Annotated in this window: 97 protein-coding genes, 2 tRNA genes and 1 pseudogene (2 of these 100 only partly in view); 45 read left to right on the plus strand and 55 right to left on the minus strand. The window is 73.4% G+C overall.

The genetic code is table 11. The annotated features are described in order from the left end of the window. Positions 1-1,109 carry the 3' portion of a sialidase family protein gene (locus tag H7H31_RS11995; protein WP_187063496.1) on the plus strand. 73 nt of this gene lie to the left of the window's left edge, so only the last 1,109 of its 1,182 coding nucleotides appear in the window; its start codon lies beyond the left edge, outside the window; its stop codon occupies positions 1,107-1,109. A 153-nt stretch (positions 1,110-1,262) separates the two neighbouring features. Here H7H31_RS11995 and ppc read toward each other — a convergent pair whose 3' ends face one another. Beyond that, positions 1,263-4,055 (minus strand): phosphoenolpyruvate carboxylase, encoded by a 2,793-nt coding sequence (ppc, locus tag H7H31_RS12000; RefSeq protein ID WP_187063508.1) that lies wholly within the window; start codon positions 4,053-4,055, stop codon positions 1,263-1,265. A gap of 235 nt (positions 4,056-4,290) precedes the next feature. Between ppc and H7H31_RS12005 the strand changes: the two genes are divergently transcribed. From H7H31_RS12005 to H7H31_RS12015, 3 genes are all read left to right on the plus strand, one after another. Then, entirely contained in the window at positions 4,291-5,292 is a 1,002-nt protein-coding gene (locus tag H7H31_RS12005) for an acyl-CoA desaturase (RefSeq protein WP_187063497.1), read from the plus strand. Next, positions 5,292-5,981 (plus strand): TetR/AcrR family transcriptional regulator, encoded by a 690-nt coding sequence (locus tag H7H31_RS12010; RefSeq protein WP_187063509.1) that lies wholly within the window; start codon positions 5,292-5,294, stop codon positions 5,979-5,981. The genes H7H31_RS12005 and H7H31_RS12010 overlap by 1 nt, the downstream gene beginning before the upstream one ends. 150 nt (positions 5,982-6,131) lie before the next feature. Beyond that, a complete protein-coding gene (locus H7H31_RS12015) occupies positions 6,132-6,716 on the plus strand; it encodes a Uma2 family endonuclease (protein WP_232109806.1) in 585 nt (194 codons plus the stop codon). A gap of 205 nt (positions 6,717-6,921) precedes the next feature. On the opposite strand, the gene H7H31_RS12020 is transcribed toward H7H31_RS12015, so the two are convergent. Continuing rightward, positions 6,922-7,329, minus strand: a complete 408-nt coding sequence (locus H7H31_RS12020; protein ID WP_187063498.1) for a VOC family protein — start codon at positions 7,327-7,329, stop codon at positions 6,922-6,924. Next, entirely contained in the window at positions 7,326-8,189 is an 864-nt protein-coding gene (locus tag H7H31_RS12025) for a trans-aconitate 2-methyltransferase (RefSeq protein ID WP_187063499.1), read from the minus strand. The genes H7H31_RS12020 and H7H31_RS12025 overlap by 4 nt, the downstream gene beginning before the upstream one ends. Before the next feature lie 134 nt (positions 8,190-8,323). Between H7H31_RS12025 and H7H31_RS12030 the strand changes: the two genes are divergently transcribed. Continuing rightward, complete coding sequence (locus tag H7H31_RS12030; RefSeq protein WP_187063500.1) at positions 8,324-8,821, plus strand: MarR family winged helix-turn-helix transcriptional regulator; 498 nt, start codon at positions 8,324-8,326, stop codon at positions 8,819-8,821. Here H7H31_RS12030 and H7H31_RS12035 read toward each other — a convergent pair. Further along, positions 8,780-9,565 (minus strand): response regulator transcription factor, encoded by a 786-nt coding sequence (locus H7H31_RS12035; protein ID WP_176163696.1) that lies wholly within the window; start codon positions 9,563-9,565, stop codon positions 8,780-8,782. The genes H7H31_RS12030 and H7H31_RS12035 overlap by 42 nt on opposite strands. A gap of 396 nt (positions 9,566-9,961) precedes the next feature. Here H7H31_RS12035 and H7H31_RS12040 point away from each other — a divergent pair, with 396 nt between their 5' ends. Then, on the plus strand, positions 9,962-10,411 hold the full coding sequence (locus tag H7H31_RS12040; RefSeq protein ID WP_187063501.1) for a GNAT family N-acetyltransferase: 450 nt from the start codon (positions 9,962-9,964) through the stop codon (positions 10,409-10,411). Positions 10,412-10,645: 234 nt separating this feature from the next. Here H7H31_RS12040 and galK read toward each other — a convergent pair whose 3' ends face one another. The 3 genes from galK to galT form a co-directional block, all read right to left on the minus strand. Beyond that, positions 10,646-11,800, minus strand: a complete 1,155-nt coding sequence (gene galK / locus H7H31_RS12045; RefSeq protein ID WP_187063511.1) for a galactokinase — start codon at positions 11,798-11,800, stop codon at positions 10,646-10,648. Between the two features lie 116 nt (positions 11,801-11,916). Next, the gene (gene galE, locus H7H31_RS12050; RefSeq protein WP_187063502.1) at positions 11,917-12,894 is read right to left on the minus strand and encodes a UDP-glucose 4-epimerase GalE; all 978 of its coding nucleotides are present in this window, start codon (positions 12,892-12,894) and stop codon (positions 11,917-11,919) included. Beyond that, positions 12,891-13,970, minus strand: coding sequence for a galactose-1-phosphate uridylyltransferase (gene galT, locus H7H31_RS12055; RefSeq protein ID WP_187063503.1), 1,080 nt, complete (start codon positions 13,968-13,970; stop codon positions 12,891-12,893). Before galT ends, galE begins: the two co-directional genes overlap by 4 nt. A gap of 107 nt (positions 13,971-14,077) precedes the next feature. Between galT and H7H31_RS12060 the strand changes: the two genes are divergently transcribed. Together H7H31_RS12060 and H7H31_RS12065 are read left to right on the plus strand one after the other, a co-directional pair. Continuing rightward, a complete protein-coding gene (locus H7H31_RS12060) occupies positions 14,078-15,766 on the plus strand; it encodes a sodium:solute symporter family protein (RefSeq protein WP_187063504.1) in 1,689 nt (562 codons plus the stop codon). 55 nt (positions 15,767-15,821) lie between these two features. Next, a complete protein-coding gene (locus tag H7H31_RS12065) occupies positions 15,822-16,154 on the plus strand; it encodes a hypothetical protein (protein ID WP_187063505.1) in 333 nt (110 codons plus the stop codon). 382 nt (positions 16,155-16,536) lie between these two features. Here H7H31_RS12065 and H7H31_RS12070 read toward each other — a convergent pair. The 8 genes and pseudogenes from H7H31_RS12070 to rsmI form a co-directional block, all read right to left on the minus strand. Beyond that, positions 16,537-17,202, minus strand: a pseudogene (locus H7H31_RS12070) (response regulator transcription factor); the annotation flags it as partial. A 304-nt stretch (positions 17,203-17,506) separates the two neighbouring features. After that, positions 17,507-19,507 (minus strand): hypothetical protein, encoded by a 2,001-nt coding sequence (locus H7H31_RS12075; protein ID WP_187063506.1) that lies wholly within the window; start codon positions 19,505-19,507, stop codon positions 17,507-17,509. Positions 19,508-19,848: 341 nt separating this feature from the next. Beyond that, positions 19,849-21,681, minus strand: coding sequence for an ABC-F family ATP-binding cassette domain-containing protein (locus H7H31_RS12080; protein ID WP_187063507.1), 1,833 nt, complete (start codon positions 21,679-21,681; stop codon positions 19,849-19,851). Between the two features lie 323 nt (positions 21,682-22,004). Continuing rightward, on the minus strand, positions 22,005-22,973 hold the full coding sequence (locus tag H7H31_RS12085) for a 4-(cytidine 5'-diphospho)-2-C-methyl-D-erythritol kinase (RefSeq protein WP_187059713.1): 969 nt from the start codon (positions 22,971-22,973) through the stop codon (positions 22,005-22,007). A gap of 391 nt (positions 22,974-23,364) precedes the next feature. Further along, positions 23,365-24,207, minus strand: a complete 843-nt coding sequence (gene rsmA / locus H7H31_RS12090) for a 16S rRNA (adenine(1518)-N(6)/adenine(1519)-N(6))-dimethyltransferase RsmA (protein WP_176166358.1) — start codon at positions 24,205-24,207, stop codon at positions 23,365-23,367. Positions 24,208-24,533: 326 nt separating this feature from the next. Then, a complete protein-coding gene (locus H7H31_RS12095) occupies positions 24,534-25,490 on the minus strand; it encodes a TatD family hydrolase (RefSeq protein ID WP_187061116.1) in 957 nt (318 codons plus the stop codon). Between the two features lie 120 nt (positions 25,491-25,610). Further along, on the minus strand, positions 25,611-26,072 hold the full coding sequence (locus H7H31_RS12100; RefSeq protein ID WP_187061117.1) for a hypothetical protein: 462 nt from the start codon (positions 26,070-26,072) through the stop codon (positions 25,611-25,613). 688 nt (positions 26,073-26,760) lie between these two features. Further along, a complete protein-coding gene (gene rsmI, locus H7H31_RS12105; RefSeq protein WP_187061121.1) occupies positions 26,761-27,609 on the minus strand; it encodes a 16S rRNA (cytidine(1402)-2'-O)-methyltransferase in 849 nt (282 codons plus the stop codon). A 157-nt stretch (positions 27,610-27,766) separates the two neighbouring features. Between rsmI and H7H31_RS12110 the strand changes: the two genes are divergently transcribed. The 4 genes from H7H31_RS12110 (at position 27,767) to H7H31_RS12125 (ending at position 33,981) form a co-directional block, all read left to right on the plus strand. After that, positions 27,767-29,533: a dolichyl-phosphate-mannose--protein mannosyltransferase gene (locus H7H31_RS12110; protein WP_187061118.1), complete on the plus strand. Its 1,767-nt coding sequence runs from the start codon at positions 27,767-27,769 to the stop codon at positions 29,531-29,533. A gap of 451 nt (positions 29,534-29,984) precedes the next feature. After that, the gene (locus tag H7H31_RS12115) at positions 29,985-30,980 is read left to right on the plus strand and encodes a hypothetical protein (RefSeq protein WP_187061119.1); all 996 of its coding nucleotides are present in this window, start codon (positions 29,985-29,987) and stop codon (positions 30,978-30,980) included. A gap of 113 nt (positions 30,981-31,093) precedes the next feature. Then, positions 31,094-32,743 carry a penicillin-binding transpeptidase domain-containing protein gene (locus H7H31_RS12120; protein ID WP_187061120.1) on the plus strand — a complete coding sequence of 550 codons (1,650 nt, stop codon included), beginning with the start codon at positions 31,094-31,096 and terminating at the stop codon, positions 32,741-32,743. A gap of 299 nt (positions 32,744-33,042) precedes the next feature. Then, entirely contained in the window at positions 33,043-33,981 is a 939-nt protein-coding gene (locus H7H31_RS12125) for an aminoglycoside phosphotransferase family protein (RefSeq protein WP_187059575.1), read from the plus strand. Positions 33,982-34,180: 199 nt separating this feature from the next. On the opposite strand, the gene H7H31_RS12130 is transcribed toward H7H31_RS12125, so the two are convergent. Then, positions 34,181-35,062, minus strand: a complete 882-nt coding sequence (locus tag H7H31_RS12130; protein ID WP_372455945.1) for an inositol monophosphatase family protein — start codon at positions 35,060-35,062, stop codon at positions 34,181-34,183. 225 nt (positions 35,063-35,287) lie between these two features. Then, positions 35,288-36,196 (minus strand): AurF N-oxygenase family protein, encoded by a 909-nt coding sequence (locus H7H31_RS12135; RefSeq protein WP_187059772.1) that lies wholly within the window; start codon positions 36,194-36,196, stop codon positions 35,288-35,290. A 222-nt stretch (positions 36,197-36,418) separates the two neighbouring features. On the opposite strand from H7H31_RS12135, the gene H7H31_RS12140 reads away from it, so the two are divergent. After that, positions 36,419-36,868: a DUF4873 domain-containing protein gene (locus tag H7H31_RS12140; protein ID WP_232109807.1), complete on the plus strand. Its 450-nt coding sequence runs from the start codon at positions 36,419-36,421 to the stop codon at positions 36,866-36,868. A 75-nt stretch (positions 36,869-36,943) separates the two neighbouring features. On the opposite strand, the gene tgmC is transcribed toward H7H31_RS12140, so the two are convergent. The 4 genes from tgmC to H7H31_RS12160 all read right to left on the minus strand — a co-directional run bounded on the left by tgmC (position 36,944) and on the right by H7H31_RS12160 (position 40,351). Further along, on the minus strand, positions 36,944-38,164 hold the full coding sequence (gene tgmC / locus H7H31_RS12145) for an ATP-grasp peptide maturase system methyltransferase (protein ID WP_187060005.1): 1,221 nt from the start codon (positions 38,162-38,164) through the stop codon (positions 36,944-36,946). After that, positions 38,161-39,123, minus strand: coding sequence for an ATP-grasp ribosomal peptide maturase (gene tgmB / locus H7H31_RS12150; protein ID WP_187060006.1), 963 nt, complete (start codon positions 39,121-39,123; stop codon positions 38,161-38,163). Before tgmB ends, tgmC begins: the two co-directional genes overlap by 4 nt. Then, positions 39,123-39,383: a putative ATP-grasp-modified RiPP gene (tgmA, locus tag H7H31_RS12155; RefSeq protein WP_187060007.1), complete on the minus strand. Its 261-nt coding sequence runs from the start codon at positions 39,381-39,383 to the stop codon at positions 39,123-39,125. Before tgmA ends, tgmB begins: the two co-directional genes overlap by 1 nt. Before the next feature lie 506 nt (positions 39,384-39,889). Continuing rightward, positions 39,890-40,351: a GNAT family N-acetyltransferase gene (locus H7H31_RS12160; protein ID WP_187060008.1), complete on the minus strand. Its 462-nt coding sequence runs from the start codon at positions 40,349-40,351 to the stop codon at positions 39,890-39,892. A gap of 396 nt (positions 40,352-40,747) precedes the next feature. Here H7H31_RS12160 and H7H31_RS12165 point away from each other — a divergent pair, with 396 nt between their 5' ends. Further along, entirely contained in the window at positions 40,748-41,599 is an 852-nt protein-coding gene (locus H7H31_RS12165) for a DMT family transporter (RefSeq protein WP_187059543.1), read from the plus strand. A 146-nt stretch (positions 41,600-41,745) separates the two neighbouring features. Here H7H31_RS12165 and H7H31_RS33850 read toward each other — a convergent pair whose 3' ends face one another. From H7H31_RS33850 to H7H31_RS12180, 3 genes are all read right to left on the minus strand, one after another. Next, positions 41,746-45,090, minus strand: coding sequence for an ABC transporter substrate-binding protein (locus H7H31_RS33850; protein ID WP_232110288.1), 3,345 nt, complete (start codon positions 45,088-45,090; stop codon positions 41,746-41,748). 193 nt (positions 45,091-45,283) lie between these two features. Beyond that, the gene (locus H7H31_RS12175) at positions 45,284-45,817 is read right to left on the minus strand and encodes an NUDIX hydrolase (RefSeq protein ID WP_187063961.1); all 534 of its coding nucleotides are present in this window, start codon (positions 45,815-45,817) and stop codon (positions 45,284-45,286) included. Further along, positions 45,814-46,260: a hypothetical protein gene (locus H7H31_RS12180; protein ID WP_187063962.1), complete on the minus strand. Its 447-nt coding sequence runs from the start codon at positions 46,258-46,260 to the stop codon at positions 45,814-45,816. Before H7H31_RS12180 ends, H7H31_RS12175 begins: the two co-directional genes overlap by 4 nt. A gap of 388 nt (positions 46,261-46,648) precedes the next feature. Here H7H31_RS12180 and H7H31_RS12185 point away from each other — a divergent pair, with 388 nt between their 5' ends. Beyond that, positions 46,649-47,479 (plus strand): helix-turn-helix domain-containing protein, encoded by an 831-nt coding sequence (locus tag H7H31_RS12185; RefSeq protein WP_187063963.1) that lies wholly within the window; start codon positions 46,649-46,651, stop codon positions 47,477-47,479. Positions 47,480-47,525: 46 nt separating this feature from the next. Here H7H31_RS12185 and H7H31_RS12190 read toward each other — a convergent pair whose 3' ends face one another. The 4 genes from H7H31_RS12190 to H7H31_RS12205 form a co-directional block, all read right to left on the minus strand. Continuing rightward, positions 47,526-48,308 carry an SDR family NAD(P)-dependent oxidoreductase gene (locus H7H31_RS12190; protein WP_187063964.1) on the minus strand — a complete coding sequence of 261 codons (783 nt, stop codon included), beginning with the start codon at positions 48,306-48,308 and terminating at the stop codon, positions 47,526-47,528. Positions 48,309-48,437: 129 nt separating this feature from the next. Then, a complete protein-coding gene (locus H7H31_RS12195) occupies positions 48,438-49,736 on the minus strand; it encodes a serine hydrolase domain-containing protein (RefSeq protein WP_187063965.1) in 1,299 nt (432 codons plus the stop codon). Between the two features lie 457 nt (positions 49,737-50,193). Further along, on the minus strand, positions 50,194-52,428 hold the full coding sequence (locus tag H7H31_RS12200) for an MMPL family transporter (RefSeq protein WP_187063966.1): 2,235 nt from the start codon (positions 52,426-52,428) through the stop codon (positions 50,194-50,196). 105 nt (positions 52,429-52,533) lie between these two features. Continuing rightward, entirely contained in the window at positions 52,534-53,163 is a 630-nt protein-coding gene (locus H7H31_RS12205; RefSeq protein ID WP_187063967.1) for a TetR/AcrR family transcriptional regulator, read from the minus strand. Between the two features lie 186 nt (positions 53,164-53,349). Between H7H31_RS12205 and H7H31_RS12210 the strand changes: the two genes are divergently transcribed. Together H7H31_RS12210 and H7H31_RS12215 are read left to right on the plus strand one after the other, a co-directional pair. Then, positions 53,350-56,775 (plus strand): S41 family peptidase, encoded by a 3,426-nt coding sequence (locus tag H7H31_RS12210; protein ID WP_187063968.1) that lies wholly within the window; start codon positions 53,350-53,352, stop codon positions 56,773-56,775. A gap of 222 nt (positions 56,776-56,997) precedes the next feature. After that, the gene (locus H7H31_RS12215) at positions 56,998-57,186 is read left to right on the plus strand and encodes a hypothetical protein (RefSeq protein ID WP_187063969.1); all 189 of its coding nucleotides are present in this window, start codon (positions 56,998-57,000) and stop codon (positions 57,184-57,186) included. 84 nt (positions 57,187-57,270) lie between these two features. Here the strand turns inward: H7H31_RS12215 and H7H31_RS12220 are convergent, their stop codons facing one another. From H7H31_RS12220 to H7H31_RS12230, 3 genes are read right to left on the minus strand one after another with little or no spacing between them, the layout of a single operon-like run. Further along, positions 57,271-58,167 (minus strand): SDR family oxidoreductase, encoded by an 897-nt coding sequence (locus tag H7H31_RS12220; RefSeq protein WP_187063970.1) that lies wholly within the window; start codon positions 58,165-58,167, stop codon positions 57,271-57,273. Next, on the minus strand, positions 58,164-59,180 hold the full coding sequence (locus H7H31_RS12225) for an alpha/beta fold hydrolase (RefSeq protein ID WP_187063971.1): 1,017 nt from the start codon (positions 59,178-59,180) through the stop codon (positions 58,164-58,166). Before H7H31_RS12225 ends, H7H31_RS12220 begins: the two co-directional genes overlap by 4 nt. Beyond that, positions 59,177-60,814: a flavin-containing monooxygenase gene (locus H7H31_RS12230; protein ID WP_187063972.1), complete on the minus strand. Its 1,638-nt coding sequence runs from the start codon at positions 60,812-60,814 to the stop codon at positions 59,177-59,179. Before H7H31_RS12230 ends, H7H31_RS12225 begins: the two co-directional genes overlap by 4 nt. Positions 60,815-61,082: 268 nt before the next feature. Between H7H31_RS12230 and H7H31_RS12235 the strand changes: the two genes are divergently transcribed. After that, positions 61,083-61,892, plus strand: coding sequence for a MerR family transcriptional regulator (locus H7H31_RS12235; protein WP_187063982.1), 810 nt, complete (start codon positions 61,083-61,085; stop codon positions 61,890-61,892). A 164-nt stretch (positions 61,893-62,056) separates the two neighbouring features. On the opposite strand, the gene H7H31_RS12240 is transcribed toward H7H31_RS12235, so the two are convergent. Both H7H31_RS12240 and H7H31_RS12245 read right to left on the minus strand, forming a co-directional pair. Then, entirely contained in the window at positions 62,057-62,839 is a 783-nt protein-coding gene (locus tag H7H31_RS12240) for an exodeoxyribonuclease III (protein WP_187063973.1), read from the minus strand. 55 nt (positions 62,840-62,894) lie between these two features. Beyond that, positions 62,895-63,287, minus strand: a complete 393-nt coding sequence (locus H7H31_RS12245; protein WP_187063974.1) for a hypothetical protein — start codon at positions 63,285-63,287, stop codon at positions 62,895-62,897. Between the two features lie 224 nt (positions 63,288-63,511). Between H7H31_RS12245 and H7H31_RS12250 the strand changes: the two genes are divergently transcribed. The 3 genes from H7H31_RS12250 to H7H31_RS12260 all read left to right on the plus strand — a co-directional run bounded on the left by H7H31_RS12250 (position 63,512) and on the right by H7H31_RS12260 (position 66,014). Continuing rightward, entirely contained in the window at positions 63,512-63,991 is a 480-nt protein-coding gene (locus H7H31_RS12250) for a GNAT family N-acetyltransferase (RefSeq protein WP_187063975.1), read from the plus strand. Between the two features lie 89 nt (positions 63,992-64,080). Continuing rightward, on the plus strand, positions 64,081-65,049 hold the full coding sequence (locus tag H7H31_RS12255; protein ID WP_187063976.1) for an aminoglycoside phosphotransferase family protein: 969 nt from the start codon (positions 64,081-64,083) through the stop codon (positions 65,047-65,049). 149 nt (positions 65,050-65,198) lie between these two features. Beyond that, positions 65,199-66,014: an SAM-dependent methyltransferase gene (locus H7H31_RS12260; protein WP_187063977.1), complete on the plus strand. Its 816-nt coding sequence runs from the start codon at positions 65,199-65,201 to the stop codon at positions 66,012-66,014. 76 nt (positions 66,015-66,090) lie between these two features. Here the strand turns inward: H7H31_RS12260 and H7H31_RS12265 are convergent, their stop codons facing one another. After that, on the minus strand, positions 66,091-67,158 hold the full coding sequence (locus tag H7H31_RS12265; RefSeq protein ID WP_187063978.1) for a Rieske 2Fe-2S domain-containing protein: 1,068 nt from the start codon (positions 67,156-67,158) through the stop codon (positions 66,091-66,093). 351 nt (positions 67,159-67,509) lie between these two features. Here H7H31_RS12265 and H7H31_RS12270 point away from each other — a divergent pair, with 351 nt between their 5' ends. After that, positions 67,510-67,977, plus strand: a complete 468-nt coding sequence (locus H7H31_RS12270; RefSeq protein ID WP_187063979.1) for a MarR family winged helix-turn-helix transcriptional regulator — start codon at positions 67,510-67,512, stop codon at positions 67,975-67,977. 161 nt (positions 67,978-68,138) lie between these two features. Here the strand turns inward: H7H31_RS12270 and H7H31_RS12275 are convergent, their stop codons facing one another. Both H7H31_RS12275 and H7H31_RS12280 read right to left on the minus strand, forming a co-directional pair. Then, a complete protein-coding gene (locus H7H31_RS12275) occupies positions 68,139-69,050 on the minus strand; it encodes a LysR family transcriptional regulator (RefSeq protein WP_187063983.1) in 912 nt (303 codons plus the stop codon). Between the two features lie 111 nt (positions 69,051-69,161). After that, positions 69,162-69,728: a 3'-5' exonuclease gene (locus tag H7H31_RS12280; RefSeq protein WP_222625416.1), complete on the minus strand. Its 567-nt coding sequence runs from the start codon at positions 69,726-69,728 to the stop codon at positions 69,162-69,164. A 349-nt stretch (positions 69,729-70,077) separates the two neighbouring features. On the opposite strand from H7H31_RS12280, the gene H7H31_RS12285 reads away from it, so the two are divergent. The 4 genes from H7H31_RS12285 to H7H31_RS12300 all read left to right on the plus strand — a co-directional run bounded on the left by H7H31_RS12285 (position 70,078) and on the right by H7H31_RS12300 (position 74,625). Next, positions 70,078-71,676 carry an amidase gene (locus H7H31_RS12285; RefSeq protein ID WP_187063981.1) on the plus strand — a complete coding sequence of 533 codons (1,599 nt, stop codon included), beginning with the start codon at positions 70,078-70,080 and terminating at the stop codon, positions 71,674-71,676. 224 nt (positions 71,677-71,900) lie between these two features. Continuing rightward, on the plus strand, positions 71,901-72,308 hold the full coding sequence (locus H7H31_RS12290) for a YciI family protein (RefSeq protein WP_187059646.1): 408 nt from the start codon (positions 71,901-71,903) through the stop codon (positions 72,306-72,308). Between the two features lie 8 nt (positions 72,309-72,316). After that, positions 72,317-73,531: an RNA polymerase sigma factor gene (locus H7H31_RS12295; protein WP_187118241.1), complete on the plus strand. Its 1,215-nt coding sequence runs from the start codon at positions 72,317-72,319 to the stop codon at positions 73,529-73,531. Between the two features lie 167 nt (positions 73,532-73,698). Beyond that, the gene (locus H7H31_RS12300) at positions 73,699-74,625 is read left to right on the plus strand and encodes a nuclease-related domain-containing protein (RefSeq protein ID WP_187059699.1); all 927 of its coding nucleotides are present in this window, start codon (positions 73,699-73,701) and stop codon (positions 74,623-74,625) included. A gap of 203 nt (positions 74,626-74,828) precedes the next feature. Here the strand turns inward: H7H31_RS12300 and H7H31_RS12305 are convergent. The 7 genes from H7H31_RS12305 to galU form a co-directional block, all read right to left on the minus strand. Beyond that, positions 74,829-74,902, minus strand: a tRNA-Ala gene (locus H7H31_RS12305). A 92-nt stretch (positions 74,903-74,994) separates the two neighbouring features. Further along, positions 74,995-76,605, minus strand: coding sequence for a divisome protein SepX/GlpR (gene sepX, locus H7H31_RS12310; protein ID WP_187117904.1), 1,611 nt, complete (start codon positions 76,603-76,605; stop codon positions 74,995-74,997). 150 nt (positions 76,606-76,755) lie between these two features. Beyond that, positions 76,756-77,361, minus strand: coding sequence for a GNAT family N-acetyltransferase (locus H7H31_RS12315; RefSeq protein ID WP_372454920.1), 606 nt, complete (start codon positions 77,359-77,361; stop codon positions 76,756-76,758). 14 nt (positions 77,362-77,375) lie between these two features. Next, a complete protein-coding gene (locus H7H31_RS12320; protein WP_187062077.1) occupies positions 77,376-78,080 on the minus strand; it encodes a MogA/MoaB family molybdenum cofactor biosynthesis protein in 705 nt (234 codons plus the stop codon). Beyond that, positions 78,077-78,562 (minus strand): cyclic pyranopterin monophosphate synthase MoaC, encoded by a 486-nt coding sequence (gene moaC, locus H7H31_RS12325; protein WP_187062078.1) that lies wholly within the window; start codon positions 78,560-78,562, stop codon positions 78,077-78,079. Before moaC ends, H7H31_RS12320 begins: the two co-directional genes overlap by 4 nt. A 221-nt stretch (positions 78,563-78,783) precedes the next feature. Beyond that, a complete protein-coding gene (gene glp / locus H7H31_RS12330; RefSeq protein ID WP_222625132.1) occupies positions 78,784-80,112 on the minus strand; it encodes a molybdotransferase-like divisome protein Glp in 1,329 nt (442 codons plus the stop codon). 4 nt (positions 80,113-80,116) lie between these two features. After that, the gene (galU, locus tag H7H31_RS12335; RefSeq protein ID WP_187062079.1) at positions 80,117-81,019 is read right to left on the minus strand and encodes a UTP--glucose-1-phosphate uridylyltransferase GalU; all 903 of its coding nucleotides are present in this window, start codon (positions 81,017-81,019) and stop codon (positions 80,117-80,119) included. 100 nt (positions 81,020-81,119) lie between these two features. Here galU and H7H31_RS12340 point away from each other — a divergent pair, with 100 nt between their 5' ends. Continuing rightward, positions 81,120-81,734 (plus strand): 5-formyltetrahydrofolate cyclo-ligase, encoded by a 615-nt coding sequence (locus H7H31_RS12340; protein ID WP_187062080.1) that lies wholly within the window; start codon positions 81,120-81,122, stop codon positions 81,732-81,734. Positions 81,735-81,930: 196 nt separating this feature from the next. Here the strand turns inward: H7H31_RS12340 and H7H31_RS12345 are convergent, their stop codons facing one another. Continuing rightward, positions 81,931-84,699, minus strand: a complete 2,769-nt coding sequence (locus H7H31_RS12345) for a penicillin acylase family protein (RefSeq protein WP_187062081.1) — start codon at positions 84,697-84,699, stop codon at positions 81,931-81,933. Positions 84,700-85,012: 313 nt separating this feature from the next. Between H7H31_RS12345 and H7H31_RS12350 the strand changes: the two genes are divergently transcribed. The 6 genes from H7H31_RS12350 (at position 85,013) to mscL (ending at position 92,240) form a co-directional block, all read left to right on the plus strand. Further along, complete coding sequence (locus H7H31_RS12350) at positions 85,013-86,770, plus strand: potassium/proton antiporter (protein ID WP_187062082.1); 1,758 nt, start codon at positions 85,013-85,015, stop codon at positions 86,768-86,770. A 301-nt stretch (positions 86,771-87,071) separates the two neighbouring features. After that, entirely contained in the window at positions 87,072-88,508 is a 1,437-nt protein-coding gene (locus H7H31_RS12355) for an MFS transporter (RefSeq protein ID WP_232110289.1), read from the plus strand. 66 nt (positions 88,509-88,574) lie between these two features. Next, entirely contained in the window at positions 88,575-88,934 is a 360-nt protein-coding gene (locus tag H7H31_RS12360; protein WP_187062083.1) for an FmdB family zinc ribbon protein, read from the plus strand. Between the two features lie 361 nt (positions 88,935-89,295). Continuing rightward, a complete protein-coding gene (locus H7H31_RS12365) occupies positions 89,296-90,177 on the plus strand; it encodes an S-methyl-5'-thioadenosine phosphorylase (protein ID WP_187060497.1) in 882 nt (293 codons plus the stop codon). Between the two features lie 560 nt (positions 90,178-90,737). Then, entirely contained in the window at positions 90,738-91,595 is an 858-nt protein-coding gene (locus H7H31_RS12370; RefSeq protein ID WP_187060498.1) for a hypothetical protein, read from the plus strand. 114 nt (positions 91,596-91,709) lie between these two features. After that, the gene (mscL, locus tag H7H31_RS12375; RefSeq protein ID WP_269475448.1) at positions 91,710-92,240 is read left to right on the plus strand and encodes a large conductance mechanosensitive channel protein MscL; all 531 of its coding nucleotides are present in this window, start codon (positions 91,710-91,712) and stop codon (positions 92,238-92,240) included. A gap of 106 nt (positions 92,241-92,346) precedes the next feature. On the opposite strand, the gene H7H31_RS12380 is transcribed toward mscL, so the two are convergent. Both H7H31_RS12380 and H7H31_RS12385 read right to left on the minus strand, forming a co-directional pair. After that, positions 92,347-92,532 carry a hypothetical protein gene (locus H7H31_RS12380; RefSeq protein ID WP_187060499.1) on the minus strand — a complete coding sequence of 62 codons (186 nt, stop codon included), beginning with the start codon at positions 92,530-92,532 and terminating at the stop codon, positions 92,347-92,349. Positions 92,533-92,703: 171 nt separating this feature from the next. Further along, a complete protein-coding gene (locus tag H7H31_RS12385; protein ID WP_187060500.1) occupies positions 92,704-93,255 on the minus strand; it encodes an AMP-binding protein in 552 nt (183 codons plus the stop codon). Positions 93,256-93,607: 352 nt separating this feature from the next. Between H7H31_RS12385 and H7H31_RS12390 the strand changes: the two genes are divergently transcribed. Continuing rightward, the gene (locus H7H31_RS12390) at positions 93,608-94,936 is read left to right on the plus strand and encodes a P1 family peptidase (protein WP_187060501.1); all 1,329 of its coding nucleotides are present in this window, start codon (positions 93,608-93,610) and stop codon (positions 94,934-94,936) included. 267 nt (positions 94,937-95,203) lie between these two features. Here H7H31_RS12390 and H7H31_RS12395 read toward each other — a convergent pair whose 3' ends face one another. Beyond that, positions 95,204-96,205 (minus strand): sigma-70 family RNA polymerase sigma factor, encoded by a 1,002-nt coding sequence (locus H7H31_RS12395; RefSeq protein WP_187060182.1) that lies wholly within the window; start codon positions 96,203-96,205, stop codon positions 95,204-95,206. Positions 96,206-97,175: 970 nt separating this feature from the next. Between H7H31_RS12395 and H7H31_RS12400 the strand changes: the two genes are divergently transcribed. Continuing rightward, a complete protein-coding gene (locus tag H7H31_RS12400; RefSeq protein WP_308284261.1) occupies positions 97,176-98,516 on the plus strand; it encodes a questin oxidase family protein in 1,341 nt (446 codons plus the stop codon). A gap of 380 nt (positions 98,517-98,896) precedes the next feature. Further along, positions 98,897-99,400 (plus strand): MarR family winged helix-turn-helix transcriptional regulator, encoded by a 504-nt coding sequence (locus tag H7H31_RS12405; protein ID WP_176163636.1) that lies wholly within the window; start codon positions 98,897-98,899, stop codon positions 99,398-99,400. Positions 99,401-99,802: 402 nt separating this feature from the next. Here H7H31_RS12405 and H7H31_RS12410 read toward each other — a convergent pair whose 3' ends face one another. Together H7H31_RS12410 and H7H31_RS12415 are read right to left on the minus strand one after the other, a co-directional pair. Further along, a complete protein-coding gene (locus H7H31_RS12410; protein ID WP_187059957.1) occupies positions 99,803-101,311 on the minus strand; it encodes an MFS transporter in 1,509 nt (502 codons plus the stop codon). Between the two features lie 151 nt (positions 101,312-101,462). Next, positions 101,463-102,143: a TetR/AcrR family transcriptional regulator gene (locus tag H7H31_RS12415; protein WP_176163634.1), complete on the minus strand. Its 681-nt coding sequence runs from the start codon at positions 102,141-102,143 to the stop codon at positions 101,463-101,465. A 1,430-nt stretch (positions 102,144-103,573) separates the two neighbouring features. Here H7H31_RS12415 and H7H31_RS12420 point away from each other — a divergent pair. Beyond that, positions 103,574-104,911: a M6 family metalloprotease domain-containing protein gene (locus tag H7H31_RS12420; RefSeq protein ID WP_232110290.1), complete on the plus strand. Its 1,338-nt coding sequence runs from the start codon at positions 103,574-103,576 to the stop codon at positions 104,909-104,911. A gap of 24 nt (positions 104,912-104,935) precedes the next feature. Here H7H31_RS12420 and H7H31_RS12425 read toward each other — a convergent pair whose 3' ends face one another. Beyond that, a complete protein-coding gene (locus H7H31_RS12425) occupies positions 104,936-105,622 on the minus strand; it encodes a TetR family transcriptional regulator (RefSeq protein ID WP_187059597.1) in 687 nt (228 codons plus the stop codon). 204 nt (positions 105,623-105,826) lie between these two features. Between H7H31_RS12425 and H7H31_RS12430 the strand changes: the two genes are divergently transcribed. The 4 genes from H7H31_RS12430 (at position 105,827) to H7H31_RS12445 (ending at position 107,670) form a co-directional block, all read left to right on the plus strand. After that, entirely contained in the window at positions 105,827-105,985 is a 159-nt protein-coding gene (locus tag H7H31_RS12430) for a hypothetical protein (RefSeq protein WP_187059598.1), read from the plus strand. Positions 105,986-106,012: 27 nt separating this feature from the next. Further along, positions 106,013-106,387 carry a DUF4190 domain-containing protein gene (locus tag H7H31_RS12435; protein WP_232109808.1) on the plus strand — a complete coding sequence of 125 codons (375 nt, stop codon included), beginning with the start codon at positions 106,013-106,015 and terminating at the stop codon, positions 106,385-106,387. 324 nt (positions 106,388-106,711) lie between these two features. Next, positions 106,712-106,787: transfer RNA gene (locus H7H31_RS12440), tRNA-Arg, on the plus strand. A 301-nt stretch (positions 106,788-107,088) separates the two neighbouring features. Further along, the gene (locus H7H31_RS12445) at positions 107,089-107,670 is read left to right on the plus strand and encodes an HNH endonuclease (protein ID WP_187059918.1); all 582 of its coding nucleotides are present in this window, start codon (positions 107,089-107,091) and stop codon (positions 107,668-107,670) included. On the opposite strand, the gene H7H31_RS12450 is transcribed toward H7H31_RS12445, so the two are convergent. After that, positions 107,604-108,299: a protein NO VEIN domain-containing protein gene (locus H7H31_RS12450; RefSeq protein ID WP_187059920.1), complete on the minus strand. Its 696-nt coding sequence runs from the start codon at positions 108,297-108,299 to the stop codon at positions 107,604-107,606. The genes H7H31_RS12445 and H7H31_RS12450 overlap by 67 nt on opposite strands. A 439-nt stretch (positions 108,300-108,738) precedes the next feature. Between H7H31_RS12450 and H7H31_RS12455 the strand changes: the two genes are divergently transcribed. Beyond that, positions 108,739-109,848, plus strand: coding sequence for a methyltransferase domain-containing protein (locus H7H31_RS12455; protein ID WP_187117906.1), 1,110 nt, complete (start codon positions 108,739-108,741; stop codon positions 109,846-109,848). Between the two features lie 149 nt (positions 109,849-109,997). On the opposite strand, the gene arsB is transcribed toward H7H31_RS12455, so the two are convergent. Both arsB and H7H31_RS12465 read right to left on the minus strand, forming a co-directional pair. Next, complete coding sequence (gene arsB, locus H7H31_RS12460; protein ID WP_187060183.1) at positions 109,998-111,113, minus strand: ACR3 family arsenite efflux transporter; 1,116 nt, start codon at positions 111,111-111,113, stop codon at positions 109,998-110,000. Then, complete coding sequence (locus H7H31_RS12465; protein ID WP_176163624.1) at positions 111,110-111,418, minus strand: ArsR/SmtB family transcription factor; 309 nt, start codon at positions 111,416-111,418, stop codon at positions 111,110-111,112. The genes arsB and H7H31_RS12465 overlap by 4 nt, the downstream gene beginning before the upstream one ends. Positions 111,419-111,640: 222 nt before the next feature. On the opposite strand from H7H31_RS12465, the gene H7H31_RS12470 reads away from it, so the two are divergent. Then, positions 111,641-112,063 (plus strand): arsenate reductase ArsC, encoded by a 423-nt coding sequence (locus H7H31_RS12470; RefSeq protein ID WP_187060184.1) that lies wholly within the window; start codon positions 111,641-111,643, stop codon positions 112,061-112,063. A gap of 15 nt (positions 112,064-112,078) precedes the next feature. Here H7H31_RS12470 and H7H31_RS12475 read toward each other — a convergent pair whose 3' ends face one another. Continuing rightward, on the minus strand, positions 112,079-112,792 hold the full coding sequence (locus H7H31_RS12475) for a class I SAM-dependent methyltransferase (protein WP_187060186.1): 714 nt from the start codon (positions 112,790-112,792) through the stop codon (positions 112,079-112,081). Next, on the minus strand, positions 112,789-112,932 hold the full coding sequence (locus tag H7H31_RS12480) for a hypothetical protein (RefSeq protein ID WP_187060185.1): 144 nt from the start codon (positions 112,930-112,932) through the stop codon (positions 112,789-112,791). Before H7H31_RS12480 ends, H7H31_RS12475 begins: the two co-directional genes overlap by 4 nt. A gap of 399 nt (positions 112,933-113,331) precedes the next feature. Between H7H31_RS12480 and H7H31_RS12485 the strand changes: the two genes are divergently transcribed. After that, positions 113,332-114,204: a class I SAM-dependent methyltransferase gene (locus tag H7H31_RS12485; RefSeq protein WP_232109809.1), complete on the plus strand. Its 873-nt coding sequence runs from the start codon at positions 113,332-113,334 to the stop codon at positions 114,202-114,204. Positions 114,205-114,514: 310 nt separating this feature from the next. Continuing rightward, positions 114,515-115,343, plus strand: the 5' portion of a protein-coding gene (locus tag H7H31_RS12490) for a trypsin-like serine peptidase (protein ID WP_187060456.1). 329 nt of this gene lie beyond the right edge of the window; the window shows 829 of its 1,158 coding nt (coding positions 1-829); its start codon is at positions 114,515-114,517; the stop codon falls past the right edge of the window.

Consider the following 115,343-nt stretch of genomic DNA (forward strand, 5'->3'; position numbering starts at 1 on the left):
CGCTCACGGCCCAGACGTTCAAGAAGTCCGACAACGCGCCCCGTGCCGCCGCCTGCACCACCTCCACCCCCTTCGTCTCGGGGACCGCCGGCTACCACACCTTCCGCATTCCCGCGCTGGTCCGCGCCGACGGCGCCCTGGTCGCCTTCGCCGAAGCGCGCCGTACCAGCGCCGCGGACCACGGGGACATCGAGGTGGTCAGTCGGCGCTCGACCGACGGTGGGTGTCGCTGGGGGCCGCTCGCCCGGGTCTCGGACAACGGGCGGAACGTGGCCGGCAACCCCGCCCCCGTCGTCGACCCGGCCAGCGGGGACATCGTCCTCCTCACCACCCGGCAGTCGGGCTCGGTGACCCAGCCGGAGATCGAGGCGGGCCGCGTGTCGCCCGGTGACGGCCGGCGCGTGTACGTGCAGCGCAGCGCCGACGCGGGGGCGACCTGGTCCCGGGCCACGGAGATCACCCGGAGCGTGAAGCCGGCCGGGTGGCGCTGGTACGCGACCGGCCCGGGGCACGGCATCGCCCTCACGCGGCGGCACCCGGGGCGGCTCGTGGTGGCCGCCAACCACACCACGGCGCGCGGCTCCGGCGCCCACCTGCTCTACAGCGACGACCACGGCCGGAGCTGGCGCGTCGGCGCCCTCGACCACCACACGGACGGCCGGCTGCGGCCGGACGAGAACGCCGTCGCCGAACTGCCCGACGGCCGGCTCTACGTCAACGCCCGCGACCAGGGCGGCAGCCATCCCGCGACCCGGCTCGACACGTACAGCGCCGACGGCGGCACGCGCTTCACCGCGCCCTTCCAGCCGCGCCCGAAGCTGGTGGCGCCCGTCGTCAAGGGCGCACTGTCGCACGCCGACGACGCCGCCTGCCCGGCCCTGCTCTTCTCCGCGCCCGAACACCCCCGCGAGCGCCGTCATCTGACGGTCCGGCGCAGTACGGACGCCGGCCGCACCTGGGCGCGCGAGGCCGTGGTCGCCGCCGGGCCCGCCGCGTACTCCGATCTCGCCCCGACCGGGCGAAACGGGGTCGCGGTGCTGTACGAGACCGGCGCCACCAGGTCCACCGAGCGGATCGAGTTGCGCCGCCTCACCCTGACGTGCCGCTGAGGCGCGCGGGTCGCGAAGTACGCCGGGGCGTCGGGGCACGGCGCGTCGGGGCCACGGAGCGGCAGGACCGGACGCGGGCCGGACGCGGACCGGGCCGGCCCCCGAGGGGAGCCGGCCCGGTTCGGCTGTCGTACGCGTGTCGTACGCGCGCGCTCAGCCCGTGTTGCGCAGTCCGGCCGCCACGCCGTTGACGGTGAGCAGCAGGGCGCGGGCGAGCAGCGGGTCCGGCTCCTCGCCGCGCTTCGCGGCCTCGCGCTGCCGGTGCAGCAGGGTGACCTGGAGGTAGGAGATCGGGTCCAGGTAGGCGTCCCGGACGCGGAAGGTCCGCTTCAACGCCGGGTTGGTGTCCAGGAGTTCCTTGCCGCCGGTGATGCGCAGCACCTCGCGGACGGTCAGCTCGTGCTCGGCCTCGATGACCGAGAAGACGTGCTTCAACTCGTCGGGCACGAGGGTGTCCACGTAGTGCCGGGCGATGCGCAGGTCGGTCTTGGCGAGCGTCATCTCGACGTTGGACAGGAAGTTCTGGAAGAAGTGCCAGTGCTCGTGCATCTCGTCGATGACGGTGTCGAGCCCGGCCTCGCGGGCGGCCCTGAGCCCGGAGCCGACGCCGAACCAGCCGGGCACGATCTGCCGCGACTGGGTCCAGCCGAACACCCACGGGATGGCCCGCAGCCCGTCGAGACCGGCGCCGCTGTCCGGGCGGCGCGAGGGGCGCGAGCCCAGGTGCAGTTCGGCCAACTGGTCGACGGGGGTGGAGGCGAAGAAGTAGGCGGGCAGGTCCGGGTCGTCCACCAGCGCACGGTACGCGTCGTGCGCCGCGTCCGAGACCGTGTCCATGGTGGCGTCCCAGCGGGCGAGCGCCTCGTCGGACTGGCGCGGCGCGGTGTGCAGCGCGGACGCCTGGAGCGTGGCCGCCACCGTCAGCTCCAGGTTCTCCCGGGCGAGGGAGGGGACCAGGTACTTGTCGGAGATGACCTCGCCCTGCTCGGTCACCTTGATCTCGCCCTCCAGGGTGCCCCAGGGCTGGGCGAGGATCGCGTCGTGGGTGGGGCCGCCGCCGCGCCCGACGGTGCCGCCGCGACCGTGGAAGAGCCGCAGCCGCACGCCGTGCCGGTGCGCGACGTCACGCAGCCGGCGCTGGGCCCGGTGGATCTCCCACTGGCTGGTGGTGATGCCGCCGAACTTGGAGGAGTCCGAGTAGCCGAGCATGACCTCCTGCGCGTCGCCGCGCAGCGCGACCAGGCGTCGGTAGGAGGGGTCGGCCAGCATGTCGTCCAGGATGCGGTCGGCCTCGCGCAGCTCGTCCGTGGTTTCGAGCAGCGGCACGATGCCGATCTTGGCCCAGCCGGCGTGCAGGTCGATCAGCCCGGCCTCGCGGGCGAGCACGGCGGCGGCGAAGACGTCGTCGGCGCCCTGACACATGGAGATGATGTACGACTCGATGACCTCGGGCCCGAACCGCTCGAACGCCTCGCGCACGGTGCGGAACACGCCGAGCGTCTTGGCGCCCGCGGCGTCCAGCGGGGCCGGCGAGGGCGCGAGCGGGCGGCGCGAGCGCAGCTCCTTGGCGAGCAGCTTGCGCCGGTAGTCGCGCGGCATGTCGGCGTACCGCCAGGACTCCTCGCCGAGCCGGTCGAAGAGCTGCCCGAGGGCGTGGTGGTGCGCGTCGGCGTGCTCGCGCACGTCCATCACGGCGAGCTGGAGGCCGAAGGCGGCCAGCGTGCGGATGGTGCGCTCCAGGCGGCCGTCGGCGATGAGCTGGCCGCGGTGCTGGCGCAGCGAGTCCTGGATGAGCTGGAGGTCGGCGAGGAGTTCGGCGGTGCCCAGGTAGTCGCGGCCCGCCTGGTGGGCGGTGCCGGCGGCGAGCCGTTCGCGGGTGTTGATGAGCTTCTGCCGGACGCAGGTGGCCTTGAGGCGGTACGGCTCCTCGGCGTTCAGCCGCTTGTAGCGCGGGCTGATCTCCGGCAGGTGGTCCAGGTCCGCCTGGAGGGAGGCCAGCAGCTCCTCGGTGGCCCCGCCGTTGCGGATGGAGTTGGACAGGGCCGCCCGCAGGTCGTCCACGGCCCGCATGGCGTCGGTGATGCCGTGCTCGTGCTGGAGCAGCAGCACGTCCCAGGTGACCTCGGGGGTGACGTTGGGGTTGCCGTCGCGGTCGCCGCCGATCCAGGTGCCGAAGGTGAGCGGCCGGGTGCCGGCGGGCAGCGGGGAGCCGACGCGCTCCAGCTCGGCGGCGAGGTCCTCCAGGACGTCGCCGACGGCGTTCGCGTGCAGCTCGTCCAGGTAGTAGACGGCGTTGCGGGCCTCGTCGGCGGGCTCGGGCCGGGCCACCCGCAGCTCGTCGGTCTGCCACAGCAGGTCGATGTTCTCGGCCAGCCGCAACTGGGTGCGGCGGCTGTCGCCCTCGTCGGCGAGCCGGTCCAGGAGGGAGGCGACGCGGCGCAGCTTGTTCAGCACGCTGCGGCGGGCGGCCTCGGTGGGGTGTGCGGTGAAGACGGGCCGTACGTTCAGGTGGGCGACGGTCTCCCGCAGGTGCTCGGGGTCGGCGTCCTTGAGCTGGTCGGCGGTGCGGGCGAGGATGCCGCCCTCGGCCGCGCGGTGGGCCCGCAGCTCGCGGCCACGGTGCACCTGCTCGGTGACGTTGGCCAGGTGGAAGTAGGTGGAGAAGGCCCGCACGAGCTTGGCGGCGGTCTCCAGGTCCGTGGCCTCGAGCAGCTCGGCGGCCGACTCGCCCGGCTGGGCTTCGGCGTCCTTGCCCGTCCCGGTGGTACGGGTCAGGGCGCGTACGCGCTCCACGAGGTCGAGGAGGTCGCGACCCTCCTGGCGGACGAGGGTCTCCCCCAGCAGGTCCCCCAGGCGGCGGATGTCCGCCCGAAGGGCTGCGCCCTGCCGGGTGGCGTCCGCGGCGCTCGTGGCACCGTCCGCGGGGTTGGCGTGTTCGGGGGCCAGATGGGCGTTGCTGGCGGTCTCGGCACTGCTCACAGGTGCGGCTCCTCGCGAGTACGAGCACTTTGGGCGATTTTGCGGACCGCGCTGTCCGACCGCACCAGGATAGGACCCCTGGTCGCGGGCGCCGCATCGCCCGTTGTCCACAGCCCCCTTGTCCTAAGTCGCGGCCCTGCCATACTTACGTAGCCGTAGGTTACGTATGCGTAGCCGTTTCCCGACCCCCCTGAGGGAACCCATGACTGCAAGCCCCGACGTGATCGACGACGTGCCAAAAACCCCGGAATCCTCTCTTCCGACCGCGACGCTGGGCGGTGACAGCAAGGGTTCGATCGAGCAGATCACCCTGGTGGTGTTCATCGTCGTCCCCTTCGTCGCCCTGCTGGCGGCGATCCCGCTGGTCTGGGGTTGGGGGGTCAGTTGGCTGGATCTCGGACTGCTGGTCGCGATGTATTACATCGGTTGCCACGGCATCACCATCGGGTTCCACCGGTATTTCACGCACGGTTCATTCAAGGCGAAGCGGCCCCTGCGGATCGCCCTGGCGATCGCCGGCTCGCTGGCCGTCGAGGGCCCGCTGGTCCGCTGGGTCGCCGACCACCGCAAGCACCACAAGTTCTCCGACGCCGAGGGCGACCCGCACTCGCCGTGGCGGTACGGAGAGAGTGTCCCGGCACTCATGAAGGGCCTGTGGTGGGCGCACATCGGCTGGATGTTCAACGAGGAGCAGACCCCGCAGCACAAGTACGCGCCGGACCTGATCAGGGACCCGGCGCTGCGCCGCATCTCCCGCCAGTTCGTGCTGTGGACGCTCGTCTCGCTGAGCCTGCCGCCGCTCGTCGGCGGCCTGGTGACCTGGTCCTGGCAGGGCGCGCTGACGGCCTTCTTCTGGGGCTCGCTGGTGCGGGTCGCGTTGCTGCACCACGTGACGTGGTCGATCAACTCCATCTGCCACGCGGTGGGCAAGCGCCCCTTCAAGTCCCGCGACCGCTCGGGCAACGTGTGGTGGCTGGCGGTGCTCTCCTGCGGCGAGTCCTGGCACAACCTGCACCACGCGGACCCGACGAGCGCCCGGCACGGCGTGCTGCGGGGCCAGATCGACTCCAGCGCCCGCATCATCCGCTGGTTCGAGAAGGCCGGCTGGGCCTATGACGTGCGCTGGCCCACCGAGAACCGGCTCGACGCCCGCCGCACGGACGCCACCGCCGATCGGGTGAGGGAAACCGCCGGCGCGGCATGATGGAGGACGTGGCGATCGACAGCAGTACCAGTAGCAGCAAGAGCCGGTCCGCGAGCGCGGGAGGCCGGCGGGCGCGGCGCGTCCGCATGACGGGCAAGGAGCGCCGCGAGCAACTGCTGGACATCGGTCGCACGCTCTTCGCCGAACGCGGCTTCGAGGGCACCTCGGTGGAGGAGATCGCGGCCAAGGCCGGGGTCTCCAAGCCGGTGGTCTACGAGCACTTCGGCGGCAAGGAAGGGCTGTACGCCGTCGTCGTGGACCGCGAGATGCGCCAACTCCTCGACATGGTGACCAGCGCCCTGACCGCCGGGCACCCCCGCGAACTCCTGGAGCAGGCGGCCTTCGCCCTGCTCGACTACATCGACCAGTACACCGACGGCTTCCGCATCCTGGTGCGCGACTCGCCCGTGGCGCAGTCGACGGGCACCTTCGCCTCGCTGATCAGCGACATCGCCACCCAGGTCGAGGACATCCTGGGCCTGGAGTTCAAGGCCCGCGGCTTCGACGCCAAGCTGGCCCCGCTGTACGCCCAGGCCCTGGTCGGCATGGTGGCCCTCACCGGCCAGTGGTGGCTGGACGTCCGCAGGCCCAAGAAGGCCGAGGTCGCCGCCCACCTGGTGAACCTGGCCTGGCACGGCCTCGACGGCCTGGAGCCCAAACCCCGCCTGATAGGCCACCGCAAGAACTGAGCCCCACCTCGCTGGCCCCGGCCCCGCTCCCCCGCGTCGCGTACGACCGGGGGGGGCGGGGCTTTCGCGTGCTGGGGTCGACCGCTGAAACGGATTGCCTGTCGGGGCCGGCGGCTAGGCTGCGGGGCGCCGAGGAGAAAGGGGCGGGCCGTGCCCAACAGCCCGCTCGACTGGACGCGCCCACCAGCCCAGGGCAGGGACTACGAGCAGGTCAAGAACCTCGACCTGCCCTTCGCATGGGAGCTGGTGGACGGGTCGATCGTGGTCCGGGGCATGACCTGCCAGTGGCACGACACGGTGCGGGACAGGCTGTATTTTTGGCTGGAGAGTGCTAGGCAACGGCCCTTCGCCGTCAACGCGCACCGCTGCGTCCTGGTCGACGCGTACAACCCCCCGAAGCCCGATGTGGTCGTCTTCGACCGCACCGGGCTCGACCCCTTTTCACTGGAGTGTGTACCGGTGGCGGCCGTGGCGCTCGTGGTGGAGGTCGTCTCGCAGGGCTCGCGCCGCGAGGACCGGTTCCGCAAGCCGGCGATGTACGCGGAGGCGGGCGTGCCGTACTTCTGGCGGGTGGAGCGCGGTGAGGACGACGCGCCGGTCGTGTACGAGTTCCACCTGGACGCGCGGACCGGCGTGTACGCCCCCGCCCCGGCGGGCCCCGTGCACACCGACGTGCTGCGCACCGACGTGCCGTACCCGGTCGGGATCGACCTGCGCCGCGTCTTCGACGCGTAGCGCGCGACCCCGCCCGCCCGCCGGCCCGGGCCCCGCACAAAGCCTGGCCGGGGATGCCGCAGCCCGGGGCGTGGTCGTGCGCCGGGCGCCGGGGCGCACTTCCCGCGCGCCGGGCGCATCACGTTCCCGTCCGCGCCCCCGCACCTGCCCGCCCGGGCGGCCGGCCCGGCCGGGTGCCGGGGCCGGCGCTTGCTCAGCGGGGTGCTCAACCGTCCGGGTCGGCCGGCTGGGGTTCGCCGGGCGCGGTCCGGTTCCGGGTCGGCTCCAGGAACTCCAGCCGGTTGCCCACCGGGCCGTGCGTGAAGAAGCGGCGGGGGCCCGGAAGTCCGTCGTCCCAGGTGACCGCGGCCCCGTGGGCTTCGAGACGGCGGGCGAGCGCGTCGATGTCCCGTACCCGCGGGCCGGGGTGGGCCGTGGCCGAGGGACGGAAGCCCGGTTCGACGCCCAGGTGCGGGGCGACCGGGCCGGCCTCGAACCAGCAGCCGCCCCGGGCCGCGAGCGCCGGTGGCTTGGGGACCTCGGTCAGGCCGAGGACGCCCCCGCCGTACGCGCGCAGCGCGTCCTCGCTGCCGGGTGGGGCGCCGAGTCGCACGTGGTCCACCGCGGTGATCATCCGTCCGCCCGGCGGGCCACGACGAAGATGCGGCGGAAGGGGAAGACCGTGCCGTACGGGCCCTGCGGGTACGCCTTGCGCAGCAGGTCCCGGTACTCGGCGAGGAACTCAGCGGTCGTCTCGGGGTCGTCGGCCAGCGCGGTCAGGATCGGACGCAGCGCGGTGCCCTTGACCCAGTCGAGCACGGGGTCCGCGCCGGCGAGCACCTGGACGTAGGTGGTCTCCCAGGCGTCGACCGTGCAGCCGAGGCCGATCAGGCGCTCCAGGTAGGCGGCCGGGCTGAGGATGTGCACGAAGCGGCGGCCCTGCCCGTCGAGGCGGTCCCGCCAGCGCGGGGTGTCGCACAGCTCGCCGAGCAGCGCGTGGCTGGGCGAGACGAAGTTGCCGGGCACCTGGAAGGCGAAGGTGCCGCCCGGGGTGAGGGCGCCCACCCAGGACTCGAAGGACTCGGGGTGGTTCGGCACCCACTGCAGGGCCGCGTTGGAGACGATCAGGTCGTACGGTTCGTCGGGCACCCAGGTGGCGGCGTCGGCGGGCCGAAAATCGAGCCTGCCGCCGCCCTCCGTCGGCCCGGCGTGGGCCTGCGCCTCGCGGAGCATGTCCGTCGAGTTGTCGTACCCGGTGATGTGCGCGGTGGGCCACCGGGTGGCGAGCAGGGCGGTCACGTTGCCCGGGCCGCAGCCCAGGTCAGCTATGCGCGGGGCGGGTGTGGTGGGTCGGGGCGTGGGGCCGTCGGGCGCCCTGTCGGCCGGTGGCGCGGGCAGGTCGGGGATGCGGGCGAGGAGATCGAGGAAGGGGCGCGTGCGGTGGACGGAGTGACGTAAGTACTGTTTCGGGTCCCAGAGCGGCAGTTCGGGCATGTTCGAACCCCCTTGCAGGTTCAGGTCGATCCGAAGCGCAAGGGCGCTTCCCGCCCTTCGATGCCCAAGCATCACGCCAAATATCTCTCGACGTCAAGAGACTTCATATCGACAGACCCACTACACTGATCGACATGGAGGACGAGGTCGATCGGCTGGTCGCGGCGTGGCGGCGGGAACGCCCGGACCTCGACGTGGAGCCGCTGGAGGTGCTGAGCCGCGTGAGCAGGCTCGCCCGGCACCTGGATCGGGCGCGGCGGATCGCCTTCGCCGAGCATCAACTGGAGCCGTGGGAGTTCGACGTACTGACCTCGCTGCGACGCGCCGGGGCTCCGTACCAGCTCTCGCCCGGGCAGTTGCTGACGCAGACGCTGGTCACGTCGGGCACGATGACCAATCGCATCGACCGGCTCGCCAAGAAGGGCCTCGTCGAGCGGCTGCCGGACCCCAGCGACCGGCGCGGGGTGCTGGTGCGGCTGACCGCCGAGGGCCGGGACCGCGCCGATCAGGCGCTGGCCGGGCTGCTCGCCCAGGAGCGGGCCATCCTGGCCGAGCTGTCCGCGGGGCAGCGCCGCGAACTGGCCGGGTTGCTACGCGAGCTGACCGCCCCGTTCGACAACTTCCCCGGCTAGGTCCACCGGGCCGACCCCCGCGCGGCGGGCCAGCGCGACGGCGGCCAGCGTGGAGTGCACGCCCAGCTTGCCGAGCACGTTCTGCATGTGCGTACGGACCGTGTGCGGCGACAGGTACAGCCGCTCGGCGACCGCCTTGCGGCCGAGCCCGGCCACCATGCAGCGCAGCACCTCGCGCTCGCGGGGCGTCAGCGACTCCACCAGGCGCTCGCTCTCGGTGCGGTGCTTGCGGGCCGCGGTCAGCTCGCGCAGCACGCCGGTCAGCAGCGCGGGCGGCAGGTGGGTCTCGTCGCGCAGTACGCCGCGGATGACCGCGAGCAGCCGGGAGAGCGAGCAGTCCTTGGCCACCCAGCCGCTCGCCCCGGCCTGCAGCGCCAGCGCGGCCCGGCGCGGGTCGTCGCGCTCGGCGAGGACCACGGTGCGCACCGCGGGCTGCGCCGTGCGCACCCCGTCGACCAGGGAGATTCCGTCCACCGCGCGCCGCTCGGGGCGCTCGGCCACCCCTTCGGGCAGCCGCTCGGGCCTGGGTGGCGCGATGTCGCTGATGGCGACGCCGAGGTCGGCGTCGACCAGCAACACGTCGAACCGCCGCCCCTCGGCCGATGCCCGCTCCAGGGAACGCATGGCGGCTGGGCCACTGCCGGCCGCCGCGACGTCCACGTCCGGCTCCGCCGCGAGGGCGGCGGCGAGCGACTCGGCGAAGATGCGATGGTCGTCGGCCACCAGAACCCGGATACGTGCCATAGCCACCCCCATGGACTACCCATGTCCCGCGAACGCGGATACGGAGAAAAAGAGAGACGTTGAACGGAGAACGGAAAGCGAGAAACCACGAACCGGTGCGTGCGGAGAACCGTGCGAATGTGCCGTGGACCAGGTGGAGCGCGAGTGAGCGAACAAACAGTGCGGGTACGGCGCCCAGAACTCAAGCCCGCCGGCCGAAACCCACGTGCCCCGCCACCAGTTCCGACGGCCGCCGCCGCACGGAGCCGAAGACGCGGCCCCAGGCGTCGTACCTGCCTGCCTCGCCCCCTGATACGCACCGGCCCCCACCGGCGCTGTGCATCAGCCTACGACCGAGGTCGTGCAACGGAAGCGAAATGACAAAACTGCCCCAGCCAACTGTTTAGGCTGAGCCCTGTGTTCCACATTGAGGATGAAGTCAATCATGACCGAAGAAATGTGATCGAGGAGCGGCTGGAAGACACCAACTCCGCCCGGTCACCCGTCATGCGCGCGCTGCGCGGCACCCCCGCCGACGACGAACGGCCACTTCAGCTCTACGCCCGGGACACGGACGGGGAGTTGGCCGGCGGCCTCGTCGGGTACGCCTGGGGTCACTGGCTGCACGTGGACCTGCTGTGGGTGGACGAGCGGTGGCGCGGCGCGGGCCTCGGCTCGCGGCTGATGGCCGAGGCCGAGCGCAAGGCGCGCGACGAACTGGACTGCGTACACGCCCGGGTGGAGACCTGGGGATTCCAAGCGCCGCGCTTCTACGAGAAGTTGGGCTACAAGATCGTGGGCGTGGTCGAGGACTACCCGCCGGGCGAGACGGACCACCTGCTGGTCAAGCGCATCGCCGACGCGTAGGCAGGGCTGACGCGCAGGCGGGCTAGGGCGAGGGCGGGGCTGGCACGTTGGCCCGCGCGAAGGCCCAGGCCCGCGCGGGGGCCGCCGCCGGCCCGGGGCGCGGCACCGCGCCCCGCCCGCCTCCGCGCGCCGCCGGCGCGCGCGGCCCCGTGACCGCCCGCCTCACCGGAGCGGGCCCGCCGGCCAGGGGGCGGGCCGATCGTCGCCTGGCCGGAAGCCGCTTCGGCGCGGGGGCTAGTCGGTCGGGAGCCGGCGCGCGCCGGCGGCGGGGGTCGCCGGGAAGACGCGCGGGGCGCGGAAGCCCGCCGCCGCGAACGCCTCGGTGACGGCCGCGGCGACCGCGTCCGCCGTCGCGTCCGGCACCAGCGCGATGGCGCTGCCGCCGAAACCGCCGCCGGTCATCCGCGCCCCGAGCGCGCCCGCCGCGTTCGCTGTCTCCACCACCAGGTCGAGTTCGGCGCAGGAGACCTCGAAATCGTCGCGGAGCGAGGCGTGGCCAGCGGTCAACACGGGCCCGATCGCCTGAGTGTCCCCCGCCTCAAGGAGCGCGATGACCTCCTCGACCCGGCGGTTCTCGGTCACCACGTGCCGCACCCGGCGCCGTACGACGGGGTCGTCGGCCAGCTTCTCCAGGGCGGCGCCCAGCTCCCCGTACGCCACGTCGCGCAGCGCCGGTACGCCGAGCCGGCGAGCGCCGAGTTCGCAGGCGGCGTGCCGGTTGGCGTACGCGCCGTCGCCCAGCTCGTGTTGGACGCGGGTGTCGACCACCAGCAGCCGCAGCCCGTGGGCCGCCACGTCGAAGGGCACGGCCCGGTGGGTCAGGTCGCGGGTGTCCAGGTGGAGGGCGTGGCCCGTGGTGCAGCAGGCGGACGCCATCTGGTCCATGATTCCGCAGGGCACCCCGACGAAGCCGTTTTCGGCCCGCTGGGCGAGCCGCGCGACGCGCTCGGCGGTGAGGCCGAGGCCGTACAGGTCGTTCAGCGCGCTCGCCGTGGCCACCTCGAGGGCCGCCGACGAGGAGAGGCCGGCGCCGGTGGGCACGGTGCTGGTGAAGTGCACGTCGGCGCCGCCGACCGGCAGCCCTGCCTCCCGCATGGCCCACGCCACGCCGGCCGGGTAGGCCGCCCAGCCGCCCCCGGTGGCCGGGCCCAGCGAGTCGAGGGTCAACTCCACCGTGCCGCCGGGGGCGTTGGCCGAGTGCAGCCGCAGCACCCCGTCCGGGCGGGCCGACGCGGCGGCCAGCGTCGTGTGCGGCAGCGCGAACGGCATGGCCAGGCCGCCGCTGGTGTCGGTGTGCTCGCCGATCAGGTTGACCCGGCCCGGCGCGGCCCACACGCCGGCCGGTTCGGTGCCGTGCGCCGCGCGGAAGCCGGCGACGGCCGCCGCCACCCGCGCGTGCTCGTCGCCACCGCCACCGGTTTCGTCGGCCCCGTCGCCGGGGGGCGCGGCGGCCGGGGCGGACCGGGCTGTCCGGTCCGCCGTCGGCCGCCGCGCGCCGCGCTCGTTCACGCGCTCTCCCGCTCCCCGCGCTGGGCGAACTCCCAGGCGTCCTCGACGATCCCGGCCAGGTCGGCGCGGGTCGGCTGCCAGCCGAGCCGGTCCCTCGCGCGCTCGGCGGAGGCGACGAGCACCGCCGGGTCACCGCCCCGGCGCCCCGCGATCACCTCGGGCACCGGGTGCCCGGTGACCTTGCGTACCGTCTCGATGACCTCGCGGACCGAGAAGCCGTTGCCGTTGCCGAGGTTGCAGATCAGGTGCTCGCCGGCGGTGGCGGCGGTGAGGGCGAGCAGGTGGGCCTCGGCGAGGTCGGCGACGTGGATGTAGTCGCGCACGCAGGTGCCGTCCGGCGTCGGGTAGTCGTCGCCGAAGACGGAGATCGCCTCCCGCTTGCCCTGGGCGACCTGGAGGATCAGCGGGATCAGGTGCGACTCGGGCTCGTGGCGCTCGCCGTAGCGGCCGTAGGCGCCGGCGACGTTGAAGTAGCGCAGCGAGACGGCGGCCAGGCCGTGCGCGACGCACTCGCCGCTGATCATGTGGTCCACGGCGAGCTTGCTGGCGCCGTACGGGTTGGTGGGCGCGGTCGCCGCGTCCTCGACGATGGGGGTCGCGGTGGGCTCGCCGTAGGTGGCGGCCGTGGAGGAGAAGACGAGGGTGCGCACGCCCGCGTCGCGCATCGCGGCCAGCAGCGCCATGCTGCCGCCGACGTTGTTCGTCCAGTACTTCTCGGGGTGCGTGACCGACTCGCCGACCTGCGAGGACGCCGCGAAGTGGAGCACGCCGTCGTACGAGGAGTCCAGCCAGCGCGCCGCGTCCTGGACGCGCCCCTCGATGAACTCGGCGCCCTCGGGCACGCCCACCCGGTGCCCGGTGGACAGGTCGTCCAGGACGGTCACCCGGTGCCCGGCCGCCAGCAGATGTGCGGCGACCACGCTCCCGACGTATCCCGCTCCGCCGGTGACCAGGTACTTCTGTCCGTTGCTCACGTGCTCGCTACCTCTCGCAGTCGCTGCGCCGCGGCCTCTGGCGGCACATCGTTGATGAACACATTCATGCCGGATTCGGAACCCGCGAGGAACTTCAGCTTGCCGGAAGTCCGTCGGATGGTGAAAAGCTCAAGGTGAAGCGCGAAATCGGCCCGATCGGGGACGCTGAGCGGCGCCTGGTGCCAGGCCGAGACGTAGGGCGTGGGCGGCTCGCCGGGGCCGAAGAGGCGGTCGAAGCGGCGCAGCAGCTCCAGGTAGACCCGTGGGAACTCGGCCCGCGCCGCCTCCCCCAGGGCCAGCAGGTCGGGCACCCGGCGCCGGGGGTAGAGGTGCACCTCGTACGGCCAGTGGGCGGCGTACGGCACGAAGGCGACCCAGTGCTCGGCGTCGATGACGACGCGACGCCCGTCGGCCAGTTCGTCGGCGACCACGTCGTCGAACAGGTTCCGGCCGCCGGTGCGCCGTCGGTGCGCGGCCAGCGACTCCAGCATGCGCGCGGTGCGCGGGGTGACGAAGGGGTACGCGTAGATCTGGCCGTGCGGGTGGCCGAGGGTCACGCCGATCTCGGCGCCCCGGTTCTCGAAGCAGAAGACCTGCTCGACGGCGGGCAGTTGGGCCAGTTCGGCGGTGCGGTCGCGCCAGGCCGCGAGGACGAGGGCGGCCTGGTCCTCGGTGAGGTCGGCGAAGGAGGCGTCGTGGTCGGCGGTGAAGCAGACCACCTCGCAACGCCCGGCGTCGCCGGCCAGCGAGGGGAAGCGGTTCTCGAACACGACGACGTCGTAGTCGGTGGCGGGGATCTCGCTGTGCCGGGGCGCGGCGGCGGCGCCACTCGCGCCGGGGTCGGCCGGGCGCGAGGGGCACAGCGGGCAGGCGTCGGCGGGTGGGTGGTAGGTGCGCGTCTGGCGGTGCGAGGCGATGGCGACGCGGTCGCCGAGCAGCCGGTCGGCCCGGATCTCGGACGAGGTGGCGACCGGCTCCAGCGGTCGCGGGTCCCGGTCCTCGCGCACCACGTCGTCGCGGGAGTCGTAGTAGATCAGTTCGCGCCCATCCGCGAGGCGGGTCGACGTCTTCTTCACTCCGTACCCCTGTCACGATCCGAAAACGTTCCAACATTAGCTTTCAGAAACAAACAATAGCGCGTACTTTCTTTGGCGTTCCGTTCGCGCGAAGAAGCGAGAGGCCCATGCAGCAGCTAGCCGAGGAACTCCGGCTCTCTATCAACTGGCTCGACTACTCCATCCTGGCGATCTACTTCGTCGTCGTGTTGGGCATCGGCTACGCCGCGCGCCGCAGCGTACGTACGAGCCTCGACTTCTTCCTGTCGGGCAGGTCGCTGCCCGCCTGGGTGACGGGCCTGGCCTTCGTCGCGGCCAACCTGGGCGCGACGGAGATCCTGGGCATGGCGGCGAACGGCGCGCAGTACGGCGCGTACACCGTGCACTGGTACTGGATCGGCGCCATCCCGGCCATGGTCTTCCTGGGCCTGGTGATGATGCCCTTCTACTACGGGTCGAAGGTGCGCTCCGTGCCGGAGTTCCTGCTGCACCGCTTCGGGCCCTCCTCACACCTGCTCAGCTCCCTCATCTTCGCCGTCTCCTCGGTGCTGATCGCCGGCGTCAACCTGTACGCCATGGCGATCGTCCTGGAGGCCCTGCTCGGCTGGCCGCAGTGGGTGGCGATCGTGGTCGCCGGGTTCTTCGTGCTCGGCTACATCACCCTGGGCGGCCTCTCCTCAGCCATCTACAACGAGGTACTCCAGTTCTTCGTCATCCTCGCCGCGCTGATTCCGCTCACCGTCGTCGGGCTCAAGCGGGTCGGCGGCTGGGACGGCCTGACGGACTCGCTGACCGGCGAGGGCCGCAAGGAGGGCACCGGCGGCGAGGACTTCCTCAGCGCCTGGGACGGCACGGGCATCGGCGAGGCCAACGCGCTGGGCGCCAACTGGCTGACCATCGTCCTCGGCCTCGGCTTCGTCCTCAGCTTCGGCTACTGGACGACCAACTTCGCCGAGGTGCAGCGCGCCCTGTCGGCCAAGAACCTCTCCGCCGCCAAGCGCACCCCGCTCATCGCGGCCTTCCCCAAGATCCTGATCCCGATGGTGGTGATCGTCCCGGGCCTGATCGCCCTGGTGATGGAGCCGACGCTGGGCAAGGAGGGCAGCGGGCTCGAGTACAACGACGCCATCCCGGTCCTCATGCGCGACCTGCTGCCCAACGGCGTCCTCGGCATCGCGGTGACCGGCCTGTTGGCGGCGTTCATGGCGGGCATGGCCGCCAACGTCTCGTCCTTCAACACGGTCTTCACCAACGACATCTGGGGCGCGTACGTGAAGAAGGACCGCCCGGACGCGTACTACCTGGCCACCGGGCGCTGGATCACCGCGATCGGCGTCGTGCTCGGCATGGGCACGGCGTTCATCGCCGCCAGCTTCAGCAACATCATGAACTACCTCCAGACCCTGTTCTCCTTCTTCAACGTGCCGCTGTTCTGCGTGTTCATCATCGGCATGTTCTGGAAGCGCTCCACGGGCCCGGCCGGGTTCTGGGGGCTGCTGTCGGGCACGGTCGCCGCGATGCTGAACTACTTCTGGCTGTACAAGCAGCACGTCATCGACATCCCCTCCGACCAGGGCGCCAACTTCGTCTCCGCGATCGTCGCCTTCGTCGTCGGCGCGGTGGTGATGGTCGCCGTCACGCTGGTGACCCGGCCGAAGCCGGTGGAGCAACTGGCCGGCCTGGTCTACGGAACGCGCTCGCCCGGCATGTCGGAGCCGCCCGCCGAGGGCGACGACGCGTGGTACCGCAAGCCCGCGCTGCTCGGCTGGGGCGCGGTCATCCTGGCCGCGCTGTGCTACCTCCCCTTCTCCCTGTGACCGCCGCCCCGCACCCGGGCGCCGAGCGCCCCTCTCCCGCGAAGGAAGCAGCCTCATGAGCGACTATCAGCACGAGGTCGACGAGCTTGAGCGCACGTCAGCGACCGCGGCCCGACTCTTCGACGTACGCCGCATCATCGGCGGCCTGTTCGTGGTCTACGGCGTGCTGGTCACCATCGCCGGCCTCACCGCGTCCGACGCGGACCTGGAAAAGGCCGAGAACATCAACATCAACCTGTGGACGGGCCTGGGCATGCTCGCCCTCGGCGTGTTCTTCCTCGGCTGGCTCTACCTACGCCCCACGCCCCCGCCACCCCCGGCCGAGCCGGCGCAGGCGGCGGACACCACGCCGGGCCCGGACCCGGACCGGGACACGCCGACCCCCTGATCCGGGCCGCGCACGCCCGGCCCGGCCGGGCCGCGCCACGGCAGCGCCGACCGGCCGGGCCTGGCCCTGACCCGCGCGCTCAGCCCCGGCCGGGCCCCGGGGTCGGGCCCGCGCCGCCGCCGCGTGGGCCGAGTTCGGGTCGGCCCGGGCGGCCGGGGTAGCCGGGGTCGTTCGGCGCACGGCCCGGCGGAACCTGGCCTCCTTCGCCGTATCCGGGACTGACCCGCCCCGGGTGTCCCTGGGCGGCGCCACGGCTCGGCGGGGTCTGGCCGCCGCGGCCGAGCCGGCCCGGGGCTGGTGGGCCGGTGACGTGCGGCGGAGCCGCGCCGGGGCCGTCGGTGGGCGCGTCGGCCGGCGCGTCCAGCGCGGCGGCGGCGCGCCGGGAGGCCGTGGCCCGGTCGAGCAGCCCGGTGCGCGCCGCGAGCGCCGCCGCCTCCAGGCGGGAGCCGACGCCCAGCTTCATCAGGACGCGCTGCACGTGCGTGCGGGCCGTGCTCGGCGCGATGGCCATGCCCGCCGCGATCAGCCGGGTGTCCTCGCCCTCGGCGACCCGGACCAGCACCTCCACCTCGCGCGGCGTAAGCAGTTGCAGCAACCGGGCGCCCTCGTCGTCGGGTTGCGCCGCGGGGTTCAGCAACTCCGCGAACGCGCCCTGCAGGAGGCCGGGCGCCACCGCCGCGTCCCCGGCGCGCGCCTTGATCATGGCGCGCTCGACGCCCTCGATGCGCTCGTCGTGCCGCACGTACCCGGAGGCGCCGGCCGCGAAGGCGGCGGCGATGCCGCGCGGGCTGGGCACCGGACCGAGCACCACGACCGCGACCTGGGGCCGCTCCTTCTTGATCCGCGCCACCGGCTCGAACACGCCCGGCTCGGCGGGCGTTCCGGTGCCCAGCAGGCACACCTCGGGTGCCCGGCTCACCACCAGGTCCGCGGCCCCCGCGCTCGGCGCGGCAGCGGCGAGCACCCGGTGCCCGCGGAGCTTCAACGCCGAGGCGAGCGCCTCGGCGAGCAGTCGGTGGTCGTCGACCACCATGACTCGCACGCCCATGAACTCCCCCCATCCGCCCGGGGACGACCGTCCCGGTTGTCCGTGGTCCCCGTGTCGATCGAGATCGTGCCGTCGCGACGGTGCGAGCCCCCCAGCCCGCACCCGGCCCCCGATCTCTTGCCCCCGGAAGCTACACGCTTGTTCGACATTGCGCGCCCCTTAGCAGGAAGAAGCAGCCGGTGTGCCGAAACCCGTCCCATCGCGCTCAGTTCCGCTCACAAAGAGATCCTCTCGACACGACAATGGCCCCACCAGTACGGAACGTACCGGTGGGGCCACCATCCGTGCAGCAGTGCCGCACTGGTCAGTTGGGGCCGAAAACCATCGCTAGGAGGTCCTCACCGCGCTGGTAGTCGCGCGGCTCGGTGGCGTAGATGTCGCCCATGTACAGCTTCTTGTTGGCCCACAGGAACACCTCGTGGCCCATGCTGTAGTTGGACTCCGTCTCCGCGGTGGCCGTCGCGTTCTGCATCAGCTTGGCCTTCTCGTACGTGTTCGGGTCGATCTGCCAGACGGCGCCGCCCTCCCGGTACGTGGTGTCCTGGTAGGCGATGAGGTAGCCGTCCTCGTCCAACTGCATCGGCGTGATGCTGGAGGTGGGCACGCCGTCGGTCTTGCCCACGGTCTTGCCGGTGGTCAGCGAGTACGCCACGACCTCGTTCTGCGGCAGCGTGTCGGAGGAGCCGCTGCGCTCCTCGGTGGCCATGAACAGCTTGTCCTTGGCGATGACGACCTTGGTGCAGGACTCGACCTCGTTGGTCTGGCACTCCGCCGTGAACTTGCCGTTGCCGGTCGCGATCTTGCTGACCAGCTTGCCCTTGCGCTGCGAGGGGTCGATGGTCATGAAGTCGGAGACCGAGGCGCCCGTCGAGTCGCCGGCGTCCACGCCGATGACCATCGGGTCGGTGGAGACCACGTGCACGTCGTCGAGGCCGTCGGTGAGCTTGTACTCGGACAGGATGTTCCCGTCCTTCGGGTTGATGAGCTGGACCGACATCCGGGCCTCGCCGTACTCGCCGCAGCCGCGCACCGCCACCAGCTTGGGGCCGCCGCCGTAGCCGTAGTCCGAGCACTCCTCGTTGGCCTGCGGCGACCAGAGCTTGTCGCCCTTCATGGACCACGCGGCGCCGCCGTCCAGGCCGCCCGCGGCGACGGTGCCGCCGCCGATGGTGACCTCGTCGAACTCCAGCTTCTCGTCGGCCTCCTTGATGCTGCGCTGCCACACGAGCTTGCCGTTGTTCAGGTCGACGAGGCCGACCTCGCTGCAGTCGGGGTACTTGTTCTCGGCGGTGGGCTTGCCGTCCTGGAAGACGACGGCGGTCATGCCCTCCTTGGTGATCTGGGTGCTGCCCCAGCACAGTTCGCCGCCGAGCGGGATCTCGTACTGCGCGGACGAGCCGCCGCTGACCGGGTAGCCGACGATCTTGTCGATCTGGCCCTTGGCCCACACCTTGTCGGTGGCCCACAGGCCGGGCGAGTTCGCCTGCTCCTTGACCCGGGGCATCGGGACCTTGGAGACCAGGTTGCCGCCGACCAGCTTCGGCTTGGGCCGCTTCTTGACGCCGCCCTCGCCCTCCTCGCCGCCGGTCGTGCCCTGGCTGGTGCCGGGGTCCTTCTTCTTCGCCTCGCTGTCGCCGTCGTCGCCGCCCTTGGTGGCGAACCACACGCCGCCGCCGACGATCAGCGCGATCGCCACCACGGCGCTGACGATGATCGCCATGCGCTGCTTGCCCGGCCGGTTGTCACCGCCCGGGGCACCCTGGGGCAGCGGCGCGCCGGGGTATCCGCCCGGCTGGGTCTGCCCGTAGGGGCCCTGCCCGTACGGACCCTGTTGTCCGGCGCCGTACGGCGCGCCCGGCTGCGCGGGGTAGCCGTAGCCGCCGGCCTGCGTCGGCGCCTGCGGGTAGGCGTACCCGCCGACCTGGGTGGGGGCCTGCGGGTAGCCGTAGCCTCCGGCGCCGACCGGTGGGGTCTGCGGCGCCTGGGCCGGGGCGCCGGGAGGCGGCGGGGTCTGCGGGGCCTTGGCGAACTGCGGCGGGGTGCCGGGCGGCCCGGGGGGCGGCGGCGTCTGCGGCGCCTGGGCCGGCGGCGGGGTCTGCGGCGGCTGCGGCTGCTGGCCGGGCGGCGTCTGCGGGTAGCCGTAGTTGGCCACCTGGGTCGGCTGCTGCGGGTAGCCGTAGCCGGGTGCGGCGGGCTGTTGCGCGTGGCTCCCGGGGGCGTCGCCGTAACCCGGGGTGGACCCGTCGTGCGGGTCCCGCGGTGCGCCGTAGCCGCCCTGCGGCGGCTGTTGGGGCGGCTGTGACATCGGCATTCCTTCTCGTGGGGCCATGGCCGACCGGCCTCCCCCGCTGTCACCGTGGCTGAAATCCATCGGAGACGGAGCGAATCGGACATGAATGCGGCCTGGCGATGGCAGGCGAGCGGGTGTTCTTTGTATCACCCGGTCATCGCATGACAGGTGCCGGTGGCCGGCCGGCCCAGGAGCTGATACCGGCCCGTGACGAGACCGTTGCACCGCCCGGGCCGGCCATCCCGGTGCCGACCTGCCGCGGGCGGCCCGGGCACGCCCCGGCCCGGCACCCGTGTGGCGGGTGCCGGGCCGGGTCGCGGAGGCGCGTCAGGCGGCGGAGCCGGGGGCGCGAACGGTCACGCGTCGTCGGCCAGTTCCAGCCAGCGCGATTCCAGTTCGTCCCGTTCGCCCGACAGCTCCCGTAGCTTGCCGTCGAGTTCGGCGACGCGCTCGAAGTCGGTGGCGTGCTCGGCGATCTGGGCGTGCAGCGTGGTCTCCTGCTCGCTGATCTTGTCGAGGCGGCGCTCGATGCGCTGCAACTCCTTCTGCGCGGCGCGCTGCTCGCCCGCCGACTTCTCCCGTGGCCGGTCCTTGTCACCGGCGGCGCCGGCGGCCGGGCTCGCGGGGGCGGCCGGCGCGGCGGAGGCCGCCGCCCGCGTGCGCTGGCGCCGCTCCAGGTACTCGTCGACGCCGCGCGGCAGCATCCGCAGCGTGGCGTCGCCGAGCAGCGCGAGGACGCGGTCGGTGGTGCGCTCGATGAAGTACCGGTCGTGACTGATCACCACGAGGGAGCCGGGCCAGCCGTCCAACAGGTCCTCAAGCTGGGTCAGCGTCTCGATGTCGAGGTCGTTGGTCGGCTCGTCCAGGAAGAGCACGTTGGGCTCGTCCATCAGCAGCCGCAGGATCTGCAGCCGGCGCCGCTCACCGCCGGACAGGTCGCCGACGGGCGTCCACTGCTTCTCCTTGGCGAAGCCGAAGTGCTCGCACAGTTGCGAGGCGGTCATCTCGCGGCCCTTGCCCAGGTCAACGCGTTGCCGCACCTGTTCGACGGCCTGTAGGACGCGCCAGGTGGGGTCGAGTTCGGCGACCTCCTGCGACAGGTAGGCCAGCCGTACGGTCCTGCCGACCGTGATCCGGCCCGCCGCCGGCTGCTCCTCGCCCTCGGTGCGGGCGGCCCGGTCCAGCGCGCGCAGCAGCGAGGTCTTGCCCGCGCCGTTGACGCCGACCAGGCCGATCCGGTCGCCGGGCCCGAGCTGCCAGGTCAGGTGCTTGAGCAGGGTCTTCGGCCCGGCCTGGATCGTCACGTCCTCCAGGTCGAAGACGGTCTTGCCGAGCCGGGAATTGGCGAACTTCATCAGCTCGGCGCTGTCCCGGGGCGGCGGCACGTCGGCGATCAGCGCGTTGGCGGCCTCGATGCGGAAGCGCGGCTTGCTGGTACGGGCCGGGGCGCCGCGCCGCAGCCAGGCCAGCTCCTTGCGCATCAGGTTCTGCCGCTTGGCCTCCTCGGTGGCCGCGATGCGCTCGCGCTCGGCGCGCGCGAAGACGTAGTCGCTGTAGCCGCCCTCGTACTCGTGCACCTGGCCGCGCTGCACGTCCCACATGCGGGTGCAGACCTGGTCGAGGAACCAGCGGTCGTGGGTGACGACCACCAGCGCCGAGCGGCGGGCCCGCAGGTGGCTGGCGAGCCAGGAGATGCCCTCCACGTCGAGGTGGTTGGTCGGCTCGTCCAGGACGATCAGCTCGGGTTCGCCGATGAGCAGCTTGGCGAGCGCGATGCGGCGCCGCTCGCCACCGGAGAGCGGGCCGATCACGGTGTCCAGGCTCTGCCCGAAGCCGGGCAGGTCGAGCCCGCCGAACAGGCCGGTCAGCACGTCGCGGATCTTGGCGTTGCCCGCCCACTCGTGGTCGGCGAGGTCGCCGATCACCTCGTGCCGCACGGTGGCGGCCGGGTCGAGCGAGTCGTGCTGGGTCAGCACGCCGAGCCGCAGCCCACCGGAGTGCGTGACGCGCCCCTGGTCGGCCTCCTCCAGCTTGGCGAGCATCCGGATGAGGGTGGTCTTGCCGTCACCGTTGCGGCCGACGACGCCGATCCGGTCGCCCTCATTGACGCCGAGGGAGATCCCGTCGAGCAGGGCACGGGTGCCGTACACCTTGCTCACGGTTTCCAGATTGACGAGGTTCGTTGCCATCTCACTCCTGGGACGGGGGGCGTTCGAGCTCCAGCGTAGTCGCCACGGGCCGGGCCCCGGATCGCGCCGTCACGCGGGGTGCGGAGCCCCCACGCGCCGGCGCGTGGGGGCGCGACCGGGCGGGCGCGCGGGCCCTGGCCCAGGGGTTCGGTCGGTCGGCCGGCGCGCGGTCGGCCGGCCGGTTGGTTGGCCGGTTGGCCGGCTGGTCGGCTGGTCGGCTGGTCGGCTGGTCGGCTGGTCGTACGAGCAGGGGCGTACGGATCGGGCGGTCGTACGGCCAGGGGCGTACGGGGAGGTGGGCGTACGGGGAGGTGGGCGGGCGGTCAGGCGCTCGGGGCCCGGCGGTCCTCGCGGACGACCGTGGCGCCGGCGGCCGGGCTCGCGGCCACCCGGGCCGTGCGGCACGTCCCGGAGGCGGCGAGCGCCGTGGCCACCTGCTCCGCGCCCGCCGCGTCCTTGGCCAGGAAGGCGCAGGTCGGGCCGGAGCCGGAGACCAGCGAGGCGAGCGCGCCCGCCTCGGTGCCGGCCCGCAGGGTGTCGGCGAGGGAGGGGCGCAGCGAGACCGCCGCGGCCTGGAGGTCGTTGCTGGAACCGTCCGGGCCCGCGGTCAGGGCGGCGGCGAGCGCGGTGGCGTCGCCGGCGCGCAGCGCGTCGAGGAGGGCGGCCGACGGCTCGGGCGCCGGCACGTCGTCGATGGTGTCGCCGGCGCCGCGCTCGGCGCGCAGCCGGTCGCACTCGCCGTAGACGGCCGGCGTCGAGAGCCCGCCGTCCGCCACGGCGAAGACCCAGTGGAAGGTGCCGCCGACGGTGAGCGGGGTGAGCAGTTCACCTCGGCCCCGGCCCAGCGCGGCCCCGCCCACCAGGCTGAACGGCACGTCGCTGCCCAACTCGGCGCAGATGTCGAGGAGTTCCTCGCGCGTCGCGCCGGTGTTCCACAGCGCGTCGCAGGCCAGCAGCGCGCCGGCGCCGTCCGCGCTGCCGCCGGCCATGCCGCCGGCGACCGGGATGTCCTTGGCGATGTGGAGGTGCACCCGGGGCTCGATCCCGTGGCGGGCGGCGAGCAGTTCGGCGGCGCGGGCGGCGAGGTTCGTACGGTCGCGGGGCACCTGGTCGGCGTCCGGACCCTCGACCGTGATCCGCAGCTCGTCGGCCGGGGTGACCGTGATCTCGTCGTACAGGCCGACGGCGAGGAAGACGTTGGCCAGGTCGTGGAATCCGTCCGGCCTGCGGCCACCCACCGCGAGCTGGGCGTTGACCTTGGCCGGTACGCGAACGGCGATGGAGTCGATCACGGGCTCTTGGCTCCTCGGTTCCGGGGCCGCCACGGTGCGGGCGGCGACGGTTGGTGGTGATCGCACCCTACGGACTCCGGGTGTCGGGCCGCTGGCCGGCGTCTCACCTGTCGCGCGCCCGGCTCCCGCGACCGGCCCGCGCGAGCCACGGCGCACGCGGGGCGCGTCCGCCAGCGGACTCCCGCGCCGGCCCGGCGGCGGCCGGCGCCCGGGCGGGGTAGGGCCGGGGTCGAGGTCAGGGCAGGATCAGCGGCACGGCGGGACCAGAGGCAGGCAGGGTCGGGGCCGGGGCCAGGCGGAGCCGAGGCCAGGCGGAGCCGAGGCCAGGGCCAGGCGAGGCCACGCGGGGCCGGGGGCCGAGGCCAGGGCGGTCAGGATCAGCGGCCCGGCCTCACTTGCCGGGGCCGTGCTCCGCGATCGCCGCGAACTCCTCCACCGTCAGCGCCTCGCCGCGCGCCTGCGGCGACACCCCGGCGGCCACGAGCGCCGCCTCGGCGGCGGCGGCCGAGCCGGCCCACCCCGCGAGCGCGGCCCGCAGCGTCTTGCGGCGCTGCGCGAACGCGGCGTCCACGACCGCGAAGACCTCCGCCCGCGTGGCGCTGGTCTGCGGCGGCGCGGCACGGCGGACCAGCGAGACGAGGCCGGAGTCCACGTTCGGGGCGGGCCAGAAGACGTTGCGGCCGATCGCGCCGGCCCGCCTGACCTCCGCGTACCAGGCGGCCTTCACCGACGGCACCCCGTACACCTTGGAGCCGGGCGGCGCGGCGAGCCGGTCGGCCACCTCGGCCTGGACCATGACCAGCGTGCGCTCGATGCTGGGGAAGGTCGCGAGCATGTGCAGCAGGACGGGCACGGCGACGTTGTACGGCAGGTTGGCGACCAGGGCGGTGGGGGGCGGCCCGGGCAGTTCGGTGACGCGCATGGCGTCGGAGTGCACGAGCGCGAAGTGCTCGGCCCGCTCGGGCAGCCGGGCGGCCACGGTGCTGGGCAGCGCCGCGGCAAGCACGTCGTCGATCTCCACCGCCGTGACCCACTCGGCCGCTTCGAGCAGCGCGAGGGTGAGCGAGCCGAGCCCGGGGCCGACCTCGACGACCGTGTCGTCCGGCCGCACCTCGGCGGTGCGGATGATGCGGCGCACCGTGTTGGCGTCGATCACGAAGTTCTGGCCGCGCTGCTTGGTAGGGCGCACCCCGAGCGCCGCGGCCAGTTCGCGGACGTCGGCGGGCCCGAGCAGCGCGGCCGACGGCTCGGCGGCGGGCCCGGGGGGCGGGGCGGCCGGGCCGGGGCTGGCTGGGGAGCCGGAGGCGGCGGGTCCGGAGGGGGCGGGGTCGCCGGCGCGGTCATCGGCGTTAGGGGTGGAGCTCACCGCTTGAGTTTACGGCCCACGCCACCAGCCCCCACCGCGCCCGCCCGCCCCCGGCGCCCCTCGCGCGCCCGCTTCCGCGCGCCCACCCGGCCCACCGGGCCCCTGCGGGGCGACGTCCTTCCGGCCCCGGCCCGGCCGCTCTCGGTAACCCGCTCTCAGCGATCCGCTCTCAGCAGTCCGCTCTCAGCAACGTCTCAGTAGCCGAAGGCGCGCGCCGTGTTCGCGGCCACGGCCGTCGCCAACTCGTCCTCGCCGATGCCGCGCACGTCGGCCATGGCTCGCAGGGTCAGCGGGATCAGGTACGGGGCGTTGGGGCGGCCTCGGTAGGGCATCGGGGTCAGGAACGGGGCGTCCGTCTCGACCAGGACCCGGTCGAGCGGGGCGACGGCGAGCGCGTCGCGCAGCGGCTGGGCGTTCTTGAAGGTGACGTTCCCGGCGAAGGACAGGTAGTAGCCGTGCTCCGCGCAGACCTTCGCCATCGCGGCGTCGCCCGAGTAGCAGTGGAAGACGACCGTCTCGGGCGCGCCCTCCTCGTCCAGCACCCGCAGTACGTCGTCGTGGGCCTCGCGGTCGTGGATGACGAGCGCCTTGCCGTGCCGCTTGGCGATGTCGATGTGGCGGCGGAAGGACAGTTCCTGCGCGGCCATGCCCTCCGGGCCGGTGCGGAAGTAGTCGAGCCCCGTCTCGCCGACGCCGCGCACCTGCGGCAGCGCCGCCAGCGCGTCGATCTCCGCCAGGGCCTCGTCCAGCGCGGCATCACCGCCGGCCGGGCGCGCCGGGCGCGGCCGGCCGCCACCCGTCTCGTTGCCCTCGGGGTCGCCGAGCACGATGCGCGGGGCCTCGTTCGGGTGCAGGGCCACGGTGGCCCACACGGCCTCGTGCGCGGCGGCCGTCTCGGCCGCCCAGCGCGAACCCGCCAGGTCACAGCCGACCTGGACGACCGTCGTCACGCCGACCGACGCGGCCTTGGCCAACGCCTCGTCCACCGTGCCCCGCTGCATGTCCAGGTGGGTGTGCGAGTCGGCCACCGCCACCCGCAGCGGCTCCGGCAGCGGCGGGGGCGCGTCCTTGGATCGGTCAGCGCTCCGCTTGCCGCCGCCCGGGGCGGCGGGAACGCCGCCGTTGGTGCTGGTGTGTGCCGTCTCCGCCATGGTCGCGATTGTAAGGAGCGCCCCACGCGGCCGACGGGTCGGCATGGTCGGGGGCGGGCGGGGCGCGTGGGCACGGAGACACGGGACAGGGCGGGGCACGCCGCCGGCGCCCGCGCGGGCTCACTTGCGGTGGAACGGCCAGAGGTCCGCGAGGTGCCAGTGGTGGCCGCCGGCCGAACTCGCCGCGGCAGCCGTGGCCCGAGGGCCGGTGGTTCCCGCGTCCGGGGTGCGCTGGCCCGGCGTCCGCCCGTACGGCATGGCTCGCGAGGCCGAGGTGACCTGGCCCGACCGCATGATGCGCAGCACGTGCGCGCCGCAGTTGAGGCAGGTCGGCTGGGTGAGCGGCGAGGGCACCCGCTCGCCGCCGGCGTGGTAGCTCACGTACGCCTGCCCGAGGGCGTCCACGTGGTGCTCGATGTCGTACGCCTGCTCCCAACCGTGCCCGCAGTGCATGCAGGCGAACGCGTACGCCTCGTGCGCGGCCGGTGCGCCGGACGCGGCGTCGGACGGCGTGGCCTGCGCGCGGGCCAGCGCCTCGGGTATGGAATGGCTACCGCCGGGGGTTCCAGTGGTTTCGCTCATGGCAGCTCCTCTTGTCCGTGGGACAAGCCTTCCGGGATCGGGGATTTCCCCCCGCGTCCAGTGGACTCCCGTGAGCGTGCTCGCGCAGTAGGGGTTCCCAGTCCTTGGGGCACATTTGAATAGCCGGTGCCAAAGGCGCCGAATGCGCGGTCCAACCTTTGCCTTTCGCGGTGATCCCTTTACCTTCCACAGGGTTCCGGCCGGGACGCCCGAAGCGGAGGTGAACACGTTTTCGCAGCGTACGCGCTCGCCTTGGCAGTGGCGGCGCTCATACGAGCCCCTTCGGCGTCCCCTCTTCCGGGCCCGCGCCCGCTCGCACGCGGCCCGCCGCGCGACGGCCACGACAATTCCCCTCCTGGCCACGCGTCACGCCCCACACAATTGCCACGCCGACAGACCCGCCCGGTCACGTCATTTCCCCATCGGCCTTCACCGGGGCGATTCCCAGAAATGCGGAGGAGCTTCTCCCATAAGCGGTCACGCAACCGAACTCGCCCGCAGAGAAACGGAAGGGCGGTCAACGCATTTACCGGTGCCCTACATTCGGGCATGCCGAGCATTCCTCGCCGACGACTCCCCGGTCACGCGCACCGGGGCGCACCGCGAGCGCGCCGTCCCCGCCAGGCGACCGCCGGCGCTCAGCCGGCGTCCCGGCCCGCGTGGCCAGCGCCCGGCCCGGACAGAACAGCTAACCCGCGTTCTTCGCCGCCACCACCGCGTCGAACACCTCGCGCTTGGGCAGCCCGGTCTCGGCCGCCACCGCCGCGATGGCCTCCTTGCGCCGCTCCCCCGCCTCCTCCTCGCGGACCGCGACCCGGCGGGCCAGCTCGGCGGGGGTCAGGTCCTGCGGCCCGGGCTCGGGCGCGCCCTCGACGACGAGGGTGATCTCGCCCCGTACGTCGCCGGCGGCCCACGCGGCCAGCTCCGCCAGCGAGCCCCGCTTGACCTCCTCGTACGTCTTGGTCAGCTCCCGGCACACGGCCGCCCGCCGGTCGGCGCCGAACGCCTCGGCCATGGCCGACAGCGTCTCGGCCACCCGGTGCGGGGACTCGAAGTACACGAGCGTGCGGCGTTCGGCCGCGACCTCGCGCAGCCGGCTGAGCCGCTCGCCGGCCTTGCGCGGCGGGAACCCCTCGAAGCAGAAGCGGTCCACCGGCAGCCCGGAGACGGCGAGCGCGGTGAGCACGGCGGACGGGCCGGGCACGGCCGTGACGGTGATGTCGCGCTCGACGGCGGCGGCGACGAGGCGGTAGCCGGGGTCGGAGACCGACGGCATGCCGGCGTCGGTGACCAGCAACACCCGCGCGCCGCCCTCCAGCGCGGCCACCAGGTCCGGCGTGCGGGCCGACTCGTTGCCCTCGAAGTAGGAGACGACGCGCGCGGTCGGCCGCACGTCCAGGGCCTGGGTCAGCCGGCGCAGCCGTCGGGTGTCCTCGGCCGCGATCACCTCGGCCGCGACCAGCTCCGCCGCCAGCCTCGGCGGCGCGTCGGCCGGGTCGCCGATCGGGGTCCCTGCGAGTACGAGTGTTCCGCTCACCGTTCCAGTCACGGCCCCATCCTCCCAACCGGGCGGCCCGGCGCCGCCCGGGGCTGACCGGCCCGGGCCGCGATCCCCGGGGCTCCGCCCCCCGGCGGACACGACCGCGCAGCGCCGCCCCCGCGACTGTCGACAGGCCGTTCCCTACGATGGCGCGGTGACGAGTGACACCGCGACCCACGCCCAGCGGGGCCAAGCCGCCGAACAGCAGCCGCTGCCCTGGCAGCTCAGGCTGCGCCGATTCGGTTACGCGGGCCGGGCGCGGACCGACGTCCGTGACCGGCTGGTGCCGCCCTTCCCCGAGCCCGGCACCCGGCTGTGGACGGCACTCGGCATCGGCCCGGTCCCGGCGCACCGGCTGGCTCACTGGTTGGGCTGGATCGGTCCGCTGCTGGTCGCGCTGTTCGCCGGACTGCTCAGGTTCTGGCGCCTCGGCAGCCCGAACGAGGTCATATTCGACGAGACGTACTACGCCAAGGACGCCTGGTCGCTGCTCCAGTACGGCTACGAGGGGACCTGGAGCAAGAACGCCAACGACCAGATCGTCGCCGACCCGCAGCGCATCCCGCTCAGCGACGCCCCGTCGTACGTCGTCCACCCGCCGGTCGGCAAGTGGGTCATCGCGCTGGGCGAACAGTTCTTCGGCCTGAACCCGTTCGGCTGGCGCTTCATGGTGGCGCTGCTCGGCACCCTGTCGGTGCTCATGCTGTGCCGCATCGGGCGGCGGCTGTTCCGCTCCACGGCCCTCGGCTGCCTGGCCGGCGGCCTGCTCGCGGTCGACGGGCTGCACTTCGTGATGAGCCGCACCGCGCTGCTCGACCTGGTGCTGATGTTCTTCATCCTGGCGGCGTTCGGCGCCCTGCTGGTCGACCGGGACCAGGCCCGGGCCCGGCTCGCGGCGGCGCTGCCCGTCGGCGCCGACGGCCTGGCCAGGCCGGACGCCACGGTCGCCGAACGGCTCGGCCTCGGCTGGCGGCCCTGGCGCGTTCTGGCGGGCGTGAGCCTGGGCCTCGCCTGCGGCACCAAGTGGAACGGGCTGTACGTGCTGGCCGCCTTCGGCCTGATGACGGTCGTCTGGGACGCGGGAGCCCGGCGCACCGCGGGCGCCTGGCACCCCTACCGCACGGCCCTGCGCCGCGACGTGCCGTGGGCGTTCCTGGCCACGGTGCCGGTCGCGATCGCCACCTACGTCGCCTCGTGGGCCGGCTGGTTCGCCAACAGCGGCAGCCACAGCGAGGAGTTGGGCTGGCGGCACAGCGGCTATTTCCGGCACTGGGCCGAGACCGACGGCGGCCACTCGTCGGACGGCGCCTTCGCCTGGCTGCTCAACCCGCTGCGCAGCCTGTGGCACTACGAGAAGGAGGTCTACGACTTCCACGTGGGCCTCGACTCGCCCCACACGTACCAGTCCAACCCTTGGACCTGGCTGATCCAGTCGCGCCCCGTGTCCTACTTCTACGAGTCGCCGGAGCCCGGCACCGCCGGCTGCCCGTCCGACACCTCCGAGAAGTGCGCCCGCGAGGTCCTCGCACTCGGCACACCACTGCTGTGGTGGGCGGCCTGCTTCGCGCTCCTCTACCTCCTCTACCGCTGGGCCCTGCGCCGCGACTGGCGCGCGGGCGCCATCCTGGGCGCCACGGCGGCCGGCCTGCTGCCCTGGTTCGCCTACCAGGACCGCACGATCTTCTCCTTCTACGCGGTCGTCTTCATCCCGTTCCTGTGCCTCGCGGTCGCCATGATGCTCGGCGCCATCATCGGCCCCCACGCCGCCACCGAACGCCGCCGCACCGTCGGCGCGGTCGGCGCGGGCGCGCTGGTCCTGCTGATCGTGTGGAACTTCATTTACTTCTTCCCGATCTACACCGGGCAGGTGATTCCGCTGGAGGCGTGGCGGGATCGGATGTGGCTGGACACGTGGATCTAGGCGGGCGCCGCTGGTGGGGGCCGCTGGCGCTGGGCGGGCGCGGGGGCGATGGGAGGACTATGCCGGCTTTTCTGGGATTGGCCGATAGGTCGCGATCGGCGAAAGTTGCAGGAAACCGGGCTGTCGCCGGATAAACCCGCAGGTCAATTGCTCTGGTCCCCGCGCGTGCGGGGGTGGTCCCGGGCTGCGCGTGCGCGGGCAACGCCTGGTCCTCTGGTCCCCGCGCGTGCGGGGGTGGCCCCCCGGTTCCATCCAGGTAGTCGGCGCGCACGGTCTGGTCCCCGCGCGTGCGGGGATGGTCCCGCGCGCGCCGGTCACAATCAACTGCTCAGGCTGGTCCCAGCGCGTGCGGGGGTGGCCCCATCGACGCCGGCCTCAACTACGACGAAGCGGCAGCGACGACAGCCGGACCCCCGACAGAGTGTCAGTGGGATGGTCTACCGTCCGACGCATGGCCACCGACGCGCTTCCCATCAGGCCGGGTGACGTCCACACGCGCGAGGAGATCCAGCCCGTGCTGGGCGGCAGCCTGTACGGCGGCATCGTCCCGTCAGACGAGAAGGCCAACGTGCTGCTGTTCTCGTACGCGCGGGGCGGGGCCAGGTTCGGCTACCACGACGGCTGGCTGCGGGAGGAGGACGAACTCGGGCCGGTCTTCGAGTACACCGGCGCGGGCAGCGGCGACCAGGTCTTCGGCGGCCGGTACGGCAAGGGCAACTCGGCGATCCTCGGCCACGCCGACAGGGGGCGCACGCTGCACCTGTTCATCGCGGTGGGCACGGTGCCCGGCGGCCGGACCAAACGACACCGCTACGTCGGGGCGTTCACGCTCGACGTAGCCGAACCGTACGTGGTGCGGCGGGCCCCGAACGCGCTCGGCGTACCCCGCAAGGCCCTCATCTTCCGGCTGCGCCCGATCGGGCCCTTCGAGCTGTTGGCCGACGACCGGATCCCGCCCGCCCAGAACACCGAGAGGGAACTGGTTCCCGCCGACGTCACCACCAGCAAGATGGTCGAGCCGGAGCAGAACAAGAGCCAACAAGGGGAGCGGGCCGCCGTAGCCGCCACCGCCACCCGCCGACGCGAGGCCGAACTGAGCGAGGTCTTCGAGGCCCACCTCACGGCGCGGGGCCATGCGGTCGGCCGGTTCCAGATACGCCTCAAGGGCAAGACCTCCACCCTGCTCACCGACCTGTACGACGCCACCGACCACGTGTTGTACGAGGTCAAGGGCAGCGCCAGGCGCGAGTCGGTGCGGATGGCGCTGGGTCAACTCCTGGACTACGGCCGTTACGTCCGCACCGACGCCGAGCCGGACGTGCCGCCCGCCCTGGTCGTCCTGTTGCCCGGGTTGCCCGACGCGGACCTGGTGGAACTCCTCGCGGACCACGGAGTGGGCCTGATCCACCGCGTGGGTGAGACGGACGAGTTCGTCACGGCCACCTGACGGCTCCGGGCAACTGAGGGCGGGCAAGGGCCTACGAAGAGTGCCGGTAGAGTGCCCCGCGCCGCCCCCTTCAGCAACTGATGAGGGGGCTGAGGAACTGTGGGGGTTCTCGAATGCGCAAGGGTGCGAAGGCCGCCGTCATCGGTGGGGTGTTCGTGGCAGTGGTCGGCGCGGCCGGGTACGGCGCGTACAGCCTGACCTCGGACGATGGCGACTCCGCCAGCGACGGTACGGTCACCAGCGCGAAGACCGACGGCGCGGCGAAGACGAAGGCCCCGGTGAAGACCGGACCGCCGAGCGATGCCGAGGTGCGGAAGACCGTGGGGGACTTCCTCGCGGCCTGGGGTCGGGGGGACGCGGCCGAGGCCGCCGCGCTCACCAGCGACGAGAAGGCCGCCCGCGCCGCGTTGGACGGCTACCGCAAGCAGGCACGCGTCAACAAGGTCACGTTGACGCCGGGTACGCCGACCGGCGCCAAGGCGCCGTTCCGCGTCTCGGCGGAGATCGCGCACGCGGAGCAGCGGGCGACGTGGGCGTACGACTCCGCGCTGACCGTGGTGCGCGACGCGGAGACGGGCGAGGCGCGCGTGGACTGGAAGCCCACGGTGGTCTTCCCGAAGTTGCGGCCCGGGGACACGGTGCGTACCGGGCCGGCGGAGAAGCCGCCGATCAAGGCCGTGGACCGGAACGGCAAGGAGTTGGTCCCCGCCGAGCACCCCACGCTCAAGGTGGTGCTGTCCGGGCTGCGTGACAAGTACGGGGCCAAGGCGGGCGGCACGGCGGGCGTGGAGCTGTACATCGATCGGGCGGGGAAGACGCCGGACGAGACGCTTAAGGTGCTGTCCAAGGGGACGCCGGGCACGTTGCGTACGACGTTGGACGCGGGGTTGCAGCGGGTCGCCGAGCAGCAGGTGGCGAAGAAGCCGAAGTCGTCGGCCGTGGTGATCAAGCCGAGTACGGGTGAGGTGCTGGCGCTCGCCAACTCGCCGGCCGAGGGCTTCAACACCGCGCTCCAGGGTTCGCTGGCGCCCGGTTCCACGATGAAGGTCGTCTCGTCGGCGCTGCTCATCGACAAGGGGTTGGCGGGGACGGGGAAGCAGCATCCGTGCCCGAAGTTCGCCTCGTACGGTGGCTGGAAGTTCCAGAACCTCGACAAGTTCGAAATCAAGGGCGGCACCTTCGACCAGAGCTTCGCCCGTTCCTGCAACACGGCCTTCATTACCCAGGCTTCCAAGGTGTCGGACGACGCGTTGACGAAGGAGGCGCGGGACGTCTTCGGGATCGGGCTCAACTGGCAGACGGGCGTGCCGACGTTCGACGGCGCGGTCCCCGTCCAGCAGGACGCGAGCAAGGCGGCGTCGCTGATCGGCCAGGGCGGGGTGCGGATGAACCCGCTGACGATGGCTTCGGTGTCGGCGACCGCGAGCACCGGCACGTTCCGCCAGCCGTACCTGGTGGCCCCGAGCCTGGACAACCGCACGCTGGCCAAGGCACCGCGCGCGATGAAGCCCGCCACGGTCAAGCAGCTCAAGTCGCTGATGAAGCTGACGGCGACGGCGGGCACCGGCGCGCAGGCGATGTCGGGCCTGTCCGGGGACATCGGGGCGAAGACGGGTTCGGCCGAGGTGGACGGCCAGAAGAAGCCCAACGGTTGGTTCACGGCCTACCGCGGCGACGTGGCCGCGGCGGCGGTGGTCCAGCAGGGTGGCCACGGCGGCGAGGCGGCCGGCCCGATCGTGGCGTCGCTGCTGCGCGCGGGCTGACCCGAAGCGAGGCGGGGGAGGCCGGGCGGGCCCGAGGCCCGCGGCGGCCACTCCGACAGATGACACCTGACGGCGCGGGGGCTTCGGCCCCCGCGCCGTCCGTCGTGACCGCCAGCCATCTCCGAGCTGCCGCCACCCCGGTCCCGGCCCCGCCGCCGCGCCCTGGCCGGCCCCCGTAACCTCGTCACCCGCCTCGCCGGCGGGGCGGAAAGCCAGCCCGGCGCCTACCCGAGACCACCCCCAAGCCTGGCCGGGGGCCTACTCGACAGCACGCGCGACGCGGCGCGTACTGTGCCCGAATGATCGAGGTACCGGAGCAGTTCAGGCGGGCCACCATCGAGCGCGAGGGCGCGGCCGGGGCGGCGTGGGTCGAACGACTACCGGCTCTGACCGACCAGTTGCTGGACCGCTGGGGGTGCGCGCCGGACGGGGACGTGGGGCACGGGGCGGTCGGGATCGTCGTACCGGTGGTGCGGCGGCGGGACGCGGCGCCGGCCGTGGTCAAGGTGTCGTTTCCGCATCCGGGCAACGTTCACGAGCCGGACGCGTTCGCGGTGTGGGGCGGGCGCGGGGCGGTGCTCCTGCACGAGCGCGACGACGAGCACTTCGCGATGCTGTTGGAGCGGGCCCGTCCGGAGACGCTGGCCGGCGTCGCGGACGGCGACGAGGTCGCGGCGACCGCCGGTCAGCTCAGCCGCCGGCTCGCCGTCCCGGCGCCGGTCGGCCTGCCACGGCTGCGGGACCGGGTCGCGGAGTGGGAGCCGGAGCTCCGAGCGGACGCCGCCGAGTTGCCGCACGGCATGTCGCCCCGCGTCCTGGACGCCGCCGCCGCGACCATCCGCGAGCTGGGCCCCGACCAGCCGGAGACCCTCGTCCACGGCGACCTGCACGCCCGCAACATCCTGCGGGCCGACCGTGAACCCTGGCTGGCCATCGACCCCAAAGGGTACGTGGGGGACCCAGCGTACGACTCCGGTGCGCTGCTGACGTCGTGCGCGGTGCCGCTCGTGGAGTCCGGCGGCGACCTGGACAGGGGTCTGCGCCGGGCGGTGGAGGTCTTCGCCGAGGCGGCCGAGCTGGATCGGGTACGCGTCCTGCGCTGGGCCCAACTGCACGCCGTGCGCGCCGCGTTCTGGGGCCGCCGGCACGGGTTCACCGTGGCCCGGAGCGGGCCGGAGCGGGACCAGGTCGTACACCTCGCGGAGCACGTGGCGGAGCTGTTCACCGACGGCACGTAGCACCGGGCGCTCGCCGGAGTCGTACGCGCGCCGTACGACCGACCGGAGTCGTACGCCGCGTAGCCCTACGACCGACCGCAGTCGTACGCCCCAGGGCCCGGCAGCCGGTCAGCCGTGGCCCCACGGTCGTACGCCCCGAAGCCGCGCGCGCCCTCCCCTGTCACCCAGCCCGGCCCCCGCACCCCACGCCCTCACGCCCTCACCCCCGCATCATCGACATCAGCAACCCGTGCGTCTCAGCGTCGGCAGCCACCACCAACCCACGGCCCGCCGGCCCCGCCGCCCCCGTCTGCCCAGCCGCCCCCGCTCGACCGGCCTGCCCGGACCGCCCGACCGGTTCTCCGTCGACACCCGTCACCACGCACCCGGCCGCGCGGCACAGCGCGATCCCGGCGGCGAAGTGCACGCTCTCCGACAGGTCGCCGCCGTCCGTGACGTACGCGGCGCGCTTGCCCGCGGCGACCCAGGTCAGGGCCAGGCTCGTGGACACGACCCGGGGGCGGAAGCGGGCCACGAACCGCTCGTCGGCCAGCAGGTCCACCGCCCGGAAGCCGGGCGCGCCGGGGAAGGGCGGATCGAGGTTGACGTCCACGAGGCGGGTGGCGGACGTGGGCGCCAGGGGGGCGTCGGCGCCGTCCCGCCGTATCCAGGCGGTGTGCCCATCGGTGTGGAAGACCTCGCCGCTGAACGGATCGGCCACCGCCGCCGGCCCGCCGCGCAGCGCCACGTTGACGGCGACCAGCGCGGTGCCGACGGCGTAGTTCAGCGTGCCGCACAGCGGGTCCACCAGCCACTGGCGGGTGGCCTCCGGCGCGCCCTGCTGTCCGCCCTCCTCGCCGAGCACGGCGTCGTCGGGCCGGGCGGCGCGCAGGACGCTGACGATCGCCTGCTCGGCCGCCACGTCGGCTGCGGTCGCGAAGTCCCCGCCGCCCTTGTCGATACGGGTGAGCCGCTGGCCGTACAGGTCGCGCACCACGTCAGCACCGGCCCGCGCCGCGGCGATCGCGACCTCGGCATCGGTGGCGGCATCGGTGTCGGCGTCGGTGGCGGTTTCGTCAGGTCCCGCAGATGAGTTGATCACGGCACGCAGGGTACCGACGGCGACCGCGACCAGCCCTGGCGGAGGGGCCGGCACCCAACCCGCCGGGGCCGGAGGCCGGTGCGCAGCCCGCCGGAGCCGAGGGGCCGGCACCCCACCCGCCGAAGCCGAGGGGCGGCCCCCAACCCGCCGGGGCCGGGGGCCGACGCGCAGCCCGCCGGAGCCGAGGGGCCGGCGCCCAGCCAGACAGAGCCGAGGGGCCCGCACTCAGCCCAACAGGTGCGAGTCGCGCCACAGGCGCATGCCCGGGGCGCCGACCAGGCCGGCGTCGTCCAGGAACGGCACGATGCGCTCGCCGAGGAACCGCATCGACTCGCGGTAGTGCGGATTGGCGTGGGCGACCCGCCAAGCCTCCCTGGGGTTGAGGCCGACGGCCGCGTAGGCCCGTGGATGGATGAGGCTGCGACAGATGCAGTACGAGACGAGGGCGGTCAGCAGCCGCTGGTAGCGGAGTTCGGCGCGGCCGAGCCCGGCCATGCCGCGGACGACCTCCTCGCGGGCGAAGGTGACGTGGCGCGCCTCCTCCATGATGTGGATGCGGTTCACCATCCGCATCAGGGGCTGAATCTCGTCGCTGCCGGTCATCTCGCGCTGGAGCCGGTCGGTGATCTCCTCGGCGACCAGGATGGAGCCGTACATGGCCGGGCCGTACGCGATGGCCGGCAGGATCTTGGCGACCTGGTGCAGGTGGCGCGGCGGGCCGTAGGCCGGGCAGTCGATGCGTTCCACGAGCCGGGCGAACATGGTGACGTGCCGGCACTCGTCGGCGACCTCGGTCAGCGCGTACTGGATGTGCCGGGTGCGCGTGTCGCCGTTGTACGCGGCCTTGACCAGCATCTTCATCAGCAGCAGCTCGAACCAGAGGCCGACGCTGACGATGGTCGCGGCCTCGTGCTTGCCGAGTTCGAGCCGCTGTTCCTCGCTGAGCCGGTCCCACATCGGGGTGCCGTAGAGGGATATGCGGTGGGGCAGGAGGTAGTGCTTGCCGTCGACCAGCGGCGCGTCCCAGTCGACGTCCACCTCGGGGTCGTAGAACTTCTTCGCCGACGAGGCCAGCAGTCGGGCGGCGGTCTTCTCCCTGTCGCCCACCTTCGTATCGGGCAGTGAACGGGCCATGGCGCTCCACTCCTTCACGAACTAAGGTGTTACCCGAGGTAACAGCCACTCTCAGGAGCATGGAATCTCTCGTTACGGGAGTCAAGGGCTCGGCGCCCGCCAGCAACGTCGGAGGGCGTGCTCGCGAGCGACGTCCACGGGCGCGCCCATCGCACGGGCGAGGGCGACCGGGCCCGCCGCACCACGCCAAGGTGTCGAGGAAACGTCCCAAGGAGCCGTGCAGTGAACGCCGTCACTCCCCCGCAGCAGCCGTCGTCCGACCCCGCCCCCGCCACCACACCCCTGCGCGCCACGCAGGGCGCGCAGGGCACGCGGGACGCACCGAGCACGCGGGGCGGGGACAACCACGACCACAGCCACGATCACGAGGCCGGCTACCGTGGGCCCGCCACGCTGGAGTTCGGGGGTGAGGAGCGCGCCGTCGACGTGGAGTTGCGCGGTACGTTCCAACCGGTCGACGGGCGCTACCACTGGTACGGCCGCGTCATCGGCGCCCCGGAACTCGTCGCCCTCCTCGGCGGCAAGCGCACCGCCGCCCTCATCCGCACCCCGCAGGGCGAGGCGCGGGGCGAGTTGTCCGACCCCGACCCCTGGGACCGCTACCGCGTCACCGGCACGAGCACCCCGCCCTTCCGCGTCCCGGGCCCGAACGACCCGCCACCCGTGGCCTGACGGCCCCGCCGAGCGCACCCGCCCCGCCACGCACCCCCGCCCCGCCGGACGCCCCTGCCCAGGCCCTCGGCGCCCTCACGGCAGCGGCGGGTGGCGGTGCTCCCAGCGGAGTCCGAGGTGGCCCGGCGCGTCGATCCAGTAGGTGTGCGCCTCCCGCGTGACGCGCAGCCGTACCGCGTCGATGCCCGGCTCCCCCGCCGCCCGCCATCCGGTGATCGCGCGCTCCACGGCGTCCCAGAGCGCCAGCGGCCCGCCCTGCCGGACCACCCACCCGTCGCCCTCCGGCGCCAGCTCGGCGAACGACTCCCGCTCCGCGTCGATCAGGTACCGCTTCTCCGTCCCCCCGGCCACCGCCCGCACCAACTGCGCTGTGGGCGCGGCCAGTTGTGCCAGGAAGGCCGGCATCCAGTCGCGGAGCACGCCGGGCGCGACGCGCGCGCGGCGGACGCTGTCGGCGTACGCGGCGCGCGCCGCCAGGCTCCCGCCCAGCGGCGCGGCGGCCTGCGCGCGGGCCGGCATGAACGACGACGGGCCGGTGACGCGCCCCGCAGCCGTGCCGTCCGCCGCGACGACGACCTTGGCCAGGCCCGTCCCGTACGCCCAACTGCCCACCGTGGCCAGGACGATGGCGCCGGGGCGGGCCTGCCGGAGCCAGGTGTGCGGGATGCGGCGCACCGCGCAGGTGGCGATGATCCGGTCGTACGGGGCGCGGGACGGGTGGCCGAGGAGGCCGTCGTCGGTGACGGTCCAGGTGGAGTAGCCGGCGACCTCCAGCGCGTCGTCGGCCCGGCGCGCGAGTTCGGGGTCGGCCTCCACGGTGGTCACGTTGTCCTCGCCGAGGCGGTGGCAGAGCAGGGCCGTGGAGTAGCCGGTGCCGGTGCCGATCTCCAGGACGCGGTCGCCGTCGCGCACCTCCAGCTCCTCCAGCATGCCGACGACCGTGGCCGGCGCGGTGGACGAGGAGGTGGGGTAGCCCTCGACGGGGCCCGTGGCCCGGTCCGGGGTGAGTGTCCCGTCGAGCTGAGTGACCAGCGACTGGTCGCTGTAGGCGAGTTCGGCCCACTCCTCGGGGCGCAGCCCGTCGGGGGTCACGGGTCGCCAGCGTGCGGCGTGGCCCTCGGGCGCCTCGGGCAGGAACACGCCGCCGCTGAGGAACCGTTCGCGGGGCACCGCGCGGACGGCCGCCGCCCAGCCGGGGCCGATGTGCCGCTCGGCTTGTAGGCGGTCGAGCAGGGCGCCGCGCGCCGCGCTCAGGGCGGAGCAGCGGGGCTCGGGGGCGGTTCTGTGGCCATTCATGGCTCTCCTTGGGCGAGGAGGTCGGCGAACGCGGCGGCGAGCGGCAGCCCGGCCGCGTCTTCGAGCCATCCCCACTGGCCGTTGGGGTTCAACTCCAGCCAGTGCAGCGTCCCGTCCCGGCCGAGGGCGAGGTCGAAGCTGCCACTGGCCAGTCCGAAGTGACGCAAGAAACGCACGAGTCCCTCTGCGGTCTGAGTGGGGAGATCGATCACGCGGTAGGTCAGGGCTCCGTAGTCGCGTCGCCAGTCGAGTAGTTCCGAGTCGATGCGTACCGCAAAGACGCGCCCGCCCACGACCACCACCCGCACGTCAGCCGCCTTGTCCACGCGGGACTGGAAGAGGTGCGGCACGACCTTGACGCTCTCGTCCAGCTCCGCTGGGTCCACCGGTTCGGTCCAGGTCGTCAGCCCCTGGCCGTCCGAGTCGTGGTACGCCGTCCAGCGCAACGCCTTGTAGACGACGGGTCCGTGGTCCCGCACGAAGGATCGGATCTCCCCTAGGTCGTTGGAGATGAGTGTGGGGGGCACGGTGAAGCCCATGCGGGTGGCGGTGGCGAGCTGGAGGGGCTTGTGTTCGGCGGCGTAGTTGCGTAACGGGTGGTTGACGTACCGGCATTCCGTCAGCGCGTGCAGGAGGCCGCCCAGTCCGTAGCGCACCTGGGCCGCCGCGAAGCGCGCGTCCGGCGGCGCCAGGTGCGGGAAGCGGGGCCAGACGGGGCGCCGCCAGTACACCGCGCGCACCTGCTCCAGCGCGGCTGCCCTGGAGGAGGTGCGCAGTGATCCGGACACGGTGGGAGCGCCGGCGCCGAAGCGCGCCGACACGTGCAGCGCGTCGCCGATGTCCGCGGGGTTGAAGCGGACCACGGGGACGCGCCTGCGGTTCAGCTCGGCGATCACCATGCTGGCCGTGACGTCGTCCGGCTCGGTCACGACCAGCACCGGCCCGGCGGTCCGTGGCATCAGTCCTGCTCGCTGTCCTGATCGTGGTCGGTGTCGTTGCGGCTGTCCATGTTGGTGCTCTCCGCCGCGGTCTCGGTGCCCCGCGCGGTGCCGTGCTTCCCCATCTCGACGACCTGGCCCCGGCTGTCCCAGTACACGGTGAGCTGGGTCGCGGGGTCGACGCCGACGCGGGCGTGTCCGGCCGGGCGTATGGGCGGGTACGGGCGCATCCGCCCGACGCCCCAGGGGCGCAGGGCGGTACGGCCCACGGTGTTGGTCATGTGCTCCTCCGGGCGGTGTGGCTGCGGTGTGACTGCGGTGTGGCGGTCCTCGCTCTCCTTGTGTGCCCACTGGAGCGACGCCCGTCGCCGTCCCGACGCCCCGGGTTTCCCCTACCGCCGTGGTGTTCGCAGCACGAGGCGCCCCGCGCCTCCGCCGTCGCGCGCCCCGTCCGCGCCGCGGACGGCGGTCCTCCAGCGCCGCGCCGCGCGCCCGTCCTCGCCCGCGCGCCGCCGCGTGTCCGGTCGCGCACCGGCGGCCCACGAGCGGGCGGCGCACGACGGCGCGAGCCCGGTCGACCGGGCCGCTCCCTACGCCGGGCCCCGCGCCCTCCAGCCGCTCCCCCGCCCACGGCATACGGTTCCGGGTCCGTACCGGCACTCCGTGGCGGGAACCGCCCGCCGAGTACGGGGCCCTGGCCGTGGCCACGAGGTACGGCAGGCTGGTGGACCGCTACGGAGCGACCGTCCTCGTAGCGGCCATCAACGAGTGGCTGTGACCGACCACGTCACGACGGCGCCGCGTAACAGTGGATGGTCACCGCCTGGTGCGGGCTCCACTGCTGCTCGACTGTGGCCATCAGCTCCCAGCCCAGCCGCTCGTACAAGGCTGCCGCCGCGGTATCGGACGCGACGACGTCGAGCACCGGATGGAGGCCACGGCGCCGCGATTCCTCCACTGCTCGGCCGATCAGCAGTGCGCCGATCCGACGCCCCCTCGCCCGCGGGGCAACGAACAGCCTGCTGACCACGGCGGTCGTATCCGGCGTCGCCCCGTTCCGCTCGCTCCACAACGCCGGGGCCAGATCGCCTTCGCCGCCTTGCGACAGACTGACATGTCCGACCAGGCCGCCTTCGAGTTCGGCAACCCAGGAGCCCAGCAGGGGGCCGTGTGACAGCCACTCGCCGGGTTGGTCCGGCCAGTTCACCGGGTAGCCGTCGCGCGCATGGACCTCCGCGAGGAGCCGCACGCATTCCTCGACATCGCCGTCAGCCCTGTGCCGGACCCAGCGGCTCGGTCTCTCGTCCGGCGCCCCGGAGCCCTCGATGTTCACTCGGGCATAGAAACACAGGTCACAGAGTCACAACCAGTCACTTTCAGCACAGGCCCTCGCCAGCCCTGCCGCGCGCTGACGGGTCCGCGAGGGGCAGCGAACCCAGCCCGGCCGCCCACTCCCGCGCCCAGAACACCCCCCACACCCGAAACACCCACCCCGCCCGGAGGGCACCCCGCGTGACCCACCTCATCGTGTTGGCTATACAACTTCGACTACGGTGGCCGCCATGGACGACGCTCACCCCAGTCCCCCTGGCCTCCCCTGCCCCACCGACCACGCACCGGCCGCCCGCGCGCGCCAGGTGTGCGGGTGACCCCGCTCGTCGCGGCGGCCGTCCTGATCGCGGCCGTCACGCACGCGAGTTGGAACGCCATCGCGCACGGCATCAAGGACCAGCTCCTCGCCTTCACGCTGGTCTCCGGTGGCGGCCTGGTGTGCGGGCTCGGCATCGCCGTGTGGGCGCCCGTGCCGGCCGCGGGGGCCTGGCCGTATCTCGTGGCCTCCGCCGTGATCCACGTGCTCTACCAGGCGCTGCTGATGCGCTCGTTCCGGCTCGGCGACTTCGGACAGATGTACCCGATCGCGCGCGGCACGGCGCCGCTGGTGGTGACCGTGCTCGCCGCGGTCTTCGTGCACGAGAGACCGGGCGGCTGGCAGACGGCGGGCGTCGTCGTCGCCTCGGCCGGCCTGGTCGGCCTCGCCCTGTGGGGCATCCGTGGCTCCGGCGCCCGGCCGCACTGGGCGGCGCTGGCCGCCGCGGTGGCCACGGGCCTGTCGATCGCCGCGTACACCGTCGTGGACGGCGTGGGCGTGCGCGCCTCCGGCACCTCGATGGGCTACATCGGCTGGCTGATGATCCTGGAGGGCCTGGCCATCCCCGCGTACGCGCTGGCCACCCGGCGCGGCGCGCTCGTCGGCCAGCTCCGGCCGGTGGCGGTGCGCGGCCTGGGCGGCGGGGTGCTGTCGGTCTTCGCGTACGGGCTGGTGTTGTGGGCGCAGACCAGGGCGCCCCTCGCGCCGATCGCCGCGCTGCGCGAGTCCAGCATCATCGTGGGCGCCGCGATCGGCGCGCTGTTCCTGAAGGAACGCTTCGGCACGGCCCGTATCGCCGCCGCCGGTCTGATGGTCGCGGGCATCGGCCTGATGCTCTACGCCGGCTGAGCCGGGCGGGGCCGAGCCGGACCACCACCGGGCCCGCCCGACTCCGCCCGTCCCCGCCCGGCACCGCACCAGCGGCCCCCGCCCGAGCCCAGCCCGTCCTCAGCCCCCAGCCCCCGGCCCGTCCTCAGCCCTCAGCCGGCCGCCGGCTACCGCAGCACGCCGAGCGAGACGACGTCGTAGCCACCCCCGTACGCGCTGGTCGTCGTGACGTTGGTCAGCCGTGGGTTGCGCCAGATCAGCGCCTTCTCGAAGGTCAGCGGCAGATAGGCGGCGGCGTCGGAGACCTTGTGGTTGATCTGCTGGTCGTCGCTCTCGGCCCGCCCCGCGTCCTGGTTGGTGCGGGAGGTGTCGAAGAGCTTGTCGAGCGCCTTGTCCTTGAGGAGGGCGACGTTGACGTTGCCCTGCGGCGTGATGCGCCGCCCGTCGGCCAGCGGCTCCAGCATGCCGCGCCCGGTCGGGTAGTCGGCGCTCCACCGCCTGATGATGATGCCGTACCCCTTGCGCTTGACCTGGTCGGGCTTGCCGATCGTCGTGGCGAGTTCGGCGAACGGCAGTTGCTCGACCTTCGCCGTGATCCCGACTCGCGCCAGCGACGCCTTGACCACCTCCGCGATCGCCACGTCCTGCGGCCCGTCCGAGACGGTCACGGTGGTGCGGAAACCGGTCGGCTTGCCGCACTCCTTCAACTCCTGCCGCGCCCGCTCCAGGTCCGGCGCGCCGCCCGAGCGCTTGGTGCCGTACGGGTCGTAGTCCGGCTCGCTGCCCGAGACGCCCGGCGGCAGCAGGTGCGGGGCCAGTTCGTCGCCCACCTGCGGGCCACCGCTCGCGGTCCGCACGGACCGCTTGTCCGTCGCGTAGAAGACCGCCCTGCGGCAGTGCACGTCGTTGAACGGGGCGACGTTGGAGGCCAGCGCCGCGTAGCGGACGATCCCGGTGTACGGGTTGTCCATCTGGGCCTTCGTCTTCGCGTCGGCCAGCAACCCCACGCGCTGGCCGGCGTCGACGCCGAAGGCGCTGACGTCCAGGTCGTAGCGGCCCGCGCGCAGCGCCGCGTCCCGCGTGGCGGGCGAGGCCACGATGTCGAGGGTGATCCGGTCCGGCAGCGCGGTGCGCACCGGGTCGGAGGACCGCTGCCACCGCTCGTTGCGCACCAGGGTCAGCGACTTGCCCGGCTGGTACGCCTCGAACGTGTACGGGCCGGAGGAAAACGGTCGCTGCGCGTACGTGGCCCGGGTGTCCTTCGCCCGTGGCACCGGCGACGCGGAGGGCATCGCGAGCAGGTGCTCGAAGTCCCGGTAGGGCTGCGGCAGTCTGAACGTGATCGTCCGGTCGTTCGGCGTCTCGATCGCGCGCAGGCCCAGCTTGTCCTTCGCCTTGTCCTTGTACGGGCCCGGGTAGTCGCTCTTGGGGTCGAGCACCTCGCGCAGGTAGGAGGGCCCGCCGCTGATCACGTCGGCGGCCCAGGCCCGCTCGATGCCGTACTTGATGTCCCGCGAGGTCACGGGCTTGCCGTCCTCCCAGGTGGCTCCGGGGCGCAGCGTGTACGTGTACGTCTTGCCGCCGTCCCCCACCCGGGCCCGCCCGGTCGCGAGGTCCGGCACCAGGCGCGCGGTCCCGGCGCCCGGCTCGGCGGCGTAGGTGAGGAGTTGGCGGGTGTAGAAGCGGGAGAAGTTCCACACGAACCCGAAGTAAGCGCGCTGCGGGTCCCAGGAGTCGGCGTCCATCGTGGAGACGAACTTGAGGGTGCCGCCCTGCCGCTTCGACGGGTTGACGACGCCCTTGGTCGCGGCGTCGTACGCGGCGACGCCGGGCCCGCCACCGGGCTTGTCGCCCTCGGCGCCCGGACTCCCGCTCGCGCTCTGGCTGGCCTTGGGCCGGTCCGACGGAGCGTTCTTGCCCCCTTCGTCCTCCGGCCACACGACGGTGATCACCGCCCCGGCGACCACGGCGAGCGCCACCGCCAGCGCGCCGTACCGCACCCGCCGCTGCCGCCGCCACGGCCCGTCGGAGCCGCCGCCTTGGGGCGACGGCGCGAACCCCGCCCCCGCGCCGGGCGCGGACGGGGCGGCCTGCGCCGGTGGCACGCCCGGGGCGACGGGAGCGCCCGGGGCGCCCGACTGCGGCCCGAAGGGCGGGGGCGGCGCCGGCAGCGATCCGGGGTACGGCGCGGGCGGCGCGCCGTACGGGGCGGGTTGCGCACCCGGCTGCTGTCCCGGCTGCGCGGGCGGCGGCGGGGCGGCGTGCGGCCCGGGCTGAACAGCGGGCTGCTGTCCCGGCGCCGCGCCGAAGGCCGGTGGTGGGGTCGCGTCGAACGGCGGCGGGGCGGCGCCGAAGGCGGGGGGAGGCGCCCCGAACGCGCCGTGTTGCGCCGGCGGCCCCGGCGCGGGTTGCGGCGGACCCGGCGCGGGTTGCGCCGGCGCGGCAGGCGGGGCCGACGGGTTCGGGGACGGTGGCGCGTCCACAGGTGGCGCGGCCTGGGGTACGGCATCGGCGGGTGGCGGCGCGTCCTCGGGCGGCTGGGCGTCCTCGGGTACGGCATCGGCGGGCGCAGCCGCAGCGGCGTCCGGCACGGGGGCGGGCTCGGCGTCGGGGCCAGCCTCGGAACCGGCCGGGTCGCCCGCCGTGCCCAGCGTCACGGTCGGCGTCGTCGCCGGCGGCGCGGCCGGCGGCATGGCCCGGAGCAGGGTCGTCGCCCCGAAGGGCGCGGCCCCGGTCGTCGTGGCCGCGTTGCGGACGAACGGCACCCGGCCCGCCTCGGCCGCGCCGCTCAGGTCGCGGCGCTCGGGCAGCGCCCGCTCCCGGCCCGCCAGGCTCGCGCGGCCGTGCTCGTACACCGTGTCGAGCCGCAGCACCTCGGGCCCGTACGCGATGCCGTCCGCCGCCACCCGCAGCAACTCACCGGTGAAAGCGGTGTGTTCGTCCTCTTCCGAGGCGTACGCGTCGACATCGACGGTCGCGGCGGCCAGCAGGTAACCGTCGGCGAGCTGGGCCGCGTCGGCCACCGCGACGGACGCGCCCGGCGCGTCGGACTCCGATCCGGACGCCGGGTCGGACGGCGGGGCGGACGCCGAGCCCGGCACCGGTTCGGTGAGGCAGCAGTCGAGCAGCACGACCCGGCGCCGCGCCCGCCCGGACAGCACGGCCTGACGCAGCGTCGCGTAGTCGAGCCCCGTGGCCGACCGCCCCGGCGCCGGAGCGGCCGGGCCGAAGACCAACTCGCCGCTCGCCGGGTCGATACGGCAGCGCCCGGCCACGTACACCAGCAGGACGTCGGTGGCCTCGGCGGCGGCGGTGCGCACAGCGGCGACGGCGTCGGAGGTCACGGGTTCGGCCAGTACCGCGCAGTGGTCGCGGGCCAGACCCCAGGAACGGTCCGAGGCGAGGACGTCGGCGAGCGCGACGAGGTTGGCCGCCACGGCGGGCAGCGGAGCGATCTCGGCGTTGCCGGTGGTGCCGATGAGTACGGCGCGGGACGCGGCCGGGTCGGGCATGACCTCCACGACTACCACCCCCGTCCCAAGCCGGCCACCGCTCCGGCGGGCGGCCTGGGCCCCCGCTGTCCTTCGGCCGCTCCGACAACCATCCGCACCGTTCCCCCTCGACCTGCCTCATGTGCCACACGCGGAGCACCGATTGTGCCCCGGCACCGTAGGGCGGTCCACACCGGACGCGCAGACGCGCAGGTCAGCGGCCGGACGGCCGAGGGTACACCGCGCCCGACGGCTCACCCTCGCCCTCCCGCGCGACGACGAACGCCGGGGTGATCCCCACCGCCGCCCCGAGCCCCACCGCCAGCGCCGCGTCATCCGCGCACGCCACCTCGGCCGTCGCCCACCGGCGCCGATGCCGGCACCCGCGCTCGTGCGCGCACAGGCAGTCGGGCACCTCCACCACATCGGCGTCCGTGCACCAGCCGCCGTCCACGAGCAGCATCAGCTCGGCCGGCGCCCCGCCCACCGCCGGCCGCTCGTCAACGGCCAACACCCGCTGCAGGTTCGGCAGCCCGATCCCCACCGCGTCCGCGACCCGCGCCGCGGCCGTCACCACCCGCTCCCCGGGCCGTACGACAACGCCCGGCGGCTCCCAGACCTCCCGGTCGCGGGCCAGTTGCACCTGGAGCACGTGCGGCCAGCCGGCCGTCGTGACGTCGGACGGATCGTCCGCGATACGCGGCTTCCACACCACCAGCACCACCCGCAACCGATGCGCCCCCCTCACGCGCCACCCCCGCGCCCCGACTGCCCTGGCGCCTCCGGCACCCGGAACCCACATTCCTCGGGCGTCTTCCCGTTCGCCGTCATGACCCCCGCCGCCTCGTACCCGTCCGACCAGAAATACGCACCGGCCCCGGCAAGGGCGTCCAGGGTGAGTTGCACGTGCCGCGCATTGGGTCGGATCTCGTTCTTCTTCGCCGCCTCCATGTCGAACAGCGAGTTCTCGTACGCGAACTGGAACTCCCGGTCGGATACGGCCCGCCAGCCGCCGCCCAGGCCATTCCGCCCGCATTCGGCGAGGAAGAACCTCAGCACGACACCGGCCACGGTGTGGATTTCATGCTCGCCGGTGAGTACGTAGCGCAGGGCGCGGGTGTACCCCGCCGAGAACCCGGACTCGCCATCTGCGGCAAGCGGTACGTCGTCGGGTTCGGTCGCGTCACTCATCGGGACCCCCCGCACGGTGCCGGGGGCAGCGACAGGGCCCCCAGGCGGTGGAGAGGTACTTGGCCTCAAGTTCCCCGAGGGTCACGGTGTTTGGGTCGACGTGGACGGTGGTGGTCGGGGCGACCGGAACCGGCTGTTCGCCGGGACGTTGGCGGTAGACCCGCAGGGTCAACGTGTGCTCGCGGTTCATGAGCGGTGCTCGTTCCTCACGACGGCTAACAACGTCACTGCTACGCAGCAGAGTTGGCGCATGGCGACACGCACTCTGAACGCGGTGACAGATGGTGATCGATTCCTCACAGGATTGCCCTACGAGGGCTACGCTCACAACCGACGACCTGGTACCTGGGAGCCGCAGGTACCGCCCGGACACGAGGAAGCCACGCGAATGAAACTCCAGGTGATGCCCAGTGAGGGTGACAGGGCCACGGCACGCACGCTCCCGGGGCGGCACCTCAAGCGCTTGCGCGAACAGTCGGGCCTCTCACTCCGCGCGCTGGCGGAAAAGCTGCACTACCCGCACTCGTACATCAGCCGCGTCGAACACCATGAACAGCTACCGTCCGAAGCGCTGGCGAACGCGTTGGACGAGTCTTTCTCGACCGGCGGTTTATTCGTTGACCTGCTCACCATCGCCCAGGACTCCATGGTGACCAGGCAAAGTCGCGACTGTTTTCCCCTGGAAGCCAGATCCATTCGCATTCAGGTCATCAGCAGCAACCTGGTGCCCGGGTTATTGCAGACCGAGGAGTACGCCAGAGGGGCGTTCTCGCTCGGACTCGCGAGGGCGGACTTGCCCGCCCTGGAGGAGATCGTGGCATTCCGACTACGGAGGCAGGAGCTCTTCACACGCGAAGACCCCCCGCAGTACTGGGCCATCATGGATGAGTCGGCCCTGCGGCGGTTGACCGCCGATCCTCGCCTCATGGTCATCCAGCTAGAGCACCTGCTCCACGTCGCGGCAGAGCCCCACATCAACATCCAGGTCATGCCGCTCAGCGAGCCCTTCCATCCAGTGATGGGCGGCAGTCTCACCCTGCTGACGCTGGAGAACGGAACGACAACGGCCCTGCTGGAAAGCTTCGCCTCTGGCGAGGTAATTTCCGCCCCGCGACAAGTCGTTGACCATTTGCACAGGTTCAATGTGGCCTGTGCGCAGGCTCTGACACCGGCCGACTCACTCGACCTGATCCGCCGCTACTTGCGGGAGTACGGGTAAACGACACGCGCGGCGAGCGATCCGCCCCCGCCCGCCGCGCGAGGCGCTACTCCCCCGACAAAGCCCGCCGCAACCCGACATTGCTCACCAGCAACCCGCCATCAACCGGCAAGGTCACCCCGGTAATCCACGCCGCGTCGCTCGACGCGAGAAACGTGATCGCCGCCGCGATGTCCTCGGGCTCGCCCACGCGGCCCAGCGGATACTGCGCGCTCGCCAGCCGCAGCGACTCCTCACGACCGGCCCACACCGGCGTACGCACCGTGCCGGGCGCGACCAGGTTGACCCGTACGCCGCGCGGCGCCGCGTGGCCGGCGAGCGTGCGCGTCAGGCTGGCCAACCCCGCCTTGGCGGCGCTGTAGGCGTGGTTGCCGAAGTCCTGTTCGCCGTTGACCGATCCGACGCTGACGATCGCGCCCCGGCCACCCGCCTTGGCCAGCTCCGGGAGCGCGGCACGCGCGCACCGGAACGCGCCGGTCAGCGTGATGTCGAGGTCCCGTTCCCACTCCTCGTCGCCCTGGTCCTCGAAGAGTTCGGTGTCCGGGTTGCACGACAGGGCGTTGTTGACCAGCACGTCGAGCGCGCCGAACCGTTCGACGGCCGCGCGCACCGCGGCCTCCACGGCCGCCCGGTCCGCCACGTCACACGCGAGCCCGTGGGCCACGCCGCCCGCCGCCCGGATCTCCTCGGCGACCTCCGCCGCGCGCGCCCCGTCGAGGTCGGTGACGAGCACGCTCGCCCCCTCGTCGGCGAACCTGCGGGCCGTGACCGCGCCAATGCCACGGGCCGCGCCGGTGATCAGTACGCCGTACCCCTCGAACCGCCGCATCGGGTGCCGCCCTTCCGCCGTTGATCATCTGGTCTCGGCAGGGTAAGCGGCGAGCGCGCTCGGCGTAAGGGATGGCACGGCGGATGTGGTCCCGCGCCCGGCGCTGCGGGGCGGGCGGTTCGCGACAGCTCAGCCCAGGCTGCGGTGGATGGCCCGGGCCAGCGCCTGGGCGCGCGGGTCGGCCGTCACGTTCTTCTGCATGCCGTTGGTGACGTAGCCGAACGCGATGCCCGACTCCGGGTCGGCGAAGGCCAGCGAGCCACCCCGGCCCGGGTGCCCGAACGAGCCGGGCGCCAGCAGCGGCGCCGCCGAACCGTGCAGCATGTAGCCGAGCCCGAAGCGCGTGTGGACCACCAACACCTCGTCCGGGCCCGCCGACTCCTCCGTACGCGCCAGGGTCAGCGTCGCCGGCGCGAACAGCCGCCGGGCGCCGGCCAGCGCCCCCGCCGCTCCCCCGGCAGCCGCCGCGTCCGCCGCGTCCGACACCAGGCCGTGGCCCGGGTCCGGCGCCACGTCGCCGATGAGCGCGGCGTAGAAGCGGGCCAGGGCGCGGGCGGTGGCCACGGCGCCGGAGGCGGGGAGTTCGGCGGCGCGGTAGGCCGGGGCGTTCTCGTCGGGCAGCGGGTCGATCACGCCGAAGGCCCGCCGGGTCAGGGACGCCGGGTCCCGGTAGGCGTCGGCCACGGTCTGCTTCGCCCGCACCCGCAGCCCCCGCGACGCCGGCGGCGCGGGCGCCTCGATCGCGGCCATCCGGCCCACCCGGTGCCGCTCGGCGTCCGGGAGTCCGATCCACAGGTCGAGCCCCAGCGGGCCGGCTATCTCCTCGGCCACCCAGGTGCCGAGGGTGCGGCCGGTGATGCGGCGCACCAACTCGCCGATGAGCCAACCGTAGGTGTGCGCGTGGTACCCGTGCGCCGTGCCCGGCGCCCACTGCGGCGCCTGCGCGGCCAGCGCCCGTGGCCCGCTGACCCCGTCCAGCGCCTCGGCCGGGCTGAGCGGCGTGTCCAGGACGGGCAGGCCGGCCCGGTGCGAGAGCAGGTGCCGGACGAGGACGCGCTCCTTGCCGTTCGCCTTGAACTCCGGCCAGTACGTGCCCACCGGGGCGTCCAGGTCCACCAGCCCGCGCTGGTGCAGCAGCAGCGGCACCGCCGCGGCCACGCCCTTGGTCGCCGAGCGGACGACCTGCGCCGTCCCGGCCTCCCAGGGCGCCGCGCGCTCCGGCTCGGCCTGGCCCCCGGGGTCCTCGGCCTCCCGCGCGGTGGTCGGGCCGTCCGCGTCCCGGACACCGCCCCACAGGTCGACGACCTTGGTGCCGTCCCGGTAGACGGTCACCGCGGCCCCCCGCTCGCCGCGCTGCGCGAAGTTGGCCGCGAACGCGTCCCGGACCGGTTCGAAACCGGGCGCCACCGTGCCCTGGACGTCCACCACTGTTGTCTACTCCCACGTTCCGTTTCGCCGCGCTGTGCACCCTCCATGGTGCAATGCGTCCCGTGGCCGTCTTATGCCGGGTCCCGGCCTGCCCGATCACCGCCGCGCCACCGCGAAGCCACCCAAAGCGGGGCGGGCCCGGCGGGGGCCGGCGGAGAGCGCCGGCGAAGGACAGCGACGAACTGGCCGCGCGGCCCCCGGACCCGGTACGCGGGCACGCGGAAAACGCCGACGGCGACCCCCTGCCCCAGGGAGCCGCCGCCGTTCTCACTACGCGTGCCTGTCCCCGTCCCCACGGGCAGGCACTGCCCGGTCGGCGGGAGGAATGCCCCCTCCCGCGTTCCCGGGCGTCTGGTCGGTGGTCGCTGACCACCGGGGGCCGCCGAGGCCATGGCGCTCGGCCGGCGGCGGCCCGGTCGGTCCGCGCGGGCCCCGGAGGGACCGCGCGGACCCGTGCTCACACCCGGGTCAGTCGCGCGTCCGGGTCGGAGTCCTGCCGCACCTGGTTCGGGTCGCCCAGCTCCTTGTGCAGCTTCTCGCCCTCCACGTCCACGTTCGGCAGGATCTTGTCCAACCAGCCGGGCAGCCACCAGGCGCTCTTGCCGAGCAGCCCGAGCACCGCCGGGACGATGGTCATGCGGACGATGAAGGCGTCGAACAGCACCGCGATCGCGAGGCCGAAGCCGATCATCTTGACCATCTGGTCGTGCGAGCCGATGAAGCCCGCGAAGACGCTGATCATGATGACGGCCGCCGCCGACACCACGCGGGCGCCGTGCGTGAAGCCGGTCACCACGGCCTGCTCGGGGCTCTCGCCGTGGACGTACGCCTCGCGCATACGGGTCACGAGGAACACCTCGTAGTCCATCGCGAGACCGAAGACCACACCGATCATGAAGATCGGCATCATGCTCATCACCGGGCCGGTCTGCTCGACACCGAACAGGCCCGACAGCCAGCCCCACTGGAAGACCGCGACCACGGCGCCGAGCGCCGCGACGACGGAGAGCAGGAAGCCGAGCGCCGCCTTGAGCGGAACCAGGATGGAGCGGAAGACGATCATCAGCAGCAGGAAGGCCAGGCCCACCACGAGCGCGAGGTAGGGCACCAGCGCGTCGTTCAGCTTCGCCGACACGTCGATGTTCATCGCCGTGGTGCCGGTGACCAGGACCCTGGCCCCGGTCTCACCCTGCCAGCCGTCCGCCCTGTCGCGGATGTTGGCGACCAGGTCCTCGGTCTCCAGGCTGCTCGGCTTGGAGTCCGGGACGACGGTGACCGTCGCGGTGTCGCCGGCCTTGTTGAACGCCGGGTCGGTGACGCTGGCGACGTCGTCCAGCTTCTTGATGCTGGCGGCGACGGTCTTGGCGGCCGCCGTCGCGTCCTTGGCCTTGGCCCCGTCCACGACCACCATGAGCGGGCCGTTGAAGCCGGCGCCGAAGCCCTCGGACACCAGGTCGTACGCCTTGCGCTGGGTGGTGCTCGTCGGCTGCGCGCCGTCGTCCGGCAGGCCGAGTTCCAGCTTGCCGACCGGGGCCGCCGCCGCGCCGAGCGCGACCACGCCGAAGAGCAGCACGGCCACCGGGCGGCGGAGCACGAAGCGTGCCCAGCGGGTGCCCATCTTGGGCTTGTCGGAGATCGGCGGGACGCCGTTCTCGCTCTTCTTGCGGGCCTTGCGGCCGTAGATCCGCTTTCCGGCGAAGCCGAGCAGCGCCGGGATCATGCTGATGGCGATGAGGACGGCGATGGCCACGGTGCCGGCCGCCGCGAAGCCCATCTTGCTGAGCACCGGGATGTTGACGACCGCGAGGCCGACCAGCGCGATGATGACGGTCAGACCGGCGAAGACCACCGCGGAGCCCGCGGTGCCGACGGCGCGCCCGGCCGCTTCCTCGCGCTCCCTGCCCTCGGCCAGTTCGGCCCGGTACCGGGAGACGATGAACAGCGCGTAGTCGATGCCGACCGCGAGGCCGATCATCATGGCCAGTGTGGAGGTGGTGTTGCCCAGGTTGAGCACGTTGGCCAGGGCGGTGATGGAGGCGATGCCGATGCCGACGCCGATCAGGGCGGTCAGCAGCGGGAGCCCCGCGGCCACCAGCGAGCCGAACGTGATGATGAGGACCACCGCGGAGACGGCGATACCGATGATCTCGGTCGCGCCCTGCTCGGGCATGGCCTCCAGCGCGTCGCCGCCGATCTCGACGGTCGGGTTCTTGCCGCCCTTGTCGTCGTACTCGACCACCGCTTCCTTCAGGCCGTCCTTGGTCGCGTCCTCAAGTTCCATCGAGGTGACCTTGTAGGTGGCCGTGGTGAAGGCGGTGGTGCCGTCCTTGCTGACGGTGCCCTCCGCGAACGGGTCGCCGATGCGGCTCAGTTCGTCGGAGCTCTTCTTGACGTCCGCGATGACCTTGAGAACTTCCTTCTTGTTCTCCGGGTCGGTGATCTTCTCGTTGCTGGGCGCGTGGAAGACGATGCGGGCGCTGGCGCCGTCGGCGTTGGCCTCGGGCGAGCGCTTCTCCATCAGGTCGAAGGCTTCTTGCGCCTCCGTGCCGGGAACGGAGAAGCTCTCGTTGGTCGGCTTGGAGGCAGTGGCGGCGCCGGTGATGGCGATCGCCAAGAGCGCTACCCAGAACAAGGCGACGAGCCGGCGTCGCCTGAAGGCGAATCGGCCGAGCTTGTATAGGAAGGTGGCCACGAGAAGGGGTGCTCCCGTCGAGATAGTGGAGTGGCAGGGACGTGCAGGACCAGCCCAGCGACGAGAGCGGCGCGCTGGGATGGGGACGTTCGGGTGAAACCGAATCTAGGTGACGGCCAGGCTTGCGGTGACGTCAGGGTCGGCGCCGAGAGCGGGGAGGATCACGGCGTCGATGTACTCGTAGAGAAAGGCGTCGTCCGCGTGCGCGGCGTCGATCAGCGGACGGGCCACGAAGGCCCCGGTCATCATGTGCGGCACGAAGTGCATGGCGGGCGTTCCCGCGGCGATCTCCCCCCGGGCGACGGCACGGGTCAGCAGCTTTTCGAGAGCGGTGAGTTCGGGGGCGATGAGCAGCTCCCGAAGCGCCTGCTCCAGGTCTTTGTTGTCGTGCGCCGCGTGGGCGAGCCCGCGCAGCAGATCCGCGTCACGCTCCGCGTTGTGCTCTCCGCAACGCACCATCTCGCGCAGATCGCCCCGGAGCGAACCGGTGTCGATCTTTTCGAGCGCGACCGGCTTGAGCGACCGCAGCGCGGTCGCCACCAGCTCCGGCTTGCCTCTCCACTGGCGGTAGAGCGTGGCCTTGCTGGCTCGCGTGCGAGCGGCGACGGCGTCCATCGTGAGCGCCTCATAACCCACCTCGCGGAGCAGGTCGATGACGGCGGCGTACAGCTCACCCTCCCGCTCGGGGGTCAGCCTGCTACGCCGCGACGTGGTCTTGGGTACTGCGACCTGCATGGGTCCACCCCCATTCCGAACGAAACGGTTTCGTACTCGCTCAGCATACGTCGCGCGTCAACGAAACGATGACGTTTCGCTCGTGTTCTGCGTCACAGCGCAACCATGCGCGGGTAAAACACCTCGCACGCAGGAAGTGCGCCCGACCGAGTTGCCGCGCGACCCCGGGACCGAAAGCATGGACGGGTGACCGCCAGCGACGACGCCTATGTCCGCTTTCCGCATCTGCACGGGGACTTGCTCTGTTTCGCGGCCGAGGACGACCTGTGGGTCGCGCCCCTGACCGCACCTGACAGGACGCCGGAACGGGCCTGGCGGTTGACCGTCGATCGCACCCGGGTGGGCCATCCGCGCTTCTCGCCCGACGGCACGTGGATCGCGTACACCAGTTGGCGCAGTCTGGACCCGGAGATCTACCTGACCCCGGTCGAGGGCGGCCCGGCCCGGCGGCTCACCTACTGGGGCAGCACCGACACACGGGTGTGCGGCTGGACGCCGCCGGACCGGGACCAGCGCTCGGACATCCTGGCCGTCTCCTCGCACGGCCAGCCGTTCTCGTACTACTCCTGGGCCTACAGCCTGCCCACCGACGGCAGCCCGGGCGGGCGGCTGCCGTGGGGCCCGGTCTCCCACATCGCCGTCGCCGACCTGGACGCGGCCGACCTCGCCGGGGTCGAGCTGGGCGGCGAGGAACTGGCCGGCGAGGGCCCGGACAACCGGTGCACGCTGCTGCTGACCGGCAAGCCGCCACACGAGCCGGCCTCCTGGAAGCGGTACCGGGGCGGGGCGATGGGCCGGCTGTGGCTGCACGGCACCCGGCTGGTGCCGGACGTGGTCGGACACCTGGACAGCCCCATGTTCGTCGCCGGGCGGATCGCCTTCCTCTCCGACCACGAGGGCGTCGGCAACCTCTACTCCTGCCTGCCCGACGGCTCCGACCTGCGGCGCCACACCGACCACGCGGACTTCTACGCCCGGCACGCCGCCACCGACGGCTCCCGCGTGGTCTACCAGTGCGCCGGCGACCTGTGGCTGGCGGACGACCTGAGCCCGACGGGCGTGCCGCGCCGGGTGCCGGTGCGGCTCGGCGGGCCGCGCGCCGGGCGGCGCACGTACCAGGTGCCGGCCGCCGCCCACCTGCGCTCGCTGGCCGTGGACGAGACCGGCCGGGCCAGCGCGGTGGGCGTGCGCGGCAGCCTGTACTGGCTCACCCACCGCGACGGGCCGGCGCGCGCCATCGCCGACACGCCGGGGGTGCGGGTGCGGCTGCCGGAGATGCTCGGGCCGACCGGGCGGGTGGCGTACGTGACCGACGTGGAGGGAGCCGACGCGATCGAGATCGCGCAGCTCCCACGAGCCGCCGGCCCCTCCAGGACGCGCCGGCTGGCGGCCGGGCAGCTCGGGCGGGTGCACGAGATGGTCGCCTCGCCCGACGGCGAGTGGCTGGCCGTCGCCACCCACGACGGGCGGCTGCTGCTGGTGGACGCGGCGCCCCGCCCGGAGGACGAGGAGCGGGCCATGACGGAGCCGCTGCCGGGCGTGGGACCCGAGGCCGACTACGCGGCCCCGGACGCCCCGGAGGCGCCGGAGGTCAGCGAGCTGACCCGGTCCGCCAACGGGCCGGTGCGGGACCTGGCCTTCTCCCCCGACTCGGCGTGGCTGGCCTGGTCGCACCCGCACATCGGGCGCTCGCTACGGAAGATCAAGATCGCCCGGCTGCGGCCCACCGGCTCCCTCGGGCGGGCCATCGTGGACGTCACCGACGGGCGGTTCGAGGACGAGCAGCCCGTGTTCACGCGCGACGGGCGGTACCTGGCCTTCCTCTCCTGGCGCGGCTTCGACCCGGTCTACGACGTGCACACCGGCGACCTGTCCTTCCCGCTGGGCTGCCGCCCGTACCTGGTGCCGCTGTCCTCGGCGACGCCGTCGCCGTTCGCGCTCTCGCCCGAGGGCCGCCCGGCCGCCGGCGGGCTCGATGCCGCGGTGACCGCCGGCGACCTGGACAGCAAGGTGCTGGTGGAGGTGGAGGGGCTGGCCAGTCGGGTGACCGTGTTCCCGGTCGCCGCGTCCAAGTACTCCGCGCTGCGACCGGTCAGCGGCGGCGGCCTGGTGTGGCTGCGCTGGCCGATCTCCGGCGCGCTCGGCGAGACGTTCGCCAACCCGGCCGACACCTCCGGCCGGCCCACGCTGGAACACTTCGACCTGGCCAAGGCGCGGCGCAGTGAACTCACCAGCTCGGTCGACTGGTTCGCGGTCAGCGGCGACGGCTCGCGGCTGGTCGTCAACGACGACGGCGACCTGCGGGTGGTGCCCGCGAGCGACCTCGCGGACGCGGACACCACCGTCCACATGGACCTGCGGCGCATCCTGCACGACGTCGACCCGCCGGCCGAGTGGCGGCAGGCGTACGCGGAGGCGGGCCGGTTGATCCGCGCCTACTTCTGGGAGCCGGGGCTCGGCGGCGTGGACTGGGACGCGATCCTGGACCAGTACCGGCCGCTGCTCGAACGCGTCGCCTCGCCCGACGAGTTCGCCGACCTGCTGCGCGAGGTGCTCGGCGAACTCGGCACCTCGCACGCGTACGTCTCGCCCTCGCGCCGCAACGAGGGGCCGCCGCACTACCAGCGGGCCATCGGCCTGCTCGGCGCCGACTTCACGCACGCCAAGGACGGCTCCTGGGTCGTCTCGCGCATCCTGCCGGGCGACTCGTCCGACTCCAAGGCCCGCTCCCCGCTGGCCGGTTCGGGCATCCGCGAGGGCGCCACGCTCACCCACGTGGACGGGCGGCCGGTGGACCCGGTGGCCGGGCCCGCGCCGCTGCTCGCGGCGGCCGGCGGGACCACGGTGGAGCTGACGTTCACCCCCGCCGAGGGCACCGGGCCACCGCGCCGGGTCGCGATCGTGCCGCTGGTCGACGAACGGCCGCTGCGCTACCAGCACTGGGTGGCCAAGCGGCGCGAGGTGGTACGCGAGCTGAGCGGCGGCACGTGCGGCTACCTGCACATCCCCGACATGGGCGGCTCGGGCTGGGCGCAGTTCAACCGGGACGTGCGGATGGAGATGTCCCGGCCCGCGCTGATCGTGGACGTACGCGGCAACGCGGGCGGCAACATCAGCGAACTGGTGGTGGAGAAGCTGACCCGCACCATCCTCGGCTGGGACCTCACCCGTAACGCCCAGCCGGTGAGCTACGCGAGCGACGCGCCGCGCGGGCCGGTGGTGGCCGTGGCCGACGAGATGACCTCGTCCGACGGCGACATGATCACCGCCGCGTTCCGGCTGCTGGGCCTGGGCCCCGTGGTGGGGTTGCGCACCTGGGGCGGGGTCGTCGGGATGACGGGCCGGCACCGGCTGGTGGACGGCACGACGATCACCGTGCCGATGAACGCGGCCTGGTTCGACGCGTACGGCTGGGGCGTGGAGAACCACGGCGTGGAGCCGGACATCGAGGCGTTGCGCTCGCCGCTGCACTGGGCCGAGGGCAAGCACCCGCAACTGGCCGTCGCCGTGCGCACCGCGCTCGACCTCCTTGAGCGGCACCCCGCCGCGGAGCCGCCCGACTACTCCGGCGTCCCGGACCGCAGCCGCCCGCCGCTGCCGCCGCGCGCCTGACCCGGGCCCCGGCGTACGCGGGGGCTCAGGCCCCGGGTCACGGGCCGCGCGGGCACCAGCGGGGCGGTCACGGCTGGGCGGCCATGGGCCGGGCAGTCACGGGCCGGGCAGCCGCGGGCCAGGCGGCTATGGGCTGGGGCGAAATGGCCCGACATGCGAAGTGTGCGGGGCCGTGTCAGGCTGGTCGGGGCCCATCCCCGATCACCCTGAGGAGGGACGACCATGGGCGTTTCGGACCAGTTCAAGGACAAGGCCGAACAGATGAAGCAGCAGGCCAAGGAGAAGGCCGGCAAGGGCAAGGGCGACAAGGGCTCCCAGGGCGGCGCCAAGGAGCGCGGCCAGCAGAAGGGCGCCGAGGCCAAGGAGCGTGCCCAGGACAAGCTGGGCGACGCCAAGGACCGCTTCACGTGACACCGCTCCCCCGCCACCCGCGCGGGGTGCGACGGAGGGACGCGCCACGGGGGCGCGTCCCTTCGCGTGTGCGCCGGGGTCGGGTCAGTCCCGTCGGCTGCTCCTGGCCGCCTCGTCCGCGCCGCCGCCGGCGCCGACCAGGCCGCGGCGGGTACCGCTGGCGGCCTCCAGGCGGGGCGCGAAGCGGCGCATCTCGCGCTGGCCGACGGTGCCGATGAGGGCGGGCAGGTAGCCGCGGAAGGACTGCATGCCACGCAGCCACCACTGCCCGTACACGTGCGCCGACCGGCGCTCGATGCCGGCCACGAGCCGGTCGACGGCCGGGCCCAGCGGGTAGGTGCGGTTGCTCGGCCAGGGCAGCGTGGCCCGCAGGTCGCGCAGCACCTCGTCCTCGTCGGCGCCGCGCACCATGTCGGTGTCGGTCCAGCTCAGGTAGCCGACGCCGACCCGCACGCCCCGGTAGCCGACCTCGGCGCGCAGGCTGTGCGCGAACGCCTCGACGCCGGACTTCGACGCGCAGTACGCGGTCATCAGCGGCGCCGGCGTGATCGCGGCCAGCGAGGCTATCTGGAGCAGGTAGCCGCGGCTCTCCAGCAGCACCGGCAGGAAGGCGCGGGCGGTGGTGGCGCTGCCGATGAGGTTGACCTCGATGACGCGGTTCCAGGCGCGCTCGTCGGAGTCGACGAACGGGCCACCGGTGGCGACACCCGCGTTGGCCACGACGATGTCCACCTTGCCGAACCGCTCCTTCACCTCCCGGGCGACCTGGGCCATCGCCGCGTGGTCGGTGACGTCGGCGTGCCAGTGGCCGCCCTCGCCGTGCAGGGTGTCGGCCACCCGCTTGAGCTCGTCCGGCTCAAGGCCGACCAGCGCCACCGTCGCGCCGCGCGCCGAGAGCTTGCGGGCCAGGAGTTCCCCCACCCCGCGCGCCGCGCCGGTCACCACCGCCACCTGGCCTTCCAGGCTGTTGCGTGCGCTCATGCCGAGGGCTCCTTCGCCGTCGCCGCGTCGGCCACGGCCGACGCCTTCGGGGATGCCTCGGCCGGGGCCGGGGCGGGGTTGGTGTGGTCGTCGGTGAGGTGGTCGGCGACCAGGCCACGGATGGCGTCCGCCACCGTGTCCGGGACCTCCACCGGGGTCATGTGCCCGATGCCGGGCAGCACGGTCAGGCCGAGCGAGTTCGGCAGCGCGGCCACGATCTTGCGGGCGTGCACGGGCGGGGTGAGCCGGTCGGCGGTGCCGACGATGACCGCCGTCGGCGGGGTCAGCTCGCCGACGTCGGCGACCAGGTCCATCCCGCCCATCATGTGGCCCCACTGGGCGCGCACCCGGCGCGGGCAGGCGTGCACGATACGGGCGCAGGCGTCGGTCATCTCGCGCGTCGCGGCGCGCCCCATCGTGACGTACCTGAGCACCCGGCGGGCGACCGGCGTGACCCGGCCGAGCGGCGCCGCCGAACCCAGCACCAGGGTGTGCACCCGCTCCCGGACGCGGCCCCTGGGCGTGGGCACCACCAGCGTCTCGGCCAGCAGCCCGCCGGCGCCGGTGCTGCACATGAGCACGGCGGCGGCCCGCTCGCGCAGCTCGGGGCGGCGCGCCGCCGCCATGATCGTCATGCCGCCCATCGAGTGGCCCACCACGACCGCCTGTTCCTTGGCCCCGTCCGGGCCGGTGGCCAGGGTCTGGTCGAGCACGGCAGCCAGGTCGTCGGCGAGCGTCTCGGTGGTGTAGCAGCCGTACGGGGGCGGGGCGGAGCGGCCGTGCCCGCGCTGGTCGTACGCGATGACCCGGTGGTCGCGCGACAGTTCCCGGATCACCGGTGCCCAGAAGGCGATGGAGCAGGTCCAGCCGTGCGCGAGCACCACGGTCGGGGCGCCGCCCGGGCCGTACTCCTCGACGTGCAGAAAGGCGCCGTCGGCGGACGTGACGGTCAGCTCGCGGACGGGGGTGGGCGGGGCGTACCTGCCCTGGGTGGCGTGGCTCAGCCGGTTCACGCTACGGCCTCCGTGGACGGGCCGTCGGCCCTCGGCCCGCTGGCCGGTGCGGCCGGCGCCGCGGCGCGCTTGGCGGACGTGGCGGACGTGGCCGGGCTGCCCACCGGCGCGTCCCCGGCATGCCCGGCGCCGGCACCCGCCGGCGCGGAGACGCTCGCCCGCCGGGGGGCGCGCAGCACCTCGTACTCGGCGAGGTTGACCTCGCGGGTGGCGCGGCGGAACTCGCTGGTGGTGCCGGGCCAGACGGTGGTGTTGCGGCCGTTCGCGTCCAGGTACCAGCTGTCGCAGCCGCCGACGTTCCACACGGTCCGCTTCATCCGCTCCTGCACCCGGTGCGACCAGGCGTGCACGGCCGACGGGCGGGCGTCGAGCGCGGCCCGGCCGCCCAGCGTGTCGAGCTGGCGCAGGTAGTCGACCAGGTAGTTGAGCTGCGACTCGATCATCAGGATCATCGAGCTGTTCCCGAGGCCCGTGTTGGGGCCGATGATCGTCATGAAGTTGGGGAACCCGGCGGCCGTGCTGCCGCGCAGGCCCTCCATCCCCTCCTTCCACTCCTCGGCCAGCGTGGTGCCGGCGGCGCCCGTGACGCGCCGCGCGATGGGCATGTCCGTGACGTGGAAGCCGGTGCCGAAGACGATCGCGTCGACCTCGGTCTCACTCCCGTCGGCCGCGACCAGCGTGGAGCCGCGCACCTCGCTCAGGCCGGAGGCCACGACGTCCACATGGGGCTTGGCGAGCGCCGGGTAGTAGTTGTTGGACAGCAGGATGCGCTTGCAGCCGATGCGGTAGTCGGGCGTGAGCTTGGCGCGCAGCGCGGGGTCCTTGATGGCCTTGCGCAGGTGCGACTTGGCCAACGCCTCGACCAGGCCGAGCTGGTTGGGACGCTTGGTGAAGGCGCTGACCTGCAACTCGCGGATGCCCCACAGCAGTCCACGGCGCACCGCGCGCGTCGCGGGCACCTTGCTGTGCAGCCACTGCTCGACGCCGGTGATCTTCCGGTCGGCGCGCGGCAGCACCCACGGCGGGGTGCGCTGGAAGAGGGTGAGGCGCTCGACCGTGGGCTCGATGGCGGGCACGATCTGGATGGCGGAGGCGCCCGTACCGATCATGGCCACGCGCTTGCCGCGCAGGTCGTAGTCGTGGTCCCAGCGCGCCGAGTGGAAGACCCGGCCGGGGAAGGAGTCGAGGCCGGGGACGTTGGGGATCTGCGGGTCGGAGAGCGGGCCGGTGGCGGAGACCAGGATGTCGGCGGTGTACGCGCCGCTGGCGGTGTCGATCTTCCAGTACAGCTCGTCGCCGTTCCACCGCGCGCCGCGCACCTCGGAGTTGAACCGCAGGTGCGGGCGGAGCCCGAAGGTGTCGGTGACCCGCTCCAGGTAGGCCCGGATGTGCGGCTGGCCGGAGAAGTTGCGCGGCCACTCGGGGTTGGGCGCGAAGGAGAAGGAGTACAGGTGCGAGGGCACGTCGCAGGCACAGCCGGGGTAGCTGTTGTCGCGCCAGGTGCCGCCGACGGCGTCGGCCCGCTCCAGGATCACGAAGTCGGTGATGCCCTCGCGGCGCAGCCGGACCGCCGCCCCAAGCCCACCGAAGCCGGTGCCGATCACCGCCACCCGCACATGCTCATGCTCGGCCATGCCGCGCCTCCCGAATCGAGGAACCGCGCCAGCAATCACTGGCACGGTTAGGAGAGTAAGGCAGGAACATACCGAGCGGTAGGGGTTGGGCGAGGGGAAGTTACCGGCGGTTGCACCTCGCCGCCGTACGGCACGAAACCGCCGCGCGACCCCCGCGAACCAGGCCGTACCGCACGCCGGACGCCGGCCCCCTCGCCACCGGGCCGAGTCGGCATAGGCTGCTCGGGTGGCGAAGACGACAGAGGCCGAGCAGGGGCGCGAGTACCGCATGGCGGAGTTGGCCGAAGAGGCCGGCATCACCGTGCGCACGCTGCGCTTCTACCGCGAGCGCAAGCTGATCCCGCCGCCCCGCCGCGAGGGCCGCATCGCCTGGTACACCGAACACCACCTGGCCAGGCTGCGCACCATCGCGGCGCTCCTGGAGCGGGGCCACACGCTGGGCGGCATAGCGGAGTTGCTCACCGCCTTCGAGAGCGGGCGCGACGTGGGCGAGGTGCTCGGCCTGGCGGCGGCCATCCCGGTGCCCTGGTCGGAGGAGACCCCGGTCAAGCTCACCCCGCAGGAGTTGGCCGACTACTTCACCGGCGAGGTCACCCCGGAGAACCTGGCCACCTCGCTGGACCTGGGCTACCTGGCCGTGGACGGCGACGACCTCGTCCACGTCAGCCGCCGCCTCCTCGACGCCTCCCACGACCTGGTCCGCAAGGGCGTGCCGCTGGCCGAGGTGCTCGCCGCCGGGCGGGAGCTGCGGCAGCACATGGAGGCCGTCACGGAGAGCTTCACCGAACTCGTGCGCACCCACGTGCTCGCCGACGTCATCGCCCGGGCCGGCGCGGGCGAGGGCCTGACGGCGGACGAGGCGGCGCACGTCACCAGGACGCTGGACAGCCTGCGGCAGAGCGCCAAGAGCATCGTCGACGCCGAACTCTCCCTGGCCATGGACCGCCGCGTCCGGGCCGAGCTGGAGAAGTGGCTGGGCCCCACCGCGTCCGCACCGGGGGCCGCGCGGGCAGCGCGGCCCGCACAGGACCCGGCGCCGGAGGCCGCGCCGCCGCCACCCGCGAACGCGGAGGGCTGAGCCGGGCGGGGCCTTTGGTCGCACCTAGCGGGCCGGACCCCCGGTCGCGGCGTTCGGAGGCCGGAGCCCTGGCCGCACCTCGCGGGCCGGCCCCGGGCCGCAGGCTTCGGGCCGGGGCCCAGCTCGTGGCTCGCGGGCCGCGAGTCCGGCGGCCGGGCCCGGCGTTACGCCGCCGCGTACGTGACGGTCACCGGCGCGTGGTCCGACCAGCGCAGGTCGTAGGAGGCCGCGCGCTCCACGACGGCCGAGGTGGCGCGCTCGGCGAGCCCGGGGGTCGCCACGTGGTAGTCGATGCGCCAGCCGCTGTCGTTGTCGAACGCCTTCCCCCGGTAGCTCCACCAGGTGTACGGGCCCTCGACGTCCGGGTGCAGGCGCCGCACCACGTCCGTGTAGCCGCCCTCGTCGAAGAGCCGGCCGAGCCAGTCGCGCTCCTCGGGCAGGAAGCCGGCGCTCTTGCGGTTGGCCTTCCAGTTCTTGAGGTCGGCCTCGCGGTGCGCGATGTTCCAGTCGCCGCAGACCAGCACCTCGCGCCCGGAGGCGGCGGCCCGCTCGCGCAGCTCCTTGAGGTAGGGCAGGAACTCGCCCATGAAGCGCTCCTTCTCCTCCTGGCGCGGCGTGCCCGCCTCGCCGGAGGGGAGGTAGAGGCTCGCGACGGTCAGCCCCGGCAGGTCCGCCTCCAGGTAGCGCCCGCTGGCGTCGAACTCGGTGGAGCCGAAGCCGACCTGGGTGCGCTCGGGGCGCTGGCGCGTGTAGAGCGAGACGCCGGCGCGGCCCTTGGCCGCCGCCGGGGCGTGCACGACGTGCCAGCCCTCGGGCTCGCGCACCTCGGCCGGCAACTGCTCCGGCTCGGCCCGCACCTCCTGGAGGCAGACCACGTCCGCCTCGGTCGCCGCCAGCCAGGGCGTGAAGCCCTTCTTCGCGGCGGCCCGCAGACCGTTCACGTTCACCGTCGTGACCCTCGTGACCGTCGTCACCGTACGCACCACCCTTGCTCCCCGCCGCTCACCGAACCCCAGGCAGCCTACGCGCCACGCGCCGCACCCCGGAGCGCCGCCGGCCCGCCGGCGGAACGCTCGGTTCCGGGGACGCGGCGGCACGCTCCCGGTGCGCGGCGACCCGGGGCAGGGTGATCCCCTCGGCCGCCGCGGTGACCTCGACGGCCCGGGCGGCCAGCGAGAGGCCGATCTCCTCCAGCGCGTAGACGGACTCGATCAGCAGGGTCTCGGCCGTCGCCGCCATCGCCTCCCCGCAGCGGTTCTGCTCGGCCACGTCCTCCGGGCCGCGCGCCTCGTCCATGCTCTCCAGCCGGGCCCGCAGCTCCTCGTGCCGCCGCTCCAGGTCATGGACGCGGCGCACCGCGCGCAGGATCTCCGCATCGGTCGGCGTAACGATCATGGTGCTCCCTCTCAGCGCGCTGGCCACCTACATCGAGAGGGAGGAGAAATCCGGGCACCACGCCCACATAAGTCCGCAAAAAGTGACCAACGTCTCAGCTCGCCCAGCGCAACCCGGCAGCACCCGGCCCCGGCCACGCCCGGCCGCGCGCCGCGCCCGCGAACGGCCGCCGAGGGGCCCGTAAACCGGTGGCTCCGCATCGACGCGTCCGTACGATTACCAGAATGCAGATCGTGCCCGTGCCGTATGACCACCCCGATGTCGCGCACCTCGACGACCTGGTGCAGCGGGAGTACGTCGAGCGCTACGGCGAGCCCGACGACACCAAGCTCCAGGCCCACGAGTTCGACCCGCCGAGCGGCCTGTACCTGCTCGCCTACGACGCGGACGGCACCCCGATCGCCAGCGGCGGCTGGCGGTCGCAGGACCAGAGCGACGAGGGGTACGCGGACGGCGACGCGGAGCTGAAGCGGATGTACGTGGTGCCCGCGGCGCGCGGCCGGGGGCTGGCCCGCCGGATACTCGCCGCCCTCGAAGCCGACGCCCGCGCGGCCGGCCGCACCCGCATGGTCCTGGAGTCCGGCACCGAACAGCCGGAGGCGCTGACGCTGTACGCCTCGTGCGCGTACGTGCCGCACGAGCCGAAGTTCGGCCTGTACCGCTTCCACGACGAGAGCCGCTGCTTCGTCAAGCCCCTCGGCTAGCGTTCCGGGCACCCGGGCCGCGCCCCGGCCCGGTCGCCCGTCCGGTACGGGCCGCGCGGCCCCCACCCCCGACGAACGGCGCCCCGCCCATGCGACCGCTGCCCACGCCGCACGCCCTGCGCCAACTCCTGGCAGCCGCCGGCCTGTCCGGGCCGGCGGCGGAGCCGCGCCGCATTGACGAGGGTGGCGAGCACGCGTCCTGGTGGGTCGGCGAGGACCACGTGCTGCGGCTGGCCCGCGACCGGGCCGGCGCCGCGCGGCAGCGGCGCGAGAGCGCGCTGCGCGACCTGCTCCGCGCGCGCCTTTCGGTCGCGTTGCCGGCCAGCGTCGGGCGCGGCGAGTGGGCGCCCGGCCTCACCTTCACCCTCGACACCCGGCTGCCCGGAACCAGCGCGGAGGCGCGCCCGCTCTCGCGGGCCGGCGAGGCGGACCTCGCCGCGCTGCTGGCCGGGCTGCGCGCCGTGGACCCGGCCGACGCGGCGGCGCTCGGCCTCCCGTACCAGCCGCCCCGCCCGCTGGCACAGCCATGGCGCGCGGCCGTCGCTGTCGCCGAACGGCTGCTGGACGACGGCGAGTTCACGCCAGACCAGTACGCCGCGCTCGTCACGGAAGCCGCCCCGGCCACGCCCGCCGCTCGCCCGTCGGTTCCACGCCACTCGGCGCCGCCCACATCGGCCGACCGCGACGAGCGCACGCCCGACGTGGCGGACTCGACGACGGCCCCGGAGCCGGTCGCGTGCCTCTGCCACCTCGACATCAAGGGCGAACACCTGCTGGTCAGCGACGACGGGCGGGTCACCGGCGTGCTCGACTGGACCGACGCGGCCATCGGCGACCCGGCGGAGGACATCGCGGGCCTGGCCATCGCCGTGGGCGCGCCGACCGCCGCTCGCGCGGCCGAACGCGCCGGCCACGGCCCGGCGGTGCGCCGGCGCGGCCTGCTGCTCGCGCGGTACGACACGTTGGTCCGGCTCGCCGACCGGCTGTACGGGGACGACGACAGCCCGTTGCCGTTGCTGCGCGCCCAGCGGGACCGGGCCTGGCGCGCGACGCCGTAGCCGCGTGCGGTCATTGCCCCACTCGGCGTATAACGCCTGCTCCGAGGCGTCGCAAGCGAGATCCCAACTGGGTGGCCCCTAAAAGTAATCCGTAGACTCATCGCACGCCGTGCACACCGTGGACGGCCAGCGACGAGGGAGCGAGCACGATGGCCAAAAACGGTTACCCTGCGGACCGCATCAACACCCAAGAGGCGCACTCCGCGCGCGTGTACGACTACATCCTGGGCGGCAAGACGAACTACGTCGTCGACCAGCAGGCCGGCGACGCGATGTGTCAGGAATGGCCCGCGATGCCCGTACACATGCGGGAGAACCGGTTCTTCATGCACCGGGCCGCGCAGTACCTCGCCCGCGAGGAGGGCATCCGCCAGTTCCTCGACATCGGCACCGGCATCCCCACCGAGCCCAACCTGCACGAGGTCGTCCAGCGCACCGCCCCCGACTCGCGCGTCGTCTACGTCGACAACGACCCGATCGTGCTGACCCATGCTCAGGCGCTGCTGGTCAGCACGCCGGAGGGACGCACCGCCTACATCGACGGCGACATGCGCGACCCCGCCGCCATCCTGGCCGCCCCCGAGGTCGCCGACACGCTGGACCTCACGCGGCCGGTCGGCCTGATGATCATCGGCATCGTGCACTTCCTGCTCGACGAGGACGACGCGATGGGCATCGTCCGCCGCCTGCTCGACCCGCTCCCCTCCGGCAGCTTCCTGGCCATGACCATCGGCACGGCCGACTTCGCGCCGGAGGAGGTGGGCCGCGTGGCCAGCGAGTACGAGAGCCGCGGCATGCCCATGCGGCTGCGCACCCGGGCCGAGGCCGAGGCGTTCTTCACCGGCCTCGACCTGGTGGAGCCGGGCGTCACCCAGGTGCACTACTGGAAGCCGGACGCGGACACCGACCCGAACATCGACGACCGGGACATCGCCATGTACGGCGGCGTCGCCCGCAAGAACTGAGCCCCGCCACGGGCCCGCGGCCCGACACGGGCCCGCCGCCGCCCGCTCCCGCCACCCGCGCCGCCGCCCCGTCGCGTCAGGCGGGGCGGCGGGCCGGCCGCGCCCCGCCCGGCCAGTCGCTGTAGAACTGGCGGGCCCACCGGCGGTACTTCGTGATCGGCCCGTCCCCCTGCGCCAACCTCGGGTGCTCCAGGTAGGTGTTGTGCGCCCAGATGGGGAGGTCGCGGTTGGTCTCGAAGGTGCTGAACCAGGCGAGCGGCCCCGGCACCAGGGCGGCCAGCGTCCGGGCGGTACCGCGGTGGCGCACGCCCGCGAACCGTACGGAGAGGGCCAGCCGCATCTCGATCCGCACCGGGTCCAGCGGCACCACGCAGAACCACGCGCGCATCTCCATGTCGATGGCCGGAATGGTCGTCTCGGCGATGAACACGCCGAGCCCCTGCACCGTCGCGCGCAGCGTGGGAGCCGAGGAGAACAGCGCGTTCTTCTTGCCGCCCACCCGCACGAGGCGGTACACGGACGTCATGCGCGGCCCCTCGAACCGGGGTTCCTCCACCATCCGCACGGCCAGTCGGTGGATGGGCGTGAAGTGCCCGGTGTCGATGACGTTCTCCATGAAGTCCTGCGGGTGCGCCACGAGCGTGCGCACGAGGCAGCGGACCGGCCCGAACCCCTCGGCCGCCGGCGGGGCCGTCACCTCCCACGACGGGGGTTCGCCCCGGGCGTGCCACCACACGAAGACCAGCCCGGCGACCTCCCGGCTCGCCACCGCGCCCAGCCTCGCTTTCGGCGGCGGCGTGCCGTACCCGGTCCGTACGCACTCGCCCTCCGGCCCGAACGCGAAGTGGTGGAAGGGGCAGACGAGTTCCTCGTCCCGCACCCGGCCGCCGTGGCCCAGGTGCGCGCCCAGGTGCGGACAGAACGGCCGCACCGCGCGCAGCCGCCCGCTCCGCGTGCGGTAGACGACCACGTCCTCGCCCATCAGCCGGCGGGTGAGCACGCGCCCGGGCCGCAGCTCCGCGCTGCTGGCGACCGCGAACCAGCCGTCGGGATAGGGCGGGGGCGCCGCCGGGCGCGGAACGGCGGGCGAGGGCGGCACGGTGGGCGACGGCGGTCTGGTGCGGTCCGGCTTCGACAGGCTCATGGAGAGACCCTCCAGCTCAGATGTCACTCGGTTTCCGCGCCAGGTCCGACAACCGGAGCCGGCCCCGCCGCGCGGGCTCACCTCAGCGTCACGCCGGCCCGCGCACCACGGTGGCCCTTCGGGCGGGACTCACCGGAAGACGTGAAACGGGAGCGCGGCGGGTTTAGCCGGGCACCGCGCGCAGAAGCCCGGCCCCGTGGCGGGAGTGCCCCGCCGAGGCTGCCGCGGACCGGCGTACGCCCACCCGTGGGCCGGCGCACGCCCACCCGTGGGCCGGCGCGTTCCCGCCCATGGGGCGTGCGCGAGACAGTCTCAAACAACACTGGTTTTTCCGCCTTTACGATGGAAGCCGTGCACGACAAGCCGCCCAAGGGGCCCGCAACCGCCGCCGACCCGACCACCGACGACACCGCCCTGGGCACGCTCCTGGCCGCCGCCCACCAGCGCTGTCGCCAGGCGTTCAACCGCGGACTGCGCGCCGCCGGCATCGAGGCCCGGCACTTCGCCGTCCTGCGCGGCCTGGCCCAGCACGGGCCCGTCAGCCAGCGGGAGTTGATCGAACTCCTCGACGTGGACAAGTCGGCCATGGTCCGGATCATCGACGATCTGGAGCGGCAGGGCCTGGCCGAGCGCCGCCGCGCCGTGCACGACCGCCGCGCGTACGCGGTCCGGCTCACCACCGAGGGCGAGCAGCGCCTCGCGGCCCTGCAGGAGATCGCCGTCCCCATCGGCCGGGAACTCTTCGGCTGGCTCGCGCCCAAGGACCGGGAACGCCTCGTGACCACCCTCCGCCAACTCGCCTGCAAGCCGGCCCGGTAGCCCGCACCGCACCCGACCCGGCCACCCGACTCGCCTACCGCGCGGCGCCCGACCTTCCCGGCCATCGGCCGCCCCGTCACCGTCACCGGCCTGCCCCGCGCCGGTAGGCCCCGAAGCCCGCGCGCAGGCACGCCCGGTCGCCCGGTCGCCCGCTCCCGGCGTTACGGCTGGGCGTGCCGCGCGGACGGGAACCGGTGCGTCATGAAGGGCGTGCTGGTGATGAACGTCCGGAACGCGCGGGCCGCCTCGGACAGGTGGGCGTCCCGGTGCCAGACCAGGGTCAGCACCCGGTGGCAGTCGGGCGCGTCGATACGGACCCAGGTGACCGGGGCGCGTATGCCCTCCTGGCGCGAGATGGCGGGGACCAGCCCGATGCCGAGGCCCGCGCCGATCAACTCCCCGCTGGCCCCCGGCTCGTCGGCCTCGCAGGAGATCTGCGGGGTCAGCCCCTCGGCGGCGAAGAGCCGGTCGAGCAGCGCCCGGGGCCAGTTGCCGGGCCGGCTGACCACGAACGACTCGTGCGCGAGTTCGGCGACCCGCACGCTGCGCCGACCCGCCAGCCGGTGCCCGTACGGCACGGCGAGCAGCACCTCCTCCCTGGCCAGCTCGACGCACTCCAGGCCGGTCCCGGTCAGCGGCTGCGAGGCGACACAGAAGTCCACCTCCCTGGCCCGCAGCCGGCGTTCCATCTCCACCGCGTTGGACTGGTAGAGCCGCACGTCGGCGGCGGGGTGGGTGGCGCGGAAGCTGCCGAGCGCGCGGGCGAGGGTCAGCAGCGTCTCGGCGGTCACGGTCACCCGGCCAAGGCCGCGCTCGCGGGCGTCGGCGACCGCGCGCCGCGCGTCGTCGAGTTCGCTGAGCGCGCGCTCGACGTGGCGCAGGAACAGCGCCCCGTACTGGTTGAGCCGGATACGGCGGCCCTGCCGGTCGAAGAGTTCCGTGCCCAACTCGGCCTCAAGGCGGGCGATGGTACGGCTCACCGACGGCTGCGCGACGTGCAGTTCCTCCGCGGCCCGACTGATGTGCTCGAAGCGGGCCACGGCCCGGAAGTAGCGCAGTTGCAGCAGGTCCATCGCTCCCCCACCCATGCCGTCGTGATCATCATGACACGGGCGGAACGGGGCGGTCCGCCCGGCCGCTGGCCGCCGTCTGGCCACCCGACTGGCGACCCGGCTGGCCGCCCGTCAGGCAGGCGCGCCCGGGGCGTCCCCGCCCGGCCAGGCGTCCCGCGCGAGCAGGTCGAGGACGAGCGCGCCGATGTTCCACGCGTCGTCCTCGCCCCTGTGGTGCCGCCCCTCCAGCGGCAGCCCCGCGAGTTGCAGGGCGCGCGCCATGCCGGGCCGCCTGGCCAGCCCGTACGCGTCGGCGAAGACCGCCTTGGCGTTGGTGTGCCGGCCCGAGAACGGGTAGCGGGCCGGCCCGCGCTCGCACTGCCGGGCGAACTGCTTGCGGTCGTAGTCGCCCCAGCTCACCCACGCCCGGGTGGCCGCCCGGTGCTCGCGCGCCAGGGTCGCGCAGGCGTCGGCGAACGGCATGCCCCGCTCCACCTCGGCCTGGGTGAGCCCGGTCAGCTCCGTACAGAACGCGCTCACCGTGGACCTGGCCGGGCGCACCAGGAGCCGGTGCCGCGCCACCCGCTCGCGGGCCACGGTGTCCACAACGCACAGGCCGATCTCGATGATCTCGCTGACCTGGCCCGGCGGCGCCTGCCCGGACCAGCACGTCGCCTCCACGTCCACGACGTTCACCAGCCGCCCGTACGCCTCCTCCTCGGTCGCCCCGGCGAGCCGGGCCGGCTCGTGGCCTCCGCCACGCGTGCCCCGTCCGGCCGTCCGCTCGTCGTACGCCTCGTTCGTCGTCACGCTCGCCGACCCTAGGGACCCGCCCGCCGGCCCTCACCCGAATTTCCCCGCCCGGCGCCACCCACACCCACCCACACCCGCCGACACTCACCCCCGTCCACACTCACCCAGCCGGGCCCGGAGGCGCCGCGGGACGTAACCAGCCGGGAGGGGCGCGCGGCGATGACTTTCACAACGAGGCGCATGCGCCGTGTGGCGCTCTTGCGTCGGGGCGCCGGCGTGTAGTCCGCTAACGCCCATGAGGAAGAGGAGCGTTGCCACGCTGATCACCGCCTTGCTCGCGGGGTCCCTTCTGACCGGCGCGCCGAGCCCCAGCGCGGAGGCCGCCGACACCCGCACCGACAGTGCCCCACCAGCGGACTCACCCCCGAGGCTGGGGGTCGATCTGGACACGGTGACCATCCCGGAGCTCCAGGCCCGGATGGCCGACGGCTCGCTGACCCCGTCGGCCCTGACCCGCGCCTACCTGTGGCGCATCAAGACCGTCGACCCCAAGGTCAACGCGGTGCTACGGACCGACCCGACCGCCCGCCAGCAGGCCGCCGCCAGCGACGCCCGACACCGTGACGGCACCACCCGCGGCCCGCTCGACGGCATCCCCGTACTCATCAAGGACAACGTCGACACCCGCGGCCTGGCCTCCACGGCCGGCTCGCTCGCGCTCGCCGACCGCCCGCCGAAGACCGACGCGGCGCTGGTCACCCGGTTGCGGGAGGCGGGTGCCGTGATCCTCGGCAAGGCCAACCTCTCCGAGTGGGCCAACTTCCGCGCCGCCAAGCCCACCTCCGGGTGGTCCGCGGTGGGCGGCCAGACCCACAACCCGTACGTCCTCGACCGCAACCCGTGCGGCTCGTCCGCCGGCTCCGGCGCCGCGCTGGCCGCCTCGCTGTCCCAGGTCGCGATCGGTACCGAGACCGACGGCTCCATCGTCTGCCCGGCCGGCATGAACGGGGTGGTCGGCCTCAAGCCCAGCCTCGGCCTGGTCAGCGGGGACGGCGTGGTGCCCATCTCCGCCGAGCAGGACACCGCTGGCCCGATGGCGCGCAACGTGATCGACACGGCGCTCACCCTCGCCGTCCTCAGCGACCACGACGCCGCCCACCGGAACAGCCCCGCCACCGACCCCACCCGCCCCGGCGACCTGCGCGGCAAGCGCATCGGCCTGTGGCGCCTGCCGACGCTCGGCCCGAAGGTGGACGCCCTGATGGTCCGTACGGCGCAGAAGCTGCGCTCCGCCGGCGCCGAGGTCGTCGAGGTGACCCCGCCGTACCAGGACCGGCTGGCCGAGTTGGAGTTCCCGGCGCTGCTCAGCGAGTTCCACCGGGACATCGACGCCTACCTCGCCACCCGCGAGGGCGGCCCGCGCGACCTCGCCGAACTCATCGAGTTCAACCGCGACCACCCCGAGGAGCAGACCTGCTTCAGCGGGCAGGAGCTGTTCGAGAGCGCCCTGGCGGCGCCGCCCACGACCGACCCGGAGTACCGGGCGACGCGCGCGGAGCTGAAGGACCTCTCGCGGCGCTCGATCGACGAGACGCTGGCCAAGTACCGGCTGGACGCCATCGCCGCGCCCACCAACCCGCCCGCCTGGACCACCGACTGCGCCCGTGGCGACAACGACGTGATCCCCTCCTCCACCCCCGCGGCCGTCTCCGGGTACCCGTCGCTGTCCGTGCCGGCCGGCTTCGCCGACGAACTGCCCGTCGGCCTGCTCCTGACGGCCGGCAACCACCAGGACGGCAAGCTGCTGTCCCTGGGCTCGGCCGTCGAGTCCCGCCTCGACGCCTGGCGCGCCCCGCGCTACCTGCCGACGGTGGGCCCGGACCCCGTGCGATAGCCGCCCCGCCCCCCACACCACCGACTCCATCGGTCCCACACGCGGCGGCCGGCCCCACCCGGGGGTCGGCCGCCGCCCCTTTCCCCGGCCGCCCGCCCCTCCCCGACCCGCCTTCCCGAACCCGCGAGAAAATCCTCGCCCACCATGTCGAGAACCCGTGCCCGGCTCCGTCCCCGCCGTGAACGCGACCACAATGGGCCGCACCAGCTCCAAGGAGAACCACCATGGCCAAGTACCTGCTGCTCAAGCACTACCGCGGCGCCCCGGCACCGGTGAACAACGTGCCGATGGACCAGTGGACGCCGGCGGAGGTCTCGGCGCACGTGCAGTTCATGCACGACTTCGCGGTCCGCCTTGAGGAGACCGGCGAGTACGTCGACGGTCAAGGGCTCGCGCCCGAGGGCACGTGGGTCCGGTACGACGGCGAGGGCCGCCCGCCGGTCACCGACGGTCCGTTCGCCGAGACCAAGGACCTCATCGCCGGCTGGATGGTGATCGACGTCGACAGCTACGAGCGCGCCCTCGAACTGGCCGCCGAACTGTCGGCCGCCCCCGGCGCCGGCGGCGAGCCGATCCACGAGTGGCTGGAGCTGCGCCCGTTCCTCTCCGCGCCGCCCACCATCACGGAGTGACCACCTCGATGGACGAGCTTCTGCTCCGCCGCCTCACGCCGCGCGTGATCGGCATCCTCGTCCGCCGCGGAGCCGACTTCGCGGCGGCCGAGGACGCCGTGCAGGACGCGCTGGTCGAGGCGCTCCGCACCTGGCCGGCCGATCCCCCACGGGACGCGCAGGGCTGGCTGGTCACGGTGGCCTGGCGCCGGTTCCTCGACGCGATACGGGCGGACTCGGCCCGCCGCCGGCGCGAGGACCTGGTCGAGTCGGAGCCGGCGCCCGGCCCGGCGACCGCGGTGGACGACACGCTCCGGCTCTACTTCCTGTGCGCCCACCCGTCGCTGACCCCCTCGTCCGCGGTCGCGCTCACGCTGCGCGCCGTGGGCGGGCTCACCACCCGCCAGATCGCCCGGGCCTACCTGGTGCCCGAGGCGACCATGGCGCAGCGCATCAGCCGGGCCAAGCGCACCGTCGCCGGCGTGGGACTCTCCCCCGCCGGGGCGGAGCCGGACGCGCCGGGCCGGCCCGACCGGGCCGGCGACGTCGCCACCGTGCTGCGCGTCCTCTACCTGGTCTTCAACGAGGGCTACTCCGGCGACGTCGACCTCGCCGCCGAGGCCATCCGGCTCACCCGCCAGCTCGCCGCCTCGATCGACCACCCCGAGGTGGCCGGCCTGCTCGCCCTCATGCTGCTCCACCACGCCCGGCGCGCCGCCCGCACCCAGCCCGACGGCAGCCTGGTGCCACTGGCCGAGCAGGACCGCGGCCGGTGGGACACGACGCTGATCGCCGAAGGCGTCCAGATCCTCCAGGCGGCCCTCGCCCGCGACCGACTGGGCGAGTTCCAGGCCCAGGCCGCCATCGCGGCCCTACACGCGGACGCCCAGCGGGCCGAGGAGACCGACTGGGTGCAGATCGTCGAGTGGTACGACGAACTCGCGCGGCTGACCGACAGTCCGGTCGTCCGGCTCAACCGCGCGGTCGCCGTGGGCGAGGCGGACGGCCCACGCGCCGGCCTGGCCGCCCTCGCCGAACTCGACGCCTCGACCCGCGACTCCTCGGCCAAGGCCCACCCGCTCCCCCGCCGCGAGGCGGTGGCGGCCTACCTCCACGAACGCGCCGGCGACCTGGCCACGGCCGCCCGCCTCTACGCCGAGGCCGCCCACCGCGCCCCCAACCTCGCCGAACGCACCCACCTCACCCACCAGGCCGCCCGCCTCAACGCCCGCCTGCGCCCCTGACGCCGCCCCCGCCCGCTCCCGCGCGTGCCCGCTCCCCTCCCCGCCTGGAGCGGGCGGGCTGGGTGAGGTGGGGAACGCTGTAACAGGTCGCAGCGGCCACGCAGTCTTGTCGATCTAGCCGTTGACTGCTGGCATAGGGGAGGTCGGCACGGACTGGGGGGAGACCGATGAGCGATCTCACGGTGAAGCCATGGAAGCGGCACGGCAAGGACCGGCTCTACGTCAATCTGCCGGACGGCACCACGGTCGCGTGGGCGGACCGAGCGACGAAGGCCGTGACGATCAAGGCGGAGAACTACCGCGACGCGGCCCTGTCGCTGCTCCGAAAGCACCTTGGTGAGGGCGTCACGGTCACCCCCTCCGGGCGACCCGGCGCTCGCACGCCGCCTTCCGTGTCAGACGTTCGACCGCCCGCCCGCCCCGTCCGCCCGGCTCCCGCGCGCCGGCCGAGGTGTCCGGCTTCCCTCCCATCGCTTTCTCCGAGTGAGGATCTGGCGCGGAACCGCCCCGGCGCCAGGCTGCTCGGAATGATCGCCGAGCGAGGACCGTCCGCGGGTGAGCGATTATGGGCGAAGGTCCTGCGTCAGCCCTCTGAATGGGACAGTTGGTACACCGGGCTCGAAGGGGAACGCCGAGTAGGCCGGGAACTGGCGCGCTTGTCCGCGTTCGGCTGGCGCGTTCTCCACGGCATCGAGAAGAGCAACGGTGGAGACATCGACCACCTGCTGATCGGCCCTGGGGGCGTGTTCAGCATCAACACCAAGAAACACCAGGGCGCCTCGGTCTGGATCGGCGACACCATGGCTCGGGTGAACGGAAGAAAACCGGAGCCCTACGCCGCGGCGAGCAAGGCTGAGGCTGACTACGTACGAGGTGTGTTGGGACGCTTTTGCGACTTCCCCGTGCCGGTGGAACCGGCTCTGGTGTTCGTTGGCGTCACGTCCCTCCAACGCGCCGCCACGCAGTTCACGGTGCGGGTCTACCAAGAACGAGAAGTGGCGGCTCTCGGCCCTCTCTCCGGGAAGCTCACCCCTGAACAGGTCGAGCGGGTCTACGCCGTAGCGCGTCACCGCCGCGTCTGGCTCAAAGCCTGACCTGAGCCCGCTGTGCGGGGGGATCAGCCTTCTTCACACGTACCGTCAGAAGCGACCCGTAAGGCACTGCGGCGGCTCGGCAGGCACCGGCACAAGCGGCGAGGGCCTGGACGAGCGAGATCCACGGTAGTTGCTGTACTGCGCTGTTATACGACACCAAAGAGCCCCAGCCGGGTTTCCCTGGCTGGGGCTCTGAGCTGCGGTGGACCTGAGGGGATTTGAACCCCTGACCCCCTCGATGCGAACGAGGTGCGCTACCAGTCTGCGCCACAGGCCCTTGCAACGAGTGAAACTCTAGCATCCCTCTCGGGCTGCTCGGAAATCCGCTCCCTCGCTGGTCAACGATGGTCGTGACGGGCGTGGCGGGTGTCACTCGTTGGCGGCTCGGGGGCGGGACTCGTCGGCGTACTGGTCGAACAGTGGCGTGCGTCCCCGGTCGCGGGCCGGGCGGTGTGAGCCGGTGTCGGGCTGGGACGGGTCGCCAGGGGCGGAGCCGACGGGGTCGGCCGGTGCGGGCGGTCCGTCGGTGGGTTCGGCGGCGCTGGAGCGGGACGGGCTCCAGTTGTCGGGGGCGCCGAGGTCCGCGTCGGCGGTGGCGCGGGGCGCCACCGGGGCGGTGACGTAGGTGGGCAGCGGCACCGGGACCGGGTCCCAGCTCTGGCCCGCCGCGCCGCCGCGCTCGCGCTCCCGCTCGTCCACCCACTCCGCGTGGTCGGTCTGTTCGACCAGGGCCCTGCGGTCGGCCGCGTGCGCGGAACGGGCCGCGTCGGACGGCACGGCGGGTGCCGCGCCCTCGGGCCGGTCGTCGGGCGTGGGGCGACCGGCCGCCGCGGCGGCGCGGCGGGCCGGGCCGGCGCCCGGCGTGGGGCGCCGGGCGGGGTCGCCGTCGTGGACGCGCGGAGCCGGGTCGCCGCCGTGCGCTCGCTTCGGGCCGCGCTCGCCCTCGTACGTCGGCTGCCCGACCGCTTCGTCGCCGGCCGTCAGCCGGCGTGCCTGATCGCTGGCGCTGCCGCTGCCCGGCTGGCGGGGCATGCCCGCGCTGGGGCGGGCGGGCCCGCGCCGCTCCGGGCGGGGGCGGTCGGCGGTGGGGCGGGGCGGGGTCGGGCGGTCGGGGCCTCGGTCGGCGCCGGGGCCGCGGTCGGGAGCCGGGCCGTCGGCGGGGCGGTCGCCGGGCTGGGCGCCCGCCGCGCCCGGCCGGGCCGATCCAGAGGCCGGGCGCCCCCGCTGTTCGCGCAGCCGCTGGGCGGCCAGCTCGGCGCGGCGCTGGTCCATGGTGAAGGCGAAGCGGCGGCGCTCCTGCATCCGCAGGTAGACGATGTACGCGCTGAGCAGCACGGCCGGTCCCACCGGGGCCCACAGGAAGGCGACCCCGCCGACGGCGGCGACGATCGAGCCGACGGTGAAGGCGAGGAAGAGGAGCACCGTGGTGCGCCGGCGCCGGGCCAGTACCTTCGCGCGCCGGGTGCGCTCCCCGGCGCCACCGTCCGCGCCGGCGCCGGCGTCCCGTCGCCCAGGGGCGTCCGCCTCGCCCGTCGCGGGCGGCCCGTCCGCCGGGGCGGCGCCGCCGGGCCCGGCGGGTGGGCGCTCGGCCGGGTCCGCGAGCAGGGCGTCGGTGACGGTGACGCTCATCGTCGCGGGGTGGGCGAAGGCCCGTACGTCGACGACGTCGGTCTCGTCGTCCGGGCCGCCCACCCCGACCGGCGTCCGGTCCGGCGCGTGCGGGCCCGGGACGGCGTCGGCTGCCGCGCCGACCGGCGTGGGGGCATCGTCGGATGCGGCCTCGGGCAGCTCCCCGGCGTCCAGTCCCTTGGTGTAGCGCCGCTCCATGGCCGCTCGGCCGGACAGCAGCCGGATGGCCGTGCTGAAGCGCTCCGTGGGACGGGCGTCGTTGAGTTCGTCCTGCCGGCGGAGCCACATGGGCACCAGGTAGGCGGCCCAGGCCCCGACGATGACTGCGTAGATGAGGCCACTGCTGCTCACGGTGACACGGTAGAGGGAGCGGAGCGGGCCGATCCGCCAATTGGCGCGGTGTGTCGCACGATCTGGCTCATATCTCAAGCTTTTTTTGTGATTGGTGCGACGACTTACCGGCAAATGTGTTCAAAGTGTGGCCATTATCGAATGCCTCTTCTATATCGGTGAGGTGCCGGGACTCATCCGGTGCCAGCGGCTCAGCAGCCCGTCCGGCACCTCCTCCACGGTCAGCGCGAAGACCAGGTGGTCCCGCCACGCGCCGTCAATGTGCAGGTACCGGGGCCGCAGCCCCTCCTCGCGGAAGCCGAGCTTCTCCACCACGCGACGGCTCGGGATGTTCTCCGGGCGGATGCAGACCTCCACCCGGTGCAGCCCGACCGAGCGGAAGCAGTGGTCCACGGCCAGCGCCACCGCGGTCGGCATGACTCCGCGTCCGGCGACCGCCTTGTCCACCCAGTAGCCGATGTGGCCCGAACACATCGAGCCCCAGGTGATCCCGGCCACCGTCAACTGACCGGCCAGCCGGCCCTGGTAGTCGAGGACGAACGGCAGCATCCGCCCCGCGTGCGCCTCGGCCCGCAGGTGACGGACCATCTGCCGGTAGGTGGGGCGCTGGGCGACCGGGCCGCCGGGGGGCGGCGGCGGGATCGTCGCCTCCCAGGGGCGCAGCCATTCGCGGTTGCGGCGGTTGACCTCGCGCCAGGCGCGCTGGTCGCGCAGCCTTATCGGGCGGAGGGTCGTGGGACCGTCCACCAGCGCCACCGGCCAGCAGGCGTTCAGCGCGGGCTCCCGGCCGACTCGTCGGGGGCGCCTCCCACGGGGCGGCTCTGTTCGCTCGGTGCGGGCGGCTCGTCGGGGGCGGCGGGCGCTGGCTGCCCGGTCAGCGCGCCCGGTGCGCTCGGGGCGCTCGGTGCGGCGGGGTGTGCGGCCTCTGCGGGGCGGGCGTGGTCGCCGCCCCGGAGCTGGTCCACGGCGTGCACCAGCAGTCGGCCCAGCACCGCGAGGCCGTCCCGGACCCCGCCCGAGGAACCGGGCAGGTTGATGATCAGCGTGGTGTCGGCCACCCCCGCGAGCCCCCGGGACAGCGCGGCCGTCGGCACCTTCGCCAGCCCCTCGGCCCGCAGCGCCTCCGGGATGCCCGGGATCTCGTAGTCGAGGACGGCGCGCGTCATCTCGGGCGTCAGGTCGGTGGGCGAGATGCCGGTGCCCCCGGTGGTGACGACCACGTCGTACGCGGCGGCCACCGCCTCCCGCAGCGCCGCCCCGACCGGCTCGCCGTCCGGCACCACGAGCGGCCCCTCGACCAGGAAGCCCATCGCGGACAGCCCCTCGGCGAGCAGCGGGCCGCCCTTGTCGGGGTAGACGCCGGCGGCGGCGCGCCCGGAGGCGGTGATCACCAGGGCGCGGTAGCGCGGCCCGTCGGTCGGCGCGTGCCGGGCGGGTGGCTCGGAGGGTGGGCCCGCGGGCGAGGGCGTGGTCATGAGGTGCGGCTCCAGTCGCCCGACGCTCCGCCGGACTTCTCCTCGACCCTGACGTCCGTGATGACCGCCGCCTTGTCGACGGCCTTGACCATGTCGATCACGGTCAGCGCCGCGACGGTGACGGCCGTCAGCGCCTCCATCTCCACGCCCGTACGGTCCGTCGTCTTCACGCTGGCGCGGATGACCACCGCGTCGTCGGCGACCGACAGGTCCACCCTGACGCCGGAGACGGCCAGCGGGTGACAGAGCGGGATCAGCTCCGGGGTGCGCTTGGCCCCCATGATGCCGGCGATCCGGGCGGTGGCCAGGGCGTCGCCCTTGGGCACGCCGTCGCCGCGCAGGAGCTCGACGACGCGCGGCGAGACGAGTACCCGCCCGCTGGCGGTGGCGGTACGCGCGGTGACGTCCTTCGCCGAGACGTCGACCATGCGTGCCGCGCCCGCGTCGTCGAGATGGGTGAGGTGGTCCTGGGCGCTGCTCATGGTTCTCCCGGTCGGTCCTAGGGCAGCAACCGTACCGGCCGTGCCCTGCGGTCAGCGCGGCAACCACCCACGGTGCGCCGCCCGGGAACGCGCCCCCGCGCCCCGGCCCCGCCCCGCTCCCGCGCGCCCCCTGCGGCGCGCTCGGTCCAGCGGTCTGACCAGCGATCGGTCCCAGCGGTCTGACCAGCGATCGTCCAGCGGTCAGGCCGACAGCCAGTCAGTCAGTCCAGCAGCACGACGTCCACGGTGCCGCCCGGCTCCAGCGACGTGGTCTCCTCGGGCAGCACGATCAGCGCGTTGGCGTGCGCGAGCGCCTTGACCAGGTGGGAGCCGGAGCCGCCGATGGGGGTGACGGCGTTCTCGTCCGCGTCGTAGCGCCCGCGCAGGTACTGGCGGCGGCCCGGCAGCGAGCTGGCCACGCCCTCCGGGCAGACCGCGCTGACCACCGTGCGGTGCACGGGTTCGACGCCCATCAGGGTGCGGATGGCGGGGCGGACGAACAGCTCGAAGGAGACGTACGCGCTGACCGGGTTGCCGGGCAGGGCGAGCAGTGGGGCGCGGTCCCGACCGCCCTCGCCGACGAAGCCGAACCCCTGCGGCTTGCCCGGCTGCATCGCCAGCTTGCGGAACCGTACGCCGTCGGCGTCGTCGCCGAGACCCGTCAGCGCCTCCTTGACCACGTCGTACGCGCCGACGCTGACGCCGCCGGTGGTGACGAGGAGGTCGGCGCGGATGAGCTGGTCCTCGATGGTGGCGCGCAGCGTGGCCGCGTCGTCGGTGACCGCGCCGACGCGGTAGGCGATGGCGCCCGCGTCGCGGGCGGCGGCGGCGAGGGCGAAGCTGTTGGAGTCGTAGATCTGACCGGGGCCCAGCGGCTCGCCCGGCGGGACGAGTTCGCTGCCGGTGGACAGCACGACCACGCGCGGTCGGGGCCGGACCCGGGCCGTGGCGCGGCCGATGGCGGCCAGCAGGCTGATCTGCGGGGCGCCGAGCACCGTGCCGGCGCTCAGGGCCAGTTCGCCCGCCCCGACGTCGCTGCCCCGGGCGCGCACGTGCGCCCGCGCGGCGGCCGGCCGGTGCACCCGGACCTCGCCGCCGGCGCCCTCGGGGGCCGCGCTGTGCGCGAGCATGCCGCTGGCCGGGCCGCCGCCGCTGCCGCCGTCGGTCCACTCGACGGGCACGACGGTCTCGGCGCCGGGCGGCAGCGGAGCCCCCGTCATGATGCGGGCGGCCTCGCCGGGGCCGACGCGGGGCAGGTCGCCGCTGCCGGCCGCGATGTCGCCGATGACGGTGAGAACCGCCGGGAACTCCTCGCTGGCGGCGGCCACGTCGGCCACCCGCACGGCATAGCCGTCCATCGAGCTGTTGTCGAAGGGCGGCAGGGCCACCGGCACGGTGACGTCCTCCACCAGGACGCAGCCCTGCGCTTCGAGGAGCCGCAGCTCGATCGGGTCCAGCGGGCGCAGTCGGCCGAGGACGTCGTCGAGGTGCTCGGACACCAGCCAGGTCCGCTCGGGTCTGCTGGTGGCCGGTTCGGCGGTGCTACTCAACGGGCTACATCTCCTCGGTGACGTAACGGTGAAGCCAGGCACGGAAGTCCGGACCCAGATCCTCACGTTCGCACGCGAGTCTGACAATGGCACGCAGGTAATCACCACGGTCGCCGGTGTCGTAGCGGCGGCCCTGGAAGACGACGCCGTGCACCGGGCCGCCGACGGTCTCGTCGGCCGCGAGGGTCTGCAGGGCGTCGGTGAGCTGGATCTCGCCACCGCGTCCCGGCTCGGTGGTGCGCAGCACGTCGAAGACGGCGGGGTCGAGCACGTAGCGGCCGATGATGGCGAGGTTGCTGGGGGCGTCGACCACGTCCGGCTTCTCGACCAGGTCGGTGACGCGTACGACGTCCTCGGCGTCGGTGGTCTTGACGGCGGCGCAGCCGTAGAGGTGGATCTGCGCCGGGTCGACCTCCATGAGGGCCACGACGCTGCCGCCGTGCGTCTCCTGCGTCTCGATCATGCGCGCGAGCAGCGGGTCCCTGGGGTCGATGAGGTCGTCGCCCAGGAGAACGGCGAAGGGCTGGTCGCCGACGTGCGGTGCGGCGCACAGCACGGCGTGGCCAAGTCCCCTGGGGTCGCCCTGGCGGACGTAGTGCATGGTCGCCAGGTCGCTGGACTCCTGGACGCGGGCGAGCCGGGACTCGTCCTTCTTGCGTCGCAGGGCTTCTTCGAGTTCGTAGTTGCGGTCGAAGTGGTCTTCCAGGGGGCGCTTGTTGCGGCCGGTGACCATGAGGACGTCGGAGAGCCCGGCGGTGACTGCCTCTTCGACCACGTACTGGATCGCGGGCTTGTCGACGACCGGCAGCATCTCCTTGGGGGTGGCCTTGGTGGCCGGGAGGAAGCGGGTCCCGAGGCCGGCGGCGGGGATGACAGCCTTGCTGATCCGAGTGCGCGATGGAGTCATGCGGAGCACCCTACCGGTGGTTTTGCGTAGATCATGCTGGTCTGCCGAATATGACCCGAGGCGTCACAAGAGCAGCACACACGAGGGGTTTATACGTGTCATGACCTGGGCCGACGGTAGTAAGCGGGCGTTGCGGCGAGATCTCCTGACGATGAGGTCCAGGTTGACCGCAGATGACGTCGAGGAAACACTGGCTGGTTTTGTACGGCACGCGCTGGAGTTGCCCGAGTTGGGCGCGGCGCGCACCGTCGCGGCGTACGTCTCGGTGGGCAGCGAGCCGGGCACCGGCGCGCTGCTCGACGTGTTGCGCGAGCGCGGGGTGCGGGTGCTGTTGCCGGTGTTGCTGCCGGACAACGACCTGGACTGGGCGGAGTACGCGGGCGCCGAGCACCTGGCCGAGGTGGCGCACCCCGGCAAGATCAGCCTGTGGGAGCCGACGGGCCCGCGCCTTGGGCCCGAGGCGGTGCTCACGGCCGACACGGTGTTGCTGCCCGGGCTCGCCGTGGACGGGCGCGGGGTGCGGCTCGGGCGCGGCGGCGGCAGCTACGACCGGGTGTTGGCCCGCCTGGAGATCGCGGGCGCGCGGCCGGCCCTGGTGGTGCTGCTCTACGCGCACGAGGTGGTGGAGCGGGTGCCACGGGACCCGCACGACCGGGCGGTCCACGCGGTGGTGACGCCGGGGGGCGTGCGCCGGTTCCGCCCGCCGGAGTGTTGAGCGCCGGAGTGTCGAACGCCGGGGCGCCGGGGGGCGTGCGCCCGCTTCGCCCGCCGGGGTGTTGAGCCGGGCGCGCACGCGAGAGCGCCGGTGAGGCTGGCCGAAACCAGTCTCACCGGCGCTCTCGCGTCGGGCGCGCGGCCCCGGGGCGCGGGGCTCGGCTCCCGCTACCGGGCCGCGCCGGCGCCCCGGGCGTCTACGGCGTCAGGGCCAGCTTGTCGTCCGTCGCCTCGTCCACGGCCTTCTCGCTGAAGGCCCAGTCGAGCATCTCGCCCTTGACCCACTTGCTGGTCTGGTCGTCGTAGTGCTCGTGGTACGCGTGGCCAGAGGCACCGGTCAGGTTGATCCAGCGGGACTTGTCGAGGTTGTCGAGGTTGACCACCATCCGCATGGACGGGACCCACACCACCTCGTAGCCGCCCGCCGCGTTCCAGCCGGTGGCGTTGACCGCCGCCTCGCCGCCGCTGAGGTTCCACGGGCCACGGTTGAGCATCCACTGCACGAAGCCGGGGCCCTTGGTGCCCAGGGTCTGGTTCTTCAGCGTGAGCTGGTGCAATCGGCCCCAGCTCCAGGTGTTGATGTCCTTGCCCAGCTTCGACGTCAGCTCGTACCGGGCGTCCTTCATGGCCCGGGCCAGCAGTTCGTCCCGGTTGTCGGTGGCGCGGTTGGTCTGGTTGCCGTTCGTGTGCCACCAGTCGTTGTCCGGCTGCTTGAGGAGGCCGCGCACGACCTCGTACCAGCGGTCGCCGCCGTCCGGCTGGGCCACGTCCTTGTCGCGCTCGCCGCACTCGGTGATCAGGTCGCTGTCGTCGTCCAGGTCCTCGACGGGCCCGGTCTCGTCGGCGGGCCGTACCCGCAGGCACTGGTTCTTGACCCGCAGCTCCTTGGGGAGCTTGTTGCCGAAGGCGAGCTTGAGCGTGTTGCGCCAGACGGCGTTGAAGTAGGCGGCAGCGGCCGAGTCGGAGTCCTGCGTGTAGTCCCAGCCGTCCAGCAGTTCCTGCGCCTCGCGGACGTACCCGTCCCTGATCTTGATCTTGAGCAGGTACGGGGTCAGCACCTTGGCGATCTCGCTGGTGTTGTCCATCTGCAGGGTCTGCATGTCGTCGGTCGAGATCTTGCCGCCGTCCTTGATCTTCGACTCGATGAGGTCGGTGATGCGCTTGCTGCGCGCGCCGTAGCCCCAGTCGCTGGTCAGCAGGTACGGGTAGCGCTCGCGGTCGACGACGGCCTGGTTGGCCGTCACGATGTAGCCGCGCTTGGGGTTGTACTCGTACGGCAGGGCCTTCTGCGGGATGTAGCCGGTCCACTTGTACGTGGAGTCCCAGCCCGGCGCCGGGTAGCGGCCGTCGATCGGCTTGCCGTTCTTGTCCTCGCCGCGGGTGGGGATCTTGCCGGGCGCCTGGTAGCCGATGTTGCCCTCGGTGTCCGCGTAGATGAGGTTCTGCGAGGGCACGGCGAAGTCGGCGGCGGCGGCGCGGAACTCGGTGAAGTTGCGCGCCCGGTTGAGCTTGAACACCGCGTCCATCGTGCGGGACGGGTCGAGGGCGGTCCAGCGCAGCGACACGGCGTAGCCGTCGCCGCGGTCCGGGGCCGCGTCGCCGACCGGCGCCTTCTTGCCGACCGTCTCCAGCTCGTCCTCGCGGTCCGAGACGATCGGCCCGTTCCTGGTCGAGCGGACGGTGATGGTGCGGTCCTTCCCGCCGGCGACCTTGATGGTCTCCTTGCGGGTGGTGAAGGGCCGCTGCTTGCCGTCGTACAGGTAGCCGTCGGTGGTGACCTTCTCCAGGTACAGGTCGGAGACGTCAGCGCCCAGGTTCGTCATGCCCCAGGCGATGTCCGCGTTGTGGCCGATGACCACGCCCGGCATGCCGGAGAAGGTGTACCCGGCCACGTCGTACGGGCACTTGGCGCTGACCCGGTTGCAGTGCAGGCCCATCTGGTACCAGAGCGAGGGCATCTGCGGGGCCAGGTGCGGGTCGTTGGCCAGCAGCGGCTTGCCGGTGGTGGTGTGCTCGCCGGCGACCACCCACGAGTTGGAGCCGATGCCGTTGCCGCTCGGGCCGAGCAGCGCCGGGATCTCGTCCAGCGTCTTGGACAGCGAGGACAGCCCGCTGCGCAGGCCCTGTCCCATGCCCGAGTCCGCGCCGGTGGCGGGCGCGTCGACCCCGGTCGGCTGTTCCTCGCCCTTGGGGTCGAACTCCTTGGTCAGCGGGTTCACCGCGCCCCGGTCCACGATCGGCCGGTTCCGGTCGTACGGGTACGCCGGGTACAGGTCCTCGATCTGCCGGGCGCTGAGCCGGCTGGTGGCCAGCGAGCGGTCGATCTCGTCCTGCATGTTGCCGCGCAGGTCCCAGGCCATGGCCTTGAGCCAGGCGACCGAGTCGACCGGGCTCCACTTCTGCGGCTTGTAGTCGTTCTCGAAGCTGAGCGCCGCGTACTCGACGGACAGCTCCTTGCCCTCGTGGTCCTCCAGGTAGGCGTTGACGCCCGCGGTGTACGCCGTGAGGTACTTCTTCGTCGCGGCCGACAGCTTGGTGTCCCACTCGCGCTGCGCGGTCTCGCGCCAGCCGAGGGTGCGCAGGAACGCGTCGGTCTCGACCTGGCCGGAGCCGAACATCTCGGACAGCCGCCCGGCCGTCAGGTGCCGTCGTACGTCCATCTCCCAGAACCGGTCCTGGGCCTGCACGAAGCCCTGGGCGCGGAAGAGGTCTTCGGCGGTGTCCGCGTACAACTGCGGGATGCCGTTGCCGTCGCGCTTGACCTGGACCGGGGATGACATGCCGTCGAGCTGGATCGAGCCGGTGGTCTCGGGGAACGAGGCGCGCACCGTACTGATGCTCCAGAACACGCCATAGCCGACACCCGCGACGAGCGCCAGCACGACTGCGATCACGATCAGACGGGCGCGCCGCCTCTTCCTTTTCTTCTTTCCGGAAGGGGCGGTCGGTTCTTCGCGGGAGGGCATCGCTGTCCTTCGAGGGGCAGGGTGGACCTGGAGTGCTGGAGCAACCGTAGCCGGAGCGCGGGCGGCTCCCCTACGCGGAGTCAGTGGCCGGCGATCGGGCGTGCCCGACGGTCGCCGCGACCGCCGGGGATCGACGTGAACGATCACGGCGGAATCGGTCGGCACCGCCCCCGCCTCGATCACAGGCGTTAAGAACCCGTAAAATGTTAGGTAAGGCAATGAAGTTCCGGTCGGCCGGGGTAAAGCATTTCGGTCGAAACCCGCGCGAAAGGGTCGGCCCCTGACTGTTCACCACCTCAACGAACTCCTGCTGATGTGCGCGCTGGTGCTCCTGGTCGCCGTGGCCGCAGTGCGCCTGTCATCCCGCAGCGGGCTGCCCAGCCTGCTCATCTACCTCGGCATCGGCGTCGCCATAGGCCAGGACGGCCTGGTCGGCGTCGTCTTCGACGATGCCGAACTGACCCAGGTCATCGGCTACGCGGCGCTGGTGGTCATCCTCGCCGAGGGCGGTCTCGGCACCAAGTGGCGCGAGGTCAAACCCGCCCTGCCGGTGGCCGCCATGCTCTCCACGGTCGGCGTCGCGGTGAGCGTGGGGGTCACCGCGACCGGCGCCCACTACCTGGTCGGGCTCGACTGGAAGCAGTCGCTGATCATAGGAGCCGTGGTCTCCTCGACCGACGCGGCGGCCGTCTTCTCGGTGCTGCGCAAGGTGCCCCTGCCCAGCAAGCTCACCGGCGCCCTGGAGGCCGAGTCCGGCTTCAACGACGCCCCGGTCGTGATCCTGGTCGTCGCGTTCTCGACGACCGGACCGATCGAGCACTGGTACGTCCTGGTCGGCGAGATCGCCCTGGAACTGGCCATCGGCGCGACGATCGGCCTCGCCGTGGGCCTGCTCGGCGCGTACGGACTGCGCCACGTGGCGCTGCCCGCCTCCGGCCTGTACCCGATCGCGGTGCTGGCCATCGCGGTCGCCGCGTACGCCGGCGGTGCGCTGGCGCACGGCTCCGGGTTCCTCGCGGTCTACCTCGCCTCGCTCGTGATGGGCAACGCGCGGCTGCCGCACTGGCCGGCGACCCGCGGCTTCGCCGAGGGGCTCGGCTGGATCGCCCAGATCGGCATGTTCGTCCTGCTCGGCCTGCTGGTCACGCCGCACGAGCTCGGCGACGACATCGTGCCGGCCCTGGTGGTGGGGCTCATCCTGACGGCGGTGGCGCGACCGGTGTCGGTGCTGGTCAGCACCGCGCCGTTCCGCACCCCGTGGCAGGAGAAGGCGCTGCTGTCCTGGGCCGGGCTGCGCGGCGCGGTGCCCATCGTGCTGGCCACCATTCCCATGGTCGCCGAGGTGCCGGAGAGCCAACGGGTCTTCAACATCGTGTTCGTGCTGGTGATCGTCTACACCCTGGTGCAGGGCCCGACGCTGCCCTGGCTGGCCAAGTGGCTACGGCTCGGCGACTCCGAACTGGCCGCCGACCTGGGCGTGGAGTCGGCGCCGCTGGAGCGGCTGAGCGGCCACCTGCTGTCGCTGGCCATCCCGAAGGGCTCGCGCATGCACGGTGTCGAGGTCAGCGAGCTGCGGCTGCCGGCCGGCGCCGCCGTGACGCTGGTCGTACGCGAGGGTACGAGCTTCGTACCGGGCCCGACGACCGTGCTGCGCAGCGGCGACGAACTCCTCGTGGTGGCCATCGACCCGGTGCGCGACGCGGCCGAGCGGCGGCTGCGGGCGGTCAGCCGGGGCGGCAAGCTGGCGGACTGGCTCGGTACGGGCGGCGACGACGCGCGGCCGGCGGAGTCGACGCGGCGCCCCGGCGCCCCGGCGATCTGGCCGCCCTGGGCCTGGCGACGCCACCGCCCGTCGGCCCGCGCGGGCCGACGCGCTAGCAGCCCGGCGGACGCGGGGCGTACGACGGCTGCCGGGCGCAAGGCCGGCGCGAGTCGCGCGGCCGACCCGGGGCGCGGGCGCGGCGCCGCCACGGGCCCCGAGCGGCCGGCGCACGGCGCCACCCGCAGCGCGGGCACGGCGGTCGGCGAGCGGCACCGGGATGAGCTTGATCACAGCCAGGACACGCCGTGAAAGTGTGTCGATAACATAAGTGCAGATAGGCAATAACCGACCAACTCTGCCTGATGCAGAGCTGGCGCGACCGCACGGCGGCCCGTCCGGTATCTACCACGGTCATGCGCGAGAGGACAGCTCTCGGCGCCTCGTGATACCCCCACGGAGCGCTACCAGGCGGTGGAAAGGCCAGGCCGTGGCGCCCACGGTCTCCCCCGATCCGGCCGACGGGCCCCCAGCGGTCGAACCCGCCGAGGCGGGCTCGACCCGACGCACCGCACGCGGCTCCCGCGGCGCCGATCGATCCGCACCCGGTCCGATCGACGCCGCGGGCAAGCCCGGCTACCGGCAGTTGCTGCGCACGCCCGGCGCGTGGTCGTTCGTGCTGCCCGGATTCGCGGCCCGACAGCCGTTCGCGATGCTCACCATCGGCATCGTCCTGCTCATCCAGCACACCAGCGGCTCCTACGGCATCGCCGGCGCCGTGTCGGCCACGGCCGGCGTCTCGATGGCGGTCTTCGCACCGCAGGGCGGCAAGCTCGCGGACCGCTTCGGGCAGGCGGCCGTGCTGGTTCCCGGCGTGCTCACGCACGCCGCCTCGGTCACGCTGCTGACCGTGCTCGCGCTCGGCGGCGCGCCCCTGTGGGCGCTGTTCGTGGCCGCGGTACCGGCCGGCGCCTCGGTGCCCCAGGTCGGGCCCATGGTGCGGGCCCGCTGGGCGGCGCTGCTCGGCGACGGGGCGGGGGCCACGGGCGGCGCCCGGGCATCCCTCCAGACGACGGCGGCGGCCTTCGAGTCGGTGACGGACGAGTTCACGTTCGTGATCGGCCCGGTGCTCACCACCGCCCTGTGCACCGGCGTGCACCCGGCCGCGGGACTGCTCGCCGAGGCGACCCTGTCGCTCATCGGCGGCCTGCTGTTCGCGGCCCAGCGCCAGACCCAGCCGGCACCGAGCCGCCCGCGTACGCCAGCGCGCCCCGCGCGCTGGGGAGCGCGCCGGGCGAGCGCGGGAGCCGGGGGCGCGGAGACGGCGGGCGCGGGAGCCGCCGAGGCGGGAGCCGGGGGCGCGGGAGCCGGGGGCGCGGCCGGTCCGCGACGTACGGAGAACGGCGCGTACCGGCCGGCCGCCTCCGCCCTCGGGGTGCCGGGCGTGCGGGTGCTCGCCGTGGTCTTCCTCGGCATCGGCTCGGTCTTCGGCGGCCTCCAGGTCTCGCTGACGGCCTTCACCGAGGAGATCGGCCAGCCCGGCATCAACGGCGTCCTGTACGGCGTCTTCGCCGCCGGCAACATGGTGGCCGGCATCGTCTGCGGCGCCCTGAGCTGGCGGCGCAGCCCGCAGCAGCGGCTGCTGATCGCCTACCCGCTGCTCACCCTGGCCACCTCCGCGCTGTGGGCGGTGCACGCCGTGCCGCTGCTCGGCGCGCTCGGGCTCCTGGTCGGGCTGTGCATCGCGCCGGCGCTGATCACCGGGTACACGCTGGTGGACGCGCTCGTTCCGGCGACCGCGCGCACCGAGGCGTTCACCTGGCTCACCGGCGCGGTGGCGCTCGGCCAGGCCGGCGCCGCTACCGCCGCCGGCCAGCTCGCCGACGGCTTCGGGCCCAGCGCCGGATTCGTGGTTCCACTGGCCGGTACGGGGCTCGCGCTGACGACCCTGGTCCTGCTCCGCGGACGCCTCGCCACCCCGTCCACGGGCCCGGTGGTGAGCGGCTCCACACGTGGAGTCGGTCACCGCGAGGCCGTCACGGTGGACTGACGCCGCGGAATGCTGCACTATGGATCGTCGTTAGCACTCATTGAGTGAGAGTGCCAGGAGGATCACGTGCCGACCTATCAGTACCAGTGCACCGGCTGCGGCGAGGGCCTTGAAGCGGTGCAGAAGTTCAGCGACGAGGCGCTCACGGAGTGCCCGAGCTGCAAGGGGCGCCTGCGGAAGGTGTTCTCCGCGGTCGGCGTCGTGTTCAAGGGCTCCGGCTTCTACCGGACCGACAGCCGTAGCGCCTCCTCCAGCAGCACCCCGGGCTCGTCGAAGTCCACGAAGAGCGGATCGGACTCGTCCTCTTCGTCGGGTTCCTCGTCCTCGTCGTCCGACTCGTCGTCGTCCTCGACCTCCTCGTCGAGCAGCACGAGCACGTCGAGCGCCAGCAAGCCCGCGGCGTCGAAGGGCTCCACGGCCGCCTGACGCGCCGCTGCCCGACTGCCGTGCCGTCCGGCGCCGGCCCGCCGTTCGTGTGTCACCGTTGTCGGCACTGGCTCGGTCGTTGGCGCGGTCGCTGTCGCTGTCGCCTGACGTTGGCGTCACTTTCTGTCGCGGCCCCTGCCCGCCTCCCCGGAGGCGGGCGGGGGCTTCGTCGTGCGCGGGGGGCTCGGTCGGGGGTCGGGTGTCGGCGTACGCGGGCCGGGGTGGGCGGGTCGGCGTGGACCGCGTGGCGTACGGGCGGTCGCGCGGCGGTAAGGCGCGGGGGTGGTGCGCGGGCGCGCGCTCCGCGCTCGTGGGTGGCCCGGCCAGCACGGGCCGCGCAGGGCGCCATTAGGGTGACCGCATGGCCGAGACGCAGACCACAGCACCGTCGGTAACACCGAAGACCGCGCCCCAGGCGGAGATCGGGGTGATCGGCGGGTCGGGGTTCTACTCCTTCCTCGACGACGTGACCGAGATCACCGTGGACACGCCCTACGGCGCCCCCAGCGACTCGCTGTTCCTCGGCGAGGTGGCCGGCCGACGCGTCGCCTTCCTGCCGCGCCACGGCCGCAAGCACCACCTGCCGCCGCACCGCATCAACTACCGCGCCAACCTGTGGGCCCTGCGCTCCGTCGGCGTACGACAGGTGCTCGGCCCGTGCGCGGTCGGCGGCCTGCGCCCCGAGTTCGGACCGGGCACCCTCCTCGTGCCGGACCAGATCGTGGACCGTACGAAGGCGCGGGCGCAGACGTACTTCGACGGCGAGCCCCTCCCCGACGGCGGGCCCCGGCCCAACGTGGTGCACGTGACGTTCGCCGACCCGTACTGCCCGCAGGGGCGCCTCGCGGCGCTCAAGGCGGCGCGCGGGCGCGACTGGGAGCCGGTGGACGGCGGCACGCTCGTCGTCATCGAGGGCCCGCGCTTCTCGACCCGCGCGGAGTCGCGCTGGCACGCGGCGCAGGGCTGGTCGGTGGTGGGCATGACCGGCCACCCGGAGGCCGTGCTCGCCCGCGAACTGGAGCTGTGCTACACGTCGTTGACCCTGGTCACCGACCTGGACGCGGGCACGGAGGCGGGCGACGGCGTCTCCCACGAGGAGGTCATGCGGGTCTTCGCGAGCAACGTGGACCGGCTGCGCGACGTCCTCTTCGACGCCGTGGCCGCCCTCCCCGACCCGGCCGAACGCGACTGCGTCTGCGCACGCGCCCACGAGGGGCGCGACCTGGGCATCGCACTGCCGTAGCCCGCACCGCGCTGGCCCTCTCTTCTCTTCTGGGGCCCGCCCCGAGCTGGCCCGATGCGAGGCGGCGTGCGTGGCTGGTGCGGCGGGGTTGGTTGGGGCGGGGCGGGGTCGGCTCGTCTGGTGTGTGCGGGCTCGGGTTGGGGCTGGCCCGAGCTGGGTGTGCTGTGCGCGTGGCTGGGCCCGTGCGCGCTCGGGTTGAGCTGGGCTTAGGGATGGGTTGTGTTGTGCTGTGCGCGTGGGCGAGTCTGTGCGCGCTCGGATTGAGCTGAACCCGGGCTGAGCTGGGCTGTGCGCGCGAGCGGGCTGTGCGTGTGGGGGCGGCTCTGTGGAGGCGGGTTAGTTCGTAGCTGGGGCTCGTCTCGGTTGGGTTGCCCTGACGCGGTCGGGGTGGCCTGCCCCGGTTGGGTTGGTTGGGTTGGTCTGCGCGGGGCGGTAGTGGGTGACGGAGTTATCCACAGCCCAGCGCCCGTCCACAGCCGCGCACGCGATCCGCCGAACCCGTGCACCGTGGGATGTGCAGGCCGCAGGGCCCCAACTCCGCACGGCAGGTGGTGTTCGTCATGTCCGCGTACGACCCTTCCGCAGTCCCCCGCGCCGGCTCGGCGCAGCAGCCGCCGGGCCCCGTGACCGGCCCGCACCACGCACCGGACGCCGCGCCCGGCCTCGGCCGGGCCGCCCCCGCGCCACGCGGATTACCCCTGTTCGAACCGGTGCGGGTGCGCCAGACGCGCTGGCATCGGCTGCACCGGATGCTGCGCAAGCGACGACGCAGGGCGACCCTCACCCTGCTGGCGGTGGCGGCGCTGGCCTCGGCGGTCGCGGCGATCCCCACGGACGACAAGCGCTCCCCCTCCTCGGCTCCCTCCAGCACCCCGTCCGGCGCTCCCCACCCCGGTGACGTGCGCGGTACGCCGTCGGCGTCGTCTTCCCCGGCCCGCCTCGCCGGCCCACCCGACGAGGAGCGCGGGCATCCGAAGGGCGACCTGCGGGTGGCGGCGGTGCGGATCGCCGACGCCGGGGTCGTACGGCTGCTGCGTCGCGGCGACCTCGTGGACGTGCTGGCCACCGCGCCCGACGCCGGCTGGACCGGCCAGCTCGCGGTCGGCCCCGAGCCCGAGCCAGCCGTTGACGCGACCGACGGTGCGGGCGAAACCGACGGGGCGCCTGAAGCCCGCGAGTCGGCCAGGGCCGACGGCGCGCCCCAGGACTGGCCGGCCGAGCGGGAGGCCGCCGCGGATGGCGGCCCGTCCGCCGGCCCGCGCGTGATCGCGCGCGCCGCTCGCGTGGTCGACGTGCCGCCATCGCGCGAGACCGCTCCGGGCGAGGGCGCGCTCGTGGTGCTGTCCGTTCCCCGGGAGACCGCGACGGCCTTGGTCGGCACGGGCCTCGCCGCGCGCCTGGCGGTGGTGCGGCGATGATTCGTGCTCGCGTGCTGTCAACTGGCGGATTCGGGTGGGCGGATTGGACAGCGCTGCCGCACCGTGCCATAAGTTGCGGAATCTGGAAATCCGATAGTGGAAAGAGGCACGGCCGTGAGCAGTTCGGCGACCGACGAGAAGCAGAGCGTCCTGGACGGCTTCAAAGCCTTCCTGATGCGTGGCAACGTCATCGACCTGGCGGTAGCGGTCGTCATCGGTGCCGCGTTCACCAACGTCGTGAACTCCGTGGTGAAGGGCGTCATCAACCCGCTTGTCGGCGCGTTCGGCACCAAGGACCTCGACAGGTACAGCTCCTGCCTCAAGGGCCCGTGCAAGACGAACGAGGCGGGCGACGTGGTCAGCGGCGTACCCATCATGTGGGGCACCGTGCTCAGCGCCACCCTGACGTTCCTGATCACGGCCGCGGTCGTGTACTTCCTGATGGTGCTGCCCATGTCGCGCTACCTGGCGCGGAAGGCGGCCCGGGACAAGCAGGCCGAGGTGGAGCACGCCGAGGCCGAGGCCAGCGAGGTGGAGCTGCTGCGGGAGATCCGCGACGTGCTGGTCGCGCAGCGCGGTGGCCCGGCTCCCGCCGGGCAGATCGACGGGGGTTCGGAGTCGGGGCCGGCGCAGACCGAGCGCTAGCCGCCGCGTTCCGTCGCTGCCGCGCGCCGCTCGGCGAGGTCGGGGACGCCCCTTCGGGGCGGCCGACGGCGGCAGCGGTGAAGCCGCCCCACCGACCCGGGTCCTCTTACAGGTGGTGGGGCGGCTTCTCGTCGAGGAAGCGCGCCAGGTCGGCCGGACCGCCCTCGCCCGTCCTCGGAGTCCGCTCGCCCCACCCCTGGTCCGTATCGTCCGAGGACTGTTGCGCCAACGGGTCGTCGAAGATCAGCGCGGAAGCCGGATCGCGCGGTTCAGAGGCGGGGGCGGTGCTCATGCCCCCAGGGTACGTCCGGCGCACGGCATGCCGCCGAGCATCGCTCCGGTCCCCCGTGCCGGAGCGATGCTCGGCGGCGACCGCGTCGCGGCTGCCGGTCCCCCAACCGGCAGCCGCAGAACGCGGCGGGGCAGGATCACCCGTACCTGCCCCTCTGGTGTGGCCCTCGGTCTACCGAGTGGCGGCCAGCCGCTCGTGCCACCAGTGGTCCCGGCCCGCAACCCAACGGACCGGAAGCCCCAGTCGATGCACGACCAGCACGGTCTCCACCTCGGGACATCCCATCAGCGCCCGGTCGAGCGCGGTCTTCAACCCGTACGCCCGCCCATCCCGTAGCACCCCATCCACGGTGATCAGCACGCGTGCACCGGACTCCCTGATCCGCTCGCGCAGTGCCCCCACCGGTTCCCTCATGGGCAGCGAGACACGGGACGCGTCGAGTCGGCCACAGGCGAGCGTCGTGACGACCGACTCCGGCACCAGGGGCAGCATGACGGCCACCTGGTCACCGGAGCACACGCCAAGCTCGGTCAGCATGCTTGACGCGCGGGTCGCCTGGTCGAGGAGTTGCGTGTGGGTGAACTCCTCGGCCCGCCCCTGCTCGCCGACCCAGCGCAACGCCACCGGTTCCCCCGAGCCACCCGATACGGCCGCCGGCGTGGTCACGGCGGCGGAGAGGGTGGTGGCGGTGGCCTGTGCGGTGGTGTCAGATACGGCGAACATGAGAACAGCGTGGCGGGCTGGCGTTGACGTCCGATCAACGAACGCTATACGCGCACGTCAGAGGCGGTTTTCGGCGGCTATGCAGGCCTCGGACGCCCGGCGGGCGCCCCGTCCACGGCCCGCCGGCGGCTGGCCCGGGCCCGCCCGCGGCCCGCTCGACGCCGCCCGCCACGCTACCTCCGCCGCCCCGTGGCCAAGGCCGCCCGCTCGCCCGACACGCCGCGCCAGACGACCGCGAGCGGAGCCCCCTGCCGCGGCCAGCCGACCCCGCTACCGCCCCGTCGCCACCGCGTACCCGCTCCGCTCCGTCGCCCCACCGGCTCGGTGCGAGCCGCGTGATAGGCATGGCCCCATGGTGGACGCTGACGACGCCGGAACCGGTTCGAGCAACGCGACAGCGGCAGGAGGCGCCCCTCGGCCCGGCCCGCGGAACGCCTTGACGGACGTCCGGGGTATCCGGGTGGGCCACGCCCAGCGACAGGGCGCGGGCTGGCTGAGCGGCACCACCGTCGTGCTCGCCCCGCCGGGCGGCGCGGTGGCCGCGGTGGACGTACGGGGCGGCGGCCCGGGCACCCGGGAGACCGACGCGCTCGATCCGCGGAACCTGGTACAGCGGGTGGAGGCCATCGTCCTGACCGGGGGCAGCGCCTTCGGCCTGGACGCGGCGTCCGGCGTCATGGAGTGGCTCGAGGAGCGGGGCCGCGGATTCCGGGTCGGCCCGCAGCCGGCCCAGGTGGTGCCGGTCGTCCCGGCTGCCGCGCTGTTCGACCTCGGACGCGGCGGCGACTGGCGGGCCCGACCCGACGCGGCACTCGGTCGGGAGGCCGCCGCCGCTGCCCACGGCGAGGACGGGGCGAGCTGCGTGCGCGGCAACGTGGGGGCGGGCACCGGGGCGGTGGCCGGTGGGCTCAAGGGCGGCATCGGCACCGCGAGCGTGGTGCTGCCCTCCGGCGTCACGGTCGCCGCGCTCGTCGCGGTGAACGCGTCGGGCTCTCCGGTCGACCCGACAACGGGCCGCTTGTACGGCACCCTCTTCGGCCCGCACGACCAAGTCGGCGCCGAAGGCGACGGCGGCGATCACCCTAGGGGGCACGGTGTGGCCGCGCTGCCGGTCGGGGCGGTGTCGCGCGAGCGGCACGCCGAGGCCCAGCGACGGCTACGGGAAGCGTGGGAGGAGTCCGAACGGCGCTCGGCCGCTTCCGTACGGCCACCGTTGAACACCACGCTCGCCGTCGTGGCCACGGACGCGACGCTGTCCCGCGCCCAGGCCCAGAAACTGGCGGGCACCGCGCACGACGGGCTGGCCCGCGCCGTGCGGCCGGTGCACCTGCTCTCCGACGGGGACACCGTGTTCGCGCTGGCCACCGGCGAGCGGCCGTTGGTGGGCCGAGCCGCCACCGGGGCGACCACGGGCTCGGCTTCGAGCACGGGCTCGGGCTCGCCTTCGGGTTCGGCCGTGGCCCCGGTTCCGGGCTCGGCCATAGGCCAGACCGGGGACCCGACCTCGGACCCGGCCTTCGGGGTGCACGCGGCGGCGGGGGCGCTCAACGAGGTGCTTGCCGCCGGGGCGGACGTACTGATGCGGGCAGTGGTGGACGCGATACTCGCGGCCGAGAGCGTGGACGGGCCCGGCGGCGTCTTCCCGGCCTACCGGGACCTGTACGCCGCGCCCGCGCCCTGAGCTGGGCTGGGCTGCCTGGCCAGACCGGTGACGCTGCACGACGGGCCCGGTCCACGCGTGCGGGAGGCGGCGCGCGCCGGAAGCGGGGCCGACGCGGGCGGGGCCTGGCTGCGGAGGTGGGAGGGGGCGGGGGGCGGGGGGCGGGGGGCGGGGGGCGGGGGGAAGCCAAGCAGGGCAGAGCCCCGGTGCGGGGGGGAGTGGCACCGGAGCTCTGGTCTTGGGGGTCGCTCGGGCCAGGCGTCGCCTGGCCCGAGCGGCGCGGCGCGGCTAGGCCGCCGCGTCGAAGCCCGTGTCGCGGGCCATCTTCTTCAGTTCGAGCAGGGCGTGCTTCTCGATCTGTCGGATGCGCTCGCGGGTCAGCCCGTGCTGCTTGCCGACCTCGGTCAGGGTGCGCTCGCGGCCGTCCTCCATGCCGTAGCGCGCCTTGATGATCGAGGCGGTGCGTTCGTCGAGCCGGCCGATCAGGTCTTCGAGACCCTCGCGGCGCAGCATCACCAGGACCGACTGCTCCGGGGACTCCGCCGAGGTGTCCTCCAGCAGGTCGCCGAACTGGGTCTCGCCCTCGTCGTCCACCGACATGTTGAGGCTCACCGGGTCGCGGGCCCAGTCGAGCACGTCCGCGACCCGCGCCGGGGTGGAGCCCAGCTCGGCGGCGATCTCCGTGTGTTCCGGATCGCGCCCGTTCTCCCGGTTGAACTCGCGCTGCACCCGACGGATGCGGCCCAACTCCTCGACCAGGTGGACGGGGAGCCGGATGGTACGCGACTGGTCGGCGATGGAGCGCGTGATGGCCTGCCGAATCCACCAGGTCGCGTACGTCGAGAACTTGAAGCCCTTGGCGTAGTCGAACTTCTCCACCGCGCGCACCAGGCCCGCGTTGCCCTCCTGGATCAGGTCGAGGAGCGGCAGGCCACTGCGCGGGTACCGGCGCGCGACCGCTACCACGAGGCGCAGGTTGGAGCGGATGAACACGTCCTTCGCCCGGGCGCCCTCGGCGGCGAGCGCCTCCAGCTCAGCGCGGCTCGCGCCGCCCGCCTCGGCCTCGTCCACCTCGCCGTCCAGGATCTGCTGGGCGTACACCCCAGCCTCGATGGCTTGGGACAGCTCGACTTCCTTGGCCGCGTCGAGCAACGGCGTACGTGCGATCTCGTCCAGGTACATGCCGACCAGGTCGCGGTCGGCGATCTCCCCGCCTACGGCGCGAACGCTGCGTGCCCCGTCAGAGCCGGCGTTGGTGGCCTGACGACGGGCGACGGCACGGGTTGCCATGCGTGCTCCCTTGCGATGAGTCGGTCGCGGGATCGGGCTAGTCGGGATAGAGGGTCTGGACCCTGCAAGTACCCCGTCCGATGGAAACAACGAGCGGAAACCGGACAGAATTCCCAGCCGGCCCCGCAATTTTCGTGATCATGCAGTACCCTGTCCCGCCGCAAGGGAGGCCACATGACAGTGGATCATCGGGAAGTGCAGGTCAGGGCCGGTACCGAAGGCGACCCCGACGCTTGTTCGACTGCTGGCCCGCGCCGCGCCCATGAGACGGCCATCACGTCCGTCGTCGCGTTCCCCGCTCCCGAGCGGCGTCGTTCGCGCCCCCGCTCCCACCCTGTAGACGGCATACGTCGCCGTCTGGTTGCTCAGCCCACCGACCACCCGGCGATGGAAGGCCCAGGTGGCGGCACCGGGCAGGAGTCCGCCCCGCGCGGCCCGGCCGGCCCGCGCCCCACCGGACCCCCCAGGCCGTCGGGGCCCGGCCGCCTACACGAGTAACCAGACTGACCCGTCTCTACCTACCCAACCTCCACCTGCCCAGTCGCTCGCCCACGGAGGACGGGGCGCCCCGCCCAGCCGGCTGAAAGCCGCCGCTCGGCCAGCGGCGAGCAGTCATCGGCCCGCAAGCGGCCGAACCCCGCAAGGCCAACACACACGAAGCCCGCCGCGCTTCCCTCCCCCGCGCTCAGCGCCCCCTCACACGCCCGCGCACCGTGACACCCACTCGGCGCGATCATGGGCATCCGCGCCCCGTACGTCTTCCGTACCCGAGCACGCTGACCAGTCGCCGCGACCGACCACACCACCACATCCGCTCCCCCGCCGTCGCCTGGGCCGCCACGCCCACGCACCACACACCACGCCCACAAAAAAGCCAGGAACCAGGTCGATGGTCGCCGGCCGCAGGGACGAGACGGGGTTGGTCCTCGCGACCGTTCCGGGTCTGGGCGCGGCTGCCTAGCGTGCGCCCATGGACGACACGAGCGGCATCCTCGACGAAGCTCTCGAACGACTGCACAGCACCGGCCCCGAACGTGCGGGCTGGCTGTCCAACCATGCGCCCATGGCGGTGGAGGCGCTGGTCAGGCACGGGCAGTCGGGCACCGTGCACGGCTGGCTCGATTCCTACGGCAGCAAGCTGGAGGACCGGCCGCGCCGCGTCTCTCCGATCACCGAGACCACGTGGCGGCAGGCGCTCGGCGATCCCCGGCACCTCACGGACTGGGCCGACTACTTCGCCCGCCAACTGGCCGAGCGGCCCTGGCGCGAGGTCCTGGCCGTGTGGTGGCCCCGCCTCCTGTCCGGAATCCTCGCCTCCGCCACGCATGGCGTGATCCGGGTGGGGCACGCGGTCCGTACGTTGCTCGACGACGAACAGACCGCGCGCGCCGCACACACACCGCACGCCGCCCCCGGCACCACCACGGGCTCGGCACCCGTACTCACCGTCCCGCACGCCTCACCCGCCCCGAGCGGCCCGCGCCTGACCGAGTTGGCCGAGGCCCTCGGCTACTGGGCCGCCCGCCACCAGCCGCTGCCGGGCGCGGTGGACGGCGGCGGCGCGGCTCCCCCCGCGGCAGCGCTCGCCGCGGCAGCGCCCCCCGCGGTAGCGCTCGCCACGCTCCCCCGCCTGGCGGACCAGAGCGGCGGCATCCGCGACCGGCTGGCCCGCGTCCCCACCGTCCCCGGCTGGCAGCAGGCGGCCGGTGCGCTGCGCGTACCCGGCGACCCCGACCTGGCGTACGAGCAGCTCAGCCGGCTCGTACGGGCCGCCACCCACCGTTACGCCACCCACGGCCACGGCGAACCGGTCATGCTCGTGCACGCCGCCACCGCGCCCAATGCGGTGCTACGTACGCTGCCCGCGCTGCCGCGCGCGCTGTGGGCGCCCTCGCTGCGCGCCGTGTGGCCGCCCGTGGCCGTGCTCATGATGATCTACGGGCCCGCCGCACCCCGCCTCTGTGACGACCGCCCCGCGGAGGGCCACCTCGCGGGCGACCGCGCCACGGGCCGGCGGCCAACCCTCGATGGTCCGGCAGGCCGCGGGCATGACGCCCGACGAGGTGTTCGCGCTGGCCGCGGCGCACGGGGACGAGCACGTGATCAAGTTCGCGGACACCGCCGTGGACGTGGCAGCCGCCGCCCCGGACGGCGACGCCCGCGCGCTCGTGGCGGCCCTGCACGCCCAGTCCATGATCGACGCGCCCCGCTGACTCGCCACCTTGCGCGGCGGGTGAGCCGTACGGGCGGCACGACGTCTTTCCGTCAGGTTCCGCGAGCGCGCACGGGTCGACGGGGCCGCTGTCGATGAGGCCACACCGCCGCAGAACGCCCGCAAGGGGCCCACCGGACGGCCGCCGACGATCGTTCAGCGACACGACGTGGCACTTAAACGAACGTTCTCAGCCAACACGAGCGTCAAGAGAGTCCCTTCCACGCGTGCAGAGATGATCAAAAGGCCGTGCGGGCACCGTCGATTGGTGGACCATGCACTGAGCTGCCCCGGCCACCTGACGTACCGCGCCAGGTGGGCCGGGCTTCACCCTGCGCGCGCCCACACCGGGAGCGCCGGCGTGAGACGGGGTGACCCTCCGTACCGGGAACCGGGTGGCCCGTCACGCTCGGGGAATGGCTGCAACTCGCACTTGTTTAAACTTCAAGAAGAGCTTCCGGAATGAAACAGTGGTTGTCATGACGAGTGGACCCCAGCCCGAGCCGCGCTGGCTCACCGACGAGGAGCAGCAGACCTGGCAGGCGTACATGCACGCCTCGACACTCCTTGAGGACCACCTCGACCGTCAGTTGCAGCGCGACGCCGGCATGCCGCACACCTACTACGCCCTCCTGGTACTCCTCGAACGCGCGCCGCGGCGACGGATGCGGATGACCGAACTGGCGCGGAACGCGAAGATCACCCGCTCGCGCCTCTCGCACGCCGTGTCCCGGCTGGAGAAGTACGGCTGGGTGCGGCGCGAGGACTGCGCCTCCGACAAGCGTGGCCAGAACGCCGTGCTCACCGACGAGGGCTACGAGGTGCTCAGCAAGTCCGCGCCCGGGCACGTCGAGGCGGTCCGTCACGCGATCTTCGATCGCCTCTCGGCCGAACAGGTCAGCCAGCTCGGCGAGATCTGCCGCGCCATCGCCAAGGGCCTCCAGCCCGAGTGTGGCCGCGCCGACCTCCCCTGGCTGCGCTGAACCCCCAGCACCTCGCGCCCGGCGCCTTCACGCTTCAACGCCCCGCGCCCCCGGCGCCTACACGCTCCGACACCCCGCGCAACCACGCGGGGCGCCCCCACACCACCCTCGCCCCCCACCTCCCCACACCGTCACCGGCGCCCCGCGCCCGCCACGTACGCCCACCGCCCGGGATCGGCCGCCGCCAGCACCCGAGCACCCGAGCACCCGCCGACTGCGCTTCGTCGGTCCGGGCTGTTCCGTTCCGCATACGCCGCGGGGCCCCCGCTGTCGGACACTGTCGCCAAACGTGTCCGACGTCGGGGGCCCCGCGCCTGGCTGCCGCGCATCGGGCGCGGCAGCCGCTGTCCATCCACTCCCGCCCGAGCGCCTCGCTCGGCGCCGGTAGGGCGGTGAGTTGGGTCAGTGGGCCATCACCGGCACCGGAACGTCGTCCTCCGCGCCATCGCCGGTGGCGGCGGCACCGTGGCCACTCTGCGGCCCGGTGTTGACGAACGTGAAGGCGATCGCCGAGGCCACGAGGAGGATGACGACGGCCCAGGTGATGGCGGTCGTGTACCCCTCGACGAGGGCCGTGAGCTGCAGGCTCTTGGCCGACGTGGCGCCCTGCGCGTGATCCTTGAAGTACTCGGTCGTGGCGCTGGCCGCGATCGTGTTGAGCAGCGCGGTGCCGATGGCGCCGCCGACCTGCTGCGAGGTGTTCACCATCGCGGAGGCGATACCCGCGTCACGCGGCTGCACGCCGTGCGTCGCCAGGCTCATCGCCGGCATGAACGCGGTACCCATACCCAGGCCGAGCAGCAGCATCGCCGGCAGGATCAGCCCGACGTAGGAGCTCTCGGTGTCGAGCTGGGTGAGCAGCGCCATACCGAGGGCGGCGACCAGGAAGCCGGGGCCCATGAGCAGCCGCGGGGGAACGCGGGTCATCAGGCGGGCGCCGATCTGGGTCGAGCCGGTGATCATCGTGGCGATCATCGGCAGGAACGCGAGGCCGGTCGTGACCGGGCTGTAGTCCTTGACGATCTGCAGGTAGTAGGTAAGGAAGAGGAACAGACCGAACATGCCGATGACCGCGAGGCCCAGCGACATGTAGACGCCGGCACGGTTGCGCTCGGTGAGCACGCGCAGCGGAAGCAGCGGGTTCTTGACCCGGCCCTCGACCACGACGAAGGCGGCGAGCAGCACGACGGCGGCGATGAACAGGCCGATGGTGGCGCCCGCGGTCCAGCCGTCCTCCTCGGCCCGGGTGAAGCCGTAGACCAGCGAAACGAGACCCGTGGTGGCGAGCACCACGCCGGGTATGTCGAGCTTGGAGGGGTTACGGCTGTCGCTGGGCTCGCTGATCACCATGATGGCGCCGGCCACGGCGACGGCGGCGAACGGGATGTTCACGTAGAACGTCCAGCGCCAGTCCATGTACTCGGTGAGCACGCCACCCAGGATCAGGCCGACCGCACCGCCGCCACCGGCGATGGCACCGAAGACGCCGAACGCCTTGGCCCGCTCCTTCGGGTCGGTGAACATGACCGCGAGCAGCGACAGGGCCGCGGGGGCGAGCAGGGCGCCGAACACACCCTGCAGGGCGCGGGCGCCGAGCAGCATGCCGGTGTTGACCGCGGCGCCGCCGAGGGCGGAGGCGGCGGCGAAGCCGAGCAGGCCGATGATGAACGTCTGACGACGTCCCCACAGGTCAGCCAGGCGTCCGCCGAAGAGGAGGAGACCACCGAAGGCGAGGGCGTAGGCGGTGATGACCCACTGCTTGTTGCCCTCGGAAATGTTCAGGGACTCCTGCGCCGAGGGGAGCGCGATGTTCACGATCGTCGCGTCGAGCACGACCATCAGTTGGGCGAGGGCGATGAAGATCAGCGCTTTCCAGCGCCGTGGGTCAGCTTGCTTGGCCATTTCTGGCATGAGTGGGCCTACCTAGCGATACGGGAGTGAAAGATCGGGACTCGGCGGGCCGGTGACGCGGGAGGCATGCAGGGCCCGGATGGTGGCAAGAGCGCGCCTGTGGTGATTGCCGGCGGCGCGACAAGAAGGAGAGAAACGTCAGGTCATGGGCTCAGGTCGTGGGGCGCAGGTCCTCCATGGTTGCTGCCGCGCCGGGAAGTACGGAGCGGGCCGGCGTCGCGAGGCCATCCAGGAACAACTGCAGGTGCCGGTGGACGAACTGATCAAAGTCCACGCAGCTCACCCCGCACTCGGACCCCCGGCCCCGGGGCGTGGCCCCCAGGCCGGGCAGCGGTCGCGTGAGTTGGGTCACGGCGACCATCAGGTCACCGACGTCTATGTCGGTCCGGAGCTGACCGCTCTCCCGGGCATCCCTCATCAGGGCTTCTATGCCGCAGTTGAGGCGGTGTCGAGCGGCGACCAACTCAGGGTGTTCCTTGTCAGCGGTGTGTGACATCAGCGGGCACAGCGCTCCCATCCCAGCGGCCTGGTGTACGAAGCGCCGCAGTGCCTCGAAGGCGTCCGGCTCCTCCACCCTCGCCGCCTCCGCCTGGTCAGCTATGTGATCCATGACGGAGAGCGCGACGTGGTGTATCAGCTCGCCGCGATCCGCGAAGTGCCGGTAGAGCGTGGCATTTCCGACCCCAGCCCGTCGAGCGATTTCATCGAGGGGGACGTCGGCCCCGTGCTCGACGAACACCTCGCGCGCCGCCGCGATGATCCGCTCCCGGTTGCGCAACGCGTCCGCGCGCAGCCGGGGCTGCGAGACCTTCGCGGAGCTGGTGGCGGTCACGGCCGCTCTCCCTTCGATGGCTGGGGGCTCGCGGGCCCCCGCTCGTTACGGTTTCTGCTCTTCTGTCACGCCGATGCGTACTGCTGACGCGCCGCCGCGCGGCCCCGCAGCGACGCTGCTGCGGTGCGGGCGACTGCCGCCGACTTCCGCGGTTCCTCGGTCGTCTGGTGGTGCGACGCGGGCGCCAACGGACGCGCTGCGCGCGCCCTCGGCCCCCGTGTCGCTCCGTCATTTCCCGGCCCCGGGACGATCCTTGGGACCTAGGCCTCAAGTCCTCGTACCGGGGACCCAGTCCCCGTTTATGAAGTCACCCGGTTAAACGGGGAGCCCCTCCCCGGATATTTCGCGCGTCGATGTGAACTGGAACACACGCTCGAAAGGCGGGCTCCTCTCGGCCCCGCACCGCTACGTATCCGCAGGTCACAGGCGTGCCACAGCCCGGGGTGCGGCCCCGAAGAAATCGTTCGCGGTGGAACACAGGGGACCCACGGGGTGTGTGGGGCGTACGAAACGGGCCCGCGTACCGTCTCCGGCGGACCGGGGCGCCACCCCGACCAACGCCCGCCACGTCACACCTCGCCGCCCGTCACGACACCCGAGCGGCGCACAGATCCCGCGCGGACGGGCGTACCCGGCGCGCGGCGCGCTCCCGCGCTCGGGATGGTGGTCGCACAGCGCAGCCACCGCACCCGACCGGCTGCCCCGGCCGCGAAGGCGGGTCCGGCATGCGGCACCAACGGCCAGGCGACAGCAACCCTCCCGAGGACCAGGGCCCCGAGCGAGCCCAAAGCCCCCTATCCGACGGCCCTCGCCCCGGCGCACGCCCCGCGCCCCCCGCCTCGCACCGCCGCGCCCCGCGCAACCCCGCCCAGACATCCCGGGCGCCTCAGACACCCCGTGCACCCCGGCCGCCGCAGACTCCGCGTGGCGCGCAGCCCACCCCGCGCTCCCCCGCCTCCTCCGCGCGCCCCGTCACGCCGCCGCCCCGGGCCCGGAAGACCACCCACCCGGGGCACATACCCGCAGGTCAGGCCCGAATACGAGACCGCAGGACGCCCCGTGTCGCGCTCGTCGCAGCCGCCGCGTTCGTCGCCCTCATACCGGTGGCGCCCACGACCACCGACGACCCGACCGCCGCGCCCCCGGACCACCCACCGGCCCCGGCCGAGTGGGACAGCACCGCCCCCGACCAGGCCGACGCCCGGTCACACGAGAGCGGAACGGGTGACGGCCTCGCCGGGCGCCGCGACGAGCGGCCGACAGGCGGGGACGCGGACGGGAACGGAAACGGGGTCGGGAACGGGGACGGCGCAACGACCCGGACCGGACCCGACGGCGGCACCACGGGGCGCGGCGAGACGGGCCGGCGCCCCGATGGCCAGGACGACTCCGAAGCCAACGCCTCCGACGCCGCCGACCTCCCCTGCGCCCTGCCGACCCACGGCGACGCCCACCTGTCCGAAGGCATACCGACCAAGGACGGCTACGCGCGCAGCACCGACACGGTGCACGCGCTCACCCTCATGATCGACTTCCCGGACACACCCGGCGAGGGCACGGCACGACAGCGGTTCGCGGAGTTCTTTCCGCAGACCTCCCGCTGGTTCACCCGAGGTTCGTACGGGCGGCTCGACTACCGGCCCGCCACGCCGATCCGCCACTGGCTCCGGATGCCGCGCCCCTTCACCGCGTACGGCATCGACCGCGGCAGCCCGTACGAGCCCGGCTATCAGCGGCTGCTCAAGGACATCGTGGCCGCGGCCGACAAGCGCGTGGACTTCGGGCGGTACGACCTGGTCAACGTCCTGGTCACGCCGAACGCGGGGCCGCCGGCGACGCACACGGTGCTCTCGGTGACGTTCGCGGACAACGATCGCGCGCCGCGCGCCGACGGCGTGCGCCTGTCCAATGTCTCGTTCGTCTACAGCCGCCAGGACGACGGCACCGGCACCCTGCGCGAGACCGGTTACCGAGTGCTGCCGCACGAGAACAACCACTCCTTCGGCCTGCCCGACCTCTACACCGCGTCGGGCGCGGGCCGGGCCGGGCACTGGGACCTGATGTCGGAGGACTGGGGGGCCAACAACGACATACTCGGCTGGCACAAGTGGAAGCTGGGCTGGCTCGGCGCGCGGCAGGTCGCGTGCGCTACCGAGAGTCCCGACGCGACCGCCCGAGCCGGAATATCCCGGCACACCCTGACCCCGCTCGCCCGCCCCGGCGGCACGAAGGTGGTCTTCCTCCCCGTGTCGCGACGTGGCGGGTACGCCATGGAGGCGCGGACGCGCGGGGGCAACGACGCCGCCGTGTGCAGACCGGGCGTCCTCATCTACTGGGTCGACGTCCACAAGGACTCGGGACAGGGCCCGGTCACCGTCATGGACAGCACGCGCGGAACCGGCCCGCGCCGCCCCCACCGGCCCAACGGGGCCGCACCCCCACCCAACGGGCCGACCACCTCGCGCTCGGCGACCACCCCCGGCACCGCGTCGACCTCCGACACCCCACACCAGCAACCACCTTCGCCTCACCACCCCCACACCCACCACCACCGCGGAGCCGCCCGCCCCTGGAGCGCCCCGACCGCCGGCGCGCAGGGCTGCACCCGGCTCCCCAACGTGCACGCCGGCCTCAGCGACGCGACGTTCACGCCGGGTCAGACCTTTACCGACAACCGGCACGGCGTACGCGTCAGCATCACCGTCACCGACCGCACCCGCGGTGGCGACTACACCATCAGAATCACCCGCCGCGGCGCGGCAAGCTGAGCCACAGCAACCACGCGCCGCGCATCACGCATCACGCCAGTGCTGCCGTCCCAGGCTGATGATGCGCAGTTGGCTGCGGGCGGTGGCGGCGATCCTGGCCTCCGCGGCCGACGCCGCGCGATCGGCCGCAGCGGGGTCTTCCGAGGCGGAAGCGTCCGCGACGGCGGAGCGATCCGGGGCCGCCTCAAGGAACGCCGCGGCGGTCATCACCATGTGGTCCACGTACAGCTCGGCCAGCATCCGAATGTCCTCGGCGCTCCAACCGTCCGCCTCCAGTTGGAGGGCGAACGCGGCGGCCACCTCGTCGACGAAGCGGCCCAACTCCGCCGCGATGGCCTCGCGTACGGGGCGTACCCCGCCGTGCCGCTCGCGCGCGATGAACCGTACGTGGGCCGGGTACGCGCGCACGTGGCGCGCGACCGCGTCGACGGTGCCCTCGATCCGCTCCTCGTCGCCGTTCTGCTCGGCGAGTATGGCGCGGATCATGACGTGCAGGCTGCCCAACGCCTCCTCGACCAGCGCCACTCCGAGGTCGGCCATGTCCCGGAAGTGCCGGTAGAAGGCGGCCGGGGCCACACCCACCAGTCGGGTCACCTCGCGCAGGCCGAGGCTGCTCAGACTCTGCTCCTCAAGCAGCCGCAGCCCCGCGTCCAGGAGTGCCTGCCGGGTCTTCTGCTTCTGGGCCTGCCTGACCCCGACCGTGTGACTCATGTCATTCAGTAAACAGCCGTTCTCTCACTTTGGCCACCGTACACTGGAGTCAGTGAACAGTCGTCATTCCAAGTGTTCACTGAACCGTAGTGCGCGCTTTCACCGACCGCACATCGGCCTCGTCGGTCACACCGACCGCGCTCATCGCCCCCTGACCAGCGACCCCGACCCCCGATACCGACACCGAGCGAGAAAGGCCATCCGATGCTCTTCCTCGTCGCACTCTTCCTCCTCATGAGCCTCGTGGTCGGCGCGGCAGCCCACACCTCGCTGCCGGTCTTCCTCGTCGCGGCCACCGTCATCGCCGGCTGGCTGCTCGCCTTCTCCCTCCGCGAACGCCACACGCGCACCAGGCAGCACTGACCGCCCCTGAAGCGAGAGGAGTTCACCATGGGCACCCTCACCCGAGACCACCAGCACACCGCCACCACCCCGGCCGACGACCGCCACACCCCCCACTCCGCCCCCACTACCACTCCCGCCCGACCGACGACCGCCGAACCGACCACCACCCGACACACCGACCGCCCACGCGACGCCGACGGCATGGCGGTGGCCGCCTTCGTGCTCGGCCTCGTCGGCCTGCTCGTCTTCAACCTGGTCTTCGGCCCGTGCGCCATCGCCCTGGCCACCCTCGCCCTCCTCCGCGGCACCCACCGCAAGGGCCGCGCCTTCCTGGGCCTCACCCTGGGCGTCGCCGACCTGGTCGTCCTGTTCTCCCTGCTCGCCGCGAACGACACGGTGACCTGGCAGTTCGGCGGCTAACCGAGGGCCCCGCGCGGGCGTACGGGCGCCCAAGCGACCCGCGTACGCGAAGGCGCCGGCCGCGCAGGGCCGCCCGGCCCGCCCCCGAGCGCGGCCACGCGACAGGCAAGGCCCTACCGCCCGCGCCCCAGGCCGCCGCGCCCCGCCCAAGTCGGCCGAGGTTCCCCCTGACCAGCGGGCCACCACTCACCCGCCCCCTCCACGGCCCACCCCACCGCGCGGGCACCCCCATCCGCTACCCTGTCCTGGGCCGCCCTCGCCGACGGCCCAGACCGCGTGGAGCCCGACGCTCTCGGCCAAGGCCGATGGGGACACGCAAGCCCCGCCTCCGTAGCTCAGGGGATAGAGCACCGCTCTCCTAAAGCGGGTGTCGCAGGTTCGAATCCTGCCGGGGGCACCAGCCAAAAGGCCCCGGACCGATCACCGTCCGGGGCTTCTGGCGTCTACGACGCCCACGCCTGGCACCCACGCCCGACACCAACGGAAGCGATCAGCCAGCCAGCAACACAACACCCCCCGCAACACCCGGCCCACATAGCCACTGGCCCCCGCCCCAGGCTCCGCCCCCGTCTTCGGCCCGCGCCGACCCCGTTCGTCGCCAGGCCCCACATCCACCACCCGCTCGACCTCCCGCCACCAAGCCCGATGTCAGTGGCGGGTGGCAAGCTGCCGGTAGCAGCCGAGGGGGTGGGCCGGTGACCATGCCGAGTAAGTGGAAGATCGCGCAGTACTGGGAGAAGAGTCCGAGGAGGCGCGACTTCGCGCCGCATTTGCAACTTGATGAGCCGTGTTGTTTCGCCTGCGGGTCGTTCGCTGAAAGGTGGAAGCGGAAGCAGGACACTCCCCAGGCCTCGTGGCAGCGCGCCAGCCTCGAACGCTCACACGTCGTCCCGCAGAGCCTCGGTGGGCCGGACGACGCGAGCAACCTGCTGCTGTTCTGTCGAGCGTGTCATCGGGAATCGCCGGACTGGAGAGACCCCGAGCAGATGGTGCGCTGGATCGCGACCCGGGATGAACGCCCCAGCCAGGAGCTTGAGACCTTCATGGCGTGGCTTGCCGCCGCCGAGAGGGCTCCGGACTTCGGGAAGGCCCTGGCCTCCGTCGCCTCCGAGGAGGGGGCAGCCGAGCGGGTGTCCGAGATGCTTCGGGACCTCATAGGGCAGGCGGGGACGCACTTCGGCGTGGGGTACAGCCAAGGCACCCGAGTCGCCGTGCTTCAGGTGGCGGCGGATGAGATCAGCAAGCGGGCACGGCGAGCGGACCGTGAGGCCGAGGAGGCGTGATCGGTCGCCGTCCCGGGAGCCTTCCAGGGCCCCAGGGCAGCCCCCGCTCCCGGCTCAGCTCCCCCCGCCACCCTCGCGAAGCGGGACCAGTCGGTGAACTCCCAGTCCCAGCGGCGGCAGACGCGTTCCTTGGGGAGGTCGGTCTGGGAGGGGTCGAGGAGGAGGAGTTGGGCGTGGCGGCCGTCGCCGACGACGATGGCCAGGAGGTAGCCACCCGGTTGCGTCAGCATGAGGGACATCTCGTTGTTGGTCATGGCGAACCGGGCGTCGGGCCGGTCCACTTTCTTGACCTTGATGCGTACCGGCTGGCCCTGTGGGTCGGTGCCCTCCAGGTCGTAGCCGACGTTCTGGGTGCTGACGTCGCGGAGCGTCCAGCCGAGGTAGTTGAGGTACTCCTTCGTCGCCAGTTCGGCCGCACGCCACCGTTTCAGTACGGACGCCAGGGAGTTGTCCGCGGCGGGGGCCGCCTTCGTGACGCGGATGTCCTCCGCGACGGGGATGCCCTCGGTGGGCGGCGGGGCCGTGGTGGGCGACCCTTCCTGGGAGGTGGCCTCCTGGACGAGTCGGCTCTCGGCCGCGGTGAGCTTGCGGCCGTGGGTGCGGGCCAGTTCCCGGAGGTGGGCGGCCAGGCGCCCGCGGCGCTGACGTGCAGACGATAGCTCCCGACCTTCACACCTCCTCCACGACCCCTGACGGGGTCACCACCCGGCCGGGGCGGTGGTCTACGGCGCCGGCGTGCGGCGTGGGCGTGCGGCGTCGGTGCGAGCCGGGTCGGGCGGCGGCGGGCCGTCCGGCGCGGCCGAGTGGCTGGTTGTCCCCTTGCCCGGGGACGAGGTGATCGGTCCGCTAGGCGGGCTTATTCGACACCTGTCAACATAGGGGCGCGCCGATGGGGTGGGAGGCGGAGGTCTCCGCGCCGCGGCGACGGTCAACGCTCGGCGGGGCCCCGCGGCCTCCCCGATCCGTCGTCACGCCCTCAGGTGCGTACGGAGCGTAAAAGTGTCGTCACGTACGGATCGTCGGGCCCCGTCCACCAGGCAGGGGCCGCTGCCGCGTTCGAGGAGAGCCATGTCGACCACCACGGCCGCGTACGTCCAGGAGTGCGGCGGCGGGAACCCTCCGTCCCCCGCGGGCCAGCCAGCCCCCGGCTGCCGCACCGCGCCGCCCCCGCCGCACGTCGCGGCGGCCCTGCGGCGGGTGCACGGGGAGGTGGTGGACCGGTTCCACGGGCGCGGCTCACCGATCCCCGCGGCCCTCGCCGGTGCCACGGTGCTCGACCTGGGGTGCGGGAGCGGGCGCGACGCCTACGTGCTGGCCCAACTCACCGGCCCCACCGGGCGGGTCATCGGCGTGGACGTGGCGGAGACCCAACTCGAGGTGGCCCGCCGGCACCTGGGCCACCACGCCGAGCGGTTCGGCTACGCCAACGTCGACTTCCGCAACGGCTACCTGGAGGACCTCAGCACGGCGGGCATCGCGGACGGTTCCGTGGACGTGGTGGTCGCCAACCGCGTGGTCAACCTCTCCCCGTGCAAGCCCCGCATGTTCGAGGAGATCTTCCGCGTGCTGCGGCCCGGCGGCGAGTTGCACTTCTGCGAGATCTTCGCCGACCGGCGTATCCCCGCGTCCCTCATGGAGGACCCGGAACTGCTCGGCGAGTGCCTCAGCGGCGCGCTGTACGAGCGGGACTTCCGCCGTCTCATGGCCCGTTCGGGCTGCGCCGACGTGCGGGTGATCGACCGGTGCCCGGCGCCCGTCTCGCACCCGGAGATCGCGCGCAAGATCGGGTACGTGAACTTCTCCGCGCTCACGGTGCGGGCGTTCAAGCTGCCCCTGGAGGACGGCTGCGAGGACTACGGCCAGACGGCCGTCTACCGCGGCACCCTGGAGGGGCACCCGCACGCCTTCGACCTCGACGACCGGCACCGGTTCGCCACGGGCCGGCCGACCCCGGTGTGCGGCAACACCGCCGACATGCTCGGCCGGACCCGCTTCGCCGCGCACTTCGACGTCGCGGGCGACAAGACGGTGCACCGCGGCGCGTTCGCCCCCTGCCCGTCCACCGTCCCCGATCCCGGCGACACACCGGGCGGCGGAGGCGGCGAGCCCGACGGGGCGGGCGGAACCGACGGGGCGGGCGGGGCGGGCGGAGCCGGGGAGGCGGAGGTGCCTCGCTGACGCCCGGGGCCGCGCGGGCAGCCGGCCCGGCCCCGGGGCGACCTCCCCGGCGGCCGGGCCAGGCGCGGCCGGGGCCGCACCGCGTCAGCGCCCAGCACACGTGGGCGTTCGGCCGCGTCGGCGTCCGGCCACGCCGGCGGTCGGCCATGTCAGCGTTCGGCCGCCGTGACCCGCGCCGTAGGGGCGAACTTCGCCCGCCAGGCGAGGGAGACGTACACCAGACCGATCAGGACGGGCACCTCGATCAGCGGGCCGACGACGCCGGACAGGGCCTGGCCCGAGGTGACGCCGAAGGTCGCGATGGCGACGGCGATGGCGAGTTCGAAGTTGTTGCCGGCGGCGGTGAACGCCAGCGTCACGGTCCGGTCGTACGCCAGCCCGATCGCCTTGCCGAGCAGGAAGCTGCCGGCCCACATGAGCGCGAAGTACACCAACAGCGGTACCGCGATCCGGGCCACGTCCAGTGGCTGGGAGGTGATCGTCTTCCCCTGGAGGGCGAAGAGGATCACGATCGTGAACAGCAGCCCGTACAGCGCCCACGGTCCGATCGCGGGCAGTACGCGGGACTCGTACGACTCGCGCCCCATCCGCCGCTCGCCCAGGTGGCGGGTGAGGAAGCCGGCGAGCAGCGGGACGCCGAGGAAGACCAGCACGTTCAGGGCGATCTTCCACAGGGAGATGTCGAGGTGCTCGCCGTCGCCCAGGCCGAGCCAGCCCGGCAGCAGGTCCAGGTAGAGCCAGCCCAGCAGGCCGAAGGCGATGACCTGAAAGACGGAGTTCAGCGCGACCAGCACGGCGGCGGCCTCCCGGTCGCCGCAGGCCAGGTCGTTCCAGATGATGACCATGGCGATGCAGCGGGCGAGGCCGACGATGATCAGGCCGGTCCGGTACTCGGGCAGGTCGGGCAGGAAGATCCAGGCCAGCGCGAACATGACCGCGGGCCCCACCAGCCAGTTGATCACCAACGAGGAGGCCATCAGTCGGCGGTCGCCGGTGACCGCGTCCAGCTTGTCGTAGCGGACCTTGGCCAGGACCGGGTACATCATGACCAACAGGCCCACGGCGATCGGCAGCGAGACCCCGCCGATCTCGACCTTGGCGAGCGCGTCGTCCAACCCCGGAATCGCCCGCCCGAGCCCCAGCCCGAGGGCCATGGCCAGCACGATCCACACGGCCAGGAAGCGGTCGAGGGTGGAGAGCCTGGCGACGACCGAGGTCTCCTGACCGGCTGGCGGGGCGATGTCGACCGGTTCGGCGCGGTTCATGGGCAGGCTCGCTTGTTGTCGGCGGCGGTACGGGCGGATTCGGCCAGCTCGGCGAACTGACCCGCGAGCTGGGTGAGGCACTCGGGGCGCAGCCGGTAGTAGGTGAACCGGCCACACGGCTCGGTGTCCACCACCCCCGCCTCGCGCAGCACGCGCAGGTGGTTGGAGAGGTTCGTCTGCCGCGCCCCGGTCTCCGCCACCAGGTGCGTCGTGCACAGCGTCTCGCGGGCCAGGAGGGTCACGATCCGCAGCCTGAGCGGATCGGCCAGCACCCGCATCAGATCAGTGTCGACTGACGTCATCATGGACTGATACTTTCACATCAGTGGCCGCTGACGCCATCGCCGTCGTTGACGTCTTGCGGCAGCGGGACACCGAGGCCGCCGGGCGCCGTCGTCCTCCACGCCCACGAGACCCACCACGCCCATGAGACCCACGACGCCCCGACGCCTCGACGCCTCGACGCCTACGACACCGCCACGCCCGTCGTCGCTCGCGTTCCGTCGCGAGTCCAGAAAGAGAGCGCCATGCCCGTGAAGCCCTCCGTCCTGTTCGTCTGCGTGCACAACGCCGGCCGGTCGCAGATGGCCGCCGCCTGGCTGACCCACCTGGCCGGGGACCGCATCGAGGTCCGCTCGGCCGGCTCGCGCCCCGGCGCGGCCGTGAACCCCGCCGCCGTCGAAGCCATGCGCGAGGTGGGCGTCGACATGTCCGCCGCGACCCCGAAGGTGCTGACCGTGGACGCGGTCCGGGCCTCGGACGTGTGCATCACCATGGGCTGCGGCGACGCCTGCCCGGTCTTCCCCGGCAAGCGCTACCTGGACTGGACGCTTGACGACCCGGCCGGCCAGGGCATCGAGGCCGTCCGCCCGATCCGGGACGCGATCAGGGTCCTGGTCGAGGACCTGATCGCGGAGATCGCCCCGGGGCCGGCCCAGGGCCGGGGTTAGCCGGAGCGGGAGGCGTCAGCGGGTCGCGCGGCGCGGGCGGGCGGCGCTCACCAGCAGGGTGTCGACGGCGGACGGGCCCTGCCCGGCGGACGGGAGTGACTCCACCACCACGTCGACCAGCCCCGCCGCGTCCAGCAGCGCCGCCCACCGGTGGGGGCGGAGCACCCAGCGGAACAGGGTGGCCGGCTGTCCGTCCGGCGTCCGGGCCGGGATGCGCGCCGGCGCCGGCTCGGCCGCGGCCGGCTCGCCGGTGACGTGCCGGGCCAGGGTGGCGAACACCAGCCGCCCACCGGGGCGCAGCGCCGACGCCGCCACGGGCAGCAGGTCGCGCGGGTCGGTGAAGTCGAGCGCGCCGAAGACGCTGTAGAGCACGTCGTACGCGGCGGGCGCCGCGCGCAACCAGGCCACCACGTCGGCGTGGACGAGGCGCAACCGCGGTGCGAGAGGGGCGTACAGGTCGGTGGCCAGGGCGTGTTGGGCCGCGGAGGCGTCCACCGCGTCGACGCGGGCGGGCCGGTGGTACCGCGCCAGGTGAGCGGCGTGCCGCGCGGGCCCGGCCCCCAGGTCGGCCACGTACAGCGCGGTCAGGTCGCCCAGTACCTCCGCCCCCGGGCCGGTGTCCTGGCCCCGCCCCTGGTCCCAGGTCCAGTGGAAGGCGGCCGGGACGGCGCGTTCCGAGGTCGCGCGCTCGCGGCCGTAGTGGTGCCACAGGTCGGGCGCGGCGCTTATCCGGCCCGCCCGTCGGCCCGGGCGGCCACCTCGTCCGATGCCCGCACGGTAGCCCGCGAGCGGACGAGGTAGCGCGCGTCGTCCCGACCACGCGGGGCCTCGGGCACCCGCCGGCCCGCCGCGTCGTTCGGCGTGGTCACCAAGGTGATCGTCGGCCCTCCCGTGCGGCGCTGGTCACCAGGCTGGTGACGATCCGTCCTGGGCTCCAACCCACCCCGGGCGGCCCGGTTTCCCCCGGCGGCGGCCCGCGCACCCGCCACCGCGCCGAGCGGTGCGTACGTACGGCGGGCCGCGAGCGGTCCTCGCCCGGGCGACACAACGGCCAGCAGCCCCTCGCCCCGGGCGCCGCAGCGGCGGCCAGCGGCCCCTCGCCCGGGCGACCCAGCGAGCAGCGAGCCCGCACCCCCGCCCCTACCTCCCATCCAACGCCCGCCCCTGTCCTGGGCGTTCGGACCCCTAACCGTCGCCGGGGTCGGCGGTGATCTGGTCTGATGACGTCGTGGCAGCCGCGCACCGGCCGCTGTCACGAGGGATTTCCGGTGACCACCACGTGGGAGGACTTCATGCAGGTTGGGCAGCCGAGTCTCACCGCTCGGGGTGCCGCCGCGTTGCGGGCGGCGCATCAGGAGTTGGACGGCGGGGTCGTCTTCGCCGATCCGCTCGCGGTGGCGATCCTGGGTGACTACGCCGACGACCCGCTGTGTGCCGTGGCCTTCGAACCGGGGCGCGAGCCGCTGCGGGTGAGCGTCGCCGCGCGCTCGCGTTGTGCCGAGGACGCGTTGGCCGACGCGGTGCGCGAGCGGGCCGTGCGGCAGGTCGTCGTGCTCGGGGCCGGGCTCGACACGTTCGCGTACCGCAATCCGCACGCGGCCTCCGGCGTGCGGGTCTTCGAGGTCGACCACCCGGCCACGCACGAGTGGAAGCGCCGGCAACTGCTGGAGGCCGGGATCGCGGTGCCCGACGCGCTGACGTTCGCCCCGATCGACTTCGAGGAGTCCAACCTGGCCGAGGGGCTCGCGGCGGCCGGGTTCGACGCCGGGCGGCCGGCGTTCTTCATGTGCCTGGGCGTCGTGCCGTACCTGACGGCCGAGGCGGTCGCCGCCACGTTCGGCTTCATCGCGTCCCTGCCGACCGGTACCGAGGTCGTCTTCGACTACGGCGAGCCCGCGAGCGCCCTGCCCCCCGAGCAGCGCGCCCTGCACGAGCGACGGGCGGAGTGGGCCGCAGAGCAGGGCGAGCCCTTCCACAGCTCCTTCGTCCCCGCCGAACTCGCCGAGCGCCTCCGCTCCTGGGGCTTCGCGGAGACGGTGGACGCGTCCTTCAGCGAGCTGGCCCGGCGGTACGTGCCGGACAACGCGGCGGCCGAGGCGCTGGGGGAGACGGGCGGCCACGTGATGCGGGCCTGGGTCTAGGACCGGGAGGGCGAGCGGGCGGGCCCACGGAACGGCGGGGCGGCGAGCGTTCCATACGGTCAACCCGCCAACCCTCCGCCCCCAACCCGTCAACCCGCCGCCTCCACCTGGCCCGAACCGACAGCCCGCCCAACCCGCCAACCCGCCGATGAAAGTGGCCGGCCCGCCCCGAACCGCCCACTCACCAAGTCGCCAATCCGCCAAACCGCGGCAGCGGGTTGCCGTGTGGTGCGGGGCGGCGGGCGAGTGGGCAGGATCGGAGGCGGGCCGGGCGCGGCGGGCGCCGTACCGAGGGAACGGGGGCCGGGTCATGCGATCGGTACGGGCCGTGGTCGTCGCGGCGGTGGCGGCGTGCGCGCTGGCGCTCGGCGCCTGCGCGGTCGGCGGCGAGGACCGGGCCGGCGCCCCGTCGACCGCCCCGGGCCAGCGGTCCCCCGGCGACGCCCCGCAACCGCCACCGGGTCCCGACCGGGCGTCGCCCGACGGCGCCAAGCCCGGGCGCGACGGGGCGGGCCGCGACGGCGACGGGCGGGACGGGTCCGGCGGGGACGGCGACTCCCGTGGGGGCGCGTTCGCGCGGCCCCCGGCCGACGACCTGTGGCAGCCCGACCGGATGGCCCGGGCGCGACAGCCCCCGCACGCGACCGCCGGCGGCGCCCGGGGCGGCACCGACCGGGTGCCGGAGGCGGTGCCGGCGCGCCAGGTGCCGCGCCCGTACCACCGGAACATGGCGCCGGTCGGCAAGGTCTTCTTCGACCGGCCGGAGGGGCCCACGGTCTGTTCGGGCACCGTGGTGCGCGACCCGGCGCACCCGGGCGCGTCCAACCTGGTGTGGACCGCCGGCCACTGCGTGCACGGCGGGGCGCGCGGGAGCTGGATGCGCAACATCGTGTTCGTGCCCGCGTACAACGACCGGGGCCACCCCGCCGAGCGGCTGGCCGACGCGCCGCCGGCCCAGGTCAGCCCGTACGGCGTGTGGTGGGCCGACTGGTCGCAGACCTCGGACGGGTGGCTGCGGTACGGCGGCACGGGGGACGAGCGGGGTTCGGCGTACGACTTCGCCGTGTTGCACGTGCGGCCCAAACGGGGCGGGGCCTCGCTGGAGGAGACGGTGGGCGCGGCGATCCCGATCTGGTTCG

This window comes from Streptomyces buecherae (assembly GCF_014295035.1).
In the GTDB taxonomy this organism is placed as follows: Bacteria; Actinomycetota; Actinomycetes; order Streptomycetales; family Streptomycetaceae; genus Streptomyces; species Streptomyces youssoufiensis.

Bases quoted from the DNA above. Each gene is read 5' to 3' on its own strand.
- H7H31_RS12005 (WP_187063497.1), top strand. From the start codon at position 4,291: ATGACTGCAAGCCCCGACGTGATCGACGACGTGCCAAAAACCCCGGAA.
- H7H31_RS12010 (WP_187063509.1), top strand. From the start codon at position 5,292: ATGGAGGACGTGGCGATCGACAGCAGTACCAGTAGCAGCAAGAGCCGG.
- H7H31_RS12020 (WP_187063498.1), bottom strand. From the start codon at position 7,329: ATGATCACCGCGGTGGACCACGTGCGACTCGGCGCCCCACCCGGCAGC.
- H7H31_RS12025 (WP_187063499.1), bottom strand. From the start codon at position 8,189: ATGCCCGAACTGCCGCTCTGGGACCCGAAACAGTACTTACGTCACTCC.
- H7H31_RS12030 (WP_187063500.1), top strand. From the start codon at position 8,324: ATGGAGGACGAGGTCGATCGGCTGGTCGCGGCGTGGCGGCGGGAACGC.
- H7H31_RS12035 (WP_176163696.1), bottom strand. From the start codon at position 9,565: ATGGCACGTATCCGGGTTCTGGTGGCCGACGACCATCGCATCTTCGCC.
- H7H31_RS12060 (WP_187063504.1), top strand. From the start codon at position 14,078: ATGCAGCAGCTAGCCGAGGAACTCCGGCTCTCTATCAACTGGCTCGAC.
- H7H31_RS12065 (WP_187063505.1), top strand. From the start codon at position 15,822: ATGAGCGACTATCAGCACGAGGTCGACGAGCTTGAGCGCACGTCAGCG.
- H7H31_RS12075 (WP_187063506.1), bottom strand. From the start codon at position 19,507: ATGTCACAGCCGCCCCAACAGCCGCCGCAGGGCGGCTACGGCGCACCG.
- H7H31_RS12080 (WP_187063507.1), bottom strand. From the start codon at position 21,681: ATGGCAACGAACCTCGTCAATCTGGAAACCGTGAGCAAGGTGTACGGC.
- H7H31_RS12095 (WP_187061116.1), bottom strand. From the start codon at position 25,490: ATGGCGGAGACGGCACACACCAGCACCAACGGCGGCGTTCCCGCCGCC.
- H7H31_RS12100 (WP_187061117.1), bottom strand. From the start codon at position 26,072: ATGAGCGAAACCACTGGAACCCCCGGCGGTAGCCATTCCATACCCGAG.
- H7H31_RS12115 (WP_187061119.1), top strand. From the start codon at position 29,985: ATGGCCACCGACGCGCTTCCCATCAGGCCGGGTGACGTCCACACGCGC.
- H7H31_RS12120 (WP_187061120.1), top strand. From the start codon at position 31,094: ATGCGCAAGGGTGCGAAGGCCGCCGTCATCGGTGGGGTGTTCGTGGCA.
- H7H31_RS12125 (WP_187059575.1), top strand. From the start codon at position 33,043: ATGATCGAGGTACCGGAGCAGTTCAGGCGGGCCACCATCGAGCGCGAG.
- H7H31_RS12135 (WP_187059772.1), bottom strand. From the start codon at position 36,196: ATGGCCCGTTCACTGCCCGATACGAAGGTGGGCGACAGGGAGAAGACC.
- tgmC (WP_187060005.1), bottom strand. From the start codon at position 38,164: ATGAATGGCCACAGAACCGCCCCCGAGCCCCGCTGCTCCGCCCTGAGC.
- tgmB (WP_187060006.1), bottom strand. From the start codon at position 39,123: ATGCCACGGACCGCCGGGCCGGTGCTGGTCGTGACCGAGCCGGACGAC.
- tgmA (WP_187060007.1), bottom strand. From the start codon at position 39,383: ATGACCAACACCGTGGGCCGTACCGCCCTGCGCCCCTGGGGCGTCGGG.
- H7H31_RS33850 (WP_232110288.1), bottom strand. From the start codon at position 45,090: ATGCCCGACCCGGCCGCGTCCCGCGCCGTACTCATCGGCACCACCGGC.
- H7H31_RS12180 (WP_187063962.1), bottom strand. From the start codon at position 46,260: ATGAGTGACGCGACCGAACCCGACGACGTACCGCTTGCCGCAGATGGC.
- H7H31_RS12185 (WP_187063963.1), top strand. From the start codon at position 46,649: ATGAAACTCCAGGTGATGCCCAGTGAGGGTGACAGGGCCACGGCACGC.
- H7H31_RS12190 (WP_187063964.1), bottom strand. From the start codon at position 48,308: ATGCGGCGGTTCGAGGGGTACGGCGTACTGATCACCGGCGCGGCCCGT.
- H7H31_RS12205 (WP_187063967.1), bottom strand. From the start codon at position 53,163: ATGCAGGTCGCAGTACCCAAGACCACGTCGCGGCGTAGCAGGCTGACC.
- H7H31_RS12215 (WP_187063969.1), top strand. From the start codon at position 56,998: ATGGGCGTTTCGGACCAGTTCAAGGACAAGGCCGAACAGATGAAGCAG.
- H7H31_RS12220 (WP_187063970.1), bottom strand. From the start codon at position 58,167: ATGAGCGCACGCAACAGCCTGGAAGGCCAGGTGGCGGTGGTGACCGGC.
- H7H31_RS12230 (WP_187063972.1), bottom strand. From the start codon at position 60,814: ATGGCCGAGCATGAGCATGTGCGGGTGGCGGTGATCGGCACCGGCTTC.
- H7H31_RS12235 (WP_187063982.1), top strand. From the start codon at position 61,083: ATGGCGGAGTTGGCCGAAGAGGCCGGCATCACCGTGCGCACGCTGCGC.
- H7H31_RS12245 (WP_187063974.1), bottom strand. From the start codon at position 63,287: ATGATCGTTACGCCGACCGATGCGGAGATCCTGCGCGCGGTGCGCCGC.
- H7H31_RS12250 (WP_187063975.1), top strand. From the start codon at position 63,512: ATGCAGATCGTGCCCGTGCCGTATGACCACCCCGATGTCGCGCACCTC.
- H7H31_RS12255 (WP_187063976.1), top strand. From the start codon at position 64,081: ATGCGACCGCTGCCCACGCCGCACGCCCTGCGCCAACTCCTGGCAGCC.
- H7H31_RS12260 (WP_187063977.1), top strand. From the start codon at position 65,199: ATGGCCAAAAACGGTTACCCTGCGGACCGCATCAACACCCAAGAGGCG.
- H7H31_RS12265 (WP_187063978.1), bottom strand. From the start codon at position 67,158: ATGAGCCTGTCGAAGCCGGACCGCACCAGACCGCCGTCGCCCACCGTG.
- H7H31_RS12275 (WP_187063983.1), bottom strand. From the start codon at position 69,050: ATGGACCTGCTGCAACTGCGCTACTTCCGGGCCGTGGCCCGCTTCGAG.
- H7H31_RS12285 (WP_187063981.1), top strand. From the start codon at position 70,078: ATGAGGAAGAGGAGCGTTGCCACGCTGATCACCGCCTTGCTCGCGGGG.
- H7H31_RS12290 (WP_187059646.1), top strand. From the start codon at position 71,901: ATGGCCAAGTACCTGCTGCTCAAGCACTACCGCGGCGCCCCGGCACCG.
- H7H31_RS12295 (WP_187118241.1), top strand. From the start codon at position 72,317: ATGGACGAGCTTCTGCTCCGCCGCCTCACGCCGCGCGTGATCGGCATC.
- H7H31_RS12300 (WP_187059699.1), top strand. From the start codon at position 73,699: ATGAGCGATCTCACGGTGAAGCCATGGAAGCGGCACGGCAAGGACCGG.
- H7H31_RS12320 (WP_187062077.1), bottom strand. From the start codon at position 78,080: ATGACCACGCCCTCGCCCGCGGGCCCACCCTCCGAGCCACCCGCCCGG.
- moaC (WP_187062078.1), bottom strand. From the start codon at position 78,562: ATGAGCAGCGCCCAGGACCACCTCACCCATCTCGACGACGCGGGCGCG.
- galU (WP_187062079.1), bottom strand. From the start codon at position 81,019: ATGACTCCATCGCGCACTCGGATCAGCAAGGCTGTCATCCCCGCCGCC.
- H7H31_RS12340 (WP_187062080.1), top strand. From the start codon at position 81,120: ATGACCTGGGCCGACGGTAGTAAGCGGGCGTTGCGGCGAGATCTCCTG.
- H7H31_RS12345 (WP_187062081.1), bottom strand. From the start codon at position 84,699: ATGCCCTCCCGCGAAGAACCGACCGCCCCTTCCGGAAAGAAGAAAAGG.
- H7H31_RS12350 (WP_187062082.1), top strand. From the start codon at position 85,013: ATGTGCGCGCTGGTGCTCCTGGTCGCCGTGGCCGCAGTGCGCCTGTCA.
- H7H31_RS12365 (WP_187060497.1), top strand. From the start codon at position 89,296: ATGGCCGAGACGCAGACCACAGCACCGTCGGTAACACCGAAGACCGCG.
- H7H31_RS12370 (WP_187060498.1), top strand. From the start codon at position 90,738: ATGTCCGCGTACGACCCTTCCGCAGTCCCCCGCGCCGGCTCGGCGCAG.
- H7H31_RS12380 (WP_187060499.1), bottom strand. From the start codon at position 92,532: ATGAGCACCGCCCCCGCCTCTGAACCGCGCGATCCGGCTTCCGCGCTG.
- H7H31_RS12385 (WP_187060500.1), bottom strand. From the start codon at position 93,255: ATGTTCGCCGTATCTGACACCACCGCACAGGCCACCGCCACCACCCTC.
- H7H31_RS12390 (WP_187060501.1), top strand. From the start codon at position 93,608: ATGGTGGACGCTGACGACGCCGGAACCGGTTCGAGCAACGCGACAGCG.
- H7H31_RS12395 (WP_187060182.1), bottom strand. From the start codon at position 96,205: ATGGCAACCCGTGCCGTCGCCCGTCGTCAGGCCACCAACGCCGGCTCT.
- H7H31_RS12400 (WP_308284261.1), top strand. From the start codon at position 97,176: ATGGACGACACGAGCGGCATCCTCGACGAAGCTCTCGAACGACTGCAC.
- H7H31_RS12405 (WP_176163636.1), top strand. From the start codon at position 98,897: ATGACGAGTGGACCCCAGCCCGAGCCGCGCTGGCTCACCGACGAGGAG.
- H7H31_RS12410 (WP_187059957.1), bottom strand. From the start codon at position 101,311: ATGCCAGAAATGGCCAAGCAAGCTGACCCACGGCGCTGGAAAGCGCTG.
- H7H31_RS12425 (WP_187059597.1), bottom strand. From the start codon at position 105,622: ATGAGTCACACGGTCGGGGTCAGGCAGGCCCAGAAGCAGAAGACCCGG.
- H7H31_RS12430 (WP_187059598.1), top strand. From the start codon at position 105,827: ATGCTCTTCCTCGTCGCACTCTTCCTCCTCATGAGCCTCGTGGTCGGC.
- H7H31_RS12435 (WP_232109808.1), top strand. From the start codon at position 106,013: ATGGGCACCCTCACCCGAGACCACCAGCACACCGCCACCACCCCGGCC.
- H7H31_RS12445 (WP_187059918.1), top strand. From the start codon at position 107,089: ATGCCGAGTAAGTGGAAGATCGCGCAGTACTGGGAGAAGAGTCCGAGG.
- H7H31_RS12455 (WP_187117906.1), top strand. From the start codon at position 108,739: ATGTCGACCACCACGGCCGCGTACGTCCAGGAGTGCGGCGGCGGGAAC.
- arsB (WP_187060183.1), bottom strand. From the start codon at position 111,113: ATGAACCGCGCCGAACCGGTCGACATCGCCCCGCCAGCCGGTCAGGAG.
- H7H31_RS12465 (WP_176163624.1), bottom strand. From the start codon at position 111,418: ATGATGACGTCAGTCGACACTGATCTGATGCGGGTGCTGGCCGATCCG.
- H7H31_RS12470 (WP_187060184.1), top strand. From the start codon at position 111,641: ATGCCCGTGAAGCCCTCCGTCCTGTTCGTCTGCGTGCACAACGCCGGC.